The 115,343-nt window shown below is 55.8% G+C and carries 104 protein-coding genes and 9 tRNA genes (1 of these 113 running past the window's edge); 74 read left to right on the top strand and 39 right to left on the bottom strand.

Annotated features, from left to right (window positions below; genetic code table 11):
- The 4 genes from ACFOSS_RS06990 to nadB all read right to left on the bottom strand — a co-directional run.
- Positions 1–536, bottom strand: partial view of a hypothetical protein gene (locus ACFOSS_RS06990; RefSeq protein WP_377151466.1) — the 5' portion only. The gene continues 7 nt to the left of window position 1, outside the view; only the first 536 of its 543 coding nucleotides appear in the window; the start codon lies at positions 534–536; the stop codon falls past the left edge of the window.
- Entirely contained in the window at positions 533–910 is a 378-nt protein-coding gene (locus ACFOSS_RS06985) for a hypothetical protein (RefSeq protein ID WP_377151465.1), read from the bottom strand. Before ACFOSS_RS06985 ends, ACFOSS_RS06990 begins: the two co-directional genes overlap by 4 nt.
- Before the next feature lie 98 nt (positions 911–1,008).
- Positions 1,009–1,419 (bottom strand): outer membrane protein assembly factor BamE domain-containing protein, encoded by a 411-nt coding sequence (gene bamE / locus ACFOSS_RS06980; RefSeq protein ID WP_377151464.1) that lies wholly within the window; start codon positions 1,417–1,419, stop codon positions 1,009–1,011.
- Between the two features lie 124 nt (positions 1,420–1,543).
- On the bottom strand, positions 1,544–3,157 hold the full coding sequence (nadB, locus tag ACFOSS_RS06975) for an L-aspartate oxidase (RefSeq protein ID WP_377151463.1): 1,614 nt from the start codon (positions 3,155–3,157) through the stop codon (positions 1,544–1,546).
- A 185-nt stretch (positions 3,158–3,342) separates the two neighbouring features.
- Between nadB and rpoE the strand changes: the two genes are divergently transcribed.
- From rpoE to pdxJ, 10 genes are all read left to right on the top strand, one after another.
- Positions 3,343–3,921, top strand: coding sequence for an RNA polymerase sigma factor RpoE (gene rpoE / locus ACFOSS_RS06970; RefSeq protein WP_377151620.1), 579 nt, complete (start codon positions 3,343–3,345; stop codon positions 3,919–3,921).
- A gap of 19 nt (positions 3,922–3,940) precedes the next feature.
- The gene (locus ACFOSS_RS06965) at positions 3,941–4,498 is read left to right on the top strand and encodes a sigma-E factor negative regulatory protein (RefSeq protein ID WP_377151462.1); all 558 of its coding nucleotides are present in this window, start codon (positions 3,941–3,943) and stop codon (positions 4,496–4,498) included.
- Positions 4,499–4,532: 34 nt separating this feature from the next.
- Complete coding sequence (locus tag ACFOSS_RS06960; RefSeq protein WP_377151619.1) at positions 4,533–5,498, top strand: MucB/RseB C-terminal domain-containing protein; 966 nt, start codon at positions 4,533–4,535, stop codon at positions 5,496–5,498.
- Positions 5,495–5,956, top strand: coding sequence for a SoxR reducing system RseC family protein (locus tag ACFOSS_RS06955; RefSeq protein WP_377151461.1), 462 nt, complete (start codon positions 5,495–5,497; stop codon positions 5,954–5,956). Before ACFOSS_RS06960 ends, ACFOSS_RS06955 begins: the two co-directional genes overlap by 4 nt.
- Before the next feature lie 94 nt (positions 5,957–6,050).
- Positions 6,051–7,850: a translation elongation factor 4 gene (lepA, locus tag ACFOSS_RS06950; RefSeq protein ID WP_377151460.1), complete on the top strand. Its 1,800-nt coding sequence runs from the start codon at positions 6,051–6,053 to the stop codon at positions 7,848–7,850.
- Positions 7,850–8,764 carry a signal peptidase I gene (gene lepB, locus ACFOSS_RS06945; RefSeq protein WP_377151459.1) on the top strand — a complete coding sequence of 305 codons (915 nt, stop codon included), beginning with the start codon at positions 7,850–7,852 and terminating at the stop codon, positions 8,762–8,764. Before lepA ends, lepB begins: the two co-directional genes overlap by 1 nt.
- Positions 8,761–9,432: a ribonuclease III gene (rnc, locus tag ACFOSS_RS06940; protein WP_377151458.1), complete on the top strand. Its 672-nt coding sequence runs from the start codon at positions 8,761–8,763 to the stop codon at positions 9,430–9,432. Before lepB ends, rnc begins: the two co-directional genes overlap by 4 nt.
- Entirely contained in the window at positions 9,429–10,331 is a 903-nt protein-coding gene (era, locus tag ACFOSS_RS06935) for a GTPase Era (RefSeq protein WP_377151457.1), read from the top strand. The genes rnc and era overlap by 4 nt, the downstream gene beginning before the upstream one ends.
- A gap of 1 nt (position 10,332) precedes the next feature.
- Positions 10,333–11,055, top strand: a complete 723-nt coding sequence (gene recO, locus ACFOSS_RS06930; protein ID WP_377151456.1) for a DNA repair protein RecO — start codon at positions 10,333–10,335, stop codon at positions 11,053–11,055.
- Positions 11,052–11,789 (top strand): pyridoxine 5'-phosphate synthase, encoded by a 738-nt coding sequence (pdxJ, locus tag ACFOSS_RS06925; RefSeq protein WP_377151455.1) that lies wholly within the window; start codon positions 11,052–11,054, stop codon positions 11,787–11,789. Before recO ends, pdxJ begins: the two co-directional genes overlap by 4 nt.
- Positions 11,790–12,012: 223 nt before the next feature.
- Here pdxJ and barA read toward each other — a convergent pair whose 3' ends face one another.
- Positions 12,013–14,826 (bottom strand): two-component sensor histidine kinase BarA, encoded by a 2,814-nt coding sequence (gene barA / locus ACFOSS_RS06920; RefSeq protein WP_377151454.1) that lies wholly within the window; start codon positions 14,824–14,826, stop codon positions 12,013–12,015.
- Positions 14,827–14,920: 94 nt separating this feature from the next.
- Here barA and rlmD point away from each other — a divergent pair, with 94 nt between their 5' ends.
- The 14 genes from rlmD to rpoS all read left to right on the top strand — a co-directional run bounded on the left by rlmD (position 14,921) and on the right by rpoS (position 29,107).
- Complete coding sequence (rlmD, locus tag ACFOSS_RS06915; RefSeq protein WP_377151453.1) at positions 14,921–16,246, top strand: 23S rRNA (uracil(1939)-C(5))-methyltransferase RlmD; 1,326 nt, start codon at positions 14,921–14,923, stop codon at positions 16,244–16,246.
- Between the two features lie 35 nt (positions 16,247–16,281).
- Positions 16,282–18,510 (top strand): GTP diphosphokinase, encoded by a 2,229-nt coding sequence (gene relA / locus ACFOSS_RS06910; RefSeq protein ID WP_377151452.1) that lies wholly within the window; start codon positions 16,282–16,284, stop codon positions 18,508–18,510.
- A gap of 53 nt (positions 18,511–18,563) precedes the next feature.
- Complete coding sequence (gene mazG, locus ACFOSS_RS06905; protein ID WP_377151450.1) at positions 18,564–19,364, top strand: nucleoside triphosphate pyrophosphohydrolase; 801 nt, start codon at positions 18,564–18,566, stop codon at positions 19,362–19,364.
- A gap of 144 nt (positions 19,365–19,508) precedes the next feature.
- Positions 19,509–21,146, top strand: coding sequence for a CTP synthase (locus ACFOSS_RS06900; RefSeq protein ID WP_377151448.1), 1,638 nt, complete (start codon positions 19,509–19,511; stop codon positions 21,144–21,146).
- Positions 21,147–21,239: 93 nt separating this feature from the next.
- Complete coding sequence (gene eno / locus ACFOSS_RS06895; protein WP_377151446.1) at positions 21,240–22,541, top strand: phosphopyruvate hydratase; 1,302 nt, start codon at positions 21,240–21,242, stop codon at positions 22,539–22,541.
- A 98-nt stretch (positions 22,542–22,639) separates the two neighbouring features.
- Positions 22,640–22,963, top strand: coding sequence for a cell division protein FtsB (gene ftsB / locus ACFOSS_RS06890; protein WP_377151445.1), 324 nt, complete (start codon positions 22,640–22,642; stop codon positions 22,961–22,963).
- Positions 22,960–23,646: a 2-C-methyl-D-erythritol 4-phosphate cytidylyltransferase gene (gene ispD / locus ACFOSS_RS06885; protein WP_377151443.1), complete on the top strand. Its 687-nt coding sequence runs from the start codon at positions 22,960–22,962 to the stop codon at positions 23,644–23,646. The genes ftsB and ispD overlap by 4 nt, the downstream gene beginning before the upstream one ends.
- Positions 23,643–24,119: a 2-C-methyl-D-erythritol 2,4-cyclodiphosphate synthase gene (gene ispF, locus ACFOSS_RS06880; RefSeq protein ID WP_377151441.1), complete on the top strand. Its 477-nt coding sequence runs from the start codon at positions 23,643–23,645 to the stop codon at positions 24,117–24,119. The genes ispD and ispF overlap by 4 nt, the downstream gene beginning before the upstream one ends.
- Complete coding sequence (truD, locus tag ACFOSS_RS06875; RefSeq protein ID WP_377151440.1) at positions 24,116–25,159, top strand: tRNA pseudouridine(13) synthase TruD; 1,044 nt, start codon at positions 24,116–24,118, stop codon at positions 25,157–25,159. Before ispF ends, truD begins: the two co-directional genes overlap by 4 nt.
- Complete coding sequence (gene surE / locus ACFOSS_RS06870) at positions 25,140–25,880, top strand: 5'/3'-nucleotidase SurE (RefSeq protein ID WP_377151438.1); 741 nt, start codon at positions 25,140–25,142, stop codon at positions 25,878–25,880. The genes truD and surE overlap by 20 nt, the downstream gene beginning before the upstream one ends.
- A 6-nt stretch (positions 25,881–25,886) precedes the next feature.
- A complete protein-coding gene (locus ACFOSS_RS06865; RefSeq protein ID WP_377151437.1) occupies positions 25,887–26,516 on the top strand; it encodes a protein-L-isoaspartate(D-aspartate) O-methyltransferase in 630 nt (209 codons plus the stop codon).
- Positions 26,513–27,094 carry a YqaA family protein gene (locus ACFOSS_RS06860; RefSeq protein ID WP_377151436.1) on the top strand — a complete coding sequence of 194 codons (582 nt, stop codon included), beginning with the start codon at positions 26,513–26,515 and terminating at the stop codon, positions 27,092–27,094. Before ACFOSS_RS06865 ends, ACFOSS_RS06860 begins: the two co-directional genes overlap by 4 nt.
- A 16-nt stretch (positions 27,095–27,110) precedes the next feature.
- Positions 27,111–28,082 (top strand): peptidoglycan DD-metalloendopeptidase family protein, encoded by a 972-nt coding sequence (locus tag ACFOSS_RS06855; RefSeq protein ID WP_377151435.1) that lies wholly within the window; start codon positions 27,111–27,113, stop codon positions 28,080–28,082.
- Positions 28,083–28,123: 41 nt separating this feature from the next.
- Positions 28,124–29,107: an RNA polymerase sigma factor RpoS gene (rpoS, locus tag ACFOSS_RS06850; protein WP_377151434.1), complete on the top strand. Its 984-nt coding sequence runs from the start codon at positions 28,124–28,126 to the stop codon at positions 29,105–29,107.
- Between the two features lie 146 nt (positions 29,108–29,253).
- Here the strand turns inward: rpoS and mutS are convergent, their stop codons facing one another.
- On the bottom strand, positions 29,254–31,836 hold the full coding sequence (mutS, locus tag ACFOSS_RS06845) for a DNA mismatch repair protein MutS (protein WP_377151433.1): 2,583 nt from the start codon (positions 31,834–31,836) through the stop codon (positions 29,254–29,256).
- 32 nt (positions 31,837–31,868) lie between these two features.
- Here mutS and ACFOSS_RS06840 point away from each other — a divergent pair, with 32 nt between their 5' ends.
- The 12 genes from ACFOSS_RS06840 to ACFOSS_RS06785 all read left to right on the top strand — a co-directional run bounded on the left by ACFOSS_RS06840 (position 31,869) and on the right by ACFOSS_RS06785 (position 41,376).
- On the top strand, positions 31,869–32,369 hold the full coding sequence (locus ACFOSS_RS06840; RefSeq protein WP_377151618.1) for a CinA family protein: 501 nt from the start codon (positions 31,869–31,871) through the stop codon (positions 32,367–32,369).
- Between the two features lie 85 nt (positions 32,370–32,454).
- The gene (recA, locus tag ACFOSS_RS06835) at positions 32,455–33,531 is read left to right on the top strand and encodes a recombinase RecA (RefSeq protein WP_377151432.1); all 1,077 of its coding nucleotides are present in this window, start codon (positions 32,455–32,457) and stop codon (positions 33,529–33,531) included.
- 156 nt (positions 33,532–33,687) lie between these two features.
- On the top strand, positions 33,688–34,203 hold the full coding sequence (locus ACFOSS_RS06830) for a regulatory protein RecX (RefSeq protein WP_377151431.1): 516 nt from the start codon (positions 33,688–33,690) through the stop codon (positions 34,201–34,203).
- Positions 34,204–34,314: 111 nt separating this feature from the next.
- Complete coding sequence (alaS, locus tag ACFOSS_RS06825) at positions 34,315–36,939, top strand: alanine--tRNA ligase (protein WP_377151430.1); 2,625 nt, start codon at positions 34,315–34,317, stop codon at positions 36,937–36,939.
- A 291-nt stretch (positions 36,940–37,230) separates the two neighbouring features.
- Entirely contained in the window at positions 37,231–37,428 is a 198-nt protein-coding gene (csrA, locus tag ACFOSS_RS06820) for a carbon storage regulator CsrA (protein ID WP_377151429.1), read from the top strand.
- 164 nt (positions 37,429–37,592) lie between these two features.
- A tRNA-Ser gene (locus ACFOSS_RS06815) sits at positions 37,593–37,685 on the top strand.
- A 16-nt stretch (positions 37,686–37,701) separates the two neighbouring features.
- A tRNA-Arg gene (locus ACFOSS_RS06810) sits at positions 37,702–37,778 on the top strand.
- A gap of 26 nt (positions 37,779–37,804) precedes the next feature.
- Positions 37,805–37,881, top strand: a tRNA-Arg gene (locus ACFOSS_RS06805).
- 26 nt (positions 37,882–37,907) lie between these two features.
- A tRNA-Arg gene (locus ACFOSS_RS06800) sits at positions 37,908–37,984 on the top strand.
- 189 nt (positions 37,985–38,173) lie between these two features.
- Entirely contained in the window at positions 38,174–38,404 is a 231-nt protein-coding gene (locus tag ACFOSS_RS06795) for an OadG family protein (RefSeq protein WP_377151617.1), read from the top strand.
- Entirely contained in the window at positions 38,401–40,230 is a 1,830-nt protein-coding gene (oadA, locus tag ACFOSS_RS06790) for a sodium-extruding oxaloacetate decarboxylase subunit alpha (RefSeq protein ID WP_377151428.1), read from the top strand. The genes ACFOSS_RS06795 and oadA overlap by 4 nt, the downstream gene beginning before the upstream one ends.
- Positions 40,231–40,245: 15 nt before the next feature.
- Positions 40,246–41,376 carry a sodium ion-translocating decarboxylase subunit beta gene (locus ACFOSS_RS06785; RefSeq protein ID WP_377151426.1) on the top strand — a complete coding sequence of 377 codons (1,131 nt, stop codon included), beginning with the start codon at positions 40,246–40,248 and terminating at the stop codon, positions 41,374–41,376.
- Positions 41,377–41,434: 58 nt separating this feature from the next.
- Here ACFOSS_RS06785 and ACFOSS_RS06780 read toward each other — a convergent pair whose 3' ends face one another.
- Positions 41,435–42,304, bottom strand: coding sequence for a Tim44 domain-containing protein (locus ACFOSS_RS06780; protein WP_377151425.1), 870 nt, complete (start codon positions 42,302–42,304; stop codon positions 41,435–41,437).
- Positions 42,305–42,536: 232 nt separating this feature from the next.
- Here ACFOSS_RS06780 and dnaB point away from each other — a divergent pair, with 232 nt between their 5' ends.
- From dnaB to ACFOSS_RS06765, 3 genes are read left to right on the top strand one after another with little or no spacing between them, the layout of a single operon-like run.
- Positions 42,537–43,934 carry a replicative DNA helicase gene (gene dnaB, locus ACFOSS_RS06775; RefSeq protein ID WP_377151424.1) on the top strand — a complete coding sequence of 466 codons (1,398 nt, stop codon included), beginning with the start codon at positions 42,537–42,539 and terminating at the stop codon, positions 43,932–43,934.
- A gap of 9 nt (positions 43,935–43,943) precedes the next feature.
- Positions 43,944–45,017 (top strand): alanine racemase, encoded by a 1,074-nt coding sequence (alr, locus tag ACFOSS_RS06770; protein ID WP_377151423.1) that lies wholly within the window; start codon positions 43,944–43,946, stop codon positions 45,015–45,017.
- Entirely contained in the window at positions 45,017–45,439 is a 423-nt protein-coding gene (locus ACFOSS_RS06765) for a secondary thiamine-phosphate synthase enzyme YjbQ (protein ID WP_377151421.1), read from the top strand. Before alr ends, ACFOSS_RS06765 begins: the two co-directional genes overlap by 1 nt.
- A gap of 157 nt (positions 45,440–45,596) precedes the next feature.
- Here the strand turns inward: ACFOSS_RS06765 and ACFOSS_RS06760 are convergent, their stop codons facing one another.
- Both ACFOSS_RS06760 and ACFOSS_RS06755 read right to left on the bottom strand, forming a co-directional pair.
- Complete coding sequence (locus ACFOSS_RS06760) at positions 45,597–45,833, bottom strand: hypothetical protein (RefSeq protein ID WP_377151420.1); 237 nt, start codon at positions 45,831–45,833, stop codon at positions 45,597–45,599.
- A 33-nt stretch (positions 45,834–45,866) separates the two neighbouring features.
- Complete coding sequence (locus ACFOSS_RS06755; RefSeq protein ID WP_377151418.1) at positions 45,867–46,328, bottom strand: chemotaxis protein CheX; 462 nt, start codon at positions 46,326–46,328, stop codon at positions 45,867–45,869.
- Positions 46,329–46,558: 230 nt separating this feature from the next.
- On the opposite strand from ACFOSS_RS06755, the gene dusA reads away from it, so the two are divergent.
- On the top strand, positions 46,559–47,536 hold the full coding sequence (dusA, locus tag ACFOSS_RS06750) for a tRNA dihydrouridine(20/20a) synthase DusA (protein WP_377151416.1): 978 nt from the start codon (positions 46,559–46,561) through the stop codon (positions 47,534–47,536).
- Here dusA and ACFOSS_RS06745 read toward each other — a convergent pair.
- From ACFOSS_RS06745 to ettA, 7 genes are all read right to left on the bottom strand, one after another.
- Positions 47,512–50,016, bottom strand: a complete 2,505-nt coding sequence (locus ACFOSS_RS06745) for an EAL domain-containing protein (RefSeq protein ID WP_377151415.1) — start codon at positions 50,014–50,016, stop codon at positions 47,512–47,514. The two genes, dusA and ACFOSS_RS06745, sit on opposite strands and share 25 nt — an antisense overlap.
- A gap of 1 nt (position 50,017) precedes the next feature.
- Entirely contained in the window at positions 50,018–51,037 is a 1,020-nt protein-coding gene (locus ACFOSS_RS06740; RefSeq protein ID WP_377151414.1) for a polyamine ABC transporter substrate-binding protein, read from the bottom strand.
- A 127-nt stretch (positions 51,038–51,164) separates the two neighbouring features.
- Positions 51,165–51,812 carry an HD domain-containing protein gene (locus ACFOSS_RS06735; RefSeq protein ID WP_377151413.1) on the bottom strand — a complete coding sequence of 216 codons (648 nt, stop codon included), beginning with the start codon at positions 51,810–51,812 and terminating at the stop codon, positions 51,165–51,167.
- A 152-nt stretch (positions 51,813–51,964) separates the two neighbouring features.
- Positions 51,965–52,510 (bottom strand): DUF4136 domain-containing protein, encoded by a 546-nt coding sequence (locus tag ACFOSS_RS06730; RefSeq protein WP_377151411.1) that lies wholly within the window; start codon positions 52,508–52,510, stop codon positions 51,965–51,967.
- Positions 52,511–52,565: 55 nt separating this feature from the next.
- On the bottom strand, positions 52,566–53,024 hold the full coding sequence (locus ACFOSS_RS06725; protein ID WP_377151410.1) for a nucleotide triphosphate diphosphatase NUDT15: 459 nt from the start codon (positions 53,022–53,024) through the stop codon (positions 52,566–52,568).
- A 5-nt stretch (positions 53,025–53,029) separates the two neighbouring features.
- Complete coding sequence (locus tag ACFOSS_RS06720; RefSeq protein ID WP_377151616.1) at positions 53,030–53,503, bottom strand: Lrp/AsnC family transcriptional regulator; 474 nt, start codon at positions 53,501–53,503, stop codon at positions 53,030–53,032.
- A gap of 289 nt (positions 53,504–53,792) precedes the next feature.
- The gene (gene ettA / locus ACFOSS_RS06715) at positions 53,793–55,460 is read right to left on the bottom strand and encodes an energy-dependent translational throttle protein EttA (protein WP_377151409.1); all 1,668 of its coding nucleotides are present in this window, start codon (positions 55,458–55,460) and stop codon (positions 53,793–53,795) included.
- 255 nt (positions 55,461–55,715) lie between these two features.
- On the opposite strand from ettA, the gene ACFOSS_RS06710 reads away from it, so the two are divergent.
- Positions 55,716–56,279: a YitT family protein gene (locus ACFOSS_RS06710; protein ID WP_377151407.1), complete on the top strand. Its 564-nt coding sequence runs from the start codon at positions 55,716–55,718 to the stop codon at positions 56,277–56,279.
- Between the two features lie 64 nt (positions 56,280–56,343).
- On the opposite strand, the gene ACFOSS_RS06705 is transcribed toward ACFOSS_RS06710, so the two are convergent.
- The 8 genes from ACFOSS_RS06705 to rsgA form a co-directional block, all read right to left on the bottom strand.
- On the bottom strand, positions 56,344–59,004 hold the full coding sequence (locus ACFOSS_RS06705) for an Ig-like domain-containing protein (protein WP_377151406.1): 2,661 nt from the start codon (positions 59,002–59,004) through the stop codon (positions 56,344–56,346).
- Between the two features lie 223 nt (positions 59,005–59,227).
- Positions 59,228–59,578 (bottom strand): fumarate reductase subunit FrdD, encoded by a 351-nt coding sequence (frdD, locus tag ACFOSS_RS06700; RefSeq protein WP_377151405.1) that lies wholly within the window; start codon positions 59,576–59,578, stop codon positions 59,228–59,230.
- 13 nt (positions 59,579–59,591) lie between these two features.
- Positions 59,592–59,996 carry a fumarate reductase subunit C gene (locus tag ACFOSS_RS06695; protein ID WP_377151404.1) on the bottom strand — a complete coding sequence of 135 codons (405 nt, stop codon included), beginning with the start codon at positions 59,994–59,996 and terminating at the stop codon, positions 59,592–59,594.
- A 4-nt stretch (positions 59,997–60,000) separates the two neighbouring features.
- Positions 60,001–60,738: a succinate dehydrogenase/fumarate reductase iron-sulfur subunit gene (locus tag ACFOSS_RS06690; RefSeq protein ID WP_377151403.1), complete on the bottom strand. Its 738-nt coding sequence runs from the start codon at positions 60,736–60,738 to the stop codon at positions 60,001–60,003.
- Entirely contained in the window at positions 60,731–62,512 is a 1,782-nt protein-coding gene (frdA, locus tag ACFOSS_RS06685; protein ID WP_377151402.1) for a fumarate reductase (quinol) flavoprotein subunit, read from the bottom strand. The genes ACFOSS_RS06690 and frdA overlap by 8 nt, the downstream gene beginning before the upstream one ends.
- A gap of 312 nt (positions 62,513–62,824) precedes the next feature.
- A complete protein-coding gene (locus ACFOSS_RS06680) occupies positions 62,825–64,705 on the bottom strand; it encodes a methyl-accepting chemotaxis protein (RefSeq protein ID WP_377151401.1) in 1,881 nt (626 codons plus the stop codon).
- Between the two features lie 443 nt (positions 64,706–65,148).
- On the bottom strand, positions 65,149–66,009 hold the full coding sequence (gene asd / locus ACFOSS_RS06675; protein ID WP_377151400.1) for an archaetidylserine decarboxylase: 861 nt from the start codon (positions 66,007–66,009) through the stop codon (positions 65,149–65,151).
- 29 nt (positions 66,010–66,038) lie between these two features.
- Entirely contained in the window at positions 66,039–67,073 is a 1,035-nt protein-coding gene (rsgA, locus tag ACFOSS_RS06670) for a small ribosomal subunit biogenesis GTPase RsgA (protein ID WP_377151399.1), read from the bottom strand.
- 127 nt (positions 67,074–67,200) lie between these two features.
- On the opposite strand from rsgA, the gene orn reads away from it, so the two are divergent.
- The 6 genes from orn to ACFOSS_RS06640 all read left to right on the top strand — a co-directional run bounded on the left by orn (position 67,201) and on the right by ACFOSS_RS06640 (position 68,355).
- Positions 67,201–67,746, top strand: a complete 546-nt coding sequence (orn, locus tag ACFOSS_RS06665; protein WP_377151397.1) for an oligoribonuclease — start codon at positions 67,201–67,203, stop codon at positions 67,744–67,746.
- A gap of 115 nt (positions 67,747–67,861) precedes the next feature.
- Positions 67,862–67,937: transfer RNA gene (locus ACFOSS_RS06660), tRNA-Gly, on the top strand.
- A 25-nt stretch (positions 67,938–67,962) separates the two neighbouring features.
- Positions 67,963–68,038: transfer RNA gene (locus tag ACFOSS_RS06655), tRNA-Gly, on the top strand.
- An 18-nt stretch (positions 68,039–68,056) separates the two neighbouring features.
- Positions 68,057–68,132 (top strand) — tRNA-Gly (locus ACFOSS_RS06650).
- Positions 68,133–68,168: 36 nt separating this feature from the next.
- Positions 68,169–68,244 (top strand) — tRNA-Gly (locus ACFOSS_RS06645).
- 35 nt (positions 68,245–68,279) lie between these two features.
- Positions 68,280–68,355: transfer RNA gene (locus tag ACFOSS_RS06640), tRNA-Gly, on the top strand.
- 230 nt (positions 68,356–68,585) lie between these two features.
- On the opposite strand, the gene ppgK is transcribed toward ACFOSS_RS06640, so the two are convergent.
- Together ppgK and queG are read right to left on the bottom strand one after the other, a co-directional pair.
- On the bottom strand, positions 68,586–69,335 hold the full coding sequence (ppgK, locus tag ACFOSS_RS06635; protein ID WP_377151395.1) for a polyphosphate--glucose phosphotransferase: 750 nt from the start codon (positions 69,333–69,335) through the stop codon (positions 68,586–68,588).
- Positions 69,336–69,349: 14 nt separating this feature from the next.
- A complete protein-coding gene (gene queG / locus ACFOSS_RS06630) occupies positions 69,350–70,480 on the bottom strand; it encodes a tRNA epoxyqueuosine(34) reductase QueG (RefSeq protein WP_377151393.1) in 1,131 nt (376 codons plus the stop codon).
- 1 nt (position 70,481) lies between these two features.
- On the opposite strand from queG, the gene ACFOSS_RS06625 reads away from it, so the two are divergent.
- From ACFOSS_RS06625 to ACFOSS_RS06580, 10 genes are all read left to right on the top strand, one after another.
- Positions 70,482–72,008 (top strand): NAD(P)H-hydrate dehydratase, encoded by a 1,527-nt coding sequence (locus tag ACFOSS_RS06625; protein WP_377151391.1) that lies wholly within the window; start codon positions 70,482–70,484, stop codon positions 72,006–72,008.
- Complete coding sequence (tsaE, locus tag ACFOSS_RS06620; RefSeq protein ID WP_377151389.1) at positions 72,001–72,456, top strand: tRNA (adenosine(37)-N6)-threonylcarbamoyltransferase complex ATPase subunit type 1 TsaE; 456 nt, start codon at positions 72,001–72,003, stop codon at positions 72,454–72,456. Before ACFOSS_RS06625 ends, tsaE begins: the two co-directional genes overlap by 8 nt.
- Entirely contained in the window at positions 72,450–74,108 is a 1,659-nt protein-coding gene (locus tag ACFOSS_RS06615; protein WP_377151387.1) for an N-acetylmuramoyl-L-alanine amidase, read from the top strand. Before tsaE ends, ACFOSS_RS06615 begins: the two co-directional genes overlap by 7 nt.
- A gap of 1 nt (position 74,109) precedes the next feature.
- Positions 74,110–75,939 carry a DNA mismatch repair endonuclease MutL gene (gene mutL, locus ACFOSS_RS06610; RefSeq protein WP_377151386.1) on the top strand — a complete coding sequence of 610 codons (1,830 nt, stop codon included), beginning with the start codon at positions 74,110–74,112 and terminating at the stop codon, positions 75,937–75,939.
- Entirely contained in the window at positions 75,932–76,879 is a 948-nt protein-coding gene (gene miaA / locus ACFOSS_RS06605) for a tRNA (adenosine(37)-N6)-dimethylallyltransferase MiaA (protein WP_377151384.1), read from the top strand. Before mutL ends, miaA begins: the two co-directional genes overlap by 8 nt.
- A gap of 60 nt (positions 76,880–76,939) precedes the next feature.
- Positions 76,940–77,200, top strand: coding sequence for an RNA chaperone Hfq (gene hfq, locus ACFOSS_RS06600; protein WP_377151382.1), 261 nt, complete (start codon positions 76,940–76,942; stop codon positions 77,198–77,200).
- Positions 77,201–77,268: 68 nt separating this feature from the next.
- Positions 77,269–78,555, top strand: coding sequence for a ribosome rescue GTPase HflX (gene hflX / locus ACFOSS_RS06595; protein ID WP_377151381.1), 1,287 nt, complete (start codon positions 77,269–77,271; stop codon positions 78,553–78,555).
- Positions 78,556–78,599: 44 nt separating this feature from the next.
- Positions 78,600–79,772, top strand: coding sequence for an FtsH protease activity modulator HflK (gene hflK, locus ACFOSS_RS06590; RefSeq protein WP_377151379.1), 1,173 nt, complete (start codon positions 78,600–78,602; stop codon positions 79,770–79,772).
- A gap of 3 nt (positions 79,773–79,775) precedes the next feature.
- The gene (hflC, locus tag ACFOSS_RS06585) at positions 79,776–80,663 is read left to right on the top strand and encodes a protease modulator HflC (RefSeq protein ID WP_377151377.1); all 888 of its coding nucleotides are present in this window, start codon (positions 79,776–79,778) and stop codon (positions 80,661–80,663) included.
- Positions 80,664–80,991: 328 nt separating this feature from the next.
- Positions 80,992–82,290 (top strand): adenylosuccinate synthase, encoded by a 1,299-nt coding sequence (locus tag ACFOSS_RS06580; protein ID WP_377151375.1) that lies wholly within the window; start codon positions 80,992–80,994, stop codon positions 82,288–82,290.
- Positions 82,291–82,363: 73 nt separating this feature from the next.
- On the opposite strand, the gene ispB is transcribed toward ACFOSS_RS06580, so the two are convergent.
- Entirely contained in the window at positions 82,364–83,335 is a 972-nt protein-coding gene (ispB, locus tag ACFOSS_RS06575) for an octaprenyl diphosphate synthase (protein WP_377151373.1), read from the bottom strand.
- A gap of 248 nt (positions 83,336–83,583) precedes the next feature.
- On the opposite strand from ispB, the gene rplU reads away from it, so the two are divergent.
- From rplU to folA, 7 genes are all read left to right on the top strand, one after another.
- Entirely contained in the window at positions 83,584–83,895 is a 312-nt protein-coding gene (gene rplU, locus ACFOSS_RS06570; RefSeq protein ID WP_377151371.1) for a 50S ribosomal protein L21, read from the top strand.
- Between the two features lie 18 nt (positions 83,896–83,913).
- Complete coding sequence (gene rpmA, locus ACFOSS_RS06565) at positions 83,914–84,171, top strand: 50S ribosomal protein L27 (RefSeq protein WP_377151369.1); 258 nt, start codon at positions 83,914–83,916, stop codon at positions 84,169–84,171.
- A 141-nt stretch (positions 84,172–84,312) separates the two neighbouring features.
- Positions 84,313–85,482, top strand: coding sequence for an Obg family GTPase CgtA (cgtA, locus tag ACFOSS_RS06560; RefSeq protein WP_377151367.1), 1,170 nt, complete (start codon positions 84,313–84,315; stop codon positions 85,480–85,482).
- Between the two features lie 56 nt (positions 85,483–85,538).
- On the top strand, positions 85,539–86,609 hold the full coding sequence (locus tag ACFOSS_RS06555) for an FUSC family protein (protein ID WP_377151365.1): 1,071 nt from the start codon (positions 85,539–85,541) through the stop codon (positions 86,607–86,609).
- Between the two features lie 93 nt (positions 86,610–86,702).
- Positions 86,703–87,494 (top strand): threonine/serine exporter family protein, encoded by a 792-nt coding sequence (locus ACFOSS_RS06550; protein ID WP_377151363.1) that lies wholly within the window; start codon positions 86,703–86,705, stop codon positions 87,492–87,494.
- Positions 87,491–87,958 (top strand): threonine/serine exporter family protein, encoded by a 468-nt coding sequence (locus ACFOSS_RS06545; protein WP_377151362.1) that lies wholly within the window; start codon positions 87,491–87,493, stop codon positions 87,956–87,958. The genes ACFOSS_RS06550 and ACFOSS_RS06545 overlap by 4 nt, the downstream gene beginning before the upstream one ends.
- A 12-nt stretch (positions 87,959–87,970) precedes the next feature.
- Positions 87,971–88,474 (top strand): type 3 dihydrofolate reductase, encoded by a 504-nt coding sequence (folA, locus tag ACFOSS_RS06540; protein ID WP_377151361.1) that lies wholly within the window; start codon positions 87,971–87,973, stop codon positions 88,472–88,474.
- 63 nt (positions 88,475–88,537) lie between these two features.
- Here the strand turns inward: folA and ACFOSS_RS06535 are convergent, their stop codons facing one another.
- From ACFOSS_RS06535 to lptD, 6 genes are read right to left on the bottom strand one after another with little or no spacing between them, the layout of a single operon-like run.
- Positions 88,538–89,365 carry a symmetrical bis(5'-nucleosyl)-tetraphosphatase gene (locus tag ACFOSS_RS06535; protein ID WP_377151360.1) on the bottom strand — a complete coding sequence of 276 codons (828 nt, stop codon included), beginning with the start codon at positions 89,363–89,365 and terminating at the stop codon, positions 88,538–88,540.
- A 7-nt stretch (positions 89,366–89,372) separates the two neighbouring features.
- Positions 89,373–89,744, bottom strand: coding sequence for a Co2+/Mg2+ efflux protein ApaG (gene apaG, locus ACFOSS_RS06530; RefSeq protein ID WP_377151359.1), 372 nt, complete (start codon positions 89,742–89,744; stop codon positions 89,373–89,375).
- A 4-nt stretch (positions 89,745–89,748) separates the two neighbouring features.
- Positions 89,749–90,561 (bottom strand): 16S rRNA (adenine(1518)-N(6)/adenine(1519)-N(6))-dimethyltransferase RsmA, encoded by an 813-nt coding sequence (gene rsmA / locus ACFOSS_RS06525; RefSeq protein ID WP_377151358.1) that lies wholly within the window; start codon positions 90,559–90,561, stop codon positions 89,749–89,751.
- Positions 90,558–91,547 (bottom strand): 4-hydroxythreonine-4-phosphate dehydrogenase PdxA, encoded by a 990-nt coding sequence (gene pdxA / locus ACFOSS_RS06520; RefSeq protein ID WP_377151357.1) that lies wholly within the window; start codon positions 91,545–91,547, stop codon positions 90,558–90,560. Before pdxA ends, rsmA begins: the two co-directional genes overlap by 4 nt.
- Positions 91,547–92,848 (bottom strand): peptidylprolyl isomerase SurA, encoded by a 1,302-nt coding sequence (gene surA / locus ACFOSS_RS06515; RefSeq protein WP_377151356.1) that lies wholly within the window; start codon positions 92,846–92,848, stop codon positions 91,547–91,549. The genes pdxA and surA overlap by 1 nt, the downstream gene beginning before the upstream one ends.
- Before the next feature lie 30 nt (positions 92,849–92,878).
- Complete coding sequence (gene lptD / locus ACFOSS_RS06510; RefSeq protein ID WP_377151355.1) at positions 92,879–95,218, bottom strand: LPS assembly protein LptD; 2,340 nt, start codon at positions 95,216–95,218, stop codon at positions 92,879–92,881.
- Positions 95,219–95,371: 153 nt separating this feature from the next.
- Between lptD and ACFOSS_RS06505 the strand changes: the two genes are divergently transcribed.
- From ACFOSS_RS06505 to djlA, 3 genes are read left to right on the top strand one after another with little or no spacing between them, the layout of a single operon-like run.
- Complete coding sequence (locus ACFOSS_RS06505) at positions 95,372–96,355, top strand: aminoglycoside phosphotransferase family protein (RefSeq protein WP_377151354.1); 984 nt, start codon at positions 95,372–95,374, stop codon at positions 96,353–96,355.
- Complete coding sequence (gene murU / locus ACFOSS_RS06500) at positions 96,355–97,032, top strand: N-acetylmuramate alpha-1-phosphate uridylyltransferase MurU (protein ID WP_377151353.1); 678 nt, start codon at positions 96,355–96,357, stop codon at positions 97,030–97,032. The genes ACFOSS_RS06505 and murU overlap by 1 nt, the downstream gene beginning before the upstream one ends.
- The gene (gene djlA, locus ACFOSS_RS06495; RefSeq protein ID WP_377151352.1) at positions 97,022–97,846 is read left to right on the top strand and encodes a co-chaperone DjlA; all 825 of its coding nucleotides are present in this window, start codon (positions 97,022–97,024) and stop codon (positions 97,844–97,846) included. Before murU ends, djlA begins: the two co-directional genes overlap by 11 nt.
- Positions 97,847–97,854: 8 nt before the next feature.
- Here djlA and ACFOSS_RS06490 read toward each other — a convergent pair whose 3' ends face one another.
- From ACFOSS_RS06490 to rapA, 4 genes are all read right to left on the bottom strand, one after another.
- A complete protein-coding gene (locus ACFOSS_RS06490; protein ID WP_377151351.1) occupies positions 97,855–98,835 on the bottom strand; it encodes a D-2-hydroxyacid dehydrogenase in 981 nt (326 codons plus the stop codon).
- A 241-nt stretch (positions 98,836–99,076) separates the two neighbouring features.
- Positions 99,077–99,919, bottom strand: a complete 843-nt coding sequence (locus tag ACFOSS_RS06485) for a DUF3530 family protein (protein WP_377151350.1) — start codon at positions 99,917–99,919, stop codon at positions 99,077–99,079.
- Between the two features lie 114 nt (positions 99,920–100,033).
- Entirely contained in the window at positions 100,034–100,696 is a 663-nt protein-coding gene (locus tag ACFOSS_RS06480; RefSeq protein WP_377151349.1) for an RluA family pseudouridine synthase, read from the bottom strand.
- A 45-nt stretch (positions 100,697–100,741) separates the two neighbouring features.
- A complete protein-coding gene (gene rapA, locus ACFOSS_RS06475; protein ID WP_377151348.1) occupies positions 100,742–103,618 on the bottom strand; it encodes an RNA polymerase-associated protein RapA in 2,877 nt (958 codons plus the stop codon).
- Between the two features lie 263 nt (positions 103,619–103,881).
- Here rapA and ACFOSS_RS06470 point away from each other — a divergent pair, with 263 nt between their 5' ends.
- Positions 103,882–104,640 carry a ferredoxin--NADP reductase gene (locus tag ACFOSS_RS06470; protein ID WP_377151347.1) on the top strand — a complete coding sequence of 253 codons (759 nt, stop codon included), beginning with the start codon at positions 103,882–103,884 and terminating at the stop codon, positions 104,638–104,640.
- Between the two features lie 3 nt (positions 104,641–104,643).
- Here the strand turns inward: ACFOSS_RS06470 and ACFOSS_RS06465 are convergent, their stop codons facing one another.
- Positions 104,644–104,811, bottom strand: coding sequence for a hypothetical protein (locus ACFOSS_RS06465; RefSeq protein ID WP_377151346.1), 168 nt, complete (start codon positions 104,809–104,811; stop codon positions 104,644–104,646).
- Positions 104,812–104,942: 131 nt separating this feature from the next.
- On the opposite strand from ACFOSS_RS06465, the gene ACFOSS_RS06460 reads away from it, so the two are divergent.
- The 3 genes from ACFOSS_RS06460 to gshA are packed head-to-tail and all read left to right on the top strand — an operon-like array spanning position 104,943 to position 109,883.
- Positions 104,943–105,371 carry a YqaA family protein gene (locus ACFOSS_RS06460; RefSeq protein WP_377151345.1) on the top strand — a complete coding sequence of 143 codons (429 nt, stop codon included), beginning with the start codon at positions 104,943–104,945 and terminating at the stop codon, positions 105,369–105,371.
- A gap of 28 nt (positions 105,372–105,399) precedes the next feature.
- Complete coding sequence (locus tag ACFOSS_RS06455; protein WP_449301175.1) at positions 105,400–108,297, top strand: M16 family metallopeptidase; 2,898 nt, start codon at positions 105,400–105,402, stop codon at positions 108,295–108,297.
- Positions 108,298–108,305: 8 nt separating this feature from the next.
- A complete protein-coding gene (gshA, locus tag ACFOSS_RS06450; protein WP_377151344.1) occupies positions 108,306–109,883 on the top strand; it encodes a glutamate--cysteine ligase in 1,578 nt (525 codons plus the stop codon).
- Positions 109,884–109,935: 52 nt separating this feature from the next.
- Here the strand turns inward: gshA and ACFOSS_RS06445 are convergent, their stop codons facing one another.
- Positions 109,936–110,694, bottom strand: coding sequence for an outer membrane protein assembly factor BamD (locus ACFOSS_RS06445; protein WP_377151343.1), 759 nt, complete (start codon positions 110,692–110,694; stop codon positions 109,936–109,938).
- Between the two features lie 103 nt (positions 110,695–110,797).
- Between ACFOSS_RS06445 and rluD the strand changes: the two genes are divergently transcribed.
- The 3 genes from rluD to clpB all read left to right on the top strand — a co-directional run bounded on the left by rluD (position 110,798) and on the right by clpB (position 115,191).
- Positions 110,798–111,778, top strand: coding sequence for a 23S rRNA pseudouridine(1911/1915/1917) synthase RluD (gene rluD, locus ACFOSS_RS06440; protein WP_377151341.1), 981 nt, complete (start codon positions 110,798–110,800; stop codon positions 111,776–111,778).
- The gene (pgeF, locus tag ACFOSS_RS06435) at positions 111,769–112,509 is read left to right on the top strand and encodes a peptidoglycan editing factor PgeF (RefSeq protein ID WP_377151340.1); all 741 of its coding nucleotides are present in this window, start codon (positions 111,769–111,771) and stop codon (positions 112,507–112,509) included. The genes rluD and pgeF overlap by 10 nt, the downstream gene beginning before the upstream one ends.
- Before the next feature lie 102 nt (positions 112,510–112,611).
- Positions 112,612–115,191 carry an ATP-dependent chaperone ClpB gene (clpB, locus tag ACFOSS_RS06430; RefSeq protein ID WP_377151339.1) on the top strand — a complete coding sequence of 860 codons (2,580 nt, stop codon included), beginning with the start codon at positions 112,612–112,614 and terminating at the stop codon, positions 115,189–115,191.
- Positions 115,192–115,343 lie beyond the last annotated feature (152 nt).

Raw genomic sequence — 115,343 nt, 5'->3', positions numbered from 1 at the left:
CTGTTCGGTTCTGCGGTGAGCAACCACAGGCTGCGATTCTCTTCCTGTAACAACAAATGCTCAGGGGTGAGCAGTGTCAGACGGCGGCTGCGATTGAAATTGCCTAGCCAAAGCTGCTGCAGCATATCGCCCTGATTCTCTAGCAGCCCGCGGGCTATGGTATCCAGCGGCAGGGCACTGTAGTGATGGGATTGCAGCACCAGATAGCCGTCGCTGATCTGCCATTCGCCTTGAATGGTGATGCGCAGGTGGCTGCTGTGCGAGCCATCCGCCAGCAGCAGCTCGGTATCGAACTGGGCATCGTGGTTGCTGAGCAGTTGCAGTCGCCCCTGTTCATCCCATTGGCTGACAGGTCGTGCCAGCAGCAAGCTGGCCAACGGCGAGTGATCATAGGCGTGACGATGGTAAAGCCAGCTCTTGCCCGCCAGGCGATAAGCCAGTGCCGCGTCGGAGTGCGACCAGAGTGCCAGCGCGCCAGCAAGCAGATTAAGCAGTAGCAGCAGCGTCAAAGTGGCGCCGTGGGTCAAGGATTTCATCGGCATAATTCCGGCAAGCCTTTGGCCAGTACCAGCGTGCGGTTATCTTCCTTGCCTAGCCAGACCAGGGTGGCACCGCGCTCGCGTTCTGCCAGAATCATCCGTGCGGCGGCGGCCAGATTGTGTCGCTCCGCCCACGTACTCAGGCAGGACTGTTCTGATTGGGTCAGCGGCGTTGGCGATTCCCCCCAGCGCACGGCGCGGGGTAGTTGAGACAGTGGCGGGGCTGATAGCCAAGGATGCAGAGCCAGTCCACAGGTTACCGGTAGAGCCGCAAGCAATAACCAGAACGCCAGCTTGCGCCAGCGTGGTGAGGCGAATGCCTGCTGTTGCAGCAGCGCATCGAGTTCGGCAGGTTCCAGCAGGTCGGACATGGACCACTCCAGAGGCGGGAGATGATCTCACTATGACGCAGCCAAACGGCGCTGTCATCCGGGGGATGACGGACCCGTGAGCCGGGTCCGCCAGAACATCAGTTGGTCAGGGTTCCGTCGACCACATCGTAGGATTTGACGCTGTTACCGTCAAAGTGCAGCGCAACGATCTTCTGTACCTTACTGGTGTCGGCACCCAAGGCGCTGGCCAGTTGCATGGCGGCACCGGCGTTGGCATTCAGGCTGTTGGCATCATATTTCCAAATTTCATTGCCATTCTCGGTGGCAATCACTTTCGGCTCGCCAAGTTGCTTCTTCACTTCTTCCTTGGTTGCACCTTCCTTGACCTTGGACTTCACCAGCTCAAGCACGGCATCCTGCGTGGAAGTTTCGCCGCCGGTTGCGCTGTCGAGCGCGGTCGCGGTCTTGGCAACAGAGTCCAACAAACCAGCGTGGGCATTCGCCGTGAAGGCCAGCAGCAGGGCCGCAGCAAGTGTGATCTTCTTCATTATCAGTAATATCCCTGTATTGGATTGCATAGTCGTAACGTGCACAAAGGCACCGGCGCAATCTAGCGAAAAGGGCGAAAGGCGTCAAATGTATCAGGCCCCTGATGCATCAGAGGCCTGCGCTTTAGTAGTTGTCCGGGATCAGGATCGTCGGATGGGGATTGGGTTGCTGGTCGGGGTAATCGAGGTTGTAGTGTAGCCCGCGCGACTCTTTGCGGCTGATGGCCGAGTTGACGATCAAATCGGCGACCTGCAGCAGGTTCCGCAACTCCAACAGGTTATTGGATACCCGGAAGTGGGCGTAATACTCCTGCACCTCTTGCTTGAGCAATTCAATGCGCCGCTTGGCACGAGCCAGGCGTTTGTCGGTGCGCACTATGCCGACATAGTCCCACATAAACAGTCGCAATTCGTGCCAGTTGTGCTGGATCACCACCTCTTCATCGGAGTCGCTGACCTGGCTTTCATCCCAGTGCGGCAGTGATGGCGGTTCGCTGCTGATCGGCAGGTGATTGCGAATATCCTCGGCGGCGGCATGGGCAAAAACGATGCATTCGAGCAGCGAATTCGAGGCCATGCGATTAGCACCGTGCAGGCCGGTGTAGGTGACCTCGCCGATGGCATAGAGCCCTGGCACATCCGTCTGGCCATGATGATCGATCATGACACCGCCGCAGGTGTAATGGGCGGCCGGGACCACGGGGATCGACTGGCGGGTAATGTCGATGCCGATCTTCTGGCAACGTTCATAGATGGTCGGGAAGTGCTTGACGATGAATTCCGCCGGCTTGTGGCTGATATCCAGGTACATGCAGTCGACACCCAAGCGCTTCATCTCGTAGTCGATGGCGCGGGCGACGATATCACGCGGCGCCAATTCGGCGCGCGGATCAAAGTCGGCCATGAAGCGGCTGCCATCGGGACGCCGCAGGTAGGCTCCTTCACCACGCAGCGCTTCGGTTAGCAGAAAATTGCGGTCCTCAGGATGAAACAGTGTGGTGGGATGGAATTGGTTGAACTCCATGTTGGCCACACGGCAACCAGCGCGCCAGGCCATGGCGATGCCGTCGCCCGAGCTGACATCCGGGTTGGAGGTATATTGATAGACTTTCGATGCGCCGCCGGTCGCCAGGGCAACAAAGCGCGCGCGCACCGTTTCCACCTCTTCACGATTGCGGTTCCAGACATAGGCGCCCAGCACGCGGTTACCGGGAAGGCCGAGCTTGCGCGTGGTGATGAGATCAACGGCGTTGAAACGCTCCATCAGCTGAATATTCGGATGGGCGCGCACCTGATCAACCAGGGTGATTTGTACGGTTTTGCCGGTGGCATCCGCCGAGTGGAAGATCCGCCTGTGACTGTGCCCGCCCTCGCGCGTCAGATGATAGGTCGGTTGGCCATCTTCGGAGCCCGATTCCTCCTGATCGAAGGGCACGCCTTGTTGAATCAGCCATTCAATGGCACTTTTGGCATGACGGGCGGTGAACTCGACGGTCGTCCGGTCGCACAGTCCGGCGCCGGCGTTCAGGGTGTCGCTGACGTGGGATTCGATACTGTCCTTTTCATCGAAAACGGCAGCGATGCCTCCTTGGGCATAATAGGTGGCCCCCTCGCTCAAGGGTCCCTTGCTCAATACCATCACTCTGGCGTGGTCAGCTAGACGCAATGCCAGGGAGAGGCCGGCGGCACCACTGCCAATGACGAGAACATCACAACTGTATTCAACGTTCTGTTTCATAAGTATCATTGGCCTGGGTGTGGAAAGGGTCCATGTTAGCCCAATTCGGACTACTGATGCAGTCCAGATCACGCTTTTTTGCTTCAGTGCGAACTTTTATAAGAACAGGCTGTCTGATTATTTGCGCTTATTTCGAGCCGATGAACCAGGCAGATGACAAGGAATAGCCGGCTCCAATGAGCGACGTGAATGACCAGAATATCGATCTGCAGCTGATAGCGCGGGTGCAGCGAGGTGATAAGCAGGCCTTTAATCTGCTGGTACAGAAGTATCAGCACAAGGTGATCTCCCTCGTTTCCCGTTTTGTCAGCAACCCAGGGGATGTGCCCGATGTGGCGCAGGAGGCCTTTATCAAGGCTTACCGTGCGCTGCCGGATTTCCGCGGGGAGAGTGCGTTCTATACCTGGCTGTACCGGATTGCGGTCAATACCGCCAAGAATTATCTGACTGCACAAGGGCGTCGTCCTCCGGACAGCGACGTTGACAGTCAGGAGGCCGAAACCTATGACGGCGCGCAGGCGCTGCATGAGGTCGAGAATCCGGAGAATCTGATCCTGTCGGATGAGATTCGCCGGGAGGTTGAGTTGGCATTGCAGGAGCTCCCGGAGGAGTTGCGCAGTGCCATTACCCTTCGCGAGATCGAAGGGATGAGCTACGAAGAGATTGCTGAAGTGATGGAGTGCCCGGTCGGGACAGTGCGTTCACGGATTTTCCGAGCGCGGGACGCCATCGATAAACGAATACAGCCCTTGTTGCAACGCTAATGGGGATGACAGCTTGACTATGGCGAACAATGAACGGATTTCCCGACTGATCGATGGCGACTTGCCGTTGGATGCAAAGTCGGATTACCAGACGACTGAACAGCAGGCGCTCTGGGGGCGTTATCACCTGATCGGTGATGCGTTAAGACATGAGGTACCGCCTGTGGTGTCACTGGATCTGGCCAGCTGCGTTAGCGCGGCATTGGCGCAGGAGCCCGCCATCCTGGCGCCCCGGATTTCGCTGTTGCAGCGTCTCCGTCCGGGGGTCGTGCATGCGTTGCGCTCCGGTGGGCAGTTGGCCATCGCGGCGTCAGTCGCCGCAGTGACGATCCTCGGTGTGCGTTACCACCAGATGGGACAGGACGAGACCGTGATGCCCAGTCCGGTACTGAACACGGTCCCCGTTGGTGGCGTTGCCGCCCCGGTGAGCATCAATTATCAGCCCATCGCGCAATCGGTTCATACTCCGCAACCTGCCGCCTATAACGATGAGCAACGGATGAAGGAGCGGGAACGCATCAATGCCTTCCTGCGAGACCATCAGTTGCAGCAGCGTTTGCATGTGAATCAGCCCTGACAGACGGAGTATTGGCGTGCCGTTGTCGTCTTTTTTGCGAGCAGGGTGGCTAATCCTGCTCGCCTGCTGTTCTCTGGCTCAAGCCGAGCCGGTTTCTCCATCCGCAGAGGCCTTGTTGCAGCAGATGCAACGGGCCTATCGGCATTACAACTTCGAGCTGTCCATGGTCCGGGTGCGGCAGGGCAATGTCGAGCCGCTGCGTTTTTCCCATGCCGTGGTCGGGCCCCATGAGGTAACGCATTACATTTATCTGAATGGCCGGCCAAGCGAGTATCTCAAGCGTGATGATGCGATCACCTTCTTTGAGGCGGGAGCCGATCCCTACACCCTGAACGGCGCGCGCCTGCCCGGGTTCTGGAATGCCATTCTCAATATGAAGGTGGCTCGCGTGCTGGAAAGTTATGAGCCTGTGGTCACCGGACGCAATCGCATTGCCGGCTTGCCGGTACAGGTCGTGCGACTCGCAGCCAAAGACAACAATAAATACGGTTTTGTGCTCTGGTTGGAGCAGGAGTCCGGATTGTTGTTGCGGCTGGATCTGATTGATAACGACGGTGATCCCATCGAGCAGTTTATGGGGGTCGATCTGCGACTGCATACCGAGGCCCCGGCATGGCTGCGCAAGCTGGCTCAGGCGGAGTTGCCGGCGCCGATTGATGTGGCACAGGCCTACCAGGAGCCGCAGATGTCGCTGGGTTGGGCCCCTGGCTGGATGCCTGTCGGTTTTCGCGTCGTCTCTTCCGATCGTCATCAGTTGGCCGGTACCGAGCAGAGCGTCGACTATATGATGCTCAGCGATGGCCTGGTGGATGTCTCTATCTACCTTTCGTCACCGGATCTGCCCCCGGGGCAACAACTGGTCCGACAGGGTGGGACCAGCTTGCTGCGTATGCTGAATGATCATAAGGTTGAGGTAACGATAGTCGGTGAAGTGCCTGCCGAGACGGCGCGGCGCATTGCTGACTCCTTGCATCCACTAGCCAAGGGGCTCGCCGAATGATTGAATCGATTGCAACCGTGGTGGCAGTGCGCGACAACTGGGCACAAGTTGAATGCCGTCGCAAGAGTGCCTGCGGCCACTGTCACCAGCAGGAAAGCTGTGGTGTCGGTACCTTGGCCAAAGCGATGCCTGGTCGCCCGCAGTTGCTGGAGGTTGCATTGACTACGCCGGTCATTGTCGGACAACAAATCCGGATCGGTATTCCCGAGCGCAGCCTGTTGACCAGCGCCTTGCTGGTCTACATGGTGCCGTTGCTGTTTTTGTTGCTGGGGGCGGTTGCCGGAAAGATGGCATCAACCAGTTGGCCTGTCGGCGAGGAGCCCGCTGAAGTGGTGGGCGCCCTGTGTGGCGGGCTGCTCGGATTCGCGCTGGCGCGCTGGGGAGCCAAGCGGTTGGGCGGTGGCTTTTATCGTCCGGTCATGCTCGGACTGAGCTTGCCGACACATCAGGTTGACTAAACTCTGACTAAGCGATAGCCGCCGTCCGGCGAATCCAGTAAAATCCCGCGCCTATGCGTCAGAAGACGCCTTTTTCATCACTTTTGAAGAATCCATGAAGCATATTCGAAACTTTTCCATTATTGCCCACATCGACCATGGCAAGTCGACCCTGTCGGACCGTCTGATTCAGATCTGTGGAGGTCTATCGGATCGTGAAATGCAGGAGCAGGTGCTGGACTCGATGGAGCTGGAGCGTGAGCGCGGCATTACCATCAAGGCCCAGAGTGTGACCCTGAACTACCAGGCCAAAGACGGCGAGACCTATCAGCTGAACTTCATCGATACCCCGGGCCACGTCGACTTCTCGTATGAAGTCTCTCGTTCCCTGGCGGCCTGCGAAGGGGCTTTGCTGGTGGTGGACGCGGGTCAGGGGGTTGAGGCACAGACTCTGGCAAACTGCTATACCGCGATCGAGATGAGCCTTGAGGTCGTACCGGTATTGAACAAGATCGACCTGCCTCAGGCTGAACCGGAGCGGGTGGCTGAAGAGATTGAAGATATCGTCGGCATTGATGCGATGGATGCCGTACGTTGCTCGGCGAAAACTGGCCTCGGTGTCGATGAGGTTCTGGAGACCATCGTCAAGCAAATCCCGTCCCCGGAGGGAGATCCGGAAGCGCCTCTGCAGGCACTGATCATCGACTCCTGGTTTGATGACTACCTCGGCGTCGTGTCACTGGTGCGCATCAAGAACGGTAGCCTGAAAAAGGGTGACAAGATCAAGGTGATGAGCACGGGGCAGGTGTGGGGCGTTGATCGTCTCGGCATCTCGACACCGAAGCGCAAGGATACCGACCAGCTGGGCTGTGGCGAGGTAGGTTGGGTCGTCTGTGGTATCAAGGATATCCACGGCGCGCCGGTGGGCGATACCCTGACACTGGCCAAGTACGGTGCAGACAAGCCGCTGCCAGGTTTCAAGAAGGTCAAGCCCCAGGTCTATGCCGGTCTGTTCCCGATCTCCTCCGATGATTACGAGGCCTTCCGCGATGCGCTGGATAAACTGTCACTGAACGATGCCTCGCTGTTCTTCGAGCCGGAAAACTCGACGGCATTGGGCTTTGGTTTCCGTTGCGGCTTCCTCGGCATGTTGCACATGGAGATTATCCAGGAGCGTCTGGAGCGGGAATACGATCTGGATCTGATCACCACGGCGCCAACCGTGGTTTACGAGATCCTGATGACAGATGGAACGACGATTCATATCGACAGCCCGGCGGCCTTGCCGGCTGTGACCAGCATTGACGAGATCCGCGAACCGATCGCCGAGTGCCACATCCTGGTACCTTCCGAGTACCTGGGGAACGTCATCACGCTGTGTATCGAAAAGCGTGGTGTGCAGACCAACATGGTTTACCACGGCAATCAGGTCGCGCTGACCTATGAGATCCCGATGGCCGAAGTGGTGCTGGATTTCTTTGACCGTCTGAAATCCACCAGCCGTGGTTATGCCTCGCTGGATTACGGATTCAAGCGCTTTGAGACGGCCGACATGGTGCGCCTCGATATCCTGATCAACAACGAGCGTGTCGATGCGCTGGCGATCATTACCCACAAGGATAACGCTCAATTCCGTGGTCGCCTGCTGGTGGAAAAGATGCGGGAGCTGATTCCGCGGCAGATGTTTGATATCGCGATTCAGGCGGCAATTGGCAACCACGTCATCGCGCGCAGCACCGTCAAGGCGATGCGCAAGGACGTCTTGGCCAAGTGTTACGGTGGTGACGTGTCGCGGAAGAAAAAGCTGCTGAACAAGCAGAAGGAAGGCAAGAAGCGCATGAAGTCGCTCGGTCGTGTCGATGTACCTCAGGAAGCATTCCTCGCTATCCTGCATGTCGGAAAGGACAATAATTGATGGCCAATACCTTTACCCTGTTACTGATTGGCGCCACGGCGCTGACCGGTTTGGTCTGGCTGCTCGACAGCCTGCTGTTGGTTCGTTTCCGCCGCCAGCGGGTATTGAAGGGGGAGTCCTCTGCCGGCAAGGCGTTTGATGCCGAGACGATCAACAAGCTGATGGCCGAGCCGGGCTGGGTCGAGCAGTGCAAGGGCATCTTCCCGGTGATTGCTGCCGTACTGGTGCTGCGTTCCTTCCTGTTCGAGCCGTTCCAGATCCCGTCGGAGTCGATGATGCCGACGCTGCTCAAGGGGGACTTCATCCTGGTGCAGAAGTTCTCATACGGCATCAAGGAACCGCTCAACAACCACACTCTGATCCCGACCGGACATCCGCAGCGTGGGGATGTCGTGGTGTTCAAATATCCGGAGCAGCCGACCATCGACTACATCAAGCGTATCGTCGGCTTGCCGGGTGATCGCATCATCTATCGTAACAAGGAGCTGTACATTCAGCCGGCCTGTACCGAGGGGCAAACGCCCTGCCCGCAGCTGCAAAAGGTCAGTCAGACCTTCCTCGGTGACTATCAGACCGATCCTTATCCGATGGAGCGTTTCGCTGAACAGCTGGGCCCGGTCAATCACAAGATTCTGAAAATTCCGGTCGCGCTGGACCAGGTACAGAACTATTACCACCAAAGCGGTAACTTGCAGGATGAGTGGGTGGTGCCAGAAGGGCATTACTTTGCCATGGGGGATAACCGCGACAACAGCAAGGACAGCCGCTACTGGGGCTTCGTGCCGGAGCGTAATCTGGTCGGTAAGGCGGTGTTCATCTGGATCAGCTTCGAGTTTGAGCGTCCTGAAGATTCGGCCATGCCAGGCTGGATCCCGAGTGCGGTCCGATTCAATCGTATAGGTGGCATCCAGTGACAGACAAATTGAACCGGCTGCTGAACAAGCTGGGCCATCAGTTTGCCGATGCTGATTTGCTCAAGCGGGCGATCACGCACCGCAGTGCTGGCTCACGTCATAATGAGCGACTGGAGTTTCTGGGCGATTCAATCCTCAGCCTGGTCATTGCCGAGACCTTGTATCACCGGTTTCCGGAGGTCAGTGAAGGCGACATGAGCCGCATGCGCGCGACCTTGGTGCGGGAGAAGACCCTGGCCGAGCTGGCTCGTGAATTCGAGCTCGGTGACTACCTGATCCTCGGCCCGGGTGAACTCAAGAGCGGGGGGTATCGTCGCGAGTCGATCCTCGCCGATACCGTCGAGGCGATCATCGGTGCCATTTATCTCGATGCCGGCATGGAAGTGACGCGCACGTTACTGCTGAACTGGTATGCACCGCGTCTGGACGAGATCCGTCCTGGTGCGGAGCAGAAGGATCCAAAGACCCGCCTGCAGGAGTTCCTGCAGGGGCGTCGTCGGCCACTACCTAGCTATGTGGTGGTCAAGGTCAAGGGAGAGGCCCACAATCAGGAGTTCACTGTCCAGTGCGAAATCGAAGGCATCGCCTCGAGCGTGATTGGTGTGGGCTCCAGTCGCCGTAAAGCCGAGCAGGCCGCGGCCGAAAAAGCTCTGGAGCAACTCAAATGACTGAACAGACTACCTATTGCGGTTTCGTTGCCATCGTCGGCCGGCCGAATGTTGGCAAATCGACGCTGCTGAACCAGATTCTGGGCCAGAAGGTGAGCATTACCTCTCGCAAGCCACAGACTACCCGTCACCGCATCCTGGGCATTGATACCCAGGGGGCATACCAGACGATTTATGTGGATACCCCCGGTCTGCATCAGGAAGAGAAACGTGCCATCAACCGTCTGATGAACCGCGCAGCCACCAGCTCGTTGGGGGATGTCGAGATGGTGGTCTTCGTTGTCGATGGTACGCGCTGGACTGACGATGATGAGCATGTGCTTGGCAAGCTGCGTCATGTCAAATGTCCGGTGGTATTGGCGATCAACAAGATCGACCTCATCGATGACAAGGAACTGTTGTTGCCGCATATCCAGATGCTGGCGCAGAAGATGAATTTTGCCGCTGTCTTGCCGCTGTCCGCCGAGAAGGGCACCAATGTTGACAAGATCCGCGACATGGCGCGCGAATTGTTGCCGGAAGGGGAGCACTACTTCCCGGAAGACTACATCACAGATCGTTCCTCACGCTTCATGGCGTCAGAGATCATCCGTGAAAAGCTGATGCGTTTCATGGGCGAGGAGTTGCCATACTCGGTGACGGTCGAGATTGAGCGCTTCAAGGTTGAGCAGGATGGCTTGTTTCACATCAATGCGCTGATCCTCGTCGAGCGTGACGGCCAGAAGAAGATGGTCATCGGCAACAAGGGCGAAAAGCTCAAGACCATCGGCACCGAAGCGCGAATTGATATGGAGCGCCTGTTTGGCACCCGTGTTTTCCTCGAACTGTGGGTCAAGGTCAAGGCTGGGTGGGCTGACGACGAGCGTGCTTTGCGCAGCCTCGGTTACGGCGACGACTAGGATGTCGACGGCAGTGCTGCAAGCGGCCTATGTGTTGCACTGTCGCCCCTATCGAGAGAGCAGTCAGCTCATCGAACTGTTCTGTGCCGAAGCCGGTCGGATCAGCGTGGTGGCGCGAGGTTCGCGTCGCCACTCCTCGGGCCTCAAGGCCTTGTTGCAGCCCTTTATGCCGTTGCAGGTCAGCTGGCAGGGGCGCAGCGAACTCAAAACCCTCATCAGTGCCGAGCTGCGGCGCCCGCCGCTCAGTTTGCGCGACGAGGCGCTCTACAGTGGCCTTTACCTGAATGAGCTCCTCTATTACTTGCTGGACAGTCACACCGCCTATCCTGGCTTGTTTGCCAACTACGACCAAGTCCTTGGACTGCTGGCGACGCTGCCGGCTGCCGAGCCGGTGTTGCGACAGTTCGAGCTGCAGCTGCTTGATGAGCTGGGCTATGGTGTCGAGTTCGAACGGGAGGCAGATTCCGGGCTGCCCATTGAGCCGGAGGGGGTCTACCTGTATCGTGCCGAGTACGGTTTTGTGCGTTACGGTCTGGCAGGACGCCGACCGGATTTGTTTCGCGGCGTCGATCTGCAGGCCATGGCCCGACGCCGTTTTGATGACCTGATACAGTTGCAGGCGGCGAAGCGTTTTTGTCGGCAGGCCCTGCATCCCCTTTTGGGAAACCGGCCCCTGAAGAGCCGGGAACTGTTCCAACAACTTGCAGCGAGGAAAAAGCAGTGAGCGAGATTTTTCTGGGTGTCAATATTGACCATGTGGCGACCTTGCGTAATGCCCGTGGTACCAGTTATCCGGATCCGGTACTGGCCGCCGGGCTGGCGGAGCAGGCCGGAGCGGATGGCATCACCATTCACCTGCGGGAAGACCGTCGGCATATCACGGATCGGGATGTCGAGATCCTGCGCCAGACGCTGCAGACACCGATGAACCTGGAGATGGCTGTGACCGAAGAGATGTTAAGCATCGCCTGCCGCATCAAGCCGCACTTTGTTTGTCTGGTGCCAGAAAAGCGCACCGAAGTCACCACCGAAGGTGGGCTGGATGTCGCAGGCCAACTCGACAAGGTGCGAGATGCGGTGGCTCGTCTGGCGGCAGTTGGCACTCAAGTGTCGCTGTTTATCGATGCCGAATCGGTACAGATCGATGCCGCAGTGGCCGTCGGTGCTCCCTACATCGAAATCCACACCGGGCGTTATGCCGATGCCGAGACACCCGCGCTCCAGCAGGAGGAGCTGCAACGCATCCGTGTCGCGGCCCGTTATGCCCACAGCAAGGGCCTGCGTGTCAATGCCGGGCATGGCTTGCATTACCATAACGTCAAGCCCATTGCCGCTATCCCGGAAATGGAAGAGCTAAACATCGGTCATGCCATCATTGGCCGGGCGGTATTTGAAGGTCTGCCTGCGGCCGTCGCCGAGATGAAGCGCTTGATGATCGAGGCTCGACAAGGGCTATGACGGTGCTCCCCAGGCGCTAGTGAAAGGGCCCATGCGGGCCCTTTTTATTGTCGGAGGCTGCACCTGTGCCGTGACCTGAAGCGAGCCTCCCCGCTCTGGCCGTGCAATGCATCGGTGCATTCCGCACCAGTGATCAGGCCTGAGCATGAGTTGTGGTGATGACGCCCCATGGCGGCGCCGTAGCGCAGATGGCCTCATGTCGGCGCCGGCACGTGCATCGCGGCTATGCGCTGGCGATGCCATTCTCGGCGCGCAGGCGTTGCAACAGATCCTGCAACTCCAGCAGCTCGGGCTCCAAGTCCGCACAGGGGATGCCGGCGCGCAACGCCTGCTCGAGCTGGCGACAGTGGGACTGCAGACCGGGCAGGCCACAGTAGGCGGCGCTGCCAGCCAGGCGATGAATCGCCGTCACCATGTCTTCGCTCGGCTGGCTGGCGGCGTGTGCGAGCAGAGATTCAATTTCGGGCAGGCCATCCAGCAGCATCTGTAACATCTCCTGTGCCAGCTCGGGTTTGCCCGCTGCCTGGCGCAATGCCAGTTCTGCATCGCGTAACTGCTCTGTATGTGCCGAGGCTATCGCAACCTGGTTCGGGGCGTCTGCACGTGCGTCGGCAATCATGGGCGGGCATAATAGCCCCGGCTCCGGGCGTGGTTTGCGTGGCTTGCCATCCGACGGTGGCAAGCCCAGCTCACGTAGCAGCTGGTCCAGCTGCTGTTCGTCAATCGGTTTGGCCAGATACTCATCCATGCCTTGTGCCATCAAGCGTTCTCGCTCGCCGGGGATGGCATGGGCGGTGACAGCGATAATCGGGGTGTGCTGGTTACAACCCTCCTGACGAATGGCCTGCGTTGCACTGATACCATCCAGAACTGGCATCTGAATATCCATGAAGATCAGGTCGAACTCCATGCGTTGCGCCAGCTCGACTGCCTGCCGTCCGTTTTGACAGGAGTGAACTTCCTGCACCAGGTCATCCAGCATAGCGGTGATCAGTTTCAGATTGGCCGGGTTGTCATCCACCGCCAGCACGTTCAATGGCAGGCGTTGAGGGCGAGGCGCCGGTTGTTGTTGCGTCGGTGTATAGCTATGCGAGGAGAGCAGGGCCGCCAGCAACTTGCTGTGAGGCACCGGTTTGCTCAGACAATGGCTGGCCCCCAGCGCCAGCAACTGCGCTTGCAGTTGTGGATCATGAGAGTTGAGCAGGAACACCAGGCGATCGTAGTGGCCGCGGATCTGTTCCAGTTGCGCCGGCAGTGCGGTCAAGTCCGGTTTTGCCGGCAGCCCCATCAGCAACGTGGTGAAATGCAACTGGTTTAGACGCTCGCTCTCTTCAACCTGGGCAATGGCGAAGACCCGCATCTTCCACTCTTCGAGCTGGCTAAGGCAGGCTTGGCGCGCCCAGGCATCGGCTTCGATCAGCAAGACGGGCTCATCCGTCAACACCTTCAATTGCGGGTGTTCCTCAGCTTGTTGGCTGGCAGGCTGCATCGGCAATGTCAGAATAAACAGCGAACCCTGTTCCAGATGGGATTCGACCTGAATGTTGCCGCCCATTTGCTGCACCAGTTTCTGGGTAATCACCAGCCCCAGCCCGGTGCCGCCGTAGCGACGGGAAATCGAGCTGTCACCCTGGTTAAATGGCTGAAACAGTTGATATTGCTGTTGCTGACTCATGCCAATGCCCGTATCGCGAATGCGGATTGCCAGGTTGACCCGTTCCGTATTCGGGCTGTTGTCAGCACTGATATGAATATCGACATTGCCCTGTTCGGTAAACTTGATGGCATTGCCGGCCAGGTTGGTCAGAATTTGCTGCAAGCGCAGCGGGTCTCCGGTCAGCAGGTCCGGCACGCTGGCATCGACGCGTAAGGACAACTCGAGCCCCTTGTCATGCGCACTCGGTGCCAGCAGGGTCATGGTTTCGTTGATGACATCCCGCAGGCTGAATGGAATCTGTTCCAGTGTCAGTTTCCCGGCTTCGAGCTTGGAGAAGTCCAGGATGTCATTGATGATGTTTAGCAGGTTTTTGGCCGACTTTTCGATGGTGCCAAGATAGTCCAGCTGGTTGCTGACTAAGGGCGTTTTCATCAATTGTTTGGCAAAGCCAATGACCCCATTGAGCGGGGTGCGTAACTCATGAGACATATTGGCCAGAAACTCGGACTTGACGCGTGCGGCCTCCTGAGCCCGTTTCTTGGCCATGTCGAGTTCCACGTTCTGGATCTCAATCTGCTCCAGTGTTTCGCGAAGATCTGATGTCGCCTGGTCGATGTTCATCTGCATTTCGTTGTGATACTCGGCGATCGCCTTGGCCATCGCATTGATGCCATTTTTCAGCATGTCGAGTTCACCACGCATCTGACCGCGGACCCGGGTATCCAGGCGCCCCTCGCGGATCTGGTAGACCGCGCGCACCATTCGGTTGATGGGGTCGATGACCACACTGACCAGATTGAGGCCGAAATAGAGGCTGAGGATGAGGCCGGCCAGCACAATCAGCACGGCGACGGCAGTATCGCGATATTGGATGATCAGCGCGTGGTCGGTGTTCATCTGGATGGCAATGTAACCGACGACCGGTTGTGCTTGTCGCTCCAGCAAAGAGGACTCTGTCAGGCTGACCTCTTCCAGGATGGGCGTGCGTAATATGATGTCATCCCCCTGATACTCAATGCTGGTGAGATCTGGGATGCGACTGCTACCCGGCAGGCGCAGCCGGTGTAATTCGCGGTGAAAATTGGACGTCACAAATAACTGATTATGCAGATCAAACACGGCGATCGATTTGATGAACGACGAGTTCTTGCGATGGGTCAGACCCAGCAACCGTTTGAGCAACTCACGGTTGTTCTGTTTCATGCCGTATTCACTGGCAATGGCCAGCGGTTCGATGACGCTGATGCCCTGCTCGATGATGTACTCTTCCAGCTGCTGATAGCGGTGAAAGGTGAAATAGCCTGCCAGCAGACAGCCGATGATCAGGGTGGGCAGGACGGTGAAAGCCAGTACCCGCCCGCGAAGGCCATATTTGGTCATAGTCGGTATTTGGTCATAGCCGGGTTCTTGTGGGACAATACCCCACCTGAAAGCGCAATCAATATGACATAGCCACCCCGAGGCACCAAGCATTATGGCCCAGTTTTTCAAGCCCCAACCCAAGACGCCAACCCGCATCACACTGGAGGTCCAGGTCGATTCGCTCGATCTGCATGGCGTGGGTGTCGGACGCCACCAGGGGAAGGCCCTGTTCATTGACGGCGCCATGCCGGGCGAACGTGTAAAGGTGCGGCTGGAGGATGACAAGAAAAAGCAGCATGCGCAGGCGCAGTTGCTGTCGGTGTTGACGCCCAGCAACGAGCGGCAGGCGCCGATCTGCCCCCACTATGCCGATTGTGGTGGCTGCAGCACCCAGCACCTTCCGGCACAGATGCAGATTTCCTGCAAGGTAGCGGGGGTGCAGCAGTTGTTTCGCCGCCTTGCCGCTACCGAGATTGGTGAACCGGAAGCGTGCGTCACGGGACCCGCGCAAGGTTATCGGCGTGTTTGTCGCCTGGCGATCAAGTACGACAAAAAAGCGCGGCTGGCACGCCTGGGGTTCCGTCGTCGTCAGAGCCATGAGCTGGTAGAGGTGGCCGGCTGTCCGGTATTGGAGCCGGCTCTCTCCGCGCTGATTACTCCCTTGCGAGTACTGTGCAACCAGTTGACGTCGTTCCGCGACCTGGGACATGTTGAACTGTGTGCTGCCGATAATGGAACTGTGCTGCTGGTTCGCCACAATGGGCAGCCGCCAGCGGGGGATCTGGAGCGATTGTGCGAGTTTGCAACACAACACCGGTTACAGGCTTATCTGCAAACTGACGCCGGTCCTGTCGCCCTGCAGGATGGAGCACTGACACCCGGCTACCGAATCGATGAGCAATGGATTCGCTTCCTGCCCGGTGACTTCTTGCAGGTCAATCGCACCATCAATGAGCAAATGGTCGCGACCGTGTTGCAATGGCTGGCTCCGAAAGCGGATGACAAGGTGCTGGACCTATTTTGTGGCCTTGGTAATTTCACGTTGCCGTTGGGACGGCGCGCGGGCGAGGTGGTGGGGATTGAAGGTGTGCGCGAGATGGTGCTGCGGGCGCGACAGAACGCGGCCGATAACGGTGTCGAGCGAGCACGCTTTTTCCAGTGTAATCTGGATGAGCCGTTTCATGACATGCCGTGGGCCCGAGAGCCATTCTCGTTGGTACTGCTGGATCCGGCGCGGCCAGGTGCCGCCGGTGTCATGCCGCACTTGATGCGTCTGGCACCCAAACGGCTTGTGTATGTTTCTTGCAACCCGGTCACGGCAGCTCGGGATTGCAAACTGTTATTCTCGGCCGGTTATCAGTTAGTGCGCTGGTCGCTGTTCGACATGTTCCCGCAGACGGGGCATGTCGAGACGATACTGCTGTTCGAGAAAGTCTAGCGACACGACGTAGAACACAAAATAAGGGATAAGCCATGGTTGCGGTACGCGATACACACCTCAAATCCGGATTCAATCTGCAGGAGTGGACAGAAACATTGCCACTGTCGGTCGATGACCGCGAAACACTGCACACGGTATTTGCGTACTGTCAGAACCGCCTTGGCGAAAGCGAAGCCGAGTCCAGCCGCTTAGCAAACCGTTCGGCCGAGATGGTCGGTATCCTGTTGATGTTGCATATGGATATCGACACCTTGCGTGCCGCTATTCTCTACCCCCATGTCGAAGCGCGGCACCTGTCAGTGGAGCAGACGGTCGAGGATTTTGGCCCTGGCATTGCCCGCCTGCTCGAAGGGGTGATCGACATGGAGGCCATTCGCTTCCTGCAAAGTCTGAACTCCGGTGAAGTCTCCGATACCCAGATCGATAATGTACGCCGCATGTTGCTGGCCATGGTCGAAGATGTGCGGGCTGTGGTCATCAAGTTGGCCGAGCGCATTGCCTGCCTGCGTGAAGTGAAGAACGCCGATGAAGAGACGCGGGTGCTGGTGGCCAAGGAGATCACCAACATCTATGCACCGTTGGCTAACCGTCTCGGTATCGGTCAGTTGAAGTGGGAGCTGGAGGATCTCTCGTTCCGCTATCTGCATCCGGATACCTACAAGCAGATTGCCAAGCTGCTGGATGAAAAGCGTCTTGACCGGGAGCGTTACATCCACAGCTTTGTCGAAGAGCTCAAACTGGCGTTGCAGCAAGCCGGCGTACAAGCGGATGTGTATGGCCGCCCCAAACACATCTACAGCATCTGGCGCAAGATGCAGAAGAAGCAACTGAGCTTCTCTGATCTGTATGATGTTCGAGCGGTGCGAGTGATCACCCACCGGCTGCAGGATTGCTATGCGGCGCTGGGGATAGTGCATACCCATTGGCACCATATTCCTCGGGAGTTTGATGACTATGTCGCCAACCCGAAGCCGAATGGATATCAATCCATCCATACCGTCGTGCTCGGTCCGGAAGGTAAAACGGTCGAGATCCAGATCCGCACAGAGCAGATGCATCAGGATGCCGAGTTGGGCATCGCGGCGCATTGGAAATACAAAGAGGGGACCCTGCCGGGCAGGGACTCTGCCTACGAGGATCGCATTGCCTGGCTGCGTAAACTGCTGGCGTGGCAGGAAGACATGGTCGAGTCCGGCTCGCTGGTGGATGAGCTGCGGACCCAAGTATTCGAAGATCGGGTCTATGTCTTCACCCCCAAGGGTGATGTGGTCGACTTGCCGGTGGGCGCCACGCCGCTCGATTTTGCCTATCAGGTACACAGCATGGTGGGCCACCGCTGCATTGGCGCCAAGGTCGATGGCCGAATTGTGCCGTTTACTTACACGCTGCAGACCGGGGATCAGATCGAGATCATCACACAGAAAGAACCCAATCCGAGCCGCGATTGGATGAATCCGAATATGGGTTTCTTGCGAACCAGCCGGGCACGGGCCAAGGTTGCGTCCTGGTTCCGGAAACTGGATCGTGACAAAAATATCCTGGCCGGCAAGGAGCTGCTGGATAAAGAGATGGAACGTCACGGTTTTCAGCTCAGCAAGGATCAGCAGGCCCAGATGCTGCGCGAGGTCTACGGCCGCTACAACGTGCACGAACACGATGACCTGCTGGCCGGCCTCGGCGCCGGTGATATTCGCATCAACCAAATCATGAACTTCTTCGAAGGCAAGCTGAACAAGCCCACCGCCGAAGAGGAAGAGAAGAAACTACTGGCTCAGCTGGAGCAGAAGAGCCAGAACCGGGTCCAGCAGCAGCCGAAGGGACATATTGTGGTACAAGGGGTCGGGAACCTGATGACCCACATAGCCCGTTGCTGCCAGCCTATCCCGGGTGACGGTATTATTGGCTTCATCACGCAGGGACGTGGCATCTCCATTCACCGTGAGGATTGTGAACAGCTTAAAGAGCTGATGCGGCGTAATCCCGAGCGGGTGATTGAGGCGGTCTGGGGTGAAAACTACTCCGGCGGTTATACGCTGACGGTGCGCATTACCGCCAACGACAGGTCCGGGCTGCTGCGCGATATCACCACCATCATTGCCAACGAGAAGATCAACGTGCTTGGCATGCGTTCGCGTTCGAACACCAAGTTGCAAACGGCGGACATCGATATCGATATGGAGATCTACAACATCGATGCGCTCAATCGCATGTTATCAAAACTCAACCAGATGACCGATGTGGTCAGTGCCAAACGTCTGTAAGGCTCATCAAGAGCAGGGGGCTGACGCCCCCTGTTGTTTTTAAGGAGAAAGTCATGTCCACGCCCCATTATTCCCTGCCGGATCTGCTGGCTTTGATGCAGCAATTGCGCGACCCACAACGCGGTTGCCCATGGGATCGCAAGCAGACTTTCGCCAGCATAGTGCCCTATACGCTGGAGGAGGCCTATGAGGTCGCGGACAGCATTGAACGTGAGGATTGGCAGGCGTTAAAAGGCGAGCTGGGGGATCTGCTGTTCCAGGTGGTGTTCTATTGCCAAATGGCGCAGGAAAAAGCGTGGTTCAATTTTGACGATGTGGTGGATACCGTCAGCGAGAAGCTGGTGCGTCGCCATCCACATGTGTTTGCCGAGGCGAAGTTTGCCGACACGGCCGCGGTGAATGCCAACTGGGAAGCGGAAAAGTCCCGCGAACGCCAGCAAAAGGACGCCCTGGCTACCAGCGTGCTGGATGATATTCCATTGGCATTGCCAGCGCTGACACGCGCCAACAAAATTCAGAAGCGCTGTGCTGGCGTCGGGTTTGATTGGCCCGAATTGCAACCGGTACTCGATAAAGTGCTCGAAGAGGTGGATGAGGTGATGCATGAGGTCAACCAGCCGGTTCGCGATGAGCAAAAGGTCGCCGAAGAGCTGGGGGACTTGCTATTTGCGACCGTCAATCTGGTGCGTCATTTGAAGAAAGAACCCGAGCAGGTGCTGCGCGACGCGAACAGCAAGTTTGAACGTCGCTTCCGTGCCGTTGAGCAGGATCTGCTCCGTATGGGGCTTTCTGTGCAGCAAGCAAGCCTGGAGCAGATGGAATCTGCATGGCAAAGGGTCAAGGATTCAGAATAAAGTTGATGCAACGCAAATCCCTGACGCCCGAGGATTGATAAATTTTTGTGCGTTGTTAGGGAGAGGTGCCTTTGCTACAATATGCCCCCGTCTTGAGTTATCTCTGCACGCACCGTGTAATTCCTAAACATATTCAGGTTCAGCATGACGACTAAATATATTTTCGTGACAGGCGGGGTGGTTTCATCCTTGGGTAAGGGCATAGCGGCAGCCTCTCTGGCAGCCATTCTGGAAGCCCGTGGCCTCAAGGTAACCATCATGAAGCTGGATCCCTACATCAACGTAGATCCGGGCACCATGAGCCCGATCCAGCATGGTGAAGTCTTCGTCACCGAAGATGGCGCCGAAACAGATCTGGACCTGGGCCACTACGAGCGCTTCATCCGTACCAAGATGACACGCCGTAATAATTTCACCACGGGCCGCGTATATGCCGATGTGCTGCGCAAGGAGCGTCGTGGTGATTATCTTGGCGCGACCATTCAGGTCATTCCACACATTACCAACGCGATCAAGGAACGTGTTATCGCCGGTGCCGAGGGCCAGGATGTGGCCATCGTCGAGGTCGGTGGTACCGTTGGGGATATCGAATCCCTGCCGTTCCTGGAAGCGATTCGTCAGTTGGCCGTGGATATCGGCCGTAACAATGCGCTGTTCATGCACCTGACGCTGGTGCCTTATCTGGCTGCGGCCGGTGAGGTCAAGACCAAGCCGACGCAGCACTCTGTCAAAGAGCTGCTCTCAATCGGTATCCAGCCGGACATCCTGATTTGTCGCTCTGATCGCTCGATCCCGGCCAACGAACGCGCCAAGATTGCCCTGTTCTGTAACGTACCGGAGCGTGCCGTCGTCTCATTGAAAGACGTCGATACCATCTACAAGATTCCGGCGATGCTTAAAGCGCAAGGACTGGATCAACTGGTGGTTGACCGCTTCGGTCTCAGCTGTGGCGAAGCCGATCTTTCCGAGTGGGAGAAGGTCATCTATCAGCAAGCCAATGCCAGCGGCGAAGTCACGATCGGTATGGTCGGCAAGTATGTCTCGTTGCCGGATGCCTACAAATCAGTGAATGAGGCCTTGAAACATGGTGGCCTGAAGAATCATCTGAGCATCAATATCAAGTACATTGACTCCCAAGATGTCGAGACCAAGGGCACCGAAATTCTGGAAGGCCTGGATGCGATTCTGGTGCCGGGTGGTTTTGGTGAGCGCGGTGTCGAAGGCAAGATTCTGGCCGCTCAATATGCTCGCGAGAACAAGATTCCGTATCTGGGCATTTGCCTGGGTATGCAGGTCGCAATGATTGAATACGCGCGCCATGTTGCCGGCATGGACGGCGCACACTCTTCAGAATTCCGCAAAGATTCGCCATTCCCGATTGTGGGTTTGATTACCGAATGGATTAATGAAGAGGGCAAGGTAGAGCAGCGCTCGGAAGGATCGGATCTGGGCGGCACCATGCGTCTTGGTGCCCAGCTTTGCCACCTGGCTGAAGGCTCCAAGGTGCACGCCATGTATGGCAACGACACCATCTATGAGCGCCATCGTCACCGTTATGAAGTCAACAATACCCTGTTGCCTCGCGTTGAGGCGGCCGGCTTGAAGGTAACCGGTCTGTCAGCAGACAAGAAGCTGGTTGAGATCATTGAAATACCGGATCATCCATGGTTCGTTGCCGTGCAATTCCACCCGGAATTCACATCGACCCCGCGAGATGGTCATCCGTTGTTCGAAGGCTTTATTCGGGCGGCTGGCGAATACCAGAAGCGCCACCTAAATTAAGTCGACAAAATCCGCGGTTGTGGGCATAGTTCCGCCACCGCATTTTTTTGCAACTTTAGTGTTGTTTTATTTCAAATATCGAGGATCGATACAATGGCTAAGATCGTTAAAGTACTGGCTCGTGAAATCATTGACTCCCGCGGTAACCCGACTGTAGAAGCCGAAGTTCACCTGGAAGGTGGTTTCGTTGGTATGGCTGCTGCTCCGTCTGGTGCTTCTACCGGTTCCCGTGAAGCGCTGGAACTGCGTGACGGTGACAAGTCTCGTTTCCTGGGTAAGGGCGTTCTGAAGGCTATTGGCGCTGTAAACGGCCCGATCGCTGCTGCTCTGGTTGGTAAAGATGCTGCTGACCAACGCGCTGTTGACCAAATCATGATCGATCTGGATGGCACTGAAAACAAATCCAACTTCGGTGCTAACGCCATCCTGGCTGTCTCCCTGGCTAACGCCAAGGCTGCTGCTGCTGCCAAGGGCATGCCGCTGTACGCCTGGATCGCTGAGCTGAACGGCACTCCGGGTGTTTACTCCATGCCGCTGCCGATGATGAACATCATCAACGGTGGTGAGCACGCTGACAACAACGTCGACATCCAAGAATTCATGATCCAGCCAGTTGGCGCCAAGACGCTGAAAGAAGCTATCCGCATGGGCGCTGAAGTATTCCACAACCTGGCCAAGGTTCTGAAGTCCAAGGGCTACAACACTGCTGTGGGTGATGAAGGCGGTTTCGCTCCGAACCTGAAGTCCAACGCAGAAGCGCTGGAAGTTATCGCTGAAGCAGTTGCCAAGGCTGGCTACGTTCTGGGTAAGGACGTGACTCTGGCGATGGACTGCGCAGCTTCCGAGTTCTACGACGCAGAGAAGAAAGAGTACAACCTGAAGGGCGAAGGCCGTGTCTTCACTTCTAACGGTTTCTCTGACTTCCTGGAAGATCTGACCAACAAGTTCCCGATCGTTTCTATCGAAGATGGTCTGGACGAATCTGATTGGGAAGGCTTCGCTTACCAGACTGAAAAGCTGGGCAAGAAGATCCAAATCGTCGGTGACGACCTGTTCGTAACCAACACCAAGATCCTGAAGCGCGGTATCGAAAACGGCATCGCTAACTCCATCCTGATCAAGTTCAACCAAATCGGCTCTCTGTCCGAAACTCTGGACGCTATCAAGATGGCCAAGGATGCCGGTTACACTGCCGTTATCTCTCACCGCTCTGGCGAAACTGAAGATGCGACCATCGCTGACCTGGCTGTTGGTACCGCTGCTGGCCAAATCAAGACTGGTTCTATGAGCCGTTCTGACCGTGTTGCCAAGTACAACCAGCTGATCCGTATCGAAGAAGCGCTGGGTGAAAAGGCTCCGTTCCGTGGCCTGAAGGAAGTTAAGGGTCAAGCTTAATCGTTGACCAGACTCCTTGAGTCAATGAAGCCCCGCCAATCGGCGGGGCTTTCTTTTACGGCGTAATATGGGAAACTATGGCGCCGGGAGGAACACCAATGCGCCTATTTACCCTTGTCATGTTACTGGTACTGGCCTGGCTGCAACATCAGCTCTGGTTTGGTAAAAACGGGCTGGTCGAATATCGCCAGACGACGGAAAGTGTCGTGCGCCAGCAAGCCGATAACCAGCAACTCAAGGAACGCAATGAGTTGTTGTATAAGGAAATTGATGATTTGAAAAGTGGCCTCGAGGCCATCGAAGAGTTATCGCGCAACGACCTGGGTTTTATCAAACCTAACGAGACCTTCTATCGCATTCTACCCAAAGATGGCAAGAATGCGGCAACCATGCCCAGCTCCTTACCCAAGAGTGATGAATGATGCTGACCTTCACCGTTGTGGTCCCTGCGGCTGGTATCGGTAGCCGGATGGGGGCTGCATGCCCCAAACAGTACTTACCGCTAGCGGGCAAATTCCTCATCGAACACACGCTCGATCGTCTGTTATCTCACCCCCGGATAGCGCAGGTGGTGGTGGCTATTGCCCCAGATGATGATTTTTTTGCCACCTTGCCGTTGGCTAGCCATCCGCGCGTATCGGTGATTCATGGTGGAACAGTACGCGCGGAGTCAGTACTCAACGGATTAAGCCTGGTCAAGACCGAATGGGTGTTGGTACACGACGCCGCGCGCCCCTGTATTACCCATCACGATATTGACTTGTTGATCCACGAAGGCCTGGCTGGGGATGGTGGGCTGCTTGGAAGCCGGGTGCGCGATACGATGAAGCGTTCTGATACGTCAGGGCACGTCGTGCGAACCGTCGACCGCAGTGACCTTTGGCATGCCTTGACGCCTCAGTTCTTTCGTTGCCTCGAGTTGCAGCAGGCGTTACAAGATGCGCTGGGGCGCGGCGCCATGATCACGGATGAGGCTTCGGCGATGGAGTTGGCAGGTTGGCGTCCACGCATGGTTGAGGGGCGAGCAGACAATATCAAAGTGACTCGGCCGGAGGATTTGGCTTTAGCTGCCTTGTTTTTGAATCAACAGGAGAAGGAAACATGATCCGGATTGGACATGGCTTTGATGTTCATCGCTTTGGCGGTGAGGGGCCTTGTATGCTGGGTGGGGTTCCTGTCCCATATGAGCAGGGGTTGCTTGCCCATTCTGATGGCGATGTGGTGTTACATGCGCTGAGTGATGCTTTGCTTGGTGCCATCGGGGCCGGTGATATTGGCCGCCATTTCCCTGATACCGATGCTGCCTTCAAGGGCATTGATAGCCGGATACTGCTGCGAGATGTCTACGCCCGTGTTCAGGCGCAGGGCTATCGGCTAGGGAATGCGGATATTACAATCATCGCCCAGGCACCGAAGATGGCTCCGCATATAGATGCAATGTGCACGACGATCGCTACAGATTTACAGGCAGCGGTCAGTCAAATTAATGTCAAGGCAACCACGACCGAACGGCTGGGTTTTACTGGCCGTAAGGAAGGGATCGCCGTAGAAGCAGTCGTATTGGTGGTGAAAGCATGAGTCTGCCGGAATGGAATTATCTACTTGGCAAACCAGAATGGCGCGGCCGCTTCAAGGTTCAGCCTGAGGATTTTGTGGTTATCGAGGATCTGGGGTTCGAGCCTGATGGTAATGGCGAGCACATCCTGGTCTCGGTGCGAAAGCGTGGTGAGAATACCGCCTGGATTGCTGGTTTATTGGCCAAGGCTGCCGGTGTTAATCGCGGTGCCGTCACCTGGGCGGGACTGAAGGATCGCCATGGCGTGACTGAGCAGTGGTTTGGCATTCATTTGCCAGGCAAAGACGAGCCAGACTTGAGCGTCATCGAAAACGAGAATATTCAGATCCTGCAACGCAGCCGCCACTCCCGCAAGATGCGAACTGGCGCCCTGAAAGGCAATTATTTCCGACTGGTATTGCGTGATGTTGAACGTTGCGATGCAATTGAGGCCAGGTTGCAGGCAATTGGTGAAGCTGGGGTTCCCAATTACTTCGGCGAGCAGCGTTTTGGTCGCAATGGTAGCAATCTGGATGCAGCTGAGGCGATGTTTGGCGGTAAACGTATCAAGGATCGCGATAAACGCTCGATCTTCTTGTCGGCTGCGCGCAGCTATCTGTTCAATGAAGTGATCAGTGCCCGAATCCAGGCCGGTTTGGCATCACAGTTACTGGCTGGCGATTGTCTAATGCTAGCGGGTTCGCACTCGTTTTTTAGCGAGGCTGAAATTACGCCTGAACTGCAGCAACGGTTGGCCAGCGGGGATCTGCAGCTGACTGCGCCTTTGTGGGGACGTGGTCGCGAGACGGCGCAAGGCGCGGCCTTGGCATTTGAGCAACAGGCTCTTGCGGCGTTTGATAATTGGCGCCAGGGCCTTGAAGCTGCAGGCTTACAGCAAGAACGTCGCCCGTTGTTACTGATCCCGCGTCACTGGCGTTGGGAATGGACTAGCGATGGTTTGGTGCTGAACTTTTGGTTGCCTGCCGGCTGCTATGCAACCAGCTTGCTACGCGAACTGTTGATAATGGATACCATGGAATCCAATGAAGATACTGGTCAGTAATGATGATGGAGTGAATGCGGAAGGGATTCGGACGCTGGCCGAAGCGCTCGGAAGCATTGGTGACGTGATGATTGTGGCTCCGGATCGGAATCATAGTGGAGCCAGCCACTCTTTGACGCTTGAGAATCCGCTGCGCGTCGAGACCTTGAGTGAGCGCGTCTTGGCCGTCAAGGGAACGCCGACGGATTGTGTGCATCTGGCGGTCAATGAGTTACTCAAGCCGCAACCGGATTTGGTCGTTTCAGGTATCAATCATGGTGCGAATCTGGGTGATGACGTGATTTACTCTGGGACTGTTGCGGCCGCAACGGAGGGGCGTTATTTAGGGTTGCCGGCCATAGCCATTTCGCTGGATGGGCATCAGCACTTTGCTTCTGCAGCGGCGTACGCGGTGAAGCTGGTGAAAGCGCTACAAGACTCGCCGTTGCCAGCGGATCAAATCTTGAATGTTAACGTGCCTGATTTGCCATTGGAGCAAATTAAGGGGATTCAGGTTACCCGACTAGGGTGTCGACATCCGGCTGAAGGCGTGATTGTTGATCAGGATCCCCGAGGCAAGCGGATGTACTGGATTGCTCCGCCCTCGACAGGGCAGGATGCGGGAGCGGGAACGGATTTCGCTGCGGTTGAAGCGGGCTTTGTATCCATTACCCCGTTACAGATCGATATGACGGCCTACCGGCACATAGCCCAACTGAAAGAATGGGTTGAGAGGTTATAAAGTCCATTGCGTAGCAGTAATGCGTCACAGCTCGTCAGACAGTTACAGACTCAGGGAATAGAAGATCCCCGGGTGCTTCAGGCTATCGCTAGCGTGCCACGTGATGCTTTTATCGACGAGGCCTTCGCGCATCAAGCATGGGAGAACATGGCGCTGCCAATTGGTTTTGGGCAGACCATTTCGCAACCCTACATTGTTGCGCGCATGACCGAACAGTTGCTAATGGGGCGCCAAATCCAGTCAGTTCTGGAGATCGGGACTGGCTCTGGTTATCAAACGGCAGTTCTCGCTCATCTGGTCAGTCATGTGTATACCGTGGAACGCATCAAGTCGCTGCAATATCAGGCGCGTCGCCGTTTACAACGTCTCGACTTGCACAATGTTTCGACCAAACACGCCGATGGCTGGACTGGATGGCCGACGAAAGCACCGTTTGATGCCATCATTGTGACCGCTGCGGCCAGCTCTGTTCCCGATGCGTTGCTTGAGCAATTGAAAGAGGGGGGGCGCCTGGTCATTCCGGTAGGCGAGCATCAACAGCAGTTGCTACTGATTGAAAAGCGCATGGGTCGCCTGCGACATGAGGTATTGGAGGCGGTGAGGTTTGTACCGCTAGTAAGTGGAGAGGTCATGTGAAGCTGTTTTCCCGTCTCTATGATGTCGTCATGCGCTGGTCTCGTCATCGACATGCACCCTGGTTTTTGGCGGCAAACAGTGTTGCAGAGTCTGTATTTTGGCCTATTCCGCCCGATGTGATGTTGGCTCCAATGTGTCTGGCCAAGCCTGAGTCTGCCTGGCGTTTTGCGCTGCTGGCTTCGCTGGCCTCCGCTGCAGGTGGACTCATTGGCTATATGCTGGGGTTCTGGTTGTTTGACTGGTTAGTGCAACCAGCCATTCTGTCGATGGGGTATCAGGACCAATTTGAACAAATCAAAACTTGGTTCGAACAGTGGGATTTTTGGGTAGTGTTCCTGGCCGGTTTTTCCCCTATTCCCTATAAGCTTTTCACCGTGACTGCCGGTGTGATGAAAATGGCAATTTTGCCTTTCATGGTAGCTTCGATCATTTCACGTAGCGCGCGCTTCTTTTTGGTTGCTGCATTGATGAAATGGGGCGGCGAAGCCATGGAACGCAAGTTACGGCAGTATATTGATATGCTTGGTTGGCTTTCGGTAGCCCTGGCGATCGTGTTGTATCTGGTGTTCAAGGATTGATGAGCGAAGCGAAAGGATGAAGCAATATCTGATGATGCTGTTGGCCGCACTGGTGTTGACGGCCTGTAGTAACAGTCATACTTCGGCACCCGTTCGGGATGCGGGGAAAAATCAGGCCCGCTCGGCATCGAACGCAGGTCGTCCCGTCGCCAATGTGCCTTTGGGCAAGAATCGTTATCGGGTCAAAGCCGGTGATACCTTGTACGCCATTGCCTGGATGTATGGACTCGATTTTCAGGAAGTCGCGCGGTACAACGGGATTGAAGCGCCTTACGCCATCTATTCCGGGCAGATTCTTAAACTCGATCTGGATGATCCCAGTGCTGGTCGTTATGTCGTCAAGCGCGGCGACAGTTTGTCGCAAATTGCGGCCAATCACGGCACCAGTATGACTGAGCTGGTCCGGATGAATAATTTGAAGAAGCCCTATACGATTCATCCGGGACAACTTTTACAATTACGCAAGGCTCCAATAAGCTCCGCCGTGGGGGCGCAAGCGGATCGTGATCCACAACAAAATATTGTGCAAAAAGGCGCAGCAGCCCCTGCGCAGGGGCTTGCTGCTGTAAAAGGAAAGGAATACTCTCGAACCGTATCTGAACAAAATTACAACAAAGTTTTAACCTGGCAGTGGCCAACGAAAGGTCGTGTTGTACAAGGCTTCTCGCTGTCAGAGCAGGGTAATAAAGGTATAGATGTAGCAGGTACCCGCGGTCAGGCCGTGGTTGCCGCCGCCGCTGGCAAGGTGGTCTATGCTGGAAGTGCTCTGCGCGGCTACGGCAATTTGATAATTATAAAACACAACGAAGACTACCTCTCGGCCTACGCCCACAATGATGTGTTGCGGGTGCAGGAGCAGCAAGAGGTAAAAGCTGGTCAGCGAATCGCCGACATGGGCAGCAGTGATGCTCAGGATGTGCGATTACACTTCGAAATCCGTTATCGGGGACAATCGGTAAACCCGGTGCGATTTCTTCCGAAACGATAGCACCCGCAGACGAATGGACTAACGGGTTGGGGGGACAACCTATGAGCGACACAGAACTGATGACCTCTGAAAGCGTTTTCGAGGCTGATGAGGAACTGGAAACGCTGGAATCCATGGACGAGATGGATGTGGAAGAGCTCGACGAGCCCCAGGCGGAGGTACACCCTACCGTTGATGCGCTGCGTAGCTCGATGGATGCGACTCAACTCTACTTGGGTGAGATTGGATTCTCGCCACTGTTAACCGCACAAGAAGAAGTTTTTTTCGCACGTAAGGCGTTACGTGGCGACGTCGCGGCTCGCAAGAGGATGATAGAGTCCAATTTACGTTTGGTGGTCAAGATCGCCCGTCGCTATAACAATCGGGGGCTAGCGCTACTCGATTTGGTTGAAGAAGGGAATCTGGGGCTGATCCGCGCAGTTGAGAAATTTGACCCCGAGCGTGGCTTCCGTTTCTCGACTTATGCGACCTGGTGGATTCGTCAAACCATTGAACGTGCGATCATGAATCAAACTCGCACTATTCGTTTACCCATCCATGTCGTCAAAGAGCTGAATGTTTACCTGCGCACGGCCCGCGAGCTGGCTCATCGCCTTGACCATGAACCAACAGCAGAGGAAATCGCAGCGGCCGTTGATAGGCCAGTAGAAGATGTCTCGCGGATGTTGAAGCTCAACGAGAAGATTTGCTCTGTCGATTCTCCGATTGGTGGTGATGGTGACAAAGCGTTGTTGGATGTTCTGACCGATGAGCGCGGCATGGGGCCGGAGCTTGAAACTCAGGATGACGATATGCGCATGTCGGTTGTCCATTGGCTTGAGCAATTGAATATCAAACAGCGAGAAGTGTTGGCTCGTCGGTTTGGATTGCTCGGTTATGAGCCCGCCACGCTTGAGGACGTCGGGCGTGAGATTGGATTGACTCGTGAACGTGTGCGTCAAATCCAGGTTGAGGCTTTGCGGCGGTTGCGCGATATCCTGACGCAGCAAGGGCTGTCGGTAGATGCACTGTTCAATGGCGAATGAGTTCATCTCGCTAATAAAAACGGGGCCTTGTCGGCCCCTTTTTTATTGATATATGGCAGTGGAAACCTGTTGGTGAACGGCCGTGGCTGCCCACGAATGGTGCCTGGTCGTGCTTGTGCCGGTCATAGGAGCGGCGTGCGCAAAAATCAGTGGCTGAGCTGTTTCAACCGATACACGGCTTCAAGCGCTTGACGTGGGCTCATATTGTCGGGATCCAGGGTGGCTAGTGCCTCTATCAATGCAGAAGCTGGCGTAGACTCCAGATACAGCGGGAGCTGGGAGCTGGCCTTTTCGCTCATCGGGTGTTGATTCGCTCCATTTTCCAATTCGGCCAGCTTGTGACGTGCCCTAGAAATGACTGCTTTGGGAACTCCGGCTAGGGATGCAACCTGAAGCCCATAGGAACGGCTCGCTGCCCCTTCTTGAACGGCGTGCATAAAGGCAATACTGTCGCCATGTTCGACTGCATCAAGATGCACATTTGCCAGATGTGGTAGCTGTGTCGCTAACTGCGTCAGTTCAAAATAGTGTGTCGCAAACAGGGTATACGCTTGAATGCGGCAGGCCAGATGTTCAGCGCACGCCCATGCCAACGACAAGCCGTCATAGGTGCTGGTACCGCGGCCTATTTCATCCATCAGCACCAGGCTGTGTTGGGTTGCATTGTGAAGAATGTTGGCCGTTTCAGTCATTTCAACCATAAAAGTTGAGCGTCCTGATGCGAGATCATCGGATGCACCGATACGGGTGAATATGCGGTCGACAGGCCCAATGTATGCTCTGTCCGCCGGGACATAGGCGCCGATGTGCGCCATCAACACAATTAATGCAGTTTGCCGCATATAGGTCGATTTACCGCCCATGTTGGGACCGGTGATGATCAACATGCGTCGCTCTGGACTCAGGTGTACCGGGTTGGCAATAAACGGTGAGCTCAGCACCTGTTCTACGACGGGATGTCGACCATTATCAATCTGTATGCCCGTTTGGGTAACTAATTCAGGGCGACAGTAATTTAATGTCTCGGCCCGCTCGGCCAGGGCGGCAAGCACATCCAGGCGCGCTATAGCAGACGCGGACTGCTGGAGCTGTGCCAAATGTGGCATCAGTAAGTCGAGCAATTCTTCATAGCGCTGCTTTTCCAGTGCCAATGCGCGGCTTTGTGCCGTTAAGGCTTTATCTTCGTAAGCTTTGAGTTCTGGGATTATATAGCGTTCGTTGTTTTTAAGCGTCTGACGGCGGACATAATCAGCGGGGACCAGGTGACTGTTGGCCCGGGTCACTTCGATATAGAAGCCGTGTACTTTGTTGTAATCGACCTTCAGCGTCGCGATGCCCGTGCGCGCTCGTTCGCGCAGCTCCAGCTGTTGCAGATATTCGGTGGCACCCGCTGCCATCGCGCGTAATTCATCGAGCTCGGCATCGTAGCCAGTTGCTATGACGCCACCGTCGCGAATGACAACAGGCGGGGTTTCGACGATGGCTTGTTCTAACAGCACACACAGCGCCGGGAAGGTGGCGATCTCTGTGGCTAGCAGCGTTAGAGCCGGATTAGAGCTCTGAGCTAGGAGGTGCTGCAATTCAGGCAGATGTTGCAGCGCTGTACGCATACGACTCAAGTCACGAGGGCGTGCAGAGCGTAACGCCAGTCGCGCCAAGACGCGCTCGAGGTCGCCGATTTGTCGCAATGGCGTCACCAAGCTGGCGTAAAGGTCCAACGCTATGAGCTCGGCAATAATCTGCTGGCGCTCGAGCAACAACGTCTGTTCCCGGCTTGGTTGGTGGATCCAGCGCTTCAGCAGGCGGCTCCCCATGGCGGTAGCCGTCACATCCAGTACGCTAGCCAACGTATTTTCCTGGCCTCCTGCCAAGTTTTGCGTCAGCTCGAGATTCCTGCGTGTGGCGGCGTCCAGCACTATCATGCTGTCGGATTGTTCGAGGCGAATAGAACGGATATGTGGCAAGGCGGTACGCTGTGTATCCTTGACATACTGCATCAGGCAGCCAGCGGCGCTCAGCGCGCAGGTTGCCTGCTCAACGCCGAAGCCGACCAAATCACGGGTGCCAAATTGCTGGCACAGCAACTGGCGAGCTGTACCCAGCTCGAATTCCCACTCCGGGCGCCGCCGCATACCGCGACGGTTCCCGAGCAGCGCTACGTGTGCAAAGCTCTCGTTATACAGTAGCTCTACAGGGTCCAGGCGCTGCAGCTCAGCCAGCAGCGTCTCTTCCGCCGGAAATTGATTGATCAAAAAACGTCCTGAGCTGATGTCGAGCACGGCAAGACCAAACTGTGTGCCGTCGTGATACAGTGCGCCAATCAGATTGTCCTGACGTTCATTCAACAGGGCTTCGTCGGTTACTGTACCCGGTGTCACGATGCGCACAACTTGCCGTTCGACCGGTCCTTTGCTCAACGCGGGATCGCCGATCTGTTCGCAAATGGCAACAGATTCGCCAAGCTGAACCAGTCGCGCTAGATAGCCCTCAACGGCGTGATATGGCACGCCTGCCATTGGAATGGGGTTGCCGGCGGATTGCCCGCGTTTGGTCAGTGATATATCCAGCAGTTGCGCGGCCTTCCGGGCATCGTCATAAAAGAGTTCGTAAAAATCGCCCATGCGATAAAACAGCAACACATCAGGGTGTTGGGCCTTGAGCCCAAGATACTGCTGCATCATTGGTGTGTGCTGGGCGAGATGTTGCGAGTCTAATTGGGCTACTTGCATAATGGCTTCTGACTAGTCGGAACGAATGAATGATGAACAGCGAAATCGAACACTGGGCCCGAAAATTGGGGGCGCTATTGACGGCGAGGGGTCTGATGGCAACCACTGCAGAATCCTGTACCGGCGGAGGGGTAGCATACGCGATCACCGAAATATCGGGAAGTTCAGCCTGGTTTGATCGTAGTTTTGTGACCTATACCAATGCGGCTAAATCGCAGATGCTTGGCGTCCCGGTGGAATTGATCGAAACACATGGTGCTGTCAGCGAGCAGGTTGTCCAGGCGATGGCACTCGGCGCCTTGAAGAGATCAGACGCCCAGATTGCAGTGGCGCTGAGCGGTGTAGCTGGCCCCGGTGGCGGTTCAGCGACAAAACCTGTGGGGTTGGTCTGGATGGCGTGGGCATGGCAGTGGCCAGGGAATGAAGCTAGCGGCTGCATCAGTGAAGCGTGTCATTTCCCTGGCGACAGGAGCTCTGTGCGCCAACAAGCCATTATCCAAGCCTTGCAAACCATGTGTAAACTTATACAGTAAAAAGCACTTGATACTGTATGAATGGACAGTATACTGTCTGTAACAAGCAATCCTGCTGCCTGACGCGGCACCGGTGGAGACTAAGATGGATCAGAACAAACAGAAGGCCCTGGCTGCGGCGCTGGGACAGATCGAGAAGCAGTTTGGCAAAGGTTCAATCATGCGCCTTGGTGACAACCAGATTATGGATGTAGAAACCATCTCGACCGGTTCTCTGTCGCTGGATATCGCGCTGGGCATCGGTGGTCTGCCTTGCGGCCGGATTGTTGAGATTTTCGGTCCAGAATCATCAGGCAAAACCACCCTGACACTACAAACTATTGCTGAAGCGCAAAAGCAGGGTAAGACCTGCGCATTTATCGATGCTGAACACGCATTGGATCCGATTTATGCCGCTAAGCTCGGCGTCAAGGTTGAAGATCTATTGGTGTCGCAGCCAGATACTGGAGAGCAGGCTCTGGAAATTTGCGACATGTTGGTTCGCTCTGGCGCTGTCGATGTAATCATCGTCGACTCTGTCGCCGCCTTGACACCGAAGGCTGAAATCGAAGGTGAGATGGGTGACTCACATGTTGGTTTGCAGGCTCGCTTGATGTCACAGGCGCTGCGTAAGCTGACCGGGAATATCAAGAATGCTAACTGTCTGTGTATTTTCATTAACCAAATTCGTATGAAAATCGGTGTGATGTTTGGTAATCCGGAAACAACCACGGGTGGTAATGCATTGAAGTTCTACGCATCTGTGCGTTTGGATATTCGGCGTACTGGTGCGATCAAGGACGGCGATGAGATTGTTGGTAACGAAACACGCGTTAAAGTCGTCAAAAACAAAGTCGCTCCTCCGTTTAAGCAGGCCGATTTCCAGATCATGTATGGCGCTGGAATTTCAAAAGAAAGTGAGCTCGTTGACCTGGGGGTCAAGTGCAAGCTGATCGATAAATCGGGAGCCTGGTATGCCTACCAGGGGGAGAAAATCGGTCAAGGTAAGGCGAATGCCATGAAGTACCTAATGGATAACGTGGCTGTTGCGCAAGAAATCGAGCAACAACTGCGAGCATTGCTGCTCAATCGTGAAGGTCAAAAGGCTCCGCTGGAGGCTGACGGATTTACTCCTTCGGCGGAAGAGAAAGATGACTTGGCATATGATGAAGCCGAACTTTGAGTCAAACATAACAAGGCCAGCGATTGCTGGCCTTGTTGTTTCATGGATAGCAGGAATGCCATCAATTAAGGCATAGGGAGACACATGGTAGGCACCGCATCTGCGGCAGAGGGTGGGCCGCTCTTCGAGAGTCAAAAAGGGAATGTGCAGAGAGGCATGTTTGATAGCGTTGAGAGCACAAAGAGCACCTGTCCTCCGGCGCCTGAATCATTAGAGGTTGCAGCCGCGTTGGCGATGGCCGTTCGTTGTCTCTCGCGCCGCGAATATGCAGCGAAGGAGTTATTTTCGAGATTGATTCGTGGTGGGCATAGCGAATCCGATGCTCAAATGGCTATCCAACATTGTCAGCTTCGTGATTGGCAGAATGACGCTCGGATGGCGGCCACGTTCATACGTAGCCATCTGCAGCGAGGGCACGGCCCATTATGGGTAAAACGGGATCTGCAGCAGAGAGGTGTCGACTTGGCACTCGTGGACGAGCTGATGCAATGCCATGCTAAAGAGTGGACCCAGGTTGCCGTGCAACAGATTCGTCGCAAGGGGGGCGCTGTGAACATTGCGAGTCGAAGAGCACCGCGCCAGATGCTGCAGATGTTATGTCGACGCGGTTTTACGCTCTCACAGGCTCGTATTGCATGGGATGTCGTGCAGCGTGAGCAGGATAAAGAATAAACACTAAATGCTTCTTTTCCTGCCGATGGTTTTACTTTACGCGGGATAACTTTTAAATTATGCCGATTAAGCGCCTACCCACATTTAAGAACCAAGCAGGTTTTATCGCCCATGCATATGTCCACATCTGAGATCCGCGCTGCGTTTCTTGAGTATTTTCGCACTGAAGGCCACCAGGTCGTATCGTCGAGCTCGTTGGTCCCACACAATGATCCCACTTTGCTGTTTACCAATGCTGGCATGAATCAGTTCAAGGATGTATTCCTTGGCAGCGATGTGCGCAGCTACAGTCGCGCAGCGACAGCGCAGCGTTGTGTTCGCGCAGGTGGTAAACATAACGACTTGGATAACGTCGGTTACACGGCTCGTCACCATACCTTCTTTGAAATGTTGGGGAACTTCAGCTTTGGTGATTACTTCAAACGTGATGCGATCATCTATGCATGGACATTTTTGACCAAAGTACTGCAGTTGCCAAAGGAAAAGCTGTTGGTGACAGTCTATGCAACAGATGACGAAGCCTACGATATTTGGGCCAAAATTATCGGCGTTTCGACGGATAGAATCGTGCGTATTGGCGATAACAAGGGTGCTCCATATGCTTCAGATAACTTCTGGCAAATGGGTGATACGGGCCCTTGTGGTCCCTGCACAGAAATTTTCTATGACCACGGCGATAAGATATGGGGTGGCCCACCGGGGTCAGCAGAAGAAGATGGCGATCGTTTCATCGAAATTTGGAACGTAGTCTTCATGCAGTTCAATCGTCAAGCAGACGGAACGCTTGAACCCTTGCCTCGTCCCTCTGTCGATACAGGCATGGGATTGGAGCGTATTTCTGCGATCATGCAAGGCGTACATTCCAATTATGAGATTGATATTTTCCAGACGCTGATTCGTCGTGCCGCAGAAGTGGTGGGTATTGCAGATCTGGAAAACAAGTCGCTGCGCGTGATTGCGGATCATATCCGCTCCTGTGCCTTCCTGGTCGCTGACGGTGTCATGCCATCCAACGAAGGTCGTGGTTATGTATTGCGTCGAATCATTCGTCGCGCTGTGCGTCATGGCCGCAAGTTAGGGGCAAAAGACGTGTTTTTCTACCAACTGGTTGGAACTCTGGCCGAGTTGATGGGCGATGCCTGCCCTGAACTGAAGAGCCAGCAACCGGTTATCGAACGCGTGCTGAAGCTGGAAGAAGAACAGTTTGTCCGGACGTTGGATCGCGGGCTTGCCTTGCTCGATGAAGCGCTTGAAGGGTTGGGTGACATGCGGCAAATCCCAGGGGAAGTGGTATTCAAACTTTATGATACCTATGGATTCCCCGCGGACCTGACTGCTGACGTGGTGCGGGATCGTGGCTTTACAATTGATGAGGCGGGCTTTGCTGTCGAGATGGACAAGCAGCGTGAGCGTGCTAAGGGAGCCTCATCGTTTGCGGTTGATTACAACAAGCGGCTGAAAATTGATCAGGAAAGTGAGTTTGTTGGTTATGAGTGCCTGAGTAGCGAGCAAACCATTACGGCTTTATTGCGCGGTGATGAAGAGGTTGACGTCATCCACGAAGGTGATGAAGCGCTGGTCGTGCTTGATAGCACTCCGTTTTATGCTGAGTCTGGTGGACAACTCGGAGACACAGGCCTGTTGCGTTGTGGCGATGCCGTGTTTGCGGTTACCGACACTCTCAAACTCGGACAAGCCATTGTACACAAGGGATATGTCGAGCGTGGTAGCTTGAGCCAGCATGCGATGGTTCACGCCGAGGTTGATATGGCCCGCCGTCAGGCGACAGCGTTGCATCACTCGGCAACACACTTGATGCATGCGGCACTGCGTAAAGTGCTCGGTGAACATGTTAGCCAGAAAGGGTCACAAGTTGGTCCGGAGCGTCTGCGCTTCGACTTCTCCCATTTTGAAGGCATGAGCATGGCCAGTATTCGCCGTGTTGAAGAGTTGGTGAATGCAGAAATTCGAGCCAATCATGCCATTCAGACCCAACTGATGGATCTGGAGCAAGCCAAGCAGAGCGGTGCTATGGCACTGTTCGGCGAGAAATATGACGAGCAGGTGCGCGTCGTGGGAATGGGAGAGTTTTCTACCGAGTTATGTGGTGGAACCCATGCCAGCCGCACTGGTGACATCGGCTTCTTCAAGATCATCGCCGAGAGTGGTGTTGCTGCGGGCATCCGTCGTATTGAGGCCGTCGTTGGCAAGGCGGCTATCGATTATATTCACCAGTTGGGTGAGCAAATTGATGAGACGGCTAATCTTATCAAGGGAGACCAGTTCTCTATTGCAAGCAAGGTGCGGCAGTTTATGGAGCGAACCAAGCTGCTGGAGCGAGAGGTTGAACAGCTCAAAGCCAAATTAGCCGCCCACGCCGGCAGCAATCTGCTGACCCAGGTCGTTCGCGTCAACGGCCAACAAGTGCTGGTAGCCGAGATGGATGGCGTCGATCCGAAGAGCTTGCGTACCACGCTTGATGAACTGAAGAATCGGCTGCAATCAGGCGTATTGCTGCTGGCTACTGTGGCGGATGGCAAAGTGAGCCTTATCGCTGGGGTAACTGCAGATTTAACCGGTAAGGTCAAAGCTGGTGAACTGGTGAATATGGTCGCCCAGCAGGTTGGCGGTAAGGGTGGTGGTCGCCCAGATATGGCGCAAGCTGGCGGAACACTGCCGGATGCGCTCCCTGCCGCTATGGGTCGTGTTATCCCTTGGCTTGAAGAGCGCTTGTGAGTTTATAGGCGGGATTGCTGTAACAAACACCGGCTTAAGCCGGTGTTTTATTTTGCTCTTTTTATAACAATAGACTTGATAGCCGTATGGACCGGCCCCATATTGGTATTAGCGACTTGCGACACTAACGGACTGTGTTTCTGCGTTAGGTGTGTTTGACCTGTCTTATCGACATGCAACGATCGTCTCGCGTTCTAGTTCGTTAAGTGTCAGTTTATGCTTATTTTTTTATATTTTTCGTGGATAATGTTGACACGATATTCTGTTCCATCAGAACCAAGGAGCAAGTGAATGCTGATTTTGACTCGTCGCGTGGGCGAAACCCTGATGATTGGTGACGATGTAACGGTGACCGTTCTGGGTGTTAAAGGCAATCAGGTGCGTATCGGGGTGAATGCGCCCAAAGAGGTATCGGTTCACCGTGAAGAAATCTACATGCGCATCCAGGCCGAGAAGGGTGACGACGAGGATGCCGTCGGTAATTTCTAATTGTGAGAGGGCAGCGGAAGCTGCCTTTTTATTGTGCTCCAGCCATTAAACACCTGTTTTTGCCTGAGTCTTCAACAATCTGCCTATTTGCTGTGCGAACGATTGCAGAGGGGAAAAAAGGGTTTGACTTATTTTCCCCGGACAGTAATATCTGCACCCGCAACGGTGAGGTGGCCGAGAGGCTGAAGGCACTCCCCTGCTAAGGGAGCATGCGGTCAAAAGCCGCATCGAGGGTTCGAATCCCTCCCTCACCGCCATTGCACCTAATTCTGCGCATCCGTAGCTCAGCTGGATAGAGTACTCGGCTACGAACCGAGCGGTCAGAGGTTCGAATCCTCTCGGATGCGCCATCATTCAAACCGTTACCAGTTTTTGCGCATCCGTAGCTCAGCTGGATAGAGTACTCGGCTACGAACCGAGCGGTCAGAGGTTCGAATCCTCTCGGATGCGCCATTATTCAAACCGTTACCAGTTTCTGCGCATCCGTAGCTCAGCTGGATAGAGTACTCGGCTACGAACCGAGCGGTCAGAGGTTCGAATCCTCTCGGATGCGCCATCATTCAAACGGGCTCTTTAGGAGCCCGTTTTCTTTTTGATTTTTACCTGCTTTTCCCTTCGCTCTGTGAGTCATTCCTAATTTTCTGCTGATAGCTTGGTCTAGCTTTATGTCTGTAAGACAAACTGTCTCAGAAGGAGCTGATAATTGCAGGATCCTCTCTCGCAGCTCGCCGACGCGTGCTGGTTGATGATTTTGGGCATGGGGCTTGTCTATGCCATGCTCGGGGTCATGGTGCTAGCAACCAGTTTGATGTCGCGCTTCATTCTCCGCTTCTCTCCGTTGGCGACCTCTCCTTCTGGATTGCCTGATGAGAGACCAGATGCGGCAACCCTTGCTGCTATCACGGCGGCGGTCCATATGTATCGGCAAGAGACTCACTCATCCACGACAGCCGACTCCAAGGAGAGCTCGTCATGACGCACCCCCTGGCCATCACCGAAGTTGTACTACGCGATGCACATCAGTCCTTGCTGGCAACGCGAATGCGCCTCGAGGATATGTTGCCCATTGCTGCCCAGTTGGATCAGGTTGGGTACTGGTCCATTGAGTCCTGGGGCGGGGCAACGTTCGATGCCTGTATCCGTTATTTAGGCGAGGACCCATGGCAACGGCTGCGAGAATTAAAAAAAGTCATGCCAAGAACCCCGCAACAAATGTTGTTACGCGGGCAGAACTTACTTGGCTACCGGCATTATGCCGATGATGTTGTACATCGTTTCGTGGAGCGAGCGCATGCCAATGGCATGGATGTGTTCCGTATATTTGATGCCATGAACGACGTCCGGAATCTGCAATGTGCCGTGCAGGCAACCCTCAGTGTAGGGGCCCATGCTCAAGGAACGCTTTGTTACACCACGAGCCCGGTCCATAAACTTGATGACTGGGTGGACCTGGCCTGTCGGCTGCAAGATCTTGGTTGCCAGTCATTGTGTATCAAGGACATGGCTGGTTTGCTCCGCCCCTATGAAGCTGAAGCATTAATTAAGGCGATCAAGCAAAGGGTCTCTTTGCCATTAGCACTGCATTGTCACGCCACGACAGGATTAAGCCTGCCGACGCATATGAAGGCGATTGATGCCGGCATCGATATTCTGGATACGGCCATCTCAACCATGAGCATGACCTATGGCCACTCACCTACCGAAACCGTGGTGGCGATGGTCGAGGGGGCGCCTCGTGAGACGGGATTGTCGTTATCACAGCTTGAGACCATCGCCGATTATTTTCGTCAAGTCCGCCGTAAATATGCCAGTTTTGAGGGCAGTTTGCGTGGTATCGATTCGCGGATTCTATTGGCTCAGGTTCCTGGGGGCATGCTGACGAATCTGGAGAGTCAGCTGAAGGAGCAATCGGCATTGTCGCGTCTGAATGACGTGTTGGATGAGATCCCTAAAGTGCGCGCCGATCTGGGGTATATCCCCTTGGTCACTCCCACATCACAGATCGTCGGTACCCAGGCTGTACTCAATGTGCTGGCAGGGGAGCGATACAAAACGATTGCTCGCGAAACCGCGGCCATTCTGCGTGGCGAGTATGGTGCGACCCCTGCCCAAGTTGATCTGGCGTTACAAGCTCGCGTACTGGATGGTGCGGTACCAATAAGCTGTCGCCCTGCCGACTTGCTCGTCCCTGAATGGGAGCATTTGGTCACTGAACTGGATAAGCAAGCGAAGCTGGCGGGAATCGAGCTGAGCTCGCTCAGCGATGAAGATCGCCTGACCTATGCATTGTTTCCGCAGGTTGGACTCAAGTTCCTTGCTCACCGACATGAGCCCAGTTATTTCGAGGAACCTCCCTCATCGCCCGAAGCCAGTGTCAATGCCGCGCCATTGCCTGCTGCACCGTCTGTCGCCACAACTCAGCTCGCTTCAGTAGCATATGATGTATGTGTCGATGGGCGTCTGTTCCATGTTCAGGTGGGCCCGCAAGGGACCTTGGTTGCAACCGCGGCAGCATCTAATCACCCGCCTGGGGCGTCGGAGAGCACACCAACACCCGCGCTGGCGCCAATAGGTGGTCATCCTCAGCAAGCGCTGGTTGCGCCGCTAGCGGGTTCGATCGTGCGTGTCATTGCAGCTGAAGGTAGCCATTTCAAGTCTGGTGATGTTTTGCTGGTTCTGGAAGCGATGAAGATGGAGGCTGAAATTCGCGCTCCTGCAGAGGGTGTTGTGCATTCACTCCTGCATAAACCGGGTGACATGGTGATGGCTGGGCAACCGCTGCTGTGGTGGCAGGAAACCTGATAAGGAAAAGGCACTATGCAGGGATTAATGACCTTGTGGCTGGATACCGGGTTGGCGGCATTTTCCTGGCAACAACTCCTGATGATGGCGGTCGGGGGCTTGTTGCTCTATCTGGCTATAGTTCGGGGCTTTGAACCGTTATTACTGTTACCGATCGGCTTTGGTGCCGTATTGTCCAATATCCCGAATGGTGGGTTCAACGAACCCGGCGGGCTGCTTGACTACATTTATCAAGTAGGCATTGGTTCGGGAGTCTTCCCGTTGCTGATATTTCTCGGTGTCGGTGCCTTGACCGACTTCGGAGCGCTGATTGCTAACCCGAAGACACTGTTGCTGGGGGCGGCTGCGCAGTTCGGCATTTTTGGCACCTTGATGGGTGCTGTGCTGCTGAATTATTTACCGGGTTTCGATTTTACGCTCAAGGAAGCGGCTTCCATCGCGATCATTGGTGGGGCTGACGGTCCGACTGCGATTTTTCTGACCACCAGGTTGGCTCCTGATCTGCTTGGCGCCATCGCTGTTGCGGCTTATTCATATATGGCATTGGTCCCTCTGATTCAGCCACCCATTATGCGCGCCCTGACGACACGGGAAGAGCGAGCCATTCGCATGAAGCAACTTCGCACTGTCAGTCGGCAGGAGCGGATTTTATTTCCGCTGTTGGTCCTGATGCTGTGTGTCATCTTTTTGCCGGCGGCATCACCGCTGATAGGTATGTTCTGTTTCGGTAATCTGTTGCGGGAGTCGGGTGTGGTTGAGCGATTATCCAGTACGGCACAGAACGAACTGATTAACCTCGTCACCATCTTCCTGGGGCTCGGGGTGGGTTCAAAACTCTCTGCGGATAAGTTTCTCAATTTGCAGACGCTGGGCATATTGGTTCTGGGTGCAATTGCCTTTGCGATGGGGACAGCCGCCGGTGTCTTGATGGCCAAGTTGATGAACCGTATATGTCGCGAGCCGATTAACCCGCTGATTGGTGCTGCCGGTGTCTCGGCTGTGCCGATGGCGGCCCGTGTGGCCAACAAGGTGGGGCAGGAGGCTGATACACAGAATTTTTTGTTAATGCATGCCATGGGGCCAAATGTCGCCGGCGTCTTGGGTTCCGCAGTTGCCGCCGGAGTACTCTTGGCATTGCTTAAATAATGAAAATGAAAACGAAAAAAAGGAGAGGTGACCTCTCCTTTTTACATCTGTTCATCGATTATTGCTGAATTCCGACAATGAACCAGGGGGCATTGCTCTGTGTCAGGTTGCGCTCAAGGTGCCATACCTCGTCGATCTGCTCTTCAACATTTTCGACCGTATCGCGATAGCGCCCTTGGAAGCGAATGCTGATTTGAGCGGTACGACCATCCTGATCGGCTCGAACCATCTCGGCATCCACAAACATCACTTCAGTATGTTGTTCACCTGGATATTGTTTGCGCTCTGCAACCAGTTCGTTATAGAGCTCAGGGGAGACATATTCCTGAATCTTGGCCAAATCGTTCTGGTTCCATGCCTCTTGCAGGGTGCGGAAGTGATCTCGCGCACCGTTGAGGAACGGCTGCAATTCAAATCCGAGAGGCAGATTGAAAGGTACATCCTGCACAGTTGCGAATCCTGAGGCTGCGTTGTTTGGGCTGCTCGATGCGGATTCGAACGCTTGATAGCTACTGGGTGAAACTCCGGAGGCCGCGGCTGGAGTCTGGTGTCCCATGGCTGAGGCGCGTTGCTGCATAAAGCTGCGGAACAGGCGGAACAGCAGGAAGGCCACACCGGCCATGATGAGCATATCCATGATCTGGAGCCCTTCGAACGCGCCACTGCCAAACATCCACGCGAGCAGACCGCCAGCAAGCAGACCACCTAGCAAGCCACCCATCATCCCTTTTTTCGCACCCGCGGTAGCAGGGGTTGCTGCGGGTTGCTTGTTACCGACGGGCTGTGCCTGTTGCGCCGGCGCCGTACGATAGCTTTTCCCAAAGGAGCGCTTGCCACCAAACTTGGCTGCATCCGCATATGGACTGTGTAAAGCCAGCGTCACACTGACGATGGCGACCCCAAACAGGGTGAAAAATTTGCGTAGCATGATGTTCAGCTTCCTGATGGTTGAACGGATGTCATCATCCTACTTATCTGTAGAAGGGCGTCAATTCTGTTTGCTCTATGCTCTCTGTTCGGTTTTTGCGAGCAATTGGCTGCATTAATGCTCGATAAATATCGGATATTTTGCCCTGAGCCAGGCTGTGCGCCACAACACTTTTACCTGTGCGGAAAAAGGCAGATAATGTCGTCCCCCTCTGATGTTGGTACTGGAACCCATGGCGCAACCGTCTGTGCAAAAAAAGACCGATTCCCGCTTGGAACAATTGAAAATGCCTCCTCACTCCTTCGAGGCTGAGCAATCCGTGCTGGGCGGACTGATGCTGGACAACGAAGCGTGGGATCGGGTTGCTGAACGTGTGGTGGCGCATGATTTCTACAGTCGGCCACACAGGATCATCTTTGCTGCCATGAGCCGTTTGGCGGAGCAGGGGTTGCCGGTTGATTTGATTACCTTGCAAGAGGAATTAGAACGACATGAGCAGCTCGACGAGGTGGGTGGGTTTGCTTATCTGGTCGAGGTGGCGAAGAACACCCCCAGCGCGGCCAATATCAGTGCCTATGCCGAGATAGTGCGTGAACGGGCGGTCGTGCGCGAGATGATTTCGGTGGCAAACGAGATTGCCGAATCTGGCTATGATCCGCAGGGCCGCAATGCCGGCGACTTGCTGGATGAGGCAGAAAGCAAGGTTTTCAAGATTGCAGAATCTCGCAGCAGCTCGAGTGATGGCCCTCAACCACTGAAAGCGGTATTGGAAAAAACCGTAGATAAAATCGAAGAGCTGTTTCGCAAACCGCACAACGGTGTCACAGGGGTTTCATCCGGTTATGCCGATCTTGACAAGATGACCTCAGGCTTCCAGCCATCGGATCTCATCATTGTTGCAGCACGTCCTTCGATGGGTAAGACGACGTTTGCGATGAACCTGGTTGAACACGCAGCGCTAACGCAGGACAAGCCGGCCGTTATCTTCTCGCTGGAAATGCCTTCGGAACAGATCATTATGCGTATGCTGGCGTCACTGGGGCGTATTGAACAGACGCGTGTCAGAACGGGTCAGCTGGATGACGATGACTGGGGGCGCCTGTCCGCCACCATGGGCATGCTACTGGACAAAGGCAAGATGTACATCGACGATGCCTCTGGGCTGACACCAACCGATCTCCGTTCCCGTACGCGCCGGATTGCCCGGGAGCATGGTGGCGTGAGCCTGGTAATGGTCGATTATCTGCAATTGATGCGCGTCCCGTCCCTCAGTGACAACCGGACACTGGAAATTGCTGAGATATCCCGTTCGTTGAAGGCGCTGGCGAAGGAGCTTAACGCGCCGGTGATTGCGCTGTCCCAGTTGAACCGGAGTCTGGAGCAACGTGCAGACAAACGACCGGTCAACTCTGACCTTCGTGAGTCAGGCTCTATCGAGCAGGACGCCGATCTCATCATGTTCATCTACCGGGATGAGGTTTACCACGACGATAGCCCTGATAAAGGTGTCGCCGAGATCATTATTGGCAAGCAGCGTAACGGCCCGATTGGGCGCGTACGCCTTACCTTCCAAGGACAATACTCCCGGTTCGACAACTACGCCGGTCCGGCCTATGACGATGATTATTAAGGACATGCCATGCAAGCAGTAACGGCAGAAATCAATACAGGGGCCCTGCAGCACAATTTTGAAATCGTCCGCCAACACGCACCGCGCGCGAAAATTGTCGCCGTGGTGAAAGCCAATGCTTACGGACATGATCTGCTGACCGTCGCGAGAACTCTCAAGGATGCCGATGCGTATGCGGTGGCGCGCATAGAGGAGGCGTTGGCGTTGCGAAGCGGCGGCATCGTCAAACCCGTCATCATGCTTGAGGGTTTTTTCAGTGCCGATGACCTGCCTGTGCTGGCCGCCAATAATCTGCAGACGGCGGTACACTCCTGGGAGCAACTTGAGGCACTGGAGCGAGCCGAACTGAGTCAACCATTATATGCCTGGATGAAGCTGGACACCGGCATGCATCGCCTGGGCGTTCGCCCCGAGGAAGTCACCGATTTTTATCGTCGGTTGTCGGCATGTAAAAATGTTGTTCAGCCCTTTAATTTGATGACCCACTTCAGCTGTGCAGATGAACTGGATAATCCTCTGACCCGCGAGCAGATAGATCTGTTCACTCAATTGGCCAATGGTCATCCCGGGGAGCGTGCCTTAGCCAATTCCGCTGCTGTACTGGCATGGCAGGATGCACATGCCGACTGGATCCGACCGGGCATCATGCTCTATGGGATTTCGCCTTTTCCGGAGCATGTCGGCGCCGATCACGGTCTTCAGCCGGTGATGACGCTCAAGAGTAATCTGATTGCAGTACGCACCGCGAAGGCGGGAGAGCGCGTTGGTTATGGCGCCAACTGGGTGACGGAGCGGGATACACGCCTGGGTGTCGTGGCGATGGGATATGGCGATGGCTATCCGCGGATGGCCCCCAACGGCACGCCGGTGCTGATTAATGGACGCATTGTGCCGACGGCTGGTCGCGTCTCAATGGACATGATGACGGTCGATTTGGGGCCAGATGCGAACGATAAGGTGGGCGATGACGTCGTGCTCTGGGGGGATGGGTTGCCTGTCGAGTTGGTGGCCCAGCATGTGGGAACCATCCCGTATGAACTGGTTCTGAAGCTGACGCCTCGCGTCAGACTGACATTTCGCTGATGTGGTTGCAGCGAGAGATCGTCTTGAAGCCGCGACAACGTGGCTTCCATCTGATCACAACCGAAATTATCGAGGCTGTTCCAGAACTGGGCCGCTGTCAGATTGGGCTGCTGCACCTGTTGTTACAGCACACTTCGGCCTCGCTGACACTGAATGAAAATTGTGATCCGCAAGTCAGACGAGACTTGGCGCACTTTATGAGCCGGCTGGTGCCTGATCACGACAACGGATTTGCTCATCGGGATGAAGGCCTGGATGACATGCCGGCCCATGTCTGTGCCTCATTGCTTGGTACTAGTTTATCGTTGCCGATCTGTCGCGGTGGCTTGGCCTTGGGCACCTGGCAGGGAATCTATTTGGGGGAGCACAGACTGTCCGCGTCAGGCCGTCGAATAATTGCTACCTTGCACGCGGCAGACTAGATAAATAACGGCTAAGCAGGCAGCATCGACAAGGCATTACACGCGGCCCAGCTGCGATTTAATACATCGGGGCTTCGCTGCGACATCGCCAGCAGACAAGGGCGGCGTGGTGCTGCCCTTTCTTGATGGCAAGTGATCGGCTGTTCAGAACAGTTGGTTAGAGGGTTTCCCCATCCTCATATTCTGACTCGACTTTATCGCGCCAGTTTGGGTCCAGAGACAGGGTGCCAGGGGTCCAGAAGAGGTAGAACCAAGGATCATCTTGCTGCCACTGCGGAAAGATAATTTCGACACTGTTGTCGTCTTTTTTGTAGATCGAGGTCTGAATATTGAGTTTGGAGACCACCAAAGCGGCGATCAGTACAACCAGACCCCAGCGAAACAATTTTCCCACGTCTGTTACATCCCTGTAGCGAAGAGTTAGCGCCTACTCAAAACAAATCTCTATGGTTGCCCGACCATATTCACTTTCAAACGGCATCAGTAGCTTGGTGCTGTCGGTCTTGTGTGAAATCGTATGATTTGGTCCAGAGACGACAACCGGTGTGGCCATGTCAAAGTCATAGCCTTTTTCGGCCAGCATGCGTTTGGCTCCGCCGGTCACCATGTTGGTTATTTCACCCACCATGTCTGTGACCTCCTCATTGATCGACGCGGGTGCTTCGCCGAGCATACGGCGCATCACTTCCAGAGCCAGCCCCTTATCAAAGGTAATAGAGAAGGAACCACGAGTCTGCGGGCCAACCATACCGATAAGACCGGAGACATCGCCGCGAGCCAATTCATCATTCTTCTTGCGGGGCGCGCCAGCCTTCAGTTCAAGCTGAGCCATAGTGCTCATGACATGCAGCAGGGAAACAAGAAAAGGATTCACGAATTCAGCACGCATTTTTATCCTCGATTATGAACCGGTACACAGTGAAAACCGCGGAGGCTGGTCATCGTCTGCGTGACGGCATCGCTACAGCATATTCTTTTAGGAAGCTTAACATATAGTATCTTAGCAAAGCGTGACAATATTCATTCTCCGTTTACCCCGGGAGTGCGGTTGAAACTTTCAGATCGCGATCAATAACGTTAAAATCCGCGCCCCAGCTCCCCTATCGTGCCGAGGTTTTGATGTCTGTACCTGCCATGCGCTTTTCTGTCGCGCCTATGCTCGACTGGACTGACCGACACTGTCGCTTTTTCTTGCGGCAAATCAGTCGTCATGCGCTGCTGTATACCGAAATGGTGACGACCGGAGCGATTTTACATGGCCGTGGCGATTATCTGGCCTATTCATCGGAAGAGCATCCGTTGGCATTGCAACTGGGGGGGAGTGATCCACAGGATCTGGCGCGCTGTGCGCGGATCGCGGCCGAGCGCGGCTATGATGAGATCAATCTGAATGTGGGCTGTCCGTCAGACCGGGTACAGAATGGCCGCTTTGGCGCCTGTTTGATGGCCGCTCCAGATCTGGTTGCTCGCTGCGTAGCGGCGATGCGGGCGGAGGCCAACATACCGGTCACGGTGAAAACTCGAATTGGGATCGATCATCAGGACTCTTACGAGTTTCTGCAGTCCTTCATCGAGCAGGTCAGTGCTGCTGGTTGTTCCAGCTTTATCGTTCATGCGCGCAAAGCGTGGCTGAGCGGCCTGAGCCCCAAGGAAAACCGTGATATTCCGCCGTTGGATTATCCGAGAGTCTATCGATTGAAGCAGGATTATCCCCAGCTGACGATCGCCATCAATGGTGGCATTTCGTCCATCGATGCCGTACTGCAACATCTAGAGCATGTTGATGGTGTCATGGTCGGCCGGGAGGCATATCAGAATCCCTATCTGTTGGCGGACATTGATCGCCTGGTGTACGGCGATAACGCACCGGTACCCAGTCGTCATCAGGTCGTGCGTCAGATGTTACCCTATATTGATGAGCAGCTACGCCAGGGCAATCAACTGGCTCATGTCACGCGACATATGCTGGGGCTATTTCAGGGGCTGCCAGGTGCCAGAGCGTGGCGTCGTCACCTGAGCGAGCAGGCCTGCCGCCGCGGTGCGGATACCGAAACCGTGCTGGCTGCGATGGCTCATGTTCCTGAAGTAGGGCGATAATCCGCGCTGGTGACGATATGTTGACCCGAGCTGCGCGGCAGTGCAGCTAGGTTGGTATCGCTGAATTCGGATTGCCAGGGAGTGGGATCTGGCGTACCGCATAGCAAGTTCATGAGGGCGTCTTCGGTGATGGGACGCGACAGCAGATACCCCTGCGCCTGGTCACACCCCTTGGCCATCAGATGGTGCAGTTGCTCTTTGGTTTCGACACCTTCGGCAATGACCCGCAGACCGAACGCTTCTGCCAGCTGTAGAATGGAGTCAACCAGTTTGGGATTGTCTTCCAGTTGTGCGGTATAAGTTCGATCGATTTTCAACATATCCAGTGGCAGAGCTACTAGATGATTGAGCGATGTATAACCGGTTCCGAAATCATCCAGCGCGATTTCGACCCCCACCTTTTTTAAGGTAATCACCATGTCTCTGGCGACATCATCAAGCTCAACCAGTGCGGTCTCTGTGATTTCGATACCAAAATACGTCGGATCGAGATGATATTTATCCAACAGTTTTGCGACCTGCTGTGGGTAATGTGGGTTGGATAACTCAGTGGCGGATGCATTGACAGCAAGGTGAAAGCGATCGAAGCCTGATGCTTGTAATTTTGCCTGGCAACGACAAGCTTGCTCCAGCACCCATAAATCGATATCCAGTATTTGCGCAGAGTGCTCTGCAATCGGAATAAAACGATCAGGTGGAATAGAACCATATTCAGGGTGATGCCAGCGTAATAATACTTCTGCACCTATGGCTAATTGTTTTTTTAGTGAGTACTGGGGTTGAAAAACAACACGAAGCTGCTGCTGTGCTATGGCTGAACCTAATTCTGATTCTAACCATTTGTCTTCGCGTAAGCGTGCAGCAATAACCCCATCCAACAGATACCAGTAATTTCCACTGTAACGGCTCGCTTGATGTCGGGCCTGGTTTGCAGACTGTAATAGGTCTTCGACACGGCTTCCTGCTTCAGGATAGCTCACGATGCCTGCACTAAATTTAAGTCTTAATTCGTAATCACCAACTAAGACAGGCCTTTTTAGCCTTCTGGCGAGTTGCTCACAAAGCTGAGGTGCAGAGACCGGATTGAATTTATCATGTGACGGTAAGACAAAGCAAAATTCATCAGAGCCGATTCTTGCCAGTGTGCAAAGCGAGTTTTTATCATGATGTGCTTTTTTTATAAGATCGGAAAGTATCTTTGATATTGCTTGTAATGCTTTATCGCCAATTTTTGAACCGAATGTATTGTTGATGCCGCTGAGATTGTGGAGTTTTAATTGTGTGATAAAAAACGAACCGTTTTCTTGTTTGGCTGTAAATACCTTTTTTTGCAGGAAATTAATAAATGCACTCCGGTTGTACAGGCCAGTAAGAGGGTCAATATAAATGGAATGCTCCAGCTCTGTCTGCGATGCTTCCAGGCGTGACACCATGATGGCGAACTGATTACGCAATTCTGATATCTCATTGTGTGGTGCCACTAATGGAATATGGTGAATTTTTTGATCAGTAACCTGGTGTATTAACTTACTTAAATCGTTTATCGGGGAGGCGATCAACCGGTTAGCCAACCAGTTTGTTAATATGGATAACATCAATGCACTGGCAGCAATCAAAACAAGCAATGTAGTTTGAGTATCACTTATCTGGGCTTGTACTATCTGTTCCGGAATCAAGATCAGCATGGAAATCTTAGGCGTCACCAAATAGTCTGATATTTGATATTGCAGACCGTCAAGGCGTAGCTTATCGGTACCGAGCAGTTTTTTCAGGTCTAATGGTGAGTATCTTGGCTCAATCGATGTCTGATCTTCATTTTGATATAAGACTATTTTGTAATTCAGTTGTTCTTCTTGTTGTTTGATAAACTCACTTAGTGACTTGAGTGTAGATGTGATAATTAAAGAATATTTTTCCTGTTTGGTTGTATCAGATATTAATAATTCTGGGTTGTGGTGTTGGAAGGTTATTCCCTGCTTGTAAACGTATTGGTTTGTCTCCGTTGATTTGATGAGCTGGTTATATTCATTTTCTCCTTGAGCTTTCATTTTTTTCAGGAAGGTTTGGTTGCTGTCTGTTCGTTGTGAAAATGGGTTGATGCCATCACCAACCTGAATTTCTTCATAGTCGAGTTGATTAGTGAGAACAATTTGTTGAATATTTTTATTGCTCATCATTGCCTGATGGAATAACAATTGAACCATGGGGGCTATGTACTGGTTTTTTTCTTCATTACTCACCATGCTGAGGTATCTGTTTAATATCTGTGCTTGAGGCAGGAACTCAAGTTGTGCTTTGCCTGCTTCTAACGTGCTTTTGATGTTGGATTGTATGGCTTCTTTTAGCGACTGGTTCTGCAGTTCGATTTTTTCTGATACGAGTTGATGAACGGTGGATAGTGAATAAAAGCCGAACATCAACAAAGGCAGCAATGCGATCGGGAGTAGCATTATTACTAGTTTTGTTGTTATTTTTTTCATTTTATTTCAATACCGAATAGTAAATGATGCTTCTGACTCTATCGCCATCAACACTGTCTGAATAATATTCAGATTTTCTTGTGTATTCTCCATCTTGATAAGCAATAGGGTTGCTGATGATCTTATTTGATATGAGATGTTCGTGTAGTATCGGATTGAAACCCAGCCGCTCACTGTTCAAATTGGCTATTTCTACCCTTGAAACAAACTGAATAAATTGTGTTGCTATTTCAGTCTGTTGACTGTCTTTAAAAATTGCCAAACAGTCCAGCCAAAGCAAACTGCCTTCTGCTGGTGAGACAAAACGCCAGTCATGATGGGGCGAGTGTTGTTGGATGGCGTAAAAATCGCCGTTGTAAGTCACCACGGCATACACTTGGTCGCCAACGGCGGGATCCGAGATAGCGCTTAGCGAGTAACGGTATGTGAGAACATACGGGCTGGTGGACTTCAGCAGCATAAAGGCTTGCTGTAGTTCATTGCGCGATTGTGAGTTGATGGAATAGCCGAGGGCCTTCAGTGCGATCGCACTGAGTGCTCTGGCATCATCGATCAATACCAGATGTTGGGATAGCGACGGGGCTTGGGATAACAGGTCATGCCATGTCTGCAGTGGCAACGTAATTTTATCTTGCCGATACGCATAGCCTAGCGAGCCTCTCATATAGGGAATGGCATAGTTACCGCATTTATTGCGCAGGTCGGTCGGTACTTGCGGTAACACTAGATTCTGCAGTGGCAACAGCCGTTGCTGAATCTGGGGGTTTTGCAGTGTCAGGTGATCGGCGATGACGATGTCAAAATAGGGAGGATGTGCCGAGAGCAGCAAGCGGTTGCGAGCATCGTCACTGTCGTAATGCAGCTCACGAATGTGATATCCGCTCTCCTGAGTAAACTGCTGTTTGACTTCATCGGCCAAGTAGATAGGCCAGTTATAGAGCACCAGTTCAGATGCCAAGCCCACATTGCTAGCAGACATCTGTATCAGCAAACCAAGCAGAATGATGAAAACGGCTCGCATCACCACGACTCCCCCGAGCATGACAGGGTGGCTCTTTTATCAGCCTGTTTCCGCAAGCATAGTCTTACGGGTCCGGATCGACCCTGTCAGATTGTACGGTTGCCAGTGCGCCGTTTTTATCTAGTCGTCAGAGTTCACTCAGCAATGTCACCACATACTCTTCAAGAAATTGGCGGCGTTTGATGGCCATGCGATGCCCGGCTGGGGTCTGCATGTTATCGGCTACCTTGTAGAGCTTGATGAAAAAGTGATCCAGGGCATAGGCCTGATCGTCGAGGGGGCGGTGCCTGGCCAGCGGGTCATGAGGATCAAACATGGCTCTTTGCATCCGGCCTGAGGTGTAAAACACCCGCGCCAAGCCGATAGCTCCAAGGGCCTCCATGCGGTCGGCGTCCTGTATCAACTTCGCTTCGAGTGATGTGGCGGCGATGTTGGCCGAAAAGCTGTGCGCCTCGATGGCGTGGCTGACGGCTGGGATCAACATGCTTGGAAACCCCAGTTCAGTGAGAATCAGCACCGCCTGCTTGGCGGCCAGCTGTGAGCTAAGATGCCGCTGCGGATGATCTTTGGGCAGGCTGACGATGTCATGCAGGTAAGCGGCGGCAAGCAAAATGAGCGGGTTTGCCTGACTTCCTTCATCTGCATTCAGCTGGCAGGCGGTTTTCCAGACGCGTCGAAAATGGGCTATATCGTGGGCCCCGTCATCGACGGCGTGATGCTGCTCAAGCCAGCACTCAAGCTGTTGTTGCCAAAAATCAGATTGGGTATTGGTCATGGCGGCTCCGATATGAATCCTAAGTCCCTTTCGAGGCATGCTGTTGCGGCCCGGATCTTCGGGGAGTCAGCGTCGAAATGCAAGCCATGACCGGTTGTGATTGCCCAATCGGCAAGGGGAAACCTGGTTCATTCGGGTTCCGCTTGCCGTGTTTACTGGGCCGAAGGCAGACGGAATGTCATCTGGTCGATCATGCTTTGGGCAGCCCGGCTGCGCGCCTGCTCCGCTCGAATCGGCATGTCGCTGCTGGCTTGCAATGCTGAGCGCCACAGGATGACATTACTCTGGCGATCCTTGAGTACCAGAGCCAATGTTCCCTTCTTGCTCTCGTTGGCTCCAGGATCCATTCCCAATTTGGAAAACACTAATCGGTCGGCATCTTCTTTATCACCAAGCACGCCGGCCATGACAATCACATCTGCCTGTTTGGGGTCGGCCGGGGTTAATCCCAGCTCCTGCATACGTTGTGTGATGGCTTGTTTCAGCAATGGCAGCCAAGGTTTGCCTTGCTCCTTGCTATACATCATGTCGTCAGGAATGGCATAGGTTATCGGCCCGGAATAGGGCCAACTGCTCAAGGTGGTGCCGACGACAGTCATCTGCACGGTCGGTTCGTGCTGGACGCTCGTGTCAACCGGCTCGCTGGTTTGGGCACAGGCAACCAGTCCGAGAGCAAACAAGGGAAGAAAGTGGCGCATATTGGCTCCGCATTAGTGTCAGATGACTATGGCCCAAGATATCAGACTCCTGCGCTCACTGTCTGTGCGATTCAGCACTTGTTGATGCTTGGTAAAGATTGCCGGATAACCAGCAGGCAATCGCCTGCCGGCTGGCTTCAAAATGCGGGAGCGGCAGTGAGTGAGGCGAACACCAGATCCATCCCTCACATTTGTCTGGCTCACACAGCTGCGGCTCTGCATCCGTGACCCGAGCCAGCAGGGCGATCGAGACATAATGCCGTCCGGTTTCTTGGCAGGTGAGCAGGTCATTACTGAGGCCGACAACCACCGGTGCCTGGATCTGCAGGCCGGTCTCCTCGGCCACTTCGCGAATGGCACAGGCTTCAAAACTCTCGCCATGCTCCAGATGACCACCAGGAATAGACCAATAGGGCGCATGGCTTCCTTTGCGTTTACCGAGCAGTATGTCGCCTTGCGGGTTGACGAGTATCACGCCTATGCCAATGCGTGGTGGCGTTTGTTCGTGATTCATGATGGCTAATCCAGATGATCCAGGGGTAATGCGGTCTGTTGTTTCACTTGCTGCAGCACAAAGCTCGAGCGGACTCCTGTCACGCCCTCCAGTCGGGTCAGCTTCTCCAGCAGGAAACGTTGGTAATCTGCCATGTCAGTGACCATGACCATCAGTTGATAGTCTGCATCATTGCCGGTGATCAAGGCGCAGTGTAATACCTCCGGCATCTCCAGAATGGCGTGATTGAATTGCTGCAAACGTTCAGGAGTATGTTTGTCGACAGTGACATGAATGTAGGCGGTCAGCTTCAGATTCAGCCGTTCTGGACATAGCAGCATGACCTGGCCACGGATTAGCCCCATCTCCTCAAGTGCTTTCACGCGTCGCGAACAGGGGGCTGGCGATAGTCCAACCCGCTCCGCCAGTTCGAGATTGCTGATCCGGGCATCTTGTTGCAGCAAGGTCAGGATTTTGCGATCAATTCTATCCAATTTGATACTCAAGGTGTCTCCGATTGCTTGAATTGGCATTTACGCGCAAAACTATTGCGCAAATATCCTGAATTGCTAGCAAGAAAGCAACCCTATTGCGCACGATTGCGCGTACTATTTCTTCATCTTCTTCGGACTACGGCTAACCAGCCCGGTGTCCTGCTGCAATGAGTTACCCGCTCTTGTACTCCAATCGTCTGCTTACCGGCGGCGAAAACAAACAACACGGCTTATCGGCGGTGTGAAGAACAAAAAAGCCAGCATCTGCTGGCTTTTTTGTTGTCATGGTAACGCGTTACTTGGCAATTCGTTTGTACTTGGCGCGATGGGGTTGAACCGCTTCGGCGCCATAGGTCTTTTTCTTCCACTCTTCGTATTCGGTGAAGTTACCTTCAAAGAACTCGATTTTCCCTTCATCCTGATAGTCGAGGATATGGGTAGCGATGCGGTCGAGGAACCAGCGGTCATGCGAAATGACCATGGCGCAGCCCGGGAACTCGAGGAGCGCGTTTTCCAGGGCCCGCAAGGTTTCGACATCCAGATCGTTAGTCGGTTCGTCGAGCAGCAGCACGTTGCCACCGGTCTGCAGCAACTTGGCCAGATGCAGGCGCCCACGTTCGCCGCCAGAGAGTTCGCCAACGCGTTTTTGCTGATCAGAGCCTTTGAAATTGAAACGCCCGATATAGGCCCGGCTTGGGATCTCGAAGTTGCCGATGCGCAGGATGTCCTGACCATTGGCCACTTCTTCAAACACGGTTTTCTTGTCGTCCATCTTGTCGCGGAACTGATCGACGGAGGCCAGTGCAACCGTATCGCCAAGGGTGATGGCTCCGGCATCCGGGGTCTCCTGACCGGAGATCAGCCTAAACAGCGTGGATTTCCCTGCACCGTTCGGACCTATGATACCCACGATAGCCCCCTTGGGGATCGCGAATGAAAGATCGTCGATCAGCACGCGATCACCATACGATTTACGCAGGCCCTGTACTTCCAGCACCTTGTCACCCAGGCGCGGTCCTGGCGGGATGAACAACTCGTTGGTTTCGTTACGTTTCTGGTAATCACCGCTGTTGAGTTCTTCAAAGCGGGCCAATCGCGCCTTGGATTTGGCCTGGCGGCCTTTCGGATTCTGGCGTACCCACTCCAGCTCCTTCTCGATCGACTTGCGACGGGCCGCTTCGGTTGACGCTTCCTGAGCCAGACGGGCGTCTTTTTGCTCCAGCCAGGAGGAGTAGTTGCCTTCCCACGGGATACCTTCACCGCGGTCCAGTTCCAGAATCCATCCTGCGACGTTATCGAGGAAGTAACGGTCGTGGGTGATGGCCACGACGGTGCCTTCGTAGTCGTGCAGGAAGCGTTCCAGCCAGGCGACGGATTCGGCATCCAGGTGGTTGGTCGGTTCGTCGAGCAGCAGCATGTCCGGCTTTTCCAGCAGCAGACGGCACAGTGCGACACGGCGGCGTTCGCCCCCAGAGAGGTGCTTTATCTGAGCATCCCAGGCAGGAAGACGCAGCGCATCGGCGGCGCGTTCCAGCTGGTTCTCCATATTGTGGCCATCGTGAGCCTGAATGATGGACTCCAGCTCGCCTTGCTCCTTGGCCAGTTTATCAAAGTCCGCGTCGGGATCGGCGTAGGCCGCATAGACTTCGTCCAGACGGGTCAGCGCGCGCTTGAGCTCGCCCATCGCCTCTTCAACGGCAGCACGTACTGTCTGTTCCGGATCCAGCTTCGGCTCTTGCGGCAGGTAGCCAATCTTGATACCGGGTTGCGGACGGGCCTCACCTTCGATTTCGGTATCGATGCCGGCCATGATGCGCAATAACGTGGATTTACCCGCACCGTTCAGACCGAGTACGCCAATCTTGGCACCCGGAAAGAAGGAGAGGGAGATGTTCTTCAATATGTGTCGTTTCGGGGGAACGACCTTGCCAACCCGATTCATCGTATAGATAAACTGAGCCATAAGAATCTCATTGTTGTCATGAATTCAGAGTCCGGCATTTTAAACCAAGGCCGACAGCCAAGAAAGCAAACTCGCGGCAGGGTGGGAGCTATGGCCAGTTCCGGGCGCGAGTGTCAGCCTGGGTTTACAGTGCTGGCCAGCCACAACATGCGCTCCGCGGCTGGGCGACAGGCCCCGGGATGATTACCATGCCCGCGGTCCTGTTACCGAGAGATAAGAAGCATGTCGTTAGCTCATTCACGTCTAGAGGATGCCATGGCGTTGTTAACCGGCTGTACGCTGGCTGCGTTGGGCATCTATTTTCTCAATCATGCCGGTATGGTCAGCGGCGGCACCGTGGGGTTAGCCCTGTTGCTGACACGAGCCACTGCGGTGCCCTTTGCCTGTTGGTTCGTGGTTATCAATCTCCCTTTTCTGCTGTTGGCCCAGTACCGGCTGGGCTGGCGATTTACCCGACGTAGCTGTCTTGCGGTGGCGCTGGTTGCCCTGCTGTCGCAGCTGTTGCATCAGACAGTGCAGATAGCCAATATCACTCCGCTGTGTGCCGCCTTGTTAGCGGGCCTGTTGATCGGTATCGGCTTGCTGATCCTATTCCGGCATCAGGCCAGCCTGGGCGGTTTCAATATTCTGGCCTTGTGGGTGCAGCAACGTTTCGCGATCGCGGCCGGCAAGGTACAGATGGCACTGGATGCGGGCATCGTGCTGGTGTCTTTGTGCTGGGGCAGCCTGGCGGTGGTGCTGTGCTCTGTGTTGTCGGTGGTGGTGTTGAACCTGGTGCTGGTGCAGAACCACAGGCCGGGGCGTTATCAGCCAGCCTGACAGGCTGAATGTGCAAAAAATAAAGGCCCGTTACGGGCCTTTATTGTTCGTGCTGTCACTGCGCTTAGCCGTTGTCTCTGACCCCGACGGATACAGTCATTGCATCCTGATGGTTGCCACTGGCCTTGATGGTGATATCCAGCTGACCGCTATCCTTGTTGTTGGGGCTGGTTTCCGGATCAATCCGGAAGCAGTAAAAAACCGGACGCGTGATCGAGGGGTAAGGGCTGCTTGTGACGTAGGGGCAATTGGATCCCTCAATGTTCATGGAGGTGACATCACCGCCATTTGTCTTGCTGATGGCAAAGGTGCTCCCAGCCGGGATAGGGTTTACGCCGCGCAAATCGAGGCCGTCGGCTTGCAAGTCACCGAAATTACTCCCCAGACTTTCGGGAATCGGATTCTTCAGGCGCTCAGCCTCGCTGCCGGCATCGTCGCTGGGGATATGTATCGGCAATATACGGACGTATTTGGACAGGCCATCGCGTAAATCGACGTCAATATCGGAGCGCCAGCTGCCCGTCGTGGTATCCCAAACTTGCAATGGGATTTTGGTATAACCGCCATTCTTCGCACCTTTGACTTCGGCCGTTAAGCCGGTGAAGATGAACTCGACATTGCGGAATAGGCTGGTCTGCTCGCGTTTGCAGAAGCCGCGGGTAATGGTGTCCTTGTCACAGACCAGACCGGTGTAGACGCCATCACCCAGATCGCGCACGCCGTTGCCATTCAGATCTTCGAAGGTGTCAACATTCACCAGGTAGTTGTCCGCATCGCCGAGGCCACTGCCGGGGGTGGCATCATCGACATTCTTGTCCATGAAGCGTTCACCGACATCCTTGTAGCTGCGGACATAATCCGGCACGGCGATGATGGTCTGATCGTCGGCCACGCCCTGGAGCTCACCCTTGTCGAAGATGCCATTGCCGTTGAGATCCTGGAAGCTCTCTTCCCCGGCCACATAGGCGCTGATGGTCACGCGTCCATCGGCTGGTCGCGGGTCCTGGGAGGTCAAGGTGGCGTTACAGACACCGCCGACCGTGGTGCAGACCCCGGTGGCATCGCCACTGTCGCTGCTCAGATCACCCTTGATGCTGCCGCCTTCAGTGGTGAAGTAGACCTTGGTGCCATCGGCAACCGGATTGTTGAAACGGTCGGCCAGATGGATGGTGATTTTGGCTTGTTCGCCATCATAAGCCGCGCCGTTGATATTGCGACTATCAGCGGAGAACGAAAAGCTGTTGTCGTCGGCATAGCCGATACCAACGCCAATCTGGCTGGACGCGGCGCGGATTTCGGTATTGCCGTCCAGTGTGGCGATCACGCTGATCGGGGTTGGCAGGTTGCCCGAGTTGACCGTTACGGTGGCTTGGCCATCTTTGTTCGTGGTTGCCGCCAGGGGGCTCAGGGTGTAGTCCTGATAGTTGACATTGTTGGAAATCTTGCCGGCAAAGCTGAAATTCAGCTGCTTGCCGCTGACCGGTTTGGCCTGGGCATCCAGCAATGTGAAGGTAACCGTCGCCTTTTCATCCTTGCCCGAGCCGCGCAGATAGATAAATTCCGGGCTTGGGGTGGCAGCCGTGATGGAGCGGGTCTCGGCGGTGATGTTGTTAATGGTCACGGTGGCGACAGCATTCAGACCGGCGGCAGAGGCTGTGATGGTGTCGTTGCCGGAGCAGGCATACTTGTCGGTAGTGCCCTTGTAGGTCGAGATCGCCGTGCCTTGTTGTGCTGTTACCTGAGTATCGAGTGTGGCCTTATCGGCGCTGGCACAGGCCGAGCTGAAGGTGATTTCGATCGGATAGTTATAGGCGCTGCCGTTTTGCGTGACGGTGGCAGTCAATACGGCAACACTACCGGCCGCCAAGCTGCTCTTGTCGGTGCTCAGCGTGATGTCCAGATCGCTGGCGCCGAACTGATAGTTCTTGGTGGCAGTCAAATCGCCGGTTTCGACGGTCGTGGATACGGTGACACTGCCTGCGGTTTCGGCTGAACTGGAGGTGCTGGCCAGTTGGAAGCTGGCTTTACCCTCGCTGTCGGTCAGGCGGGAGGTGGAGGGCGATATGGCGCCCTGCGTCACAGCGGCATTGATGATCTGATCAGGGACCGGTGAGCCGGATGGATCGAGCAGGGTGGCCTCGATCAAGCTGGCCCGTTCAGTCGGCAGACGCGATTGGTCGGTGCAGGTGGAGGTGTCGGAGAGATCGTCGCACACCATCAGACGCACAGACAGCTGATAGTCATCGGAGCTGGTTTGCCCTGGCACGAAGGCAAAACTCAGGCTCTTCGACGTGGTTGTTGCATCGGAGGCTGTGTAAGTGGCTGTGATGGTCCCGGCGCCGCTGGTGTTAGCGGCCGGTGCTGCCAGCAGAAATTCGGCGATGCCGCTGGCGTTGGTCAGCGCTTTGGCCGGGCTCAAGGTGCCCAAGTCTGTGGTGGCACTGACGACGGCGCCGGTGATGGCCTTGCCTTTGGCATCGACGAGCGCGACCTGAACCTTATTGGTCTTTTCTGCCGGGAGCTGAATGGTTGATGCACAACCGACACTGTTGGCCGCATCAGTACAGGCGTAGGTTGTTACGCTCAAGGCTGGGGTTGTGCTACCGCCATTATCGCCACCGCCATCGGATCCACCGCCGGAGAGGTCTTTAGAGCCGCCACCACCACATGCGGTGAGCAGCCCGGCCGCGATGAGCGTGGCCAGAAGTTTTTGGGATGAGGTCATGATGCCATTCCTTGGTGAACTGCAAAATTGAGTCCCAGTATCGTAAACGTTCCGTAAGAAAAAATTTAGGTACCGTTAAGGTTAAAAGTGCGATCAGGTTCAATAAAGCAGAGCTTGGTGGCTTTATTGACCGAGCGATAAATTAATCCGTTACAAATAAAGACGAAAAAGCGCCTGTTAGGGCTAACAGGCGCCAGGTTGGCAACGGGCAGAAGGGGAGTCGCTATTGCATCTGAATCAGTAGCGTCAATGCTGCCGCAGAGAACATAAATGCCAGGCCATAGCACAGATAATGGTGCAGGCGGGTGGTGCGGATGCCGATATCATGCAGACCATGATAGATACGGTGCATACCATGAAATATCGGCAAGGCTATCATGGCCAGCAGGATGGGGGCGCCCCACCAACTGGTCGCCAGCGCATGCAGCTTGTCATAACTTAGTGCATCGGCCGGTAACCAGCCCAATGGCGCCAGGATCCCGGTAATCAGGACCACTATCGGTAGCAGCAGCGCAGTCACCACACCGCCTGCGCCAAACAGGCCCCAGTAGATGGGTTCATCGGAACGTCTCATCTTTATTGCCTCCTCAGGCCAGAAGGGTCACAAGTAGCACTATCACCGATACGGCTCCCAGCGCTATGTATTGGGCCAGGACTATCGGTCTGTCTGGAATCGGCTCTTCACCATGCATGACTCGCATCGCTTTGGGTGCCAGCGCAAACCAGGTCTTGGCATGAAACAGGCACGCCGCCAGTACAGCCAGGTGAAATAACACCGATAGCGGGTGAGTCAGTGCTGCCAGCCAGCCTGCCCATGCATCCGGCCCCTGGCTCAGACGTAGTAACCCAACCAGCAGTATCACGGCATAGATGGATACGAACAGGCTGGTGCCCTCGCGCAACATGTAATGAATGTAGAAGCTGTTCTTCAGCCACCAGCCCTTCTCGACCGGGCGGACATAAGGCTTGCGTTTACTTTGGCTGTTGTCCATGGCATTACTCTCCCGGCTTGAACATGGCGATAACATAATCCTTGCTGCTTTCTACCTTGCCCAGCTGGATGGCGGCTGCCGGATCGACACCTTTGGGGCAGACTTCCGAGCAGTAGCCGACAAAGGTGCAGCTCCAGACGCCGGAATCCTGATTGAGGATTTTCATCCGCTCGGCCTTGCCGCCATCACGGTTGTCGGCGTTGTAGCGATGTAACAGCGCCAGCGCTGCCGGACCGGTAAACGACTTGTTCAGCTTGTATTGTGGGCAAGCGGCATAGCAGAGACCGCAGTTGATGCACATCGAGAATTGGCGAAATTTAGCCAGTTCAGCCGGTGTTTGCAGATACTCGCCTTCGCACAGATCGCGACTCTGTTTCGGTATGAGATAAGGCTTGATGCTCTCGAGTTTGTCGATGAAGTCACTCATATCGACCACCAGATCGCGTTCAATCGGGAAATTAGCCAGTGGCTCAAGCCGGATCTTGCTACCGCTATAGTCACGCAGGAAAGTCTTGCAGCCCAGCTTGGGGATCCCGTTCACCATCATGCCGCAGGAACCACAAATGGCCATCCGGCAAGACCAACGAAAACTGAGTGTCTGGTCAAGTTCATCCTTGATGTAGGTGAGGGCTTCCAGCACTGACATTTCATGGCTGAATGGTACCTTGAAACTCTGCCACCAGGGTTCGGCATCCTCTTCCGGGCGATAACGCAGTACGTCAATATCCATCGTCTCAGTCATGTTTCGCGGCCTCCTGTTTGTCCGCTTCGGCACCATATACCCGCTTGGCAGGTTGTGATTTGGTGATGGTGACCGGGCTGTAATCGATCGTCGGAGCCTGGTTTTCGTTGTAGAACGCCAACGTATGCTTGAGGAAGTTCACATCATCGCGCTCCTCATAACCATCCAGGCGTTGGTGCGAGCCCCGGGATTCCTTACGCTGTATCGCCGAGTGAGCCATGGCTTCGGCAACATCCAACAAGAAGCCGAGTTCGATGGTGTATAGCCAGTCCGTATTGAAGATCGAGGACTTGTCCTTGATATGAACGTTCTTGTAACGCTGCTTGAGCTCAGCCAGCTTGTCGATGGTTTGCTGCATCAACTCTGCGGTGCGATAAATACCGACACCCGCTTCCATTGAGTCGCCCATTTCATTGCGCAAGGTGGCAGGGTTCTCGGTTCCATCTCCTTCCATCAGAGACATGGCCTTGGCTACGGAGGCGACAGCCTGCTTGTACAGGCTGTCGGTGTTGCCATGAGGATGGCTGGCGGCGTAACGTGCGGCTTCCTCACCGGCGACTTTGCCGAATACGACGATCTCGACCAGGGAGTTGGAGCCAAGCCGGTTCGCGCCATGAATCCCGACCGAAGCACATTCGCCCACTGCATACAGACCTGGCATCCGGGTGGCACAGCGACCATCCGTTTCGATCCCGCCCATGGTGTAGTGCACCGTCGGGCGTACCGGAATCGGCTCCTTGGCCGGGTCGACGCCGACATAGGCCTTGGACAGTTCGCAGATAAACGGCAGGCGCTCTTCCAGATACTTGGCTCCGAGGTGACGCAAATCCAGATACACGACATCCCCCAAGCGGGTAGGGACAGTACGTCCTTTTTGCTGTTCACCCCAGAATGCCTGGGACAGACGATCGCGCGGACCCAATTCCATGTATTTGTTCTTTGTCTGACCGATGGGGGTTTCCGGTCCCAGGCCATAATCCTGCAAGTAGCGGTAGCCATCCTTGTTGATCATGATGCCACCTTCACCCCGACAGCCTTCGGTCATCAGGATGCCGCAACCGGGCAGGCCGGTTGGGTGATATTGAACAAACTCCATATCCCGCAGCGGCACGCCATGGCGGTATGCCAGCGCCATACCATCACCGGTGACGATGCCACCATTGGTATTGAATCGGTAGGTGCGACTGCCGCCGCCGGTGGCGATGATCACCGACTTGGCTTGAATCATGCGAGTAATGCCATTTTGGATGTCAAAGCAGACTACGCCCTGCACCCGGCCATCTTCCACCAGCAGATCGAGACAGAAGTGTTCATCGAAACGTTTGATTGAGGGGTATTTGATGGAGGTTTGAAACAGGGTGTGCAGCATGTGGAAGCCGGACTTGTCAGCGGCGAACCAGGTCCGCGGGATCTTCATGCCGCCAAACGGGCGTACGTTGACCTTGCCGTCTGGTTTGCGACTCCAGGGGCAGCCCCAGTGCTCGAGCTGAACAAGCTCCTTGGTGCAATTGGCTACGAAATAATCGACGACATCTTGCTCACATAACCAGTCACCACCCGACACTGTGTCATTGAAGTGGTTTTCCAGGCTGTCATCATCCCGCACGACCCCGGCAGCGCCCCCCTCGGCGGCGACGGTGTGGCTACGCATCGGATAGACCTTGGATATTAGCGCTATCTCCAGCTCGGGATGACTCTCGGCGATGGCGATGGCGGCACGCAAACCACCTCCACCGGCACCGACGATGGCAACATCGGTTTTAATTATGTCCACTTCTGCCTCCTTGTGAATACACAGCTCCGCGGGAAACGGAAACTGTGCCGTGACTACCGAGACGGTCTGGGTGCCGACTCTTGGGATTGTGGGCAACGGCCCATCTGACGGGAACAAATGTTACAAAATTGTAGGCAAATGTTGCCGGCAAAAATGCGAAACAACTCTCTTTTATCCGATACAAACGGAACAGAGTGTGAAATGGGACAATTTTGCGGTCATGCCCAATCTAACGCATTGTTATATATCAACAATGTGGTCGTTGATTGCGTGATGCCGCCGGCCAGGTGAACTGGCCGGCGGGCTTGGAACTCAGACGTGGAAGTTTCCAACCTGTTCGTTGATACGGCTGGCGATCTTTTTCAACTCGCTGGCCAGCAGATTGGCGTTGTTTGCCGCCTGGCTCAGTTCATCAGTCACATCCTTGGTGGCCTGGATATTCCGGCCCACCTCGTCAGTGACGGCGCGTTGCTCTTCCGCTGCGCTGGAGATTTGGGTAGCCATGTCAGATATTTCGTTGATGGCCAACGTGATCTGTTCCAGCGCCCGAGTGGCATCTTCGGCATCGCCGACGCTGTTCTGCGCCAAATCCTGGCTTTGATGCATGGTGGTCACGGCCTGCTGGGTGTTGCGTTGCAGCGTCTCGATCATGGCCCGAATCTCTTCGGTGGAGCTGTGCGTCCGCTTGGATAGAACCCGGACCTCATCGGCGACCACGGCAAATCCGCGCCCTTGATCACCCGCCCGGGCGGCCTCGATGGCGGCGTTTAGCGCCAACAGATTGGTTTGCTCTGCGATGCCCTGGATGGTCGAGAGTATGGTGTTGATCTCCTGTGCGTTCTTTTCCAGCTCCTGGATGATGTTTGAGGCTTGTGCAATTTGTCCGGCGAGGTGGGTAATGGATTGCTGATTGCGCGAAATGACGCGTTTGCCCTCTTCGCAGTTATCTGCCGAAGCGCGTGCCGCGGCGGCGGTCTGCTCGGCATTACTGGCCACTTCCGTTGCGGTGGCGGACATCTCGTGGACGGCGGTGGCAATCTGCGATATCTCAGATTGCTGACGGGCCAGACTGTTGTCGTTCTGGCTGGCCATGGCGTGGGATTCCTGGGCCTGACCGTCCAGCTCGCGCGCCGAGCCTGCCAGATCGCTGATCATGCCATGCAGCATATCGATAAATTGGTTGATTTGGCGGGCCACCAACCCGACTTCGTCTTTATTGCGGATCGGCAAGCGTTGCGTCAGATCGCCATTGCCGCGAGACAATTCGGCGACGGCCTGACGCATTTCGTTGAGGGGTTTGAGCCCCTGACTGATGATCAAGGCAGCACCACCGGCAACGATGAGAATTTGCAACAGTGTGGCAATCAACGTTTTTTGTAACAGGCTCTGGCTGCTGGCGAAGGCGGTTTCTTGATCGTAAACCAGGCCAAAGTACCAGTCATAACCAGGAATGGGAGCGAAGAAGGCGATGACCTCCTGTTCTCCGAGCGTCATGCTGACGGGCTTGCCCTCGCGCGCCAGAGACTGGATTTTTTGCGCGCTCAGATCGCCTGACAGTGCCGTCGCCGGTTTGAGTGTCAGGGCTGGATTCTGGTGCGCAATCAGATTGCCCTGGCCATCAACCAGCAACGCATAAACACCGTCGCGGGCAATGCTGTTCACGTTCTGCACCAGGCTTTGAATGCTGATGTCGCCTGCAATGACCCCTTTCAGATCGCCGCTTTGGAAGGGTTCGGCGAGGCTGATAACCAGGTTGCCAGAGCTGGCATCGGCATAAGGGGCCGTAACGACCATTTTACCTGCGGCCATCGCATCCTGATACCAGGGGCGTTTGCGAGGATCATAGCCATCCGGCGCTTTCCAGTCCGGTGTAGATGCCAGCATTTGCCCCTGTTCGGTGCCGATGTAAATCATGTCGAACTGGCCTGACTGTGCCGCCTGTTGCAGTGCGGTTTCGACTTTCGCGGCACCGGCTACACCGATGGCGGCATGATGCACAATCGCTGCACTGGTATCGAGCCAGTTCTTCAAGGCCGAAATCTGTACTTGGGCTACGCTGGTTTCAAAGCGGCTGACGCTGTCATCGGCGGCGTCCTGCAACGCCAGTCGGCTATATACCAACTGTAAGCCAGCCGTGACGACTAACAGAATAGTCAGAGCTGTTAGCAGCTTCTGGCGAATGGTCAATTTCATGTTGCACTCCTTCGTGGGCAGCCAGAATGTTCAGGTATGGCCTGAACCAGATTGTTGTTTTTATCCCGGGGCTGTTGGCTGTCGAGCTGTTATTGGCGCAGAGGGCATCAGGCGCCGTGTGCGGTCTGACAGAAACCGGACTTGTTTGAACTATAGCCTATACCGTTTGTGATGGGGACTCATGGCTTTTATCTCGCGCTGGAATAAATGGGTCGCGATGCGGCGGCGGGCTCTCTGGTGAGTGAATATGTATTCTTGTGTAAAAACATAACCATTGCCTGGGTGCTGTTGAAACAAAAGTTACTGTTTTGACAGGATACTTAAGATGTGACTGCGGTTTCACAGCATGGAAACCAAGAAGGTGAACAAGGGATGGCGATTACAGCCGATCACCGGGGGATATCATTAGCCCCCGGTGATCGTTGATGGGAAGTGAGTTGAGTTTAACAACGCTGCGCGAAGGGGGTGCCCATGCGCGTGCTGCTGCCAGGTTGCAACATTTCATCAAAAACGATGCTCTGTGGTGGAAACAGACAGACTACGGTACTGCCAAGCTTGAACAGCCCCATCTCCTGGCCCTTTTGCAGGGTGATCGCCTGTTCGCCACTGTAGTCCCAGCGCCGGATCTGTTTGCCCGCCGGCGGGGTAACGGTTCCCGCCCAGACGGTTTCGATACTGGCGACAATGGTGGCACCCACCAACACCAGCGCCATCGGTCCCAGCTCGGTGCGGAACAGACAGACAACTCGTTCGTTGCGCGCAAACAGGTTCGGTACATGGCTGGCGGTGAGCGGGTTGACCGAGAACAGATCGCCTGGCACATGGATCATGGTCTCCAGCGTGCCTTCCAGAGGCATATGAATCCGATGGTAATCCTTGGGCGACAGGTAAATCGTGGCAAATTGGCCTCCCTGGAACGGGGCTGCCAGCGTACTGTCACCGCCGAGTAACTCGCGGGCACTGAAATCATGGCCTTTGGCCTGGACGATGCGCCCTTCATGAATGGTGCCCAATTGGCTGACGGCACCATCAACCGGCATCGCCAATGATCTGGGATCTGCGACGATGGGTCGCAAGCCATCTTTGAGCTGGCGGGTGAAGAACTCGTTGAAGGTCCGGTAGTGGGCCGGATCTTCGAATCGGGCCTCACTCATGTCGATACCAAAGCGGGCAATAAACTGCCGAATCAGCCAGGTAGTCAGCAGGCCGGCTTCGGCCGCGGCCAGCTTGCCGACCAGTCGGGTCAACAAATGTTGCGGCAGGCAGTACTGACCGGCAATTTTCAGGGAGTCGAGCAGAGTCATGGCTATCAGACCTCGGTGCGTTGACGGGATTAGCCCTTGCGCTGCAGGCGCATCGGCTTGTTCTCGTTCATGGATGACAGAATGCGGTGATAATTCTCGAAGCGTTGTTGGCTGATAGCACCGCGCGAAACGGCATCACGCAACAGGCAACCGGGATCATCACCATGTTTGCAGTCGCGGAACTTGCAACCGCCAAGGTATTCACGGAACTCGGTAAAGCACCAGGTCACTCGCTCCGGCTCCAGATGCCAGAGTGCAAACTCACGGATACCGGGGGAGTCAATGAGGATGCCACCACTGGGGAAATGATACAGACGAGCCGTGGTGGTGGTGTGCTGGCCGAGACCGGAGTTTTCCGAAATGTCGCCAGTGAGCGCCGATGCTTCCGGCATCAGGCTGTTGACCAGCGTCGACTTGCCGACACCGGACTGACCGACGAACACATTGATGCGATCCTGCAGCGCCTGTTGTAGATCCGGCAGACCTTCACTTGTCTGGTTGCTGACCAGAATCACTTGATAACCAATGTGGCGGTAAGCGTCGAGTTGTTGTTCCAGAGCACTTCGTTGATCGGTTGCCAGCATATCGATCTTGTTCAGCACCAGCAACGGACGCACTTCCATGTTCTCGGCGGCAACCAGGTAGCGATCGACAATATTGGTCGAAAATTCGGGCAGTACCGCCGAGACGATGACCATTTGGTCGATATTCGCGGCGACGGGCTTCAAACCATCGTAGAAATCGGGGCGCATCAGTTCCGAGTGGCGCGGATGCACGGCCTCGACGACACCACTGATGCCGTGCAGGCTTTCGTCTCCCTGGCGCCAGACTACGCGGTCACCGGTTACCAGCGAGCCTATGGTGCGTCTGAGATTGCAGCGGTGCAGGCTGCCATCTTCGGCTTCGATGTCGGCATGCTGGCCGAAGCGGCTGATCACCAGCCCTTCCTGCGGGGATCCCAGCAGGCTCTCATCGACCTCAGGGGCGTCTTTTTTCAGGCGACGAGCCTGGTTGGCCGAAACGCGGCGCTGTTGGCCATGGCTCAACTTGCTCTTTTTGGTCACGTAACTGTCGCTTTCGTCATTTGGCTATCGAGGCGTTATGATACATGGGAGGACGCCGACTTGTCCCATAATCGGTGTGAAGATGACGCTCGCTCGTCAATATTTGGTTTCGCGAATAGGTGTGATGATGACACAAGATGCACAAAATCTGGTCTGGGTGGACATGGAGATGACCGGGCTTGAACCAGAGCACGACAAGGTGCTGGAAATTGCCATCCTGGTAACCGATAAGGATCTGAACCTGCTGGCTGAAGGCCCTGTGCTGGCTATTCATCAGGATGATGCGGTGCTGGCAGGCATGGATGACTGGTGCACCCGCACTCATACCGCCTCCGGTCTGGTTGCGCGCGTGCGAGCCAGCCAGTATGACGAAGCCAGTGCGGTAGCGGAATGTCTGGCTTTCCTGCAACAGTGGGTACCAGAGCGCAGCAGCCCGATGTGCGGCAACAGCATTGGTCAGGATCGTCGTTTCATGGCACGGCATATGCCGCAACTGGAACGCTATTTTCACTATCGCAATGTTGATGTCAGCACCATCAAGGAGCTGGTCCGCCGCTGGAAGCCGGAAGTCCTGGAAGGTTTCAGTAAGCAGGGGACGCATCAAGCGCTGGATGATATTCGCGAATCGATCGCCGAATTGCAGTTCTATCGTCGCGAAATCTTCACGATTTGAAGCAAATGTGAGCAAGCTGTGTGCAGCTTGCTCTGTTCTTGAGCGAACGAGCAAAAAGCCCTTGCAATCGATCGGACTGTGCTTATAATTCGGCTCCCGTGTCGGAGAGCACTTTGCGGGAATAGCTCAGTTGGTAGAGCATAACCTTGCCAAGGTTAGGGTCGCGAGTTCGAGTCTCGTTTCCCGCTCCAAATCTCTCTGAACACGCCTTGTGATGCGGGAATAGCTCAGTTGGTAGAGCATAACCTTGCCAAGGTTAGGGTCGCGAGTTCGAGTCTCGTTTCCCGCTCCAATCACAAGTTCCGGATCTGCGGGAATAGCTCAGTTGGTAGAGCATAACCTTGCCAAGGTTAGGGTCGCGAGTTCGAGTCTCGTTTCCCGCTCCAACTCCGGAACTGGTGGTATCACAAGACACACTGCGTGCGGGAATAGCTCAGTTGGTAGAGCATAACCTTGCCAAGGTTAGGGTCGCGAGTTCGAGTCTCGTTTCCCGCTCCAATCTCCACAGCGAGAGCGCGGTGTCACCATACAAAGCGGGAATAGCTCAGTTGGTAGAGCATAACCTTGCCAAGGTTAGGGTCGCGAGTTCGAGTCTCGTTTCCCGCTCCAATCTCACTGCCTCACCTCATCATTGACACTGTTCCCAAGGCGGCCATGCTGGCGCTCAACATAGTGCTGCTCGCGTCTGCTCGGATTTTCCCTCGGCTTGCTCCTTCTTTTGGCGATAGCCCTTAAGGCAGACATGCCTGGTCTGCACATCTGCTACGCCTCGAGGATGATTCTCCTGGCCGGCCCATAAAAAAGCCGTCGCTGCGACGGCTGGTGGCAATACGCTGGTTTCAGACCGGTTTTGCGGCCTGGCTGGCGGCATACAGGGCTGCGCCTATGATGCCTGCTTGATTGAGGCTGGCTGCGGGCACGATCTCGGTGCGCAGATGCAGCTCATCGCGGAAGCGGTCGAAACGTTGCGCCGAGCCGCCGCCGAGGATGAACAGATCCGGATTGAACAGGAACTCCAGCCGTTGCAGATAACGGTTGAAGCGGCGGCCCCACTTGCCCCAGCTGAGCTCTTCACGCTGGCGTACGGCATCCGAGCAGTAGTGCTCGGCGATGCGCCCTTTCATCTTCAGATGCCCCAGCTCGGTGTTCGGGTGCAGGTGCCCGTTGACGAAGATGGCACTGCCAAGACCGGTGCCGATGGTGATCAGCATGACGACCCCCTGGCGACCCTGACCGGCACCGAAACGCATCTCGGCCATCCCGGCTGCGTCGGCATCATTGACGACATAGCAAGGGCAGCCGGTCGCCTCGGCAAATATCGTGTCGACCGGGGTCTGTATCCAGCTGGCATCAATGTTGGCCGCACTGAAGGCGACACCATGGTGGATGGTGGCCGGAAAACCGCAACCAATCGGACCTGACCATTCAAAATGCTCGACCAGTTGCTTGAGGGTTTGGGCCATGGCCGCAGGTGTGGCCGGTTGCGGGGTCGCGATGCGGTGCCGCTCGCCCACCATCAGGCCGCTGCTGGTATCGACGATCGCTCCCTTGATGCCAGAGCCACCGATATCTACTCCAAGAATCATCATCCGCTAGTTCTCCGTTATGCGTGGTCCGGCATGCCTTTGTCGATGCAGCGGATCAGACGTTCCGTTTTCAAAAAACGCGTACTCTGTTCGCGTTTGTGATGTTGTTGGGCCAATGCCCAGTCAATGTGTTCTCGTACCAGCGGGCTGGCGTCAGCCTGGCTGGCTGTCAGCGCTGTGATTATGGCTGTCGAGTATGGCGCGTTGCCGAGGGCTACGGCAAGATTGCGTTGCCATCTTTGATGACCGATGCGACGTATCGCGCTGCCTTCCGTTTCCCGTAAAAAACGGGATTCGTCCCAGCTCCAGAGGGTAAGCAGGTCCGGGGAATGCAATGCCTGACGCGGCTGGAAGTCGTCCAGTGCTGTCACGCGGGCATAACGATTCCATGGACAGATCAGCTGGCAGTCATCGCAGCCGTAGATTCGGTTGCCGAGCAGGGGACGCAAGGCCTCGGGAATCGCGCCGGCATGCTCGATAGTCAGATAGGAGATGCAACGGCGGGCGTCGACGGTATAGGGCTCGACAATCGCCCCTGTGGGGCAGATCGTCATGCAGGCCACGCAGTGGCCACATTCGGCGGCTAGCGGCTGGTCCACTGGCAGTGGCAAGGCCACTAACAATTCGCCCAAAAAGAAGAAGGAGCCGGCATCGCGGTGCAGGATTAAGCTGTGTTTCCCCACCCAACCCAAGCCAGCCTTGGCTGCCAGCGGACGCTCCAGCAGCGGGGCGGAGTCGACGAATGGTCGGCTATTCCCGACACCACAGGCCTGCTCGATGCGATCCCCCAACGACTTGAGGCGCTGCCGGAGCACCTTGTGGTAGTCGCGTCCCAGGGCATAGCGACTGATATAGGCCTTGTGTGGCTGACGTAACGTTTTGGCCAGGCTGGCCTCTGGGGGCAGATAATCGACGCGCACCGAGATGACGCGCAAGGTTCCCGGATGCAACTCCTGCGGTCGCGTGCGCAGCAGGCCGTGTCGAGACATGTACTCCATGTCGCCGTGATAGCCTTGATTGAGCCAGGCCTGAAGTCGGGGCTCCTCGCTAGTCAAATCGGTATCACAAATTCCGACCTGATCGAAACCTAGCTCCAGCCCCCATTGCTTGATATCTTGGGCCAGCTTTTGCAATTCCTCGGGGGTCATGATGTCCGCACCTGATCAACCTGCCGCTACTTTACCATATTCACTCTACTGCACTGAGCAGATCCACGCTCTGGAAGCGTTGGCGATGGCGCAATGTGGGGCGGGGACCTTGATGGCGCGCGCTGGCCAGGCGCTGTTTGCTTGCGCTACCCGCATCAGTCCAGCGCGGGCGTCTGCGTGCTGGTGGATTTTTTGCGGTAGCGGCAACAATGGCGGTGATGGCTATGTCCTGGCACGCCTGGCTCGTGCTGCAGGGGTCGATGTGCAGCTATTTGCTGTGGCCGCGCCGCGCCCTGGCAGTGAGGCCGAGGCGGCATGTCAGGCGTGGCTAGCCGCTGGCGGTAGCGTGCTTTCCCGTTTGCCAACAACGATCTCCTCGTTGCCCGCTCTGCTGGTCGATGCGCTCTTGGGTATCGGTCTGCGCAGTGCTCCACGGCCTGAATACGCAGACTGGATGGCTTTTATCAATGCCCAGCCGGCGCCTGTTCTGGCGGTAGACATCCCGAGCGGACTGCTTGCGGATACCGGGGCAGCACCGGGTGCCGTGGTGCATGCGGATGTCACGTTGTCACTGCTGGCGTTAAAGCCCGGGCTGTTCACCGGCCGCGGTGCGGATTACTGTGGCCGCGTTTGCCACGCCGCGCTGGATGTCGATGTGGCTAGCCTGGGGGGGGTGTTACCCTCGTTGCAACGGCTTGATTACCAGCGCATTGGTTCGCTTTTGACGCCGCGCTCGCGCACGGCTCACAAGGGAGAGTGCGGCCGAGTGTTGATTGTCGGCGGGGCGGAAGGCATGTCGGGGGCGGTGCGATTGGCCGGCGAGGGGGCACTGCGAAGCGGTGCCGGGTTGGTGCGAGTCTTCACGCACCCGGCGCATGCTTCTGTGCTCAATCTTGGTCGCGCCGAGCTGATGGTCTCCTCAGGACGTGACGAGGAGGCAGTATCAGATTGCCAATGGGCCAATATCCGTGTCGTTGGCCCAGGCTTGGGGCAAGCGGAGTGGGGCCAGCAAGTGTGGTTTCAGCAACTGGCGTTGCCCGGACCGTTACTGCTGGATGCGGATGGGCTCAACTTACTGGCACGTAATCCACGACATCGAGATGACTGGATACTGACCCCGCATCCGGGGGAAGCGGCGAGATTGCTTGACTGCAGTACGAGCGATATCGAGGCTGATCGCATCACCAGCGTGCGTCGCTTGCAACAGCGGTATGGGGGTGTCGTACTGTTGAAAGGCGCCGGGACCCTGATTTGCGATGGCGATCAGATCTGGCTGTGTCATGAAGGCAACCCTGGGATGGCAAGTGGCGGCATGGGTGACCTGTTATCTGGTATAATCGCTGCACTTTATGCTCAGGGGCTGTCGCAGGCCGAGGCCTGTTGCGCTGGAGCCTGTATCCATGGCGAAGCGGCCGATCTCGCGGCTGCAGACGGCGAACGCGGTTTGTTAGCCTCTGATCTGTTACTGTATATCCGTAAGCTGGTGAATCCGCAGGACTCGATGAAACATGTATCACTCCATGACTGAACTTTTACCAGATGAAGCGGCGACGCTGGCATTTGGTGAACGGCTGGCCAAGGCCTGTACATCGGCGCTGACGCTGTTTTTACATGGCGATTTGGGCGCCGGTAAAACCACGCTGTCACGGGGCTTTGTCCAAGCGCTGGGACACACGGGACGTGTCAAAAGCCCTACCTATACCTTGGTTGAAGCCTACGAACTGCCAGGTTGGCAGGTTTATCATTTTGACCTGTATCGACTGGCCGATCCGGAAGAGTTGGAATTTATGGGCATCCGTGACTATTTCGGGCCGGATTGTCTGTGTCTGGTGGAGTGGCCGGAGAAAGGTATCGGCTGGTTACCTGCTGCAGATTTAGACATCACGTTGCGCTATGTCGGTGAGCAGCGTGAAATTGTGGTTGAGGCCGCTACTCCTCAGGGCCAACTTATAGTGGAAGCATTGCAGTCGTGTTAATTCGTCACTGGTTGTCTTTGTTGTTGTGTCTTTGTGTGCTGGTGCCGGTACAGGCTAACCAGCTTAAGCGTATTCGTGTCTCACCCACGGCGGACAAAACCCGGGTGGTGTTTGATTTGACCGAAGCGCCCCGTTTCACCTATTCGCAGCAGGCGGTGCCGCCGCGCCTGATCGTCGAACTCGACGGGATTGACTCTGAACTTGGGAATTCAGCCCAGACCATGGGCCGCATGGGGCCGGCGATCAGCACCATAGCGCGCGACACCTCGACACCGGCGGGCAAGTTGCGGCTGGTGTTCTCCTTGACCGCAACTTATAAGCCAACTCTGTTCACGTTGCCGCCACAACAACACTATGGTCATCGGCTGGTGATCGACCTGGATCACAAGATAACAACAGCGGTGCCCACCTCGTCATCGGCAAGCTCTGCTGCCACGCAAGCGGCCAAGCCTACCTCGGTGAAAGAGAGTCGTCCTCTGGTAGCGACTGGCAGCGCCACGGGCAAGCCGGTGGCGGGGCGTGTCATTCCAATGTCGGAGTTTTCACCGCAGCCGAGTAACCCGGTTCGGCCAGTGAACAAGGTGGCGGTGCAGGAGGAAGTGCTCTCGACCCAGACGCGTAGCGCGATACCGGCTAGCCAGTCCTCGACCGTCTCGCCTGGCCAGGGCGGTCTGTTGACTGACGCCCCTCCGGCCATGACGGACACCCAGTCCATTCCCATGTCAGGCAAGGCGGTTTCTGCCGCGCCAGTCAGCAATGGCACTGTGATCGTTGCCGTCGATGCGGGTCACGGTGGTAAGGATCCTGGGGCCATAGGTCCGGGAGGAACTCACGAAAAAACAGTGACCTTAGCCGTTGCTCGCGAGCTGGCGCGCCTGATCAACCGCCAGCCGGGCATGAAGGCGGTGTTGACCCGGGATGGCGACTATTTTGTTGACCTGGATAGACGTTCGGAAATTGCGCGTCAAAAAAAGGCCAATCTGCTGATTTCGATTCATGCCGACAGTGTTGCCAGTTCGGCCGCGCGTGGCGCATCGGTCTGGATTCTCTCAAGCAAGCGTGTCGATCGCGAGATGAACAAGCTGCTGGATCAACAGGATAAGCATACCCAATTGCTCGGTGGTGCAGGGAAGGTGATTGCCGAGTCAGAGCCTAACCCCTATCTGGCGCAGACCATCCTCGATCTGTCCTGGGACAATTCGCGTAGCGAGGGTTACAGCATTGGTGAGGTGGTCTTGCAGCAGATCGGCCGGGTGGCACGCTTGCACAAGAGCAAGCCAGTGCACGCCAGCCTGGCGGTACTCAAAGCGCCGGATATTCCATCCTTGCTGATAGAGACCGGCTTCATCTCCAACCATTTTGAAGAAAAGCAGTTGGCCTCCTCGGGCTATCAGCGCGATCTGGCGCGCGCTATTTTCCGCGGGGTGCAGCGTTATTATGCCGATAACGCACCGGCTGGAACCCGTGTCGCGGCGACAGCCAATACCGATAGCAAGAATGGAAATGCTATTCGCCATGTCGTCAAGAGCGGCGAAAGCCTGTCCGGCTTGGCGGTTCGCTACAGGGTGTCTAAGGGGCGAATCGTCAGTTACAACAGCCTCAAGTCCGAGAATCTGCTGATTGGGCAGATTATCTACATTCCGGCCAGTTAATATGCCGATTAGAGTATTACCGCCGATTCTGGCCAACCAGATTGCAGCGGGTGAGGTCGTTGAGCGTCCGGCGTCGGTAGTCAAAGAGCTAATCGAAAACAGTCTCGACGCCGGTGCAGACCGCATCGAGGTTGAGCTGGAGAAAGGTGGCTGCAAGCTGATCCGCATCCGAGATAATGGCGGTGGCATTCCCAAAGATGAATTGGTCTTGGCATTGCAACGCCATGCGACGTCGAAGGTGAGCACGCTTGACGATCTGGAGGCGATAATCAGCCTCGGTTTTCGCGGGGAGGCGTTGGCGTCTATTAGCTCTGTGGCGCGCCTGACTCTGACATCGCGGACTGCCGAGCAAGCCGAGGCCTGGCAGGCTTCGGCTGAAGGCCGCGACATGGCCGTCAGCCTGCGTCCGGCCGCGCATCCGGTCGGAACGACAGTTGATGTAGTGGATCTGTTTTTCAACACGCCGGCCCGGCGTCGCTTCTTGCGTAGCGAGAAAACCGAGTTTGGTCACATCGACGAGTTGCTGCGGCGGCTCGCGTTAAGCCGTGCGGATGTCAGCCTGTTATTGCGTCATAACGGTAAACTGGTGCGTCAGTACCGGGCGGTACGTGGTAGCGGATTAACCGATCTGCAACAGCGCGTCCTCGCCGTTTGTGGCAAGGAGTTCTTGTCCCAGGCTTTACATCTGCATAGTGAGCACCATGGTTTGACGCTGTCGGGTTGGATATTACCACCGCCTGCGGTTACTGATTCGACACCCGAAGTGCAGTATTTCTACGTCAACGGTCGCATGATGCGCGACCGCCTTATCGCGCACGCCATTCGGCAGGGATATCTGGAAGCGCTGGGTGTCGAGTGCAGTCCATCGTTTTTGCTGTTTCTGCAACTGGATCCGCATCAAGTCGATGTCAATGTGCACCCAGCCAAGCACGAGGTCCGTTTTCATGAGTCACGCTTGGTGCATGATTTCGTCGTTTCGGTCGTTCGCGGGGCTCTGGACGAGGGCATGCCACTGCCCGGCCGTCATGGTATGACGGAATCGGAGACCATTACTTCGAGCTCCCCTGTGACGGCCGAGCCCGGTGCCGCCTATCAGAGTGCGGCCGCTGCGCCGTCTCGTTCGCAGCTGCGTGGCCATGATCATGGTTATCAACGCCGAATTGATGGACATGCTGTGTCATCTCCTGTCAGTCGAGCTTACAGTGAGGCCCATCATCAATTGATGACCAGCTTGCCACTGAGTATGCCCTCATCTGCTGTGCAGCCTGATTCGGTACCTTGGCGTTTTCTGTCGCGAGTGCAAGACGACATCGCATTAATTGCTGATACCGCAACCCATGGCGTGCGTCTGGTTCATTTACGTCGACTCTGGTGCGTGTTTGAGCAACAGCAATTACTGGAACAATGGCAGCGCCAGGGAGTGGTCTCGCAACCCTTACTGATGCCGGTTAGTCTGCCCTTGACCACTGCACAATGGGAGGGGGTTGCCACGTATGCCGACGAGCTGAAACAGATGGGCGTTGAGTGGCAAAAGCAGGCTCGCAACTTGGTGCTGTACCGGGTACCGGCCTGTTTACGCAATAGCGATGTAAGTCAGAGATTTTGTGACCTGCTTGCGCAATTGGCTGTTGATCATGGTGCTGAAATGCAACGTGCCGAGGTGTTGTGCCATTGGCTGGCGCAACAAGCCGATTTCAGTTTACCGGATGAGGCGGCGATTGTTCGATTATTGAACGACTGTTATCAGCTTCATCCAGAATTATTTGAGCTGCCATTTACCACAAAAGTGCTGGATCTGACGCAGCCCTTACAGGATTTACTCAATGCATAAACCCTTAGCTCTTTTTTTGATGGGGCCGACTGCATCAGGCAAGAGTGCCTTGGCGATGGAGCTGGTACAGCGATTGCCGTGTGACATCATCAGTGTCGACTCGGCGCTAATATACCGGGGCATGGACATAGGGACGGCCAAACCCACGGCCGATGAGTTGCGCAGGGCTCCACATCGGCTGATCGATATTCGTGACCCGGCAGAAAGCTATTCTGCCGCGGAGTTTTGTGCTGACGCCCTAGCCGAGATGGAGGCCATTACCGCGGCAGGGAGAATTCCCTTATTGGTCGGCGGCACCATGCTGTATTACAAGGCGTTGCTTGAGGGATTGTCACCACTCCCGCCTTCCGATCCTGCCGTTCGCGCGGCATTGCAAGACGAAGCGGCCAGCGTCGGATGGGCACAACTTCATCACCAGCTGGCCCAGATCGATCCGGTTGCCGGAGCCCGGATTCACCCCAATGATCCACAGCGCATTTCGCGGGCTTTGGAAGTGTTCCGCATCAGTGGCAAAACGTTGACGGCATTGACGGCGCAGCAAGGGCCACAGCTCCCGTATCAGGTGTTGCAATATGCGATAGCCCCACAGACGCGTGATGGTTTGCGGGCGCGCATCAGCGAGCGTTTTGAGTTGATGTTGGCGAGCGGCTTTGAGCAAGAAGTGCGGCGGTTGTTTGCACGAGAAGATTTGCATCCGGGATTGCCGTCGATCCGTTGTGTCGGTTATCGTCAGATGTGGGATTATTTATCCGCAGAGCTCGATTATGCACAAATGCGTTATCGGGGAGTTGTCGCGACATGCCAGTTGGCAAAAAGACAGCTGACCTGGTTGAGAGGTTGGTCACATACTGTGACATGGCTTGAGACCGGAAGTCAGATGAATCTTGATATCATTTTGCGCGACGTTGGTTCTGGCCACTTGACAGGCTATAATCGCTAACGCCTTGTTAAGAAAATGGCAATAATTTAGTACTACAAACAAATATAAGGATTAAAAAATATGGCTAAGGGGCAATCACTTCAGGATCCATTTCTGAATGCGCTGCGTAGGGAGCGGATTCCCGTTTCTATTTATCTGGTGAATGGCATCAAACTGCAAGGCCAAATCGAGTCTTTTGACCAGTTCGTCATTCTGCTGAAAAATACCGTCAGCCAGATGGTCTACAAACATGCTATCTCCACCGTGGTGCCATCACGTGCGGTTCCGCACCATCAGCACTCGGCTCCTGCTTCTGGAAGCGATGCAGCCACAGAAGAATAACTTCGTTGGTTTCTATTGCCATCCGTAAGATGTAAGCCGGGAGATTCCCGGAGTTAAGGAGTTACCGCTTGTTTGAGCGTTATGAAGCTGGCGAACAGGCCATTCTGGTTCATGTCGATTTCACGGATGAAGGGGCGCGCGAGGATCTGGCTGAACTGAAAATGCTGGTCAGTTCAGCCGGGGCTAATATCCTTTCGGTTATGACGTGCCGCCGTCCTGTTCCCCAGCCCAAGTTCTTTGTCGGCACGGGTAAAGCTGAAGAAATTGCCGCCGAAGTGCGAACAACGGGCGCCGATCTGGTGATTTTCAATCACGCCCTCACGCCTGCACAGGAGCGTAATCTAGAACGGGTTTTCGAATGCCGTGTGCTGGACCGCACCTCGTTAATTTTGGATATTTTCGCCCAGCGAGCTCGTACCTATGAAGGTAAGTTGCAGGTTGAGTTGGCTCAGCTCCGACATTTGTCTACCCGGCTGGTCCGTGGCTGGACTCACCTTGAGCGACAGAAGGGCGGCATCGGCCTGCGCGGGCCTGGTGAAACGCAGCTGGAAACCGACCGTCGACTGGTGCGAGAGCGCATCACCACGATTTTACGGCGGCTCGAGAAGGTAGAACGTCAACGGGAGCAGGGGCGTCGCGCCAGGACCCGGAATGAGATTCCGGTGGTGTCCTTGGTCGGATATACCAACGCCGGAAAATCCACGCTGTTCAACCGCATGACTAACGCCGAAGTCTATGCTGCGGATCAGCTGTTCGCCACGTTGGATCCAACGCTCAGGCGCATCTCGTTACCCGATGTCGGTACTGTCATCATGGCGGATACTGTAGGGTTTATCAGGCATTTGCCTCATGATTTGGTTGCCGCCTTCAAGGCGACGCTGCAAGAAACCCGTGATGCCGATTTGCAGTTGCATGTTATCGATTGCGTGGATGAGCGGATGGCGGACAACATGCATCAGGTGCAGTTGGTGCTCAAAGAGATCGACGCCGACGATTTACCGCAGCTGCTGGTATATAACAAACTGGATGCCATGGATGGGGCAACCCCCCGCATTGAGCGCGATGATCAGGGCAAGCCTGTCGCCGTCTGGCTATCCGCCTTGAGTGGTGAGGGATGCGATCTGTTGATGTCAGCATTGACCGAGCTGCTGTTGCCGGGCATAGCGCAGATTGTGCTTTGTCTGCCGCCAGAAGAGGGGCGCATCCGCAGTCTGCTGTATAAAATGCGTATCATTGAAACGGAAGAACACGATGAAAATGGGGAGTGGCGAGTAAGGATTCGCCTGCCACTAAGTGACTGGAATCGTCTTTTGAAGCAGGAAGGGGAGCGCTTACGTGCCTTTATTGTCACCTGATTGCTTGCTAAAGTGCGGACAAACAACAAGAAGTGGAGACGCCAATGGCTTGGAATGAGCCCGGAAATAATGGGAAAGACCGAGATCCGTGGGGAAATAGTGGTAAGAGTAACCAGACGCCTCCCGATCTGGATAAGGTATTTCGGAATTTGATGCAAAAGCTGGGGGGCTTGACTGGTGGCCGACGTCCTGGTGGTGACATCAATGGTGTGGGCATCACTGTCGTCCTGATGATTGCGTTGGTAGCCTGGGTTATCAGCGGCTTCTATACCATTAAAGAGGCTGAGCGTGGTGTAGTGCTGCGGTTTGGCAAATTCTATGAAAGCGTTGAACCAGGATTGCGCTGGAAGGCGACCTTTATCGATCACGTGATACCGGTCGATGTCGAGTCGGTGCGCTCCTTGCCGGCTGCCGGCTTTGTTCTGACACGTGATGAGAACGTGGTACGTGTCGAGATGGATGTCCAGTATCGCATCGCCGATGCCCGCAAGTATCTGTTCAGTGTCACCAATGCAGATGACAGTCTCAGCCAGGCAACCGACAGTGCATTACGTTATGTCGTCGGCCATAACACCATGGATGATGTGTTAACCCGAGGCCGGGAGAAGGTGCGTCAAGATACTTGGCAAGAACTTGAGGATACCATCGAGCCTTACGATATGGGGATTGTTGTCGTGGATGTTAACTTCTTGCCAGCGCGTCCGCCGGAAGAAGTGAAGGATGCCTTCGACGATGCCATCTCTGCCCAAGAAGACGAAGAGCGTTTCATTCGTGAAGCAGAGGCGTATGCCCGTGAAGTAGAGCCCAAGGCGCGCGGCCAGGTTAAGCGACTGGAAGAAGAGGCGTTAGCCTATAAAGAACAAACGGTACTGAAGGCAACAGGTGAAGTCGCTCGCTTTAATGAGCTGCTGCCACAATACCAAGCCGCTCCCGATTTGACTCGCCAGCGTATTTATCTGGAAACCATGGAAGAGATTTACAGCAAGGCGAACAAAGTGCTGGTTGATTTGCCGCAAGGCTCAAACAGCATGATTTATCTTCCGCTCGATAAGCTGACTCCTCCTGCTGCTCAGGGTGGACGCGCCGCTCCGGCGACAGCCGGAGCCAATAGCCAGTTACCGGTACGCAGTTCCAGCTCTGGCGAGCAGGCTTCGGATACGGTCGGACTGGACAGTGCGCCGTTACGCAGCAGTGAGCGAACCGTGGGGAGATATTAATTGATGAAGAAAATCGTACTTGGTGCACTGGCTGTAGTGTTACTGATTGGGGCGTCATCGGTGTTTGTGGTCGATGAGGGGCAGGCAGGTATTGTCGTGCAGTTTGGTAAGGTAAAACGCGATGGTGATCTGCCCCGAGTCTATCAACCCGGTCTGCACTTCAAAGTCCCGTTAATCGACGAAGTGAGAAAACTTGATGCCCGGCTCCAGACCATGGATGCTCAGGCCGATCGCTTTGTTACTTCGGAGAAAAAAGACCTGATCATCGACTCCTACGTCAAATGGCGTATCGAGGACTTTGCCAAGTTCTTCCTCGCGACGGGTGGTGGCAATCGAGTGCAGGCTGAGTCGTTGCTGAAGCGCAAGATCAACAACGGCCTGCGTTCCGAGATCGGTGGCCGCACCATCAAGGACATCGTTTCAGGTGAACGCACCGAGGTGATGGAAAAGGCCTTGCTGAGTTCCGCCAGCTCTTCCGAGTTGGGGATCAAAGTCATTGATGTGCGCATCAAACAGATCAACTTGCCGTTGGAGGTATCCAACTCCATCTATCAGCGTATGCGTGCCGAGCGGAATGCTGTTGCCCGCGAACACAGATCGCAGGGTCGTGAAAAGGCGGAGTTTATCCGTGCTGATATTGACCGGAAAGTGACCGTCATGCTGGCGAATGCCGAGCGTCAGGCGCGTCAGCTGCGAGGTGAAGGCGATGCCGAGGCAACGCGTATCTATGCAGAGACGTACAAGAAGAGCCCTGAGTTCTTCTCGTTTCTGCGTAGTATGGAAGCCTATCGCAAGAGTTTTGAAAACAGCGGTGACGTCATGGTGCTGAGGCCGGATAGCGAATTCTTCCGTTACTACAGAGACCAAAATGGAACTGCTGCTGCCAAGTAGCGAGAAAAGGCCCTGTCATAGGGCCTTTTTCTATTTATGCGATAAAAAAACGGCTGATTAGTCAAAGCGTCGACGCCGGCTGATATGCGTAGTGATTCATGGTGATATTTAGGCTAGGGGGCGAGTGTTTTGCTATTTATTAGTCAACAGATGAGCATCAACACAGAGCATTCCGGTTGAGCGAGATGGCCAATTGCGGTATACGTGTCGCCGGCATGGATAGCTTCGCCATACGGCATCCCTTTGCTGCTATTTTGGGCACAGGGTGATTCCGACGGGTGGCTTTCTTTGGTAGAATTCTTTTTTAACCAACTGCAGATAATTGAAGATGGGACAGAGCGTCGTAATCCTCGGAACCCAATGGGGTGACGAAGGCAAAGGCAAGATTGTCGATCTGCTGACCGACAAGGCACAGTATGTAATTCGCTATCAGGGTGGCCACAATGCCGGTCACACACTGGTCATTAACGGTGAAAAAACCGTGCTCCACCTCATTCCTTCCGGTATTTTGCGTGACAACTGCAAATGCATCATCGGCAATGGTGTTGTGTTGGCGCCGGATGCACTGCTGAAGGAAATGGCTGCCCTCGAAGCTCGCGGCGTTCCGGTGCGTGAGCGTTTGCTGCTAAGCGAAGCCTGCCCTCTGATTCTGTCCTACCATGTTGCCCTCGATCAGGCTCGTGAAAAGGCGCGAGGAGCTAAAGCGATCGGGACGACTGGTCGTGGCATCGGTCCGGCCTACGAAGACAAGGTCGCGCGGCGTGGGCTGCGAGTCGGTGATCTGGCCAATATGGCGGTTTTCGCCGAGAAACTGAAAGAGGTGATGGAATATCACAACTTCCAGTTGACCCACTATTATGGTGTCGAAGCTGTTTCTTACGAGGCTGTTCTGGCCGAAGCTCAAGGCTATGCGGCACTGTTGACCTCCATGGTTGTCGATGTAACTGACTTGCTCGACAAGGCGCGGCAACGGGGTGATCGTCTGATGTTCGAAGGTGCACAGGGCACCTTGCTGGATATCGACCATGGTACCTACCCGTATGTTACCTCCTCCAATACCACTGCCGGTGGGGTTGCCACAGGTTCAGGCTTTGGCCCTCGTTACGTCGATTATGTGCTGGGAATTGCTAAAGCCTACACTACGCGTGTTGGTGGTGGTCCTTTCCCGACGGAGTTGCATGACGCCATCGGGGAACAGCTCGGAACGCGCGGCCAGGAGTTTGGCGCGACAACCGGACGTAAGCGCCGTTGTGGTTGGTTCGATGCGGTTGCGATGAAGCGTGCTATCCAGATCAACTCTGTCTCCGGCTTTTGTCTGACTAAGCTGGATGTGCTGGATGGGCTGGAAACCGTCAAGATCTGTACTGGTTACCAGTTCCCGGACGGTTCGATTCGCGATGTTCCGCCTATGTCTGCCGATGATTACGAGTTGGTCACCCCGGTCTATGAAAGCATGCCGGGTTGGAGCGAGAACACTTTCGGTGTTAAGACGCTGGAGGCCCTGCCTGAAGCGGCTCGCAATTACATCCGTCGTATTGAAGCGATCACTGGTGTACCTGTCGATATCATCTCCACAGGTCCGGACCGCGACGAGACCATGATACTGCGTCACCCGTTTGCCGATTAATAAATCGCACCAGCTGTAAAAATAAAGCCGATCGAATTGATCGGCTTTATTTATTGTGCCGTAGGTAGTTTGTTCAGGTGTTGCGATGGACAGCCAGATCAGCCAGCGCAAGCAAGGCACTGCGGTATTGTGAGTCTGGTAGGCAAGAGAGTGCCTGTTTTGCTTTTTCAGCCTCGGCTTCAGCTTTACGCTGACTATAGTCGAAGGCACCTGTCTGATGCAGTATTTCCAGTATGCGCTCCAGATAATCTATGCCATCACGCTCTGTGATAGCCCGACTCAGCAAGGCTCTGTCGCTGTCATTGGCGGTGCGCATGGCATGAATTAGCGGCAGGGTTGCCTTGCCCTCGGCTAAATCATCTCCCACGCTCTTGCCCATGACGTCGCTGTCCGCTGTGTAGTCCATGACGTCGTCGATGATCTGAAATGCCGTACCCAGGTAGCGTCCGTACTCTTGTAATGCCAGTTCAGTCCGCGCATCCGAACCTGCAAGTACCGCAGGTAGCCTTGTTGCCGCCTCAAACAGCTTCGCGGTCTTGCAATAGATCACATTGAAGTAGGCGTCTTCACTGAGATGGGGGTCATTGCAGTTCATCAACTGCATGACTTCACCCTCAGCGATGACATTGGTTGTCTCGGCAAGGATCTCCATGACCTTCAGATTGCCGATTTCGGCCATCATCTGAAATGCTCGGGTATACAGGAAATCGCCAACCAATACGCTGGCCGCATTACCAAACAGCGCATTGGCCGTGTCTCTACCCCGGCGCAGGTCGGATTCATCGACGACATCGTCGTGCAGCAGTGTCGCTGTATGGATGAATTCAATGATACTGGCCAGCTTGATATGCTCGTCATGCAGATAATTGAGTGCTCGTGCCGCCAGAACGGTCAGCATGGGGCGCATGCGTTTGCCGCCGCCACTGATGATGTAAAACCCGAGTTGATTGACGAGCGGGACATCGGACTGCAGACGTTGCATGATCTGGGTGTTGACTGCCTGCATGTCGTCAGAGGCGAGGGCACGAATTGCGTGTTGATCCATGGCGATGAGTTTGAGTTCCAAATACGCGGCATTGCCGATCTTGTATTCACGGATTCTACATGAATTGTTAAACTAATGCAGTTCTCGGTGTTAGCCTAATGTTGGCACACTCTGTGATCATAAATTGGTCGTTAATCCATAAATGGGCTTGCCTGTCATAGGTAAGTTGCGTAGAATGCGCGCCCATTGTCATCAAGTTTTTTGTGCATCGCCTTATGTATGGCAGATGCCCAATTCGGAGTTTAAACATGTACGCTGTTATCCAAAGTGGCGGCAAGCAACACCGTGTAGCTGAAGGCCAGGTTGTTCGCCTGGAGAAGCTGGAAGCTGAAACCGGTGCTACCGTAGAATTCGATAAGGTTCTGATGGTTGCCCAAGGCGAAGAAGTGAAGGTCGGCGCTCCTTATGTTGCTGGCGGTAAGGTTCTGGCTGAAGTTGTGGCTCACGGCCGTGGCGAGAAGGTCAAGATCGTTAAGTTCCGTCGTCGTAAGCACCATCGTAAAGAGATGGGCCACCGCCAGTGGTTCACTGAAGTTAAAATCACTGGTATCACTGCTTAATTCTGAGGAGACCATCAAATGGCACACAAAAAGGCTGGCGGTTCTTCCCGCAACGGTCGTGATTCCGAAAGTAAGCGCCTCGGCGTTAAGCGTTTCGGTGGTGAAAGCGTTCTGGCGGGTAACATCATCATCCGTCAACGCGGTACCAAGTTCCACGCTGGTGACAACGTAGGTTGTGGTAAAGACCACACCCTGTTCGCTCTGGCAGCTGGCAAGGTCAAGTTCGAAGTCAAGGGTCCGAACAACCGTAAGTTCGTCAGCATCGTTGCTGAATAATTGACACGACAGACATCAGAGGCCCTGCCGATTGGCGGGGCCTTTGCTTTTCTTGAACAGAAAAGAGTCCTCGTTGATGTGTTCCCGGAGTCTCTATAATTGCCCCATAGGCGGTACTCAGGGGACAGGAGTGGTTAAGACATGAAATTCGTTGATGAAGTCCAGATCCGCGTTGAGGCGGGAGATGGCGGTAATGGCTGTGTCAGTTTCCGTCGCGAAAAGTTTATCCCGAATGGCGGGCCGGACGGCGGTGACGGTGGCGATGGCGGAGATGTTTATCTGCTGGCCGACACCAACCTCAACACCCTGATCGACTATCGTTTTGAGCGCTTTCATATGGCCGAACGTGGCGAGAATGGTCGCGGTGCCAACTGTACTGGTGCACGAGGTAAGGATCTGGTGCTGAAAGTGCCGGTGGGGACGCGCGCTCGCGATGAAGATACGGGCGAGATCCTGGGTGACCTGACCAAAGAAGGCCAGAAGTTGATGGTCGCCAAAGGCGGATTTCATGGTTTGGGTAATACCCGTTTCAAGAGTTCAGTCAATCGCGCTCCTCGTCAGAAGACGATGGGAACGCCAGGTGAAGTACGCAACTTGCGCATGGAGCTGCTGCTGTTAGCAGATGTCGGCCTGTTAGGATTGCCGAACGCAGGCAAGTCGACATTTATCCGTGCCGTGTCAGCCGCGCGTCCGAAGGTAGCGGATTACCCGTTCACTACCCTGGTGCCCAATCTGGGTGTGGTGCGGATGGGCGAGCGTAATTCGTTTGTGATCGCGGACATTCCTGGCCTGATCGAAGGTGCAGCTGAAGGCGCAGGGTTGGGGATCCGTTTTCTCAAGCACCTTGAACGATGCCGTGTGCTGCTCCATCTGGTCGATATTCTGCCGGTCGATGGCTCTGACCCAGCCGAAAATGCCAGGACGATTATTCATGAGCTGGAAAAATACAGCCCGGAACTGGCAGCCAAACCACGATGGTTGGTGTTCAACAAGCTGGATCTGGTGCTGGAAGAAGAAGCCGATGAGATCATTGAGCGCGTGGTAAAAACGCTGGCATGGGAAGGTGCTGTTTACCGTATATCGGCTTTTGACAAACAGGGCACCGATCCTATCTGCTACGATATCGCAGGTTTGTTGGAAACCTTGCCGCGTCAGGAAGAGCTGGAGCAGACAAAGCCCGAGCGTGCTGAATTTATGTGGGATGACTACCACAAAGAGCAACTGGCACAGCATAGTGACGGCGAGAACGACGACGATGATGATGACTGGGATGATGATGACTACGATGTAGAAGTCATCTACACCCGCTAACCAGCATCCAACCCCGCGACTCTCCCTTGAGCGCGGGGTGTCTGTTTGGAGATTTCATGTCGATTTTTGCCGCCCCCAGCCGTATCGAGCAGTTCGTTTATCGTCATATTCGCATCATTCATGTCTTGAAGATCTCGTTGGCGCTGCTGATAGCCCATCTGTTGAATTATCTCTATCCGTTGCCCTACCTGGCGTGGACCTCGGTCACTATCGTCATCATTATGCTGACCTTGCCCCAGGTGGGAGGGGCGCTGGAAAAATCCATTCAGCGGGTCATTGGCACACTCTGTGGTGCTTTATATGGTATCGGCATCCTGTATCTGACGGCTAACCCCTGGATCACTGCGCTGCTGGCGTTGCTGGCGATCGCCTTTGTTACCTGGCGAGCCAGTGGCAAGATGAGTTATGCCTATCTGGTGGCCGGATTCACACTGATGATAGTGCTGGACGGTGGGGAGCAGGGAATGACCGAGGCCATCTGGCGTACCGCGACCATACTGCTGGGCTGCCTGATCGCCATTGCCGTGTCGCAGTTGGTTTTGCCCTTGCGCGCGCGTAATGAGTGGCGCTGGTTATTGGCCTCGACATTACAGGGGATGTCCCAGGTCTGGCTGAGCCATCTGTCTCCCAACGTGCATCGCCCGTTAAAAACCAGAGGACGCCTGAAAGCGCTGGAGCGGCATGTTCAGCGTCAACAAGGCTTGTTGCGCTCAGTGACGTTGGAGAGCCGTGCCCTTCGGCATTCGCAGCGCGAGCTCGAGCAACTGGTTGAGGCTCAGGGGCGTTGTCTGTTGCTGATTGAACTGATTGCGCAAAGCCGTTGGGAAACCGCAGCCAGTGAACAGGAAATTCAACATAACTTCGGGATTGGATTGCGTGCGCGCTCGCTTGCTGGCTGGATGAAAGAGGCTGCCGCGTTTTGTCGGGGCGAACGCAGTGATTTGGTAGTTCTAGAGTCGGTGCTCGAATTGAAGCAGGAGTTGCTATCCCAGCTAGAACTGCAAGCCCATCCGGTTCTGAATACCTATGGCTACAGCTGGTTGATTTATCAATGTGGCTTGCAACTGGCCTTGATTGATAGATTGTTGCGTAGTCTGGTTCGCCAGAGCCAATGCACTCATGAGTGATTCTTGATATGGGTTAAGATCGCTCACGGCGCCGGATAGTACAATCTTCGCCCCGTTATCGGGCCTGTTCGCACACCTTCAAGGACGAAAGCGATGCCACAGCACAAGATTCTGACCCGGGAAGAGCAGACGGACGTTACGCGCGTACTCGTCAAAACTGCACAGATGCTGGCTTCCTGCGGGGCAGAGAGCCGGATCATTGAACAGACCACCTGCCGCCTTGGCCATGCGCTGGGCGTCGAGAGTGTCGAGATGGCGATTACCCCCAGCGCCATTATTCTGACCACACTCAATCATGGTTCCTGCATCACCACCACGCGCCGTATTCATGAGTTTGGCATTCATATGCAGGTGCTGTGTGAGATTCAGCGTATCTGCATCCTGGCGGAAAAGCGTCTGTTGGAGAATACGGTAGAGGTCCGTGCACGGCTGGATGCGATTAAACCCTTTCGTTACAACCGTTGGCTGGTTGTGCTGATGATCGGTCTCTCCTGTGGTAGTTTCAGCCTGCTGTTTGGCGGTGACTGGCCCGTATTTTTTATTACCTCGCTGGCCTCATCAGTTGCGATGGCGGTGCGCCAGGAAATTGCCTATCGCCATTTCAGCCCCTTGCTTAATTTTGCCGCGACGGCGTTTGTCGCGACTGTGATTGCCAGTATGGCTACCCTCTTCAACCTCGGGAAACAGCCGGAGCTGGCCATGGCCGCCAGTGTGCTGCTGCTGGTTCCAGGCTTTCCGTTGATTAACGCTGTGCTTGATGTCGTCAAGGGCTATTACAACATGGGGCTGGCACGTTGGCTGACGGCTACCATGCTGACGCTCAGTGCGACAACGGGAATTGTCCTGGCGATGAAATTAACCGGCGTCTGGGGGTGGCAGCCATGAGAGAGGTCGTTACGCTGGTGCTGTGGGATGCCTTTTGGTCTGCGATTCCAGCAGTGGGCTTCGCGATGTTGTTTTCTGTCCCGCCCCGCTTTTTAAAGTATTGTGCTGTGGTGGGGGCACTGGCACATAGCCTGCGTGCCTTATTGGTGCACTATGGCCTCCCCATCGAATGGGCAACATTGGCGGCCAGCAGTCTGGTGAGCCTGACGTTTGTCTATCTGTCTCGCCGCTTGCTGGCGCCGCGGCCCGTTTTCACGGTGGCCTGTATCATTCCGATGATCCCGGGCAAGTTTGCGTTTAATACCATCATAGCGGTGCTGAGTATGAACAGTGAGGGGGCGAGTGCCCATCTGATATCAGCGGCGCTGGAGAACGGACTGAAAACACTCATTATTTTGGTGGCATTGAGTTTCGGACTCGCTATTCCGCCGTTGATCATTTACCGTAACCGGCCAATTGTCTGACCGGGAGTTGTCATGCTGATTTCGCTGATCGTGGCCATGGCGCATGGCCGAGTGATAGGTGCCAATAACCAGATGCCATGGCATATGCCGGCCGATCTGCGCCATTTCAAGCAGATGACGCTGGGCAAGCCGGTCATCATGGGGCGGCGCACCTACGAGTCCATTGGGCGCCCTTTGCCGGGCCGCCGTAATCTGGTTATCTCGCGACAACCGGCGTGGTCTGCTGACGGCGTGGAATGCTGTCCTTCGCTCGATGCGGCTTTGCACGCGGTGCAAGGTGGGGCGGAGGTGATGATCATCGGTGGTGGTCAGCTATATCGTGAGGCGCTACCTCGAGCGGATCGGTTATATCTGACCCACATTGATTTACAGGTTGAAGGGGATACCTGGTTTCCTGACTACCTGGCGGCTGGCGATGAGTGGCGAGTTCTCAGCCGTGAGCATCACCCCGCGGATGAGCACAATCCCTATCCCTACTGCTTTGAGATCCTGGCTCGAGCCGGCGTCCAGGCTTAACCGTGTCAGTGTCGAAGCGTTAACATGCACGCCGGGGTGCGGATTGTTAACGCTGGCTCGAACTCAGTCGCCTTTGGCATACACAGGACAGCCGAGGCTGAATATGGCGTCATCGTCCCATCGCCACATAGTGAGCTGGTTTCCCCAGACACAGCCAGTATCCAGCGCATGAACCCGGGGGACGGGACACTGTCCCATCAGCGCTGCCCAATGCCCAAAGATCAGATCGGGTTCCTCCTCATGAGCCTGTCGCAGTTCAAACCATGGAATCAAGCCTGGATGGGGTTGTTTGGGTGAGACTTTACTGTGGAAGTCCAGGCTGCCATCCGGCGTACAAAAGCGCATGCGTGTGAAAGCGTTGATGATGTAGCGCCAGCGTGGGAGCCCGGCCAGTCGAGGATCCCAGCGCGCAGGGTCATTGCCATACATATGACACAGCAGCCAGTTTCCTTGATCGCTACGTAGCAAGTCTTCGACCTCGCGCGCGCAAAGGCGGGCGGTGGCCAGATCCCACTGCGGGGGCAAGCCTGCATGTGTCATCATCAGGGGGGCTGTCGGATGCTCGGCCAGCAGCGGTTGCATCCTTAGCCAATGCAATAGACGATCCGCATCCTGAGCCTCAAGCAGCTCGGTCAAACGATCTTTCTTTTTGGGTTTTGCATAGCCTGCCGCTGTGGCCAGCAAGTGCAAATCATGGTTGCCAAGTACGGTGGTGGCGCGAGCGCCTAATCCGATGACAAAGCGCATGACCTCCAGCGATTTCGGACCGCGCGCCACCAGATCTCCGGTGAGCCAGAGCTCATCTTGAGCGGGATCAAATCCCGCCATATCCAGCAGGCGACGCAACTCGTCGTAACAGCCCTGAATATCGCCTACACAGTAAATTGCCATAGTTTAATCAGTGAAATAGGTGTGGCATCGCCAGCGTAAACAGCGGGATCGACTCATCGAACAGATTGCCATCGGCATCCTGAAAGGTATAGCTCCCCTCCATAAAGCCCAGCGGCGTTCTGAAATGCACGCCACTGTTATAGGCGTAGCTTTCGCCGGCAGCGATGTGGGGTTGCTCACCCACCACGCCGACGCCCTGGACCTCATGACGTTGGCCGTTGGCATCGGTGATTAACCAATGTCGTTCCAGCAATTGCACGCTATGTGCCAATCCGTTTTCGATTTCTATCGTATAGGCAAAGTGGTATTCGGCTTCCTCAGGCTTGGACTCATCATCCAGATAGAGCGAATATGCGCGAATGACTATTTTGCCGCTCATGTATCTAGCCTTGCCCCTGGGCGGACAACCAGTTAGCTATGGTGACAAACTGCTGCAGTGTCAGGTTTTCCGGACGCAAGTTGGGATCGATGTCGAGCGCCGTCAATGCGTCTTCCGAGATGAAATTGCGCATGCTGTTGCGGATTGTCTTGCGCCGTTGGTTAAAGGCCTCCATGCAAACACGGTGCAGATCTTCAATACGGGTCGCCGGATAGGGCAGCACTTGATGGGGGACCAGACGTACGACCGCCGAGTCGACTTTGGGGGCCGGTTTGAACGCCCCCGGGCCAACGTGCAGCACCGGAATCACCTGACAGTAGTACTGTGCCATGACGCTGAGACGGCCGTATGCCTTGCTGTTCGGGCCGGCGGCGAGGCGGTCAACCACCTCCTTTTGCAACATGAAGTGCATGTCACGAATTCCGGCTGATTGTTCGAATAGATGAAACATCAAGGGGGTCGAGATGTTGTACGGCAAGTTGCCAAACACCCGCAGCGGGCGCGCGTCGGTGCGCAAGCTGCTGAAGTCGAACTTCATGGCATCGGCCTCATGAATCGACAGCTTGCTACTCAGCAGAGGGTGATGACGCAGGCGTTCGGCCAGATCCCGGTCCAGCTCGACGACGTGCAGATGCTGGATTTGACTGGCGACGGGTTCGGTCAGTGCGCCGAGCCCGGGGCCGATCTCCACCATGATGGCGTCATCACTTGGCGCTATGGCCGCGACTATATTGTCGATCACATAGTGATCATGCAGGAAATTTTGCCCAAAGCGCTTGCGCGCCGTGTGGCCGAGGTGAACTTTATCATTACTCATGAGCGTGCATTTACCATATCGAGGGCTTGTTGCAGCGCAGTCAGCAGACTACCCGCATCGGCCCGACCCGTTCCTGCCAGATCCAGGGCCGTGCCATGGTCAACAGAAGTACGGATGAAAGGAAGACCCAGGGTGATATTGACAGCCTTGCCAAACCCCTTGAATTTCAGTACCGGCAATCCTTGATCGTGGTACATGGCCAGAACGGCATCGGCTTCCTTGAGATACTTGTCCTGAAACAGGGTATCCGCGGGGAGGGGACCGACCAGATCCATGCCGCGTGTACGCTGAGCTTCCAGCACAGGTTCGATAACCTCGATCTCCTCTCGCCCCATGTGTCCACCTTCACCGGCGTGAGGGTTCAAGCCGCACACCAGAATGCGGGGAGATGCGATGCCAAATTGCTGCTGTAAATCCTGATGCAGGATCTCGAGCGTACGAGTCAGGCTGTCCGCTGTGATGGCGGCCGAGACCTCTTTCAGTGGCAGGTGCGTTGTCGCCAGGGCGACACGCAATCCGCTGGTGGCTAGCATCATCACCACCTGTTCACGGCCCGCCAGTTCGGCAAAGAACTCGGTATGGCCAGTGAAGCTGACCCCGGCATCGTTGATCACGCCCTTATGTACAGGTCCGGTGATCAGCGCAGCAAATTCGCCATTCAGCGCCCCTTGGGCGGCACGTTGCAGCGTCGCCAGCACATAACCACCATTGCGTGCGTCGAGCTGGCCAGGTATTTCCTCGGCGCTCAGCGCGATCGCTTCGACGGTGACCACTCCCGCAGGTTGTGGGCGCGCTGCGCGAGCGGCGTTGTACGGTTCAATCCTGATTTCAAGTCCCAGCTGCTGCGCGCGTCGTTGCAGCATAGCGGGGTCGGCAACCACGACCAGCTCGGCAGGCCACGCGCGCTGACTCAAGCCCAGAATCAGGTCCGGGCCTATGCCTGCGGGCTCGCCGGGTGTCAATACCAGACGCGGGGTGGTGTGCATCAGTTAGCCTGCCCGTTGATGATGTTGATGTAGGCCTCATCTCGCAACTCATCCAGCCAGACTTGCACTTCCTCGGCAAAGCGGCGGTTGTAAATCATCTGATAGGCGCGATTCTTCATGTTTTCATCGGTTGCCTGCTGCTGACGACGCTCTTCGAGTTGCACTATGTGCCAGCCATGGCTGGAGCGGAAGGGGGCGCTGTACTGGCCTGGCTCCAGCTTCATCAGAACATCCCGGAACTGAGGATCGTAGATATTCGGATCGGCCCAGCCCAACTCCCCGCCTTGCACCGCAGAGCCTGGGTCTTCGGAGTATTGTTCGGCCAACTTGGCAAAATCGGCATGACCCGACTTCACTTCCGCCAGGAATCCGGCCAGCATCTGCTTGGCCTTAGCGTCCGTCAGGATGATCGAAGGTTGAAGCAGGATATGTCGGGCGCGGACCTCAATTTGTTGGCTAGCATTGGCGCCGCGTGTTTCAAACACCTTCACGATGTGCAAACCGGCGCCTGAGCGCAGTGGGCCGACGATGTCACCCGGGGTGGCATCGCGGGCGGCATCAGCCAACAGGGTCGGCATCTCCTCCAGTGTCATCCAGCCCCAGTCCCCGCCCTCCAGCGCCTTGGGCCCCGCACTTTCAGCGATGGCCATTTTGCGGAAATCAGCGCCCTTCTTCAGTTCAGCAATCAGTTGCTCGGCTTTTGCAGCAACGCGGGCCTGCTCGTCGGCGTCGGCATCCGCGGATAACGCCAGCATGATGTGTCCGACGTGGTATTGCTGTGCCTTTTGGCCTTGAGACTGCATGAATTTGACGACCTGTTGCACTTCCTGGTCGGAAATATTGATGCGTTGGCGCACCTGATTGCGGCGGATTTCGCTCATCAACATTTCACGGCGGACTTCATCGCGAAACTGCGCTTCATTCAGCCCTTTGCTGTGAGCCTCTTGCCGCAGTTGATCCACGCTCATTTTTTGTTCGGCAGCGATGGAGGCAATGGCTTGATCCAGTTGGGTATCGCTGACGCGCAAGCCCTGGCGATCGGCTAATTGCAGCACCAGACTCTCGCTGATCAGCCGATCGAGAGCCTGTTTGCGTAATTGCGCTTCGTCTGGCAACGACTGATGGGCCGCAGCGGCATCGAGCTGAACCTTGTTCACCAGCGTGTCGAGCTGGCTTTGTAAGATCACATCCTGGTTCACGACTGCGACGACGCGATCCAGCGTCTGGGCTTCCGCCTGCAGCCCGAAACCGGTACAGACCAGAAACAGGCCAAGCAGGGTGTTACACAGCTTTTTGTTCATCAGTTTCATTCCCGATGGTAGCAACTAGGGTTAATCGTTCAGGTTGAAAGGCCGGGTATAAGGCAACAAGTTGGTATCCAGCGTATAGCTGGTTCCCGAACCGACGCTGCCCAGCCCTTTCATCTGGAATTGGAGGCCAAAACGGGTCTCTTCTTCTGCGGTCAGCGTGACGTTGTCCGGCTTGTAGGCTCTTTCAAGGACCATGTCGATACTCCAGCAACAGGAGTCATAACGCAGACCCAGTAACCGGTCTATGTTCCGATTTTGTTCGGTATCGTAGTAGTAGGCTGCAATCGCCTGCCACTTCTTGTTAATGGGTACCTGAGTCAGCAGGCCAAGCTGACTCATGTCGGTCTGCTCGTATGGCGCATCATAGATGACGTTGCCTTCACGCACATAGCGATAGTTGAGCTGACTCATGAAGTCCTGCTTTCGGTATTCAACGGCACCGTTGGCGATGGATACCTTTTTTTGCTGGGTATCGTAGAAGGTGCGCGCCTTGATAAACCACTCATCAGTTGGATGCAGGTCGCCTTCAAACGTCAGCAATGAGCGGCTATTCAGTAACTGTTCGTCGTTGGGAAGCAGGGTGACTTCCGGGGTCTGGAAATTATAGGCTTGGCCCAGGGTCAGACGCAGACGCTCGACACTCTCGTTGTCGAAGACGCGGCTGGTCATGCCCAGACTCAACTTGTTGGCATCGCTGATACGATCCAGACCGGCAAAGCGCCGATCGCTGAACAGACTGTAGTAATCCGGCATCAGGTTGGTGGTATCAAACAGGCCGATGTCGTCCTGATTGCGGTACGGCACATATTGATACTGGAATTCCGGCTCGAGGGTCTGGGTATAGAGCTGTTTATTCCAATGACCGATGCGGTCAAACACCAAGCCACCGTTGAGACGGACCGAAGGGAGGGTTCGGTTGGCGCTGTCTGCCAGTTGGCCGAAACCACGGTCGATGTAATAGCTGTCCATGTCATCCGGAACTTCTTGCTGGTAATGGGTATACATCAACTTGAATTCACTGGAGAGACGGTAGCCTGGCTCCTTGACCATCGGTAACGTGACGACGGGTTCGACATGGAAGCGCGTGCCGGTATACGCCTTACGTTGCGTCGACGAATGGTCGAAGCGCGTGAGTTCACTGTGGATGGCGGTGTCCAGCCAGCGCGTTTGCTGGTACGCATTGAAGTTCAATCTGGGCAGCATCTGGTGCGGTTCGAGTGCATCAGGCAGCAGGATCTGGTAGTCCCGCGCTTCACCGCTGAGGTTCCACATCGGCTGATAGTAACCGGCCGTCAGCGACTGCATCAGCTGATTATCCACTCCGTTGTCGATCGGTGGCGACAGGTCGTTAAAGTAGTTGTAGTCATTGCTGTCGACGCGGGTGCCCTGCGCATGGACTTGCAGGTTGTCATCCATCATCTTCGAGGTGTGATCAAGGTAGACCAGCCAACGGCTGCCCAGATCATTGCCACTGGCTTCTGCTTTGCGATCTTCGCCCATATATTCGGTATATAGCCGGCCTGAGTGACCAGCGCTGGGCAGATAACGGAATTCGTTTTGCATCAGGTTGCCGCGCTTTTCGATGTAGCGCGGGGTCAGCGTCATATCGTAGTTGGGAGCAATGTTCCAGTAGTAGGGGGTGCGCAGGTCGATGCCATCTTGCGAACTGAAGCCAAAGGTTGGGTAGAGCAGGCCTGACTTGCGTTCATCCTTGACCGGGAAGGTCATGTACGGCACATAAAAGACCGGCACATCGTACAACCAGAGGCTGGCATTCCAGGCTTCGCCGAAGACTTCATCCTGATTGACATTGACCGAACTGGCTTTCAACCACCACATCTCCTGACCGGGAGGGCAGGTCGTAAATTGGGCTTGTTCCAACTCTATGCTGCGCTCGTCGTTGCGCAGATGGATCGTCTCGGCCTTGCCGCGTGCGGGTGAGCCGTGCAACTGATACTCGGCCTTATCGAGACGGGTGTCACGGGTTTGCAGATTGGCATGCAAGGCTTCGTTGGTACGCAGTGTGACCTGGCCATCCTGATAGAAGACGTTACCGCTGGCAGTCAGGTCATGGGTCGATTGATCCAGTTCGGTATAACGTGAGCTCAGGGTGCGAATGCCCTGGAATATCTGCACATCACCACTGTAAATCGCCTTGCCATCCTGGGTCGCTTCAACTCGATCCGCGTTGACCTCCACCGGCAACTGGTTCAGGTTGGCCGGGTTAGGTTGTGCCGCGGGCACGTCGCTATAACAATGCTGGTCGAAAACGCCTGCTTCGGCGGCCCAGGCTTGCCCGTAGCCGGCGAGGCTGGTGGTCACAATAAGGCTGCAGGTCAGGCCTAGGGATCTGTCGGTCATGAATGCTTGCTCAAAAAAAGTTTCAATCGGGTCGGGAACGGATTCCAGAAGGCCTATCGACCGCGGTTGTGCTTTGCGGGCCATTATTTTATGTTAGCGAGCAATGATAAAGCATTATTTCGCTCAGGGCTAACGGCCCTGTTTTTCTATCCTATGACACATGATCGTATGCTGGGCCTGATGGCCTGGGCGCGTCAGCGCCTGAATCAACCCGACCTGACACTACAGCTGATTTCTGGCGATGCCAGCTTCCGGCGTTATTATCGTGCGGCCGGACGCATCTGGGTCGATGCCCCGCCGACCACCGAGAAGAACCGCGAGTTTGTGCGCAACGCGTTGGCGTTGACTCAGGCCGGGATCCGGGCACCGCAGGTCGAGGCGGTGGACTATAGCGCCGGCTGGCTGTGCGTGTCTGATCTCGGTGATACCTCGTTGTTCAGCCAGCTGCAGAGCGACACTGTGGCAGCCTGGTATGCCAAGGCCATCGCCGTGTTGCCTCGGCTTGCCAAGATAACCTTGCCGCTTGATGCATTTGACCGTGCCTTTATGGCGCGAGAGAACACTATTTTCCCCGAGTGGCTACTCGAGCATCACCTTGGCCTGAACCTGACTCCGGCCGAGAAGCAACTGCTGGCGACGACCTTCGAGCGTCTGGGAGAGAGTAATCTTGCGCAGACCCAGGTCGTTATGCACCGGGATTATCACAGCCGCAATCTGATGGTCTGTGGTGATGGTGAGCTGGCGGTCATCGATTTTCAGGACATGGTACAGGGCCCCTTGAGTTACGATCTGGTCTCGTTGCTGAAAGACTGCTACGTGCGCTGGCCGGAGCAGGTTGTGGCGGATGGTGTCGCTCAGGCCTATCGTGCCTACGCTGATGCCGATCTGTTGTCCGGCTACAGCGCGGACGAGTTCCGCCTGGCGTTCGATTGGTGCGGGATGCAGCGTCATTTGAAGGCTGCGGGCATTTTCACCCGTCTGCATCACCGGGACGGCAAATCCGGCTACTTGGCCGATATTCCGCGCACTTTGGGCTATGTGGCCGAGGTAGCGGCGGCCAGCCGGGAGTTGCAGGATTTTGCTGACTGGCTCGGGCACCGGGTGTTGCCAGCCTTTGTGTCACAGGAGCCAGTTTGATGCGGGCCATGATTCTGGCAGCTGGTCGCGGGGAGCGGATGCGCCCGCTGACCGATCATCTTCCCAAACCGCTACTGAGTGTCGGTGGGCAGCCATTAATTGTGCACCATCTTTTGAAACTCAAGGCGGCCGGTATCACGCAGATCGTCATCAATCATGCCTGGCTTGGAGACAAGCTGGTCGCCGCGTTGGGCGACGGATCGGCGTTAGGGGTGTCGATTACCTGGTCTGCTGAAGGAGAGACCGGGCTGGAGACGGCGGGAGGCATTCGGCAGGCGTTACCCTTGCTCGGGGCGGCGCCTTTCTTGGTGCTGAATGGGGATATCTGGCTGGAGTGTGATTACCAGGCATTTGTACGCCCGTTGCCGGATGATGTGGATGGACATCTGTGGCTGGTGGACAATCCACCTCAGCATCCGCACGGTGATTTCTCGCTGCAGTCGGAACGTGTCGTCGCGCAGCCGCAGCTGACGTTCAGTGGTGTGGCACTCTATCGGCCAGCACTGTTTGCCGACATGGCGCCAGGCAAGGCGGCGTTGCGTCCCTTCTTTGAACGCTGGATTGCCGAACGCCGGCTGAGCGGCAGCCATCTGGTGGCCGATTGGCGTGACATCGGGACGCCAGCGCGCCTGGCCGAGCTGGATGCCCAGCTCATGGGGGCATCGCATGCAGTTTAAGGGCAAGTTGATCGGCTTTCTGGTCGGCCTATGGCTTGGACATCTGCTTGGCGCCATCTTTGGGTTGTGGCTGGGCCATCTTTACGATATCGGCGTACGGCGACGCGCCAGCTTCGGATTTCGTCGGGTACCGACCCGGGAAGAGCAGGCGCTGTTCTTCCATACGACGTTTGCCGTGATGGGGCACATCGCCAAGGCGGCGGGGCGAGTCAGCGAACAACAGATCCGCATCGCCTCGATGTTTATGGACCGCATGCAGTTGCAGGGCGATTTGCGTCAAGCGGCACAGAGTTCGTTTCGCCAGGGCAAGGCCAGCGATTTCCCGTTGACCGATGAGCTGACGGCGTTTCGACGCGCCTGTCATGGCCGCCTCGATCTGCTGCGCGTATTCCTGGAGATCCAGATGCAGGCCGCCTTTGCCAATGGCAGTCTGTTGGGGCAGCAGCGTGCCCGACTGCTGGAAGTGGCTGAGCTGTTGGGGTTTTCGCGTTGGGAGCTGGAACAGTTTCTGGCGATGGCCGAAGCCGAGGCGAGCTTTGGTCAGCGTCATCAGCACTGGCGCCAGCAGTCGGCCGGCGGCAGTGCGCCACCACCGCGCGATCGCCTCAAGGATGCTTATACCCTGCTGGGTGTCGCCGCCGATGCCAGCGATGGCGAAGTGAAGAAAGCCTACCGCAGGCAGATGAACAAACATCACCCCGACAAGCTGGCCTCGCAAGGCTTGCCGCCGGAGATGATGAACATGGCCAAGGAAAAGGCGCAGGAGATCCAGCAGGCCTGGGAGCTGATTAAACAGCAGCGCGGCCTGCGCTAGCCGACGGGCTAATCGAGACGACGCAGGCGCTGTCCGTCGAAGAAGGCCGTAATGTTAGCGGCAAGCTGCTCGGCCAGCGTCTGCATCGCCTCGTCACTGGCCCAGGCCACATGGGGTGTCAGGATGAAATTCTCGCACTTCAGGGCATCGAGCAGAGGGTCGCATTCCTGCGGTGGCTCGCGACTGGCGACATCGCACGCGGCACCAGCCAGCTCTCCGCGCTGCAGGGCCGCCAGCAGTGCCGGTTCGTCAACGATACCGCCTCGTGCCGTGTTGACCAGCAGGGCTCCGCGTTTCATCCACGACAGTTCGTTAGCGCCGATCAGACCGCGCGTCTCTGCGTTGAGGGGACAGTGCAGGGATAGCACATCGCTGTGCCGTAGCACGTCGGCAAAAGGGCGTCGTGGCCAGCGTCCTGCGACCTGCGTGGTGGCCGTTGTGGTTTCCCCTTTGCGGCCGGCAAACACCACCTGCATGCCGAAGGCCTCCGCCAGACGGGCAACAGCCTGCCCCAGCGAGCCACTGCCGATGAGGCCCAGCTGTTGACCAGCCAGGTCATGCAGAGCCGGACCGAACAGGCAAAAATGCGCACTGCGTTGCCAGTCGCCTGCCTGCACCGCCTGCTGATAGGCGAGCAGACGGCGCGATAGCGCCAGCATCAGCATCAGGCTATGCTCGGCCACTGCATGTTCGGCATACCGTTGCACATTGCACACCGCTATACCCAGTTGACGACAGGCGTCGACATCAACGTTATCGCTGCCGGTTGCGGCCACGGCAATTAGTCGTAATTGCGGGAGTTGTTGCAGCGTGGTGGCTTCCAGCCGCACCTTGTTGACGATGGCCACGCTGGCACCCTGCAGCCGCGGCAGCGTCTGATCCGGACGCGTAGCGGGGTACTCCTGCCAGAGATGTTCACAGTTGAGGCGGGGAAATGAAATCCGTGCCGGCAGGGTGTCACGGTCGAGAAATACGATCAACGGCGGCATGGGGGCTCCGATATAGATTGGCCTGTCAACGATGACAGGGCTATTTTGCCGCAGCGCAGGCGCTGGCGACATATTCCGTCATCACGATGAGGCATGATGGATTATCACCGGCACGCCTTTGTGTAACCAATTGATAAATAGATTTAAATTATTTAGCCGTCGCGGTTTTTATTATTATCCTGCGCGCAAATCCGGGCGCGAAATAATGAGATGAACGCATACCCGCGACGCAGATAACGTATTACTTCCAACCGAGAAAGCTGAGCCAGCCGGCCAGTAATGTCGCTCGCTCATCACGTCGCTGTATCGCCAGCTGACGCCAGTCGAGTTTATTTTGCCGTTTGACCGCCAGAGCGCGCTCCTGTGCTGCCTGATCCAGCCAGGTGACTTGGCCGCTGCGATACAGGTCCAGCACCGGGCAGGGGAGTCCGGCGATGTCGCGCGCCAGGATCTGGTTGGCATCCGTTGCCGGGTAGAAGGCATCAATCAGTACTAAACCGTCGGGGGCCGGCAGTGTCTGGCTGCTAAGCAAGCCTCCGAGCCAGGCCGCGCTGCTGCCTGCGGCCACGACCAGGCTATAGCCCCCCGAGCCGCTGTTGTTGTCCATCAAGGCGGTCAGGCGCAATTGCCAGTGTTCGCGGAAGGCTTGTATGGCCAACTGATCCTGTTCGGCGTTCGGATCCAGAGCCAGCTGTCGCGGACTTGGCAACATGATCAGTGTATCGAAGCCCAGCGCATTCAGGCGCTGGCTCAGGGGCAGCAGATCTGCGACCTGTTGCCAGTCGGGGAGTAACACGGCCAGCCCCAGTCGAAATCCTTGCTCGCTCTTGTGGATCAGCGTCACCTGTTCGCCGACCTTGGTCGTTTCCCCATGGGCCTGCCAGTCTTCAGCCTGCCAGTACTCCTCCTGATCGGTGTCGCCGGCTGCACTGTCGGCCGCTGGCTGTGCTGCGGCAGATGCCTGCTGATCTACCGCTTGGCTGCTGGGGTCACTGCTGGCTGGAACCGGCGCGGGGTCGGCCGCCATCAGGGGTTGAAGCGGCAGGCACAGCAACAGGCAGATCAGGAGGTGAGGGCGCAGCATGAAGGTCTCCAGGAGCAAGGCAGATGACTGGATCATAAGCGCTTGTTACGGTCGGAGAAAGTAGCCGGCTCTCCTGATGTGAAATGGCCGGCAGAGGCCGGCCATGGCTGGGGGTTACAGCGGGAAGGGCGCAGGGGCTTCGAAAGTCAGCCGCTGACCGGACAGCGGATGGTTGAAGCTCAGCATTGCGGCATGCAGATAGAGGTGCGGTGCGGCTGCTTGTGCCTCGGGTGGTGCATAGAGGTGATCGCCGAGGATGGGGTGACCGAGCTCCATCATATGCACCCGTAACTGGTGCGACCGGCCGGTGATGGGCTTGAGTTTGACCAGGCTGCGATCGGCTTCGACGCGCTGACAAATATAGTGAGTGATGGCGCGGCGACCATGCTCATAATTGACCTGCTGACGCGGCCGGTTATCCCAGTCGACACACAACGGCAGATCGACGGTGCCTTCGAGCTTTTCCATCTGCCCCCAGACCCAGGCGTAATAGTACTTCTCGGTCTTGCGATCCTGAAACTGGCGGCCCAGAGCACTGGTTGCCTGTGCCGTTTTGGCCACCACCAGTACGCCTGAGGTACCCATGTCGAGCCGGTGCACGGCTCCACCTTCCGGGTAACGGCTCTTGACGCGAGAGGCGATGCTGTCGAAATGCTCGACCGCCTTGCCTGGCACGCTGAGGATGCCGCTCGGCTTGTTGACGACAATGATGTGTTCGTCCTCGAACAGGATGTCGAGGAACGGCTCTTGCGGCGGATCGTAATGGAACGTGCTCATGCCTCTTCCTTGTCACGCCCCCCAGGGTGCGGGGGGCATATGGCGTTACTGATGGGCGACGACGACAAAACGGATGGCGTCGAGGCGCAATTGCGTTTGATCCAGCAAGTGTTCGAGCTCCGCCTTCAGCTCACGCAGGTGTACGAGCTCGGAGTCGCGCACTGACGGGTTGACGGCACGCAAGGCTTCCAGTCGTGCCAGTTCGCTTGCCAGCGTATGCTGCATGCGCTGGCGCGCTTCGGCTACGATGCCTGCCAGTTGTGCACTGGCCTGGGCCTCGGCTTGCCCCAGCAGACCGTGAATGACCGCCTGTGAACTGCTGACCAGTTTGCTGCCCAGGTGACGGTTGACCGGACTGAGCTGGCGATCAAACGCGGTAAAGCTGACCTTGCTACCCAGATTATTGCCCCCTTTGTCCAACAGCAAACGAATTGGGGTCGGTGGCAGGAATCGGTAGAGCTGCGGATGGCTGGCTGACTCGGCAACGAACACCACCTCCAGCATCATGGCTCCAGCCGGTAGCGCCTTGTTCTTCAGCAGGGCGACCGCAGTGGCGCCAATCTCCGACCCCAGCACCAGATCGATGCCACCGCGGATCAAGGGGTGATCCCAGGTGATGAATGTCAGGTCGTCCCGCGATAGCGCCGTATTGCGATCGAAGGTGATGGTCATGCCATCATCCGGCAGGCCCGGAAAGACCGGCACCAGCATGTGGTCACCTGGCGTCAGCACGATGGCGTTTTCGCCGCGATCGTCCTGCTGGATGCCGATGTCGTCGAACAGCTGCAAGGCAAAACTGGTCAGCGCCGTGTCATCATCCTCTTCGGCCAGTTGTTCAACCAGCAGGCGGGCCGCGGCACCACCACCGGAGTGAATTTCCAGCAGGCGATCTCGCCCTTGCTCCAATTTGGCCTTCAGGGCCTCATGGGCATGGCGCGTACGTTCCAGCAACGGCAGCAACTGTGCCTCATCGGTGACATTTTCCGCGAGCAGGGTAAACAGCTCGTCGCGCACCGATTCGAACACCACCCGTCCGGTCGGGCAGGTCTCCTCGAAGGCATTCAGACCAAGGTGATACCACTGCTGCAAGGTCTGCTGGGCCGTTTCCTGCAGGAAGGGCACATGGATCTCGACGATGTTCAACTGGCCGATGCGATCGAGGCGACCGATACGCTGTTCCAGCAGATCAGGATTCAGTGGCAGATCGAACAGCACCAGATGCCGAGCAAACTGGAAGTTACGCCCCTCGGAACCGATCTCCGAGCAGAACATCACCTGCGCTCCGGCCTCTTCCTGGGCGAAGTAAGCGGCGGCCTTGTCCCGTTCCAGCAGGGACATGCCTTCATGGAACACGGCTCCCCGGATCCCCTCGCGCAGGCGCAGGGCATTCTCCAGCGTCAGTGCGGTGACGGCCTCGGAACAGATGACCAACACTTTGTCATGACGGGAGGACTTGAGTAGCGATAACAGCCAGTCGACGCGGGGGTCGAACTGTGCCCAACTGGCGGCATCCCCTTCAAACTGCTGGAAAATTTTCTCAGGATACAGATAACGGCGTGCTCGGGTATCGGCGTCGCCGCTGTTGCCACCCATCATGCCCATGACTTTGATCGCCGTCTTGTACTGATCCGGCAGTGGCAGTGGATAGAGGTTCAGGTGGCGATCCGGGAAGCCCTGGATTGCGGCACGCGTGTTGCGGAACAGCACGCGGCCCGTGCCATGCCGATCCAGCAGGGCGTGCAAGAGCTGCTCGCGCCCTTCGGCGCTGTGCAGTGCCGTGCTATCCAGGTCATCCAGGCAATCGCGCAGGGTCTGCAGGCCGGCGGCATCGAGTTCGCTACCGTCCAGCAGCTGCTGGGCCACGCTGGCGATGAGGCCATAGGCTTGCTCTTCGGCCAGGAAGGCGTCGTAATCGTAGAACCGCTCCGGATCCAGGAGACGCAGGCGGGCAAAGTGGCTCTGGTGACCGAGCTGATCCGGGGTGGCGGTTAGCAACAGCACTCCCGGGGTTTCATCGGCCAGTGCCTCGACCATCTGATAGGCGCGGCTGGGGGCCGATTCGCTCCACTCGAGGTGATGTGCCTCATCGACGACCAACAGATCCCAGGGGGCCTCATGCAGTTCATCAAAACGGGCGCGCTTCTTGCGCAACCAGTCGAGGCTGCAGATGACCAGTTGTTCCGTTTCGAAGGGATTTTGCGCTTCGCCGGCCAGCTCCATGCACCTTTCTTCATCGAACAGGGCAAAATGCAAATTGAAGCGGCGCAGCATTTCGACCAGCCACTGATGCTGCAGTGATTCGGGTACCAGAATCAACACCCGCTGGGCTCGCCCGGAGAGCAGTTGCTGGTGGATGATCATGCCGGCTTCGATCGTCTTGCCCAGGCCGACTTCATCGGCAAGCAGGACCCGAGGCGCATGCCGATGACCGACCTCATGGGCGATGTGCAACTGATGCGGGATCAGACTGACCCGGCCGCCGGCGAGGCCGCGGGTTGGGCTGCGACGGCGGGCATGCTGATGGGTCAACGCCTGATAACGCAGCGCAAAACGGGTCAAGCGGTCGATTTGGCCGGCAAACAGGCGGTCTTGCGGTTTGTTGAATTTCAGAAAGTGGCTGAGGAAGACTTCTTTGAGCGCCACCGGCTCACCATTATCTTCCCGCGTGCCCAGATAGGTCAGCAGGCCCTGAGTCTCTTCGACGGATTCGACTTTCAAGGTCCACTCTTCGTGGCTGGTGATTACGTCGCCGGGATGAAACTGTACCCGGGTGACAGGCGCCTCTTCCTTGGCATAAATACGGTTCTCGCCACTGGCGGGAAACAACAGGGTGACCATACGCCCTTCCATGGCGACCACAGTACCCAGACCCAGATCGGTCTCGGTATCACTAATCCAACGCTGGCCAAGTGCAAATGACATCAACAACTCCCACGCCACACAGCTACAACAAAAACGAATGCGAGAAAAAAGGGGCGCTATGTTACCCGAAGCCCGCGGTCTGATCATCCGCCGTCTGCGTCATGTCGACCACTCTTTACACTTTGCCGGGCCATGGGGGCGCCATTCATCGAAAGCGTAGCTGCTGCTGCGTGGCTTGTCGGCTAATTCCCGCATTCACGTCCGGTGTTTGTCTTGGCAAATCGGCGCTAGAGTTAAGTGAAATCCATGACGGGAGAGACGAGATGACCGAATGGGTAAGTGGCCGAGTGAGTGCGGTGCGCCATTGGAGCGACAAGTTGTTCTCATTGCGGGTGGAGGCTGACCTGGCTCCGTATCAGGCCGGACAGTTTACCCGCCTGGCCTTGTGGCTGCCGGCTGCGGATGGCGGACAGGAGCGGGTGGCGCATGCCTACTCGTTTGTGAATCCGCCGGGTGTTGGCTACCACGAGTTCTATATTGTGTTGATTCCGGATGGTCGGCTGACCCCGCACCTGCAGCAACTACAGCCTGGGGCATCGGTATGGCTGGCCAGACAGGCCAGTGGCTTTTTGACGCTGGCGGAGCTGCCGGCAGGGCGCGATCTGTGGATGTTGTCGACCGGGACGGCCATAGGTCCGTTTCTGTCATTGCTGGCAGAAGGGGGGCTGGCCGAACGTTACGCGCAACTGGTGTTGGCCCATGGTGTCCGGTTGGGACAAGAACTCAACTATCGTGATGAGATAACGCAGCTGCAGGCGCGCTGGCCCAACCGATTGCATTACGTGCCTTTCGTGACGCGAGAGGTCTGGCCGGAAGGGTTGGCCGGGCGGATACCGGCGGCGATCGAGCAAGGGACGCTGGAGCGGCATGTCGGACTGCCGTTCAGTGTCGAACACAGTCGATTTGTGCTCTGTGGAAACCCGCAGATGGTAAAAGAGACGCAGCTGGCGCTGCAACAACGTGGCTTTCGCAAACACCTGCGCCGAGAGGCCGGCGAGATCTGCATGGAGAACTATTGGTAGGGGCTAGTGGGTCAGCCAGATCATCAGACTGAGTAAACTGGCCAGGCCGCCGCCGAGACCGATAATCCAGTAAAACCCCTTGAGCCCCTGGCGTAGCGGGATACGCCACCACAGCAGGAACAGCAGCCAGGCCAGCGCCAGCAGCAGGGGTATCAGAAAGAGTCTGGTCATGCCAATCGACGCCTTGTATGCTCGGGGACTGTGACCTCATTCTATCTGTTGTTATCTGTTATGGCTCCCTGCCCGATCACGTCTTGTGCTTTGTCTGTTGTTCTGTGCCCTGCGTGGGTGGGAGTCAGGGTATGACGCTGGCGGTTGGGTGGGCGTTGTTTATCAGTGCGTTGCTCTCCTCAACCCTGTTGCCCGGTGGTTCGGAACTGGCCTTGGCCGCCCTGGTTTGGCATCAACCCGAGATGCGGCTATCGGCGTGGGCTATTGCGACGGCGGGTAATGTGTTGGGTTCGATGTTAACGTGGGGGATGGGATACGGACTGGCTCGCTGGCGGCCATTACAGGGGCCCCATCGACGGTCGGTCGCGCATGCCCTGGGATGGCTGCATCGCTATGGCAGTTGGGCTCTGTTGCTGGCCTGGTTGCCTGTGGTCGGCGATCCCTTATGTCTGTTGGCCGGGTGGTTACGCTGTGGATTCTGGCAGTGTACGGTTCTGATTCTGATCGGGAAGGCGCTGCGCTATGCGCTGGTCGTCATGACGGCGAGTGCCCTGTCCTGAGGCTGTGGTTATTGCATTCGAGGTTGAAATGCGTGTTGTTGCCCGAGGGATGGGGGCTTGCTCATCCCGTTTGTTGCGTATTGTGTGTTGTGTTGCATGTCTCGTCCTGGTGATACCCGCATCGGCGACTCCCCGCTTGCTGGCCGAGCAAAAAGCCGAGCCCGGCAGTTTGGCGATACCCTATCAGAAGTATCGTCTGGAGAATGGTCTGACCCTGATTCTGCATGCGGATCACTCGGATCCGCTGGTTCATGTCAACGTGACCTACCATGTCGGTTCTTCTCGTGAGCAACAGGGCACCACCGGATTTGCTCACTTCTTTGAGCACATGATGTTTCAGGGCTCGAAACATGTCGGTGATCAACAGCATCTGCAACTGATTCAGCAGGCGGGTGGCAGCGTAAATGGACAGACCGGCAATGATGTGACTCGCTACTACCAGACTGTCCCGGCCAATGAACTGGAACGGGTCTTGTGGCTGGAGTCGGATCGCATGGGCTTCCTGCTGGAGGCCGTCAGTCAGAAGAAGTTCGAGATCCAGCGCGATACCGTGAAAAATGAGCGCGCGCAGCGCATCGATAATCCGCCCTATGGCCGAATTGGTGAGGTGATGGGCGAGAGCCTCTATCCGCGCGATCATCCCTATTCATGGCCGGTCATCGGCTATATCGACGACCTGAACCGGGTTGATGTCAACGATCTCAAGCGTTTCTTCCTCGCCTGGTATGGGCCAAACAATGCCACCTTGACCATCGGCGGGGACTTTGACCCTGCCCAGGCTCTCGCCTGGGTCGAGCAGTATTTTGGCCCGATTCCCACGGGGCCAGCTATCCCGCGCCTGACGCCACGCCCGGTGTCATTGGCTGCGGATCGGCATGTCACGCTGCAGGATCGTATTCAACAGCCGGTCTTGCTGGTGTCGATTCCGACCCACGCTCTGCCCCAGAGTGATGACGCCGCGGCTCTGCTGCTGCTCGGCGAGGTATTGGGGGGCTCGAAAAATAGCCTCTTCTATCAACAATTGGTGAAGACGGGGCTGGCGGTGCAGGCCAGTGCCGATTTTTCCTGCCGCGAGCTGGATTGCCGGCTTGACCTGACGCTGGTGCCGAACACACAGCGGTTGACTAGCCTGAAACCGTTAGCCGAGCAAGCGGCTCGCCTGCTGGCCAACTTTGCCGAGCGCGGCGTGCGCGCCGATGATTTGGCACGCGTGCAGGGCATTCTCAAGGCGGAGGCGATCTGGCGCCTGGAGAGTGTGGCCGGCAAGGTGGATGAACTCAGTGATGGTGAGGTGATGCAGGGTGATCCGCAGGCGGGACTGGCACAGATTCGTCAGTTGCAAGCGGTAACCGGCGAACAGGTGATGCAAGCCTATCGTCGTCATATCGCCGGCAAGCCGGCGGTGTGGCTGAGTGTCATACCGCAAGGCGCGTTGCAGTGGCAGGTTGCGCCAGCTGACTATCAGCCGATGCCCCGCATCCCTGTCCCGCCTTTGCATCAGACGGCGCCGGCGCTGCGTACAGTCACCGATCGCTTTGACCGCGCGCGGATGCCTGAGAGCGGCCCGGCGCCGGTATTATCGATGCCAACGTTATGGCGCCGGACACTCGGCGGACTGAGCGTGCTTGGCAGTGAGCAGCGTGAGCTTCCGGCGGTGTCGGTCATCATCTCCTTGCCTGGGGGGAGGCGCACGGAGGCACGTCACGAGGCCGGGCTGGCAAACCTGACGGCCTTGATGCTGCGTCAGGGTTCACGGCGCCTCAGTGCCGAGCAGCTTAGTGACGAACTGCAACGGTTGGGTGCCAATATCAGCGTCAGCAGCGGTCTGTATGATACCCGGATTGTCATCAGTGCACTGCAGGAGGCGCTACCGAAGACACTGGCGCTAGCACAGGAGCTGTTGCAGCAGCCGGGCTTTCGCGATGATGATTTTGCTCGCATCAAGAGCCAGTTGCTGCAGGCGGAGCGCCAGCGCCTGACGGAGCCGGATGCGTTGGCGGATCGGGCATTTAACCGTCTGGTATACGGTTCCGGGTCGCCGCTGGCCGAACCGGAGCAGGGCTACCTGGCGACACTCGGCGCGCTCACGCTGACGGACGTGAAACGTTACTACCGCGACAACTACCACCCAGCCGGTGGCAAGGTGGTGGTCGTGGGGGATATCGATCCGCAGGCGATCATGCCGCATTTGGCATTTTTGACCCAGGATAGCAGCCCGGCACGGCCCTTACCGTCGCTGGTACCACAAGCCCCGCAGGCCAAACCTGGCATCTATCTGCTGGACTTGCCTGCGGCCGTGCAGTCGACGCTGCGGATTGGCCGCCGGGCGCTCCCCTATGACGCCAGCGGTCCCTATTTTCGCGCCCAGCTGATGAATTTCAATTTCGGTGGTAATTTCAATAGCCGTTTGAACCTAGCATTGCGCGAAGAGAAGGGGTTCACCTACGGCATCGGCAGTCATTTCAGCGCGGTCCGCGATGTGGGCGAATTTATGATCTCAGGCGATGTCCGGGCGGATGCGACGCTGGAGGCGTTACAGACGCTGGCGCAGTTGATGAGCGATTTTGCTCAACAGGGCCCGACCGCCGCCGAGATGGACTACCTGAAATCTGCGTTTTCCCGTCAGGAAGCATTGGCTTACGAAACGCTGGATCAGAAGGCGGATTTTTTGCTGTCGCTGGCGCTGCGCGGCAATCCGGACGATTACATCCAGCGACAGCAACAACAATTGCAACAGATCGATGCCGCTTCATTACAGCAAGTGGCCGCACAATGGCTGGATTGGCGCCAACAGATCATCGTCATCGTTGGGGACGCTGCTCAGCTTGAAAAACCGTTGGCCAAACTCCATTTACCGCTGCACCGATATCCGGCTGCTGCTTCTGTAGTGGCGCAGCAAGCGCTGGCCCAGACATCGTCTGATTAAGGAACCCTATGAACGTTGAATTGTCGCTGACCGATATGCTCGAACAACTGAGCGCGCCAGAGCGGATAGGCGCGGTGCGCGGCATTCGTCGCGGACTGGAGCGAGAGTCGTTGCGTATCACGCCGGAGGGACGACTCTCGCAGCGTGAGCATCCGAACGTGCTGGGCGCTGCCCTGACGCATCCGAATATCACCACCGACTATGCTGAAAGTCTGATGGAGTTCATTACCCCAGTGTCGGACTCCATGGAAACCATGCTGGCCCAGTTGGCCGACATCCACCGTTATTCGGCGCAACATTTGTGTGATGAGCGGCTATGGCCGATGTCGATGCCTTGCTTCATCAATGATGAAGAGACCATCCGTCTGGCGCAGTATGGTACGTCGAATATAGGCCGGATGAAGAACTTGTATCGGCAGGGGCTGCATCATCGCTATGGTAGCCTGATGCAGGTCATATCCGGGGTCCACTTCAACTTTTCCATGCCGGACAGTTTCTGGAGTGAATGGCAGGAGTTGCGTGGTGTGCGCTGCCAGTGCAAGCGTTTCATTTCCGATGGTTACATGGCGCTGATCCGAAACGTCTACCGCTATGGCTGGCTGATACCTTATCTCTTTGGCGCCTCGCCCGCGATCTGCAGCTCGTTCCTGCAAGGTCGTCAGACCGGATTGCCATTTGAAAAACTGGGTCGCGGTACCCTGTATCTGCCGTACGCAACGTCGCTCCGACTCTCGGATTTGGGTTATACCAACAAGGCGCAGTCAAGCCTCGGTATCAACCACGATAACCTCGACAGTTATCTGATCAGCGTACGTCGTGCGTTGCGCACCCGCTCAGAGGAGTTTGCGGCCCTGGGTGTCAAGGTGAATGGTGAGTACCGGCAACTGAATGACAATATCTTGCAACTGGAGAACGAGTTGTACGCTCCTATTCGCCCGAAACGCACACCGCGTGCCGGCGAGCGGACCCTGTCGGCGTTGGAGCATAGAGGCATTGAGTACATAGAGTTGCGTACACTGGACATCAATCCGTTTACGCCATTAGGCGTCGACATCCAGCAACTGCGCTTCCTCGATCTGTTTTTAGTTTGGTGTTTGCTCAAGCCATCGCCTCTGCTGCTGGCCGAGGAGATCCAGCGCAACCGGCACAATCTGACCCGTGTCGTGTTGGAAGGGCGGCGTCCCGGCTTGCAGTTGATGACTGAGCAAGGTGAACGCAGCTTGCAGGAGTGGGGAGAACAGTTGTTTGATGAGTTGAACCAGGTCGCACAGCTGCTCGACCGAACCTATGGCCGCGTGCAATACCAGATCACGTTACAGGCAGAGCGTGAAAAGCTGCGTGATCCGGACAAGACCTTGTCTGCACGCCTGCTTGGTCATTTGCAACGCTATGACCTGGACAATGGTGCCTTTGGCCGGGAGCTGGCGGAAAAGTATCGGCAACAGCTGCGCGCCGAGGAGCTGACATTCTGGGATGGGGCCTATTTCGCCGATGAGGCTCATGCCTCGCTGGTCAAACAGGCAGAACTGGAGGCGACCGACCACCTGAGTTTTGATGAATTCCTAGCCGGTTACCTTGCGCATTGATGCCTGAGTGCGAAAAAAAACGCCGGCAGTGCCGGCGTTTTTTATGCTGGCATCAGCGTTTAGCGAGATCATTATTCGGGAAGTTCGCGGCCAGGACTTTACGTGCATTTTGTGCCGGGATGGTCAGCTCGAGTTTGTCATAACTCTTGATCATGATCTCCAGTGCCGGCTCAATGGCTGCGGATTCGCTGTAGTTCTCGATGATCATCTTGCCGCGGTTAGCCGCCGCAACCCAGGCCCCACGGCGGTAATAGTAGTCGGCTACGCTGAGATCGTATTTGGACAGCCGCTCACGCAAGCTGATCATACGAGCTCGCGCATCTGGGGCATATTTGCTCTGCGGGTACTTTGTCAGGATGGTCTTGAAATCGCGGAATGCCTGACGCGCATAGGCGGGATCGCGATCTGAACGGTCGATGCCAAACAGCGAGTGAAAGAAGTTGTAGTCGGCCTGCATATTACTAAGACCGCGCATGTAATAGACATAATCCACATCTTTATGTGTTGGATTCAGACGCAAGAAGCGATCGATGTTCGCGATGGCGTGCGCGCTGTCAGCGTCCTTGTAGTAGGCGTAGATCAGGTCAAGCTGAACCTGTGCAGAGTAAGGGCCAAACGGGTAGCGCGAGTCGAGAGCTTCGAGTAATTCGACGGCTTTGGTGTAGTTGCCGGTTTCGAGTTTTTCCTGCGCCTGCTGGTAGAGTTTCTCCGGCGGTTCGTCCGGCACCTTCTCCTTTTCGGTAGAAGAACAACCGGCCAGCAGGGCCAATACCAAGGTAAAAGGCAGCAGCAAGTGAGACTTCTTGAGCATGCAGATAGCATCCAGTTTTCCAGAATTGCAGAAGTATCCGTTAAGCTCGGGCAAAAGAAAAGCTAGAATGCGCCGAACGTCCACCCGAAACTAGAGATGATCCATGAGTCAAGCAATCGAACTAACCGGTGTTTTCGCGGACCAGCATTACGGCATGCGCCTCGATCAGGCCTTGTCTGATCTGTTTCCCGATTACTCACGAACCCGGATCAAGGAGTGGATCCTGCAAGAGCGGGTCAGTCTGGATGGCAAGATCGTCGCCCTGCCCCGAGAGCGGGTACTTGCAGGTCAGGCTGTGCATATTCAGGCCGAGATCGTTGAGGAAAAGCGTTGGCTGGCCCAGGAGATCGAACTCAATATCGTGTATGAGGATGATCATATTCTGGTCATTGATAAACCTGCCGGGCTGGTGGTACACCCTGGTGCCGGTACGCCGGATGGCACGGTTCTCAACGCCTTGTTGCATCGTTATCCAGAGATAGCCGATGTTCCCCGAGCAGGTATCGTGCACCGCCTGGATAAGGACACCACTGGACTGATGGTGGTGGCAAAGACGGTCCCAGCCCAGACTCATCTGGTCGATGCCCTGCAGCGGCGCGATATCACGCGCGAATATGAAGCCATCGCCATTGGGCACATGACGGCAGGGGGAACTGTCGATGCGCCTATCGGTCGTCATGGCAACATCCGTACCCAGATGGCGGTGACACCGACTGGAAAACCGGCGGTGACCCACTATCGCGTGATGGAGAAGTTTCGAGCTCACACCCGTCTGCGCTTGCGTCTGGAAACAGGGCGCACCCACCAGATTCGTGTGCACATGGCCCATATCAAGCACCCACTGGTCGGGGACCCGGTTTACGGTGGGCGTTTGCGGCCAATCCGTAATGCTTCGCCGGAGTTTACTGCAGCACTGCGCGGTTTTCAGCGCCAGGCACTGCACGCGACCATGCTGCGCCTGGCGCATCCGGTCACCTGTGAACTGATGGAGTGGCACTCTCCCATTCCGCAAGACATGGTCGATTTGATCGAAGTATTGCGTGTCGACACCGCAGAGCACCCGGATGATCTGGTATGGATCTAATCATCCCCGATTGGCCTGCTCCCGATGTGGTTCAGGCCTGTTTTACGACTCGGGCTGGCGGCGTCAGCCAGGGCGTGTATGCCGGCTTGAATGTTGGAGCCCATGTTGGTGATGAGCTGGCTGCAGTTGCAAACAATCGTCAGCAACTGCAGCATCATCTGCAGCTAGCTCAGATGCCGCTGTGGCTCAACCAGGTGCATGGTACTGACGTGTATGAACTGCTTGCGGGCGCTTATCCCGTGCCACCACCTACAGCCGATGCGGCCGTCTGTCGCGTGCGCGGCGCCGCACTTTCGGTAATGACAGCTGACTGCCTTCCGGTTTTGTTTTGTGATACCGAGGGGCGTGTTGTTGCTTCGGCACACGCTGGCTGGCGCGGCTTGTGTCACGGAGTGTTAGAAAAAACGGTGACCAGCATGGCGGTAGAGCCAGCTGCTATTTTGGCTTGGCTGGGTCCGGCGATCGGGCCTGAGGCCTTTGAGGTCGGCGATGATGTCCGCCAGGCATTTGTCGGAGTGGACAGCTCAGCCAGCACGGCCTTTGTGGCGCTCGGGGGCGGTAAATGGCTGGCAAATCTGTACTTGTTGGCCCGTCAACGTCTTAACCGTATCGGTGTGCAACGCATCTATGGGGGCGACCTCTGTACTTATTCGGATCGTTCGCGCTTCTATTCCTACCGTCGTGATGGTCAGACGGGACGCATGACGGGACTCATCTGGTTGGCGTCGTAATTTTAACCAGTGCGCCTTGAAAGGGCATCATTTATCCCCATCTTGTAGTTATTGGCAGTGATATGGACTGCCCACTTTCTGCAGTATTAGGGGAGAAATGCGATGCGTCTGGATCGTCTGACCAGCAAGTTTCAGGTTGCGATTTCCGATGCCCAATCTTTGGCATTGGGTCGCGACAATCAATTCATGGAGCCGGTGCATCTGATGTTGGCGTTGCTGAATCAGGATGGCGGCTCGATAAAACCGTTGCTGACCCTGGCGGGTGCCGATGTGCCGTTGCTGCGTCAAAAATTGACTCAGGAACTGGAGCGGCTGCCCAAGGTTCAGGGTGTCGAAGGCGACGTCCAGTTGTCTCCCCAGCTTGGCCGCTTGTTGAATATGTGTGACAAACTGGCCCAACAGCGGCAGGACCAATTTATCTCATCAGAAATGTTTGTCCTGGCAGCGCTGGATGATCGCGGTGCCGTAGGCGATGCACTGCGTGCAGCCGGGGTGAAAAAAGAGAGGCTTGAGCAAGCCATTGAGCAGGTGCGTGGCGGCAACAAAGTTGATGATGCCGAAGCCGAAGAGAAGCGGCAGGCATTGGAAAAATATACGGTTGACCTGACGGCGCGCGCCGAAAAGGGCAAATTGGATCCGGTGATCGGCCGTGATGAAGAAATTCGTCGCACAGTACAGGTCCTGCAGCGTCGGACCAAGAATAACCCCGTCCTGATCGGGGAGCCCGGGGTGGGTAAAACAGCGATTGTTGAGGGACTTGCACAGCGGATTATCAAGGGGGAAGTTCCTGACAGCCTTAAAAATAAGCGCGTGTTGTCCTTGGATATGGGCGCGCTGGTCGCGGGGGCCAAATACCGTGGCGAGTTCGAGGAGCGGCTCAAGGCCGTACTCAATGAACTGGCCAAGGAAGAGGGCAATGTCATCCTGTTTATAGATGAGCTGCATACCATGGTGGGGGCTGGTAAAGCGGATGGTGCCATGGATGCCGGTAACATGCTGAAGCCTGCACTGGCTCGCGGTGAGTTGCACTGTGTCGGCGCAACGACGCTGGATGAATACCGTCAATATATAGAAAAGGATGCGGCACTCGAGCGACGCTTCCAGAAGGTACTGGTCGAAGAGCCGAACGTTGAAGATACGATTGCGATCCTGCGTGGCCTGAAAGAGCGTTACGAATTACACCACCATGTGCAAATTACCGATCCGGCCATTGTGGCCGCAGCGACGTTGTCGCACCGCTATATTGCAGATCGTCAGTTACCGGACAAGGCCATTGATTTGATCGATGAAGCGGCAGCCAGTATTCGCTTGCAGATCGATTCCAAACCTGAGCAATTGGATCGCCTCGAGCGCCGTATCATCCAGCTCAAGATGGAACAGCAGGCGTTGATGAAGGAGCCCGATGATGCCAGTTTGAAGCGCCTTGAGCTGATCAACCGAGAATTGCAAGACAAGGATCGGGAATACAACGAGCTTGAAGAGGTGTGGAAAGCGGAGAAGGCTTCATTGGCTGGAACCCAGCACATCAAGGCTGAGTTGGAAAAAGCGCGGCAGGCATTCGAAGTAGCGAGTCGGGCTCAGGATTTGGGTCGCATGTCTGAATTGCGTTACGGGCGTATCCCGGAATTGGAAAAACAACTCGATCTTGCTTCGCTTGCAGAGATGCAGGAGCAAAAGCTGCTGCGTAATCGCGTAACGGATGCTGAGATTGCCGAAGTCCTGGCGCGTTGGACCGGTATTCCCGTAGCTCGCATGTTGGAAGGCGAGAAAGAGAAATTACTGCGGATGGAAGAACAACTACACAGTCGTGTCATCGGTCAAAACGAGGCGGTTGATGCGGTCGCTAATGCTATTCGCCGCAGCAGGGCCGGATTATCAGATCCGATGCGCCCGATTGGTTCGTTTCTATTTTTAGGGCCTACCGGGGTGGGCAAGACTGAATTGTGCAAAGCCTTGGCCGAGTTTCTGTTCGATACACAGGATGCGATGGTGCGGCTCGATATGTCCGAGTTTATGGAAAAGCACAGTGTTGCCAGGTTAGTTGGTGCGCCACCTGGATACGTGGGTTATGAGGAAGGGGGCTATCTTACTGAGGCGGTACGCCGTAAACCGTATTCGGTGATTCTGCTGGATGAGATAGAAAAAGCCCATCCTGACGTGTTCAATATCCTGCTCCAGGTGCTGGATGATGGTCGTCTCACGGATGGTCAGGGGCGAACGGTCGACTTCCGCAATGCGGTCGTGATCATGACATCCAATCTAGGCTCAGATTTAATCCAGGAGCATCACGGAGTCATCACTTACGCTGAGATGAAGAATATGTTGATGGATGTGTTGTCCCGTAGTTTCAGACCGGAATTTTTGAACCGGATCGATGAAACTGTAGTTTTCCATCCCTTGGACAGGGAACACATTCAATCTATCGCTCGTATTCAACTGGAGGCCTTGCTCGGTCGGTTAGAGGGCATGGGGTACCAGGTAGAGCTCAAAGAGACGTTGTTGGCATACCTTGCTGATGCGGGGTTCGATCCCGTGTATGGTGCTCGCCCCTTGAAGCGCGCGATTCAGCAGGAGCTGGAAAACCCGTTAGCCCAGATCATTCTTTCTGGTCGTGCACAACCTGGGAAACCGCTAATCCTTGACCTTCAAGAGGGTGTGTTGACCATGAGGGATGCGACATAAGTCTGCAATTTGCGCACTAAATCAGCCTTTTGTTGATTTAGTGCGCAAGCGCACGGCTGTGAGTGAATTTTCTGGAAAAAGCGCTTGCCAGCGATGCTGATATCCCTATAATGCCGCCTCGCTGACACGGCAAGGCCCGCACTCCTCGGAGC

Source organism: Pseudaeromonas sharmana (assembly GCF_042649925.1).
GTDB classification, from domain to species: domain Bacteria; phylum Pseudomonadota; class Gammaproteobacteria; order Enterobacterales; family Aeromonadaceae; genus Pseudaeromonas; species Pseudaeromonas sharmana.
The sequence above is the reverse complement of the archived record's forward strand: the minus strand, read 5'-3'. Positions and strand labels throughout refer to the sequence as shown.

Bases quoted from the DNA above. Each gene is read 5' to 3' on its own strand.
- ACFOSS_RS06985 (WP_377151465.1), bottom strand. From the start codon at position 910: ATGTCCGACCTGCTGGAACCTGCCGAACTCGATGCGCTGCTGCAACAG.
- bamE (WP_377151464.1), bottom strand. From the start codon at position 1,419: ATGAAGAAGATCACACTTGCTGCGGCCCTGCTGCTGGCCTTCACGGCG.
- nadB (WP_377151463.1), bottom strand. From the start codon at position 3,157: ATGAAACAGAACGTTGAATACAGTTGTGATGTTCTCGTCATTGGCAGT.
- ACFOSS_RS06965 (WP_377151462.1), top strand. From the start codon at position 3,941: ATGGCGAACAATGAACGGATTTCCCGACTGATCGATGGCGACTTGCCG.
- ACFOSS_RS06955 (WP_377151461.1), top strand. From the start codon at position 5,495: ATGATTGAATCGATTGCAACCGTGGTGGCAGTGCGCGACAACTGGGCA.
- lepA (WP_377151460.1), top strand. From the start codon at position 6,051: ATGAAGCATATTCGAAACTTTTCCATTATTGCCCACATCGACCATGGC.
- lepB (WP_377151459.1), top strand. From the start codon at position 7,850: ATGGCCAATACCTTTACCCTGTTACTGATTGGCGCCACGGCGCTGACC.
- era (WP_377151457.1), top strand. From the start codon at position 9,429: ATGACTGAACAGACTACCTATTGCGGTTTCGTTGCCATCGTCGGCCGG.
- recO (WP_377151456.1), top strand. From the start codon at position 10,333: ATGTCGACGGCAGTGCTGCAAGCGGCCTATGTGTTGCACTGTCGCCCC.
- barA (WP_377151454.1), bottom strand. From the start codon at position 14,826: ATGACCAAATATGGCCTTCGCGGGCGGGTACTGGCTTTCACCGTCCTG.
- rlmD (WP_377151453.1), top strand. From the start codon at position 14,921: ATGGCCCAGTTTTTCAAGCCCCAACCCAAGACGCCAACCCGCATCACA.
- relA (WP_377151452.1), top strand. From the start codon at position 16,282: ATGGTTGCGGTACGCGATACACACCTCAAATCCGGATTCAATCTGCAG.
- mazG (WP_377151450.1), top strand. From the start codon at position 18,564: ATGTCCACGCCCCATTATTCCCTGCCGGATCTGCTGGCTTTGATGCAG.
- ACFOSS_RS06900 (WP_377151448.1), top strand. From the start codon at position 19,509: ATGACGACTAAATATATTTTCGTGACAGGCGGGGTGGTTTCATCCTTG.
- eno (WP_377151446.1), top strand. From the start codon at position 21,240: ATGGCTAAGATCGTTAAAGTACTGGCTCGTGAAATCATTGACTCCCGC.
- ftsB (WP_377151445.1), top strand. From the start codon at position 22,640: ATGCGCCTATTTACCCTTGTCATGTTACTGGTACTGGCCTGGCTGCAA.
- ispD (WP_377151443.1), top strand. From the start codon at position 22,960: ATGATGCTGACCTTCACCGTTGTGGTCCCTGCGGCTGGTATCGGTAGC.
- ispF (WP_377151441.1), top strand. From the start codon at position 23,643: ATGATCCGGATTGGACATGGCTTTGATGTTCATCGCTTTGGCGGTGAG.
- truD (WP_377151440.1), top strand. From the start codon at position 24,116: ATGAGTCTGCCGGAATGGAATTATCTACTTGGCAAACCAGAATGGCGC.
- surE (WP_377151438.1), top strand. From the start codon at position 25,140: ATGAAGATACTGGTCAGTAATGATGATGGAGTGAATGCGGAAGGGATT.
- ACFOSS_RS06855 (WP_377151435.1), top strand. From the start codon at position 27,111: ATGAAGCAATATCTGATGATGCTGTTGGCCGCACTGGTGTTGACGGCC.
- rpoS (WP_377151434.1), top strand. From the start codon at position 28,124: ATGAGCGACACAGAACTGATGACCTCTGAAAGCGTTTTCGAGGCTGAT.
- mutS (WP_377151433.1), bottom strand. From the start codon at position 31,836: ATGCAAGTAGCCCAATTAGACTCGCAACATCTCGCCCAGCACACACCA.
- ACFOSS_RS06840 (WP_377151618.1), top strand. From the start codon at position 31,869: ATGAACAGCGAAATCGAACACTGGGCCCGAAAATTGGGGGCGCTATTG.
- recA (WP_377151432.1), top strand. From the start codon at position 32,455: ATGGATCAGAACAAACAGAAGGCCCTGGCTGCGGCGCTGGGACAGATC.
- ACFOSS_RS06830 (WP_377151431.1), top strand. From the start codon at position 33,688: ATGTTTGATAGCGTTGAGAGCACAAAGAGCACCTGTCCTCCGGCGCCT.
- alaS (WP_377151430.1), top strand. From the start codon at position 34,315: ATGCATATGTCCACATCTGAGATCCGCGCTGCGTTTCTTGAGTATTTT.
- csrA (WP_377151429.1), top strand. From the start codon at position 37,231: ATGCTGATTTTGACTCGTCGCGTGGGCGAAACCCTGATGATTGGTGAC.
- ACFOSS_RS06795 (WP_377151617.1), top strand. From the start codon at position 38,174: ATGATTTTGGGCATGGGGCTTGTCTATGCCATGCTCGGGGTCATGGTG.
- oadA (WP_377151428.1), top strand. From the start codon at position 38,401: ATGACGCACCCCCTGGCCATCACCGAAGTTGTACTACGCGATGCACAT.
- ACFOSS_RS06785 (WP_377151426.1), top strand. From the start codon at position 40,246: ATGCAGGGATTAATGACCTTGTGGCTGGATACCGGGTTGGCGGCATTT.
- ACFOSS_RS06780 (WP_377151425.1), bottom strand. From the start codon at position 42,304: ATGCTACGCAAATTTTTCACCCTGTTTGGGGTCGCCATCGTCAGTGTG.
- dnaB (WP_377151424.1), top strand. From the start codon at position 42,537: ATGGCGCAACCGTCTGTGCAAAAAAAGACCGATTCCCGCTTGGAACAA.
- alr (WP_377151423.1), top strand. From the start codon at position 43,944: ATGCAAGCAGTAACGGCAGAAATCAATACAGGGGCCCTGCAGCACAAT.
- ACFOSS_RS06765 (WP_377151421.1), top strand. From the start codon at position 45,017: ATGTGGTTGCAGCGAGAGATCGTCTTGAAGCCGCGACAACGTGGCTTC.
- ACFOSS_RS06755 (WP_377151418.1), bottom strand. From the start codon at position 46,328: ATGCGTGCTGAATTCGTGAATCCTTTTCTTGTTTCCCTGCTGCATGTC.
- dusA (WP_377151416.1), top strand. From the start codon at position 46,559: ATGTCTGTACCTGCCATGCGCTTTTCTGTCGCGCCTATGCTCGACTGG.
- ACFOSS_RS06745 (WP_377151415.1), bottom strand. From the start codon at position 50,016: ATGAAAAAAATAACAACAAAACTAGTAATAATGCTACTCCCGATCGCA.
- ACFOSS_RS06740 (WP_377151414.1), bottom strand. From the start codon at position 51,037: ATGCGAGCCGTTTTCATCATTCTGCTTGGTTTGCTGATACAGATGTCT.
- ACFOSS_RS06735 (WP_377151413.1), bottom strand. From the start codon at position 51,812: ATGACCAATACCCAATCTGATTTTTGGCAACAACAGCTTGAGTGCTGG.
- ACFOSS_RS06730 (WP_377151411.1), bottom strand. From the start codon at position 52,510: ATGCGCCACTTTCTTCCCTTGTTTGCTCTCGGACTGGTTGCCTGTGCC.
- ACFOSS_RS06725 (WP_377151410.1), bottom strand. From the start codon at position 53,024: ATGAATCACGAACAAACGCCACCACGCATTGGCATAGGCGTGATACTC.
- ettA (WP_377151409.1), bottom strand. From the start codon at position 55,460: ATGGCTCAGTTTATCTATACGATGAATCGGGTTGGCAAGGTCGTTCCC.
- ACFOSS_RS06710 (WP_377151407.1), top strand. From the start codon at position 55,716: ATGGCGTTGTTAACCGGCTGTACGCTGGCTGCGTTGGGCATCTATTTT.
- ACFOSS_RS06705 (WP_377151406.1), bottom strand. From the start codon at position 59,004: ATGACCTCATCCCAAAAACTTCTGGCCACGCTCATCGCGGCCGGGCTG.
- frdD (WP_377151405.1), bottom strand. From the start codon at position 59,578: ATGAGACGTTCCGATGAACCCATCTACTGGGGCCTGTTTGGCGCAGGC.
- ACFOSS_RS06695 (WP_377151404.1), bottom strand. From the start codon at position 59,996: ATGGACAACAGCCAAAGTAAACGCAAGCCTTATGTCCGCCCGGTCGAG.
- ACFOSS_RS06690 (WP_377151403.1), bottom strand. From the start codon at position 60,738: ATGACTGAGACGATGGATATTGACGTACTGCGTTATCGCCCGGAAGAG.
- ACFOSS_RS06680 (WP_377151401.1), bottom strand. From the start codon at position 64,705: ATGAAATTGACCATTCGCCAGAAGCTGCTAACAGCTCTGACTATTCTG.
- asd (WP_377151400.1), bottom strand. From the start codon at position 66,009: ATGACTCTGCTCGACTCCCTGAAAATTGCCGGTCAGTACTGCCTGCCG.
- orn (WP_377151397.1), top strand. From the start codon at position 67,201: ATGACACAAGATGCACAAAATCTGGTCTGGGTGGACATGGAGATGACC.
- ppgK (WP_377151395.1), bottom strand. From the start codon at position 69,335: ATGATGATTCTTGGAGTAGATATCGGTGGCTCTGGCATCAAGGGAGCG.
- queG (WP_377151393.1), bottom strand. From the start codon at position 70,480: ATGACCCCCGAGGAATTGCAAAAGCTGGCCCAAGATATCAAGCAATGG.
- ACFOSS_RS06625 (WP_377151391.1), top strand. From the start codon at position 70,482: ATGTCCGCACCTGATCAACCTGCCGCTACTTTACCATATTCACTCTAC.
- tsaE (WP_377151389.1), top strand. From the start codon at position 72,001: ATGACTGAACTTTTACCAGATGAAGCGGCGACGCTGGCATTTGGTGAA.
- mutL (WP_377151386.1), top strand. From the start codon at position 74,110: ATGCCGATTAGAGTATTACCGCCGATTCTGGCCAACCAGATTGCAGCG.
- miaA (WP_377151384.1), top strand. From the start codon at position 75,932: ATGCATAAACCCTTAGCTCTTTTTTTGATGGGGCCGACTGCATCAGGC.
- hfq (WP_377151382.1), top strand. From the start codon at position 76,940: ATGGCTAAGGGGCAATCACTTCAGGATCCATTTCTGAATGCGCTGCGT.
- hflK (WP_377151379.1), top strand. From the start codon at position 78,600: ATGGCTTGGAATGAGCCCGGAAATAATGGGAAAGACCGAGATCCGTGG.
- hflC (WP_377151377.1), top strand. From the start codon at position 79,776: ATGAAGAAAATCGTACTTGGTGCACTGGCTGTAGTGTTACTGATTGGG.
- ACFOSS_RS06580 (WP_377151375.1), top strand. From the start codon at position 80,992: ATGGGACAGAGCGTCGTAATCCTCGGAACCCAATGGGGTGACGAAGGC.
- ispB (WP_377151373.1), bottom strand. From the start codon at position 83,335: ATGGATCAACACGCAATTCGTGCCCTCGCCTCTGACGACATGCAGGCA.
- rplU (WP_377151371.1), top strand. From the start codon at position 83,584: ATGTACGCTGTTATCCAAAGTGGCGGCAAGCAACACCGTGTAGCTGAA.
- rpmA (WP_377151369.1), top strand. From the start codon at position 83,914: ATGGCACACAAAAAGGCTGGCGGTTCTTCCCGCAACGGTCGTGATTCC.
- cgtA (WP_377151367.1), top strand. From the start codon at position 84,313: ATGAAATTCGTTGATGAAGTCCAGATCCGCGTTGAGGCGGGAGATGGC.
- ACFOSS_RS06555 (WP_377151365.1), top strand. From the start codon at position 85,539: ATGTCGATTTTTGCCGCCCCCAGCCGTATCGAGCAGTTCGTTTATCGT.
- ACFOSS_RS06550 (WP_377151363.1), top strand. From the start codon at position 86,703: ATGCCACAGCACAAGATTCTGACCCGGGAAGAGCAGACGGACGTTACG.
- ACFOSS_RS06545 (WP_377151362.1), top strand. From the start codon at position 87,491: ATGAGAGAGGTCGTTACGCTGGTGCTGTGGGATGCCTTTTGGTCTGCG.
- folA (WP_377151361.1), top strand. From the start codon at position 87,971: ATGCTGATTTCGCTGATCGTGGCCATGGCGCATGGCCGAGTGATAGGT.
- ACFOSS_RS06535 (WP_377151360.1), bottom strand. From the start codon at position 89,365: ATGGCAATTTACTGTGTAGGCGATATTCAGGGCTGTTACGACGAGTTG.
- apaG (WP_377151359.1), bottom strand. From the start codon at position 89,744: ATGAGCGGCAAAATAGTCATTCGCGCATATTCGCTCTATCTGGATGAT.
- rsmA (WP_377151358.1), bottom strand. From the start codon at position 90,561: ATGAGTAATGATAAAGTTCACCTCGGCCACACGGCGCGCAAGCGCTTT.
- pdxA (WP_377151357.1), bottom strand. From the start codon at position 91,547: ATGCACACCACCCCGCGTCTGGTATTGACACCCGGCGAGCCCGCAGGC.
- surA (WP_377151356.1), bottom strand. From the start codon at position 92,848: ATGAACAAAAAGCTGTGTAACACCCTGCTTGGCCTGTTTCTGGTCTGT.
- lptD (WP_377151355.1), bottom strand. From the start codon at position 95,218: ATGACCGACAGATCCCTAGGCCTGACCTGCAGCCTTATTGTGACCACC.
- ACFOSS_RS06505 (WP_377151354.1), top strand. From the start codon at position 95,372: ATGACACATGATCGTATGCTGGGCCTGATGGCCTGGGCGCGTCAGCGC.
- murU (WP_377151353.1), top strand. From the start codon at position 96,355: ATGCGGGCCATGATTCTGGCAGCTGGTCGCGGGGAGCGGATGCGCCCG.
- djlA (WP_377151352.1), top strand. From the start codon at position 97,022: ATGCAGTTTAAGGGCAAGTTGATCGGCTTTCTGGTCGGCCTATGGCTT.
- ACFOSS_RS06490 (WP_377151351.1), bottom strand. From the start codon at position 98,835: ATGCCGCCGTTGATCGTATTTCTCGACCGTGACACCCTGCCGGCACGG.
- ACFOSS_RS06485 (WP_377151350.1), bottom strand. From the start codon at position 99,919: ATGCTGCGCCCTCACCTCCTGATCTGCCTGTTGCTGTGCCTGCCGCTT.
- ACFOSS_RS06480 (WP_377151349.1), bottom strand. From the start codon at position 100,696: ATGAGCACGTTCCATTACGATCCGCCGCAAGAGCCGTTCCTCGACATC.
- rapA (WP_377151348.1), bottom strand. From the start codon at position 103,618: ATGTCATTTGCACTTGGCCAGCGTTGGATTAGTGATACCGAGACCGAT.
- ACFOSS_RS06470 (WP_377151347.1), top strand. From the start codon at position 103,882: ATGACCGAATGGGTAAGTGGCCGAGTGAGTGCGGTGCGCCATTGGAGC.
- ACFOSS_RS06465 (WP_377151346.1), bottom strand. From the start codon at position 104,811: ATGACCAGACTCTTTCTGATACCCCTGCTGCTGGCGCTGGCCTGGCTG.
- ACFOSS_RS06460 (WP_377151345.1), top strand. From the start codon at position 104,943: ATGACGCTGGCGGTTGGGTGGGCGTTGTTTATCAGTGCGTTGCTCTCC.
- ACFOSS_RS06455 (WP_449301175.1), top strand. From the start codon at position 105,400: ATGCGTGTTGTTGCCCGAGGGATGGGGGCTTGCTCATCCCGTTTGTTG.
- gshA (WP_377151344.1), top strand. From the start codon at position 108,306: ATGAACGTTGAATTGTCGCTGACCGATATGCTCGAACAACTGAGCGCG.
- ACFOSS_RS06445 (WP_377151343.1), bottom strand. From the start codon at position 110,694: ATGCTCAAGAAGTCTCACTTGCTGCTGCCTTTTACCTTGGTATTGGCC.
- rluD (WP_377151341.1), top strand. From the start codon at position 110,798: ATGAGTCAAGCAATCGAACTAACCGGTGTTTTCGCGGACCAGCATTAC.
- pgeF (WP_377151340.1), top strand. From the start codon at position 111,769: ATGGATCTAATCATCCCCGATTGGCCTGCTCCCGATGTGGTTCAGGCC.
- clpB (WP_377151339.1), top strand. From the start codon at position 112,612: ATGCGTCTGGATCGTCTGACCAGCAAGTTTCAGGTTGCGATTTCCGAT.